Below are 111,576 nucleotides of genomic sequence, written 5' to 3' on the forward strand. Positions count from 1 at the left end.
AAAAAACCCTTTTGTCCCCATCCCCATGGGGGTCCACATTTAAACCCCCGGGGTCGTTACCCCAATTACGCCCCCAAAAATAAACCCGGGCCCCCCCGGGGGGGGGCCCCCCCACCCCCCGGTCACGGCTGCCATGGACCCCGCTCGGGTCCACGGCCGCCGGTCGAGGGCCGTCCCCCTCGACCGGACTTCCCTTGAATCAGGCCTGCGCGGCGATGCGCGCCAGTCGCTGTGCCTCGTCCCGCGCGGAGCGGGCGATGGCGTCCTCGTCCACCGTGGTCAGACGGCCCGCCTCGACGACGGCCTTGCCGTTGACCAGGGAGAGCGAGACCGGGGCGGCCGCGCCGAAGACGAGCGCGATCACCGGGTCGGCGATGGAGGAGTGGGCGAGCGTGTCCAGCTTCCACAGCACCAGGTCGGCGAGCTTGCCGGCCTCCAGGGAGCCGATCTGCTCGGCGCGGCCGAGGACCTGGGCACCGCCGTACGTACCGAGGCGCAGCGCCTGTCGCGCGTTCAGGGCGGCTTCGCGGTGGGCCCCGAGCCGGTTGATGAGGAGGGCGTTGCGCAACTCGGTGTGCAGCTCGCCCGACTCGTTGGAGGCGGTGCCGTCGACGCCGAGGCCGACCGGGACGCCCGCCTTCAGCATGTCGGGGACGCGGGCGATGCCCGCGGCCAGGCGGGCGTTGGAGGACGGGCAGTGCGCGACGCCCGTGCCCGTACGGGCGAAGGCGGCGATGTCCGAGTCGTTCATGTGGACGCAGTGCGCCATCCACACGTCAGAGCCGAGCCAGCCGGTCGACTCGAAGTAGTCGGTCGGCCCCATCCCGAAGAGCTCCTTGCAGAACTCCTCCTCCTCGACGGTCTCCGAGCCGTGGGTGTGCAGGCGTACGCCCTTGCGGCGCGCCAGCTCGGCTCCCTGGCGCATCAGTTCGGTGGATACGGAGAAGGGCGAGCAGGGCGCGACGGCGATCTGGGTCATCGCGTCGAAGGAGGCGTCGTGGTGCTTGTCGACGGTCGCCTCGGTGGCGGCCAGCGCGCCTTCGAGCGACTCGACGGCGAAGTCCGGCGGCAGGCCGCCGTCCGACTTTCCGCGGTCCATGGAGCCGCGGGCGAGGGTGAACCGCACACCCATGTCCGAAGCGGCACCGATGATCGCGCCGGACAGGTCGCCGGAGCCCTGCGGGTAGACGTAGTGGTGGTCCATCGCGGTGGTGACACCGCCGCGGGCCATCATGGCGAGGGAGCCCTGGGCCGCCGCGCGGGCCATCGGTTCGTCGATGCGCGCCCATGTCGGGTAGAGCGCGACCAGCCAGTTGAAGAGGTTGTGGTCGGTGGCGAGGCCCCTGGTGATCCACTGGTAGAAGTGGTGGTGCGTGTTGATCAGGCCGGGGGTGGCGAGATGGCCGGTGCCGTCGATGCGGCGGACCACGTTCTCCAGGCCGGCGGGGGCCTTGCCCGGTCCGACCGACTCGATCCGGTTGTCCGCGACGACGATGTGGCCGGTGGCGTACTCGGTGTCGTTCGCGTCCACGGTCGCGATGGAACAGTTCTCGATGACGATGCGCGAAGCCGCCATGGTGGGTCCTCAGTTCTTCCCTTTGGTGGAACGGACCCGGGGGTCGAGCGGGGTGACGACCGGGTCCGCGGTGCTGTTGTTGCGCAGATGCCCCCGCTCTCCCCCTGGGACCTGACGCCGGCGCGCACGTCGGGGGTACGGCAGAACTGCTAGAGGTTGGTCATGTCGACCGGGATCTGCGGCTCGATGCCGTCCCGCAGGACGGTGGCCTCGATCAGGCCGTACGGACGGTCGGCAGCGAAGTAGACCTCGTTGTCGTTCTTGAGCCCGAACGGCTCGAGGTCCACCAGGAAGTGGTGCTTGTTCGGCAGCGAGAAGCGGATCTCGTCGATCTCGCTGCGGCTGTTGATGATGCGCGAACCCATTTGGTACAGGGTCTGCTGGAGCGAGAGGGAGTACGTCTCGGCGAAGGCCTGGAGCATGTGCTTCCTGGCCTGCTCGTAGGACTTCTCCCAGTTCGGCATCCGCTCCTCGTCCGAGGACCAGCTGTAGCGCCACTTGGCGGACACCTGGGTCGCGAGGATACGGTCGTACGCCTCCGGGAGCGTCGTGTACTTGTCCTTGACGTAGCCCCAGAACTCGGAGTTCGTCGAGTTCATCACGACGAGGTCCTTGAGGCCGGAGATGACCTGCCACGTCTCGCCGTCGAAGGTGATCTGGGTGACGCGGGTCTCCTGGCCCTTGCGTACGAAGGAGTGCTTGACCTCGTCGGCCCCGATGAACCGGGAGTTGTTGTCCGAGGTCTCGATGCGCTCCCAGGCGTACTCCTCGATGCGGATACGCGCCCGGTGGATCGGCTCCTGGCTGGTCACGAAGTGACGGGCCAGGTGGATGCCGAACTGCTCGGCCGACTCGATGCCGTACTCCTTGGCGAACGCGTACACCGTGTTCTTGGTGGTGTCGGTCGGCAGGACGTTGGCGTTGGAGCCGGAGTAGTGGACGTCGTCCATGTCGCCGGAGAGGGCGACCGAGACGTTCAGGTCCTTGATGTGGTGGGTGTCGCCGTCCCGCGTGATCTTGACGACGCGGTTCTCTGCTTTGCCGTACTGGTTCTGGCCGAGAATCGTGGGCATGTCTGCTAGCTCCCTCGGTAAACGGAGTAGCCGAACGGGTTGAGCAGCAGCGGTACGTGGTAGTGCTCGCCCGGTGTGACGGCGAACGTGATCGCCACCTCCGGGAAGAACGCACCGCTGTCCCTTACGCGGGGGGCGTCCTGCTGCGCCTCGGCTTGCTTGTTGGCACCGTGCTTGTCTGAGAAGTACGCCTCGGTCTCGAAGTCGAGACGTACATGGGTCGTTCCTTCCGGCAGCGCCGGCAGGTCCTTGCAGCGCCCGTCCGCATCGGTCGTGGAGCCGCCGAGCGCGACCCACTGCGCATCGAAGCCACTGCGGGCCGCGAGCGAGATGGCCACGCCCTCGGCGGGGCGTCCGATGCTGGTGTCCAGGATGTGCGTGGACACTGACGCGGTGGTTTCCGTGCTCATGCGCTCTCTTCCTCCACGAGCTCTGCGAGCCGGGTCAGCCGGATGCGGTTGATCTTGCCCAGTTCGGCGCGGACGATTTCCCGCTCCTGCTCGGGCGAGTTCCCGATCCGCTCGCGGACCGCATCACGCATCTGCTCACCGGTCCGGCCGGTGGCACAGATCAGAAAGACGTGTCCGAACTTGTCCTGGTAGGACAGGTTCAGTTCGAGCATTTCGGCCTTGAGCTGCTCGGAGGCACCGGCCATCCCGCTCTGTTCGCGCGACGACGTCTGGTCCCCGGGCTTCGGCCGGCCGATCGGCGGGTGCCCGGCCATCGCCTCGGCCAGATCCTCGGCGCTCAGCTCTGCCATGGCGGCGTCGCCGGCGTCGAAGAGAGCCTCCACGGTGGCGAACGGACGCTGGGCGAGCAGCTTGCTCCCCCACGCCGAACTGGCGCACACCTTCTGAAGTGCGGCCAGGGCCGCGCTGTCCTGTGAGGTGTTGAACCGGGTGAGACCCGCCGGGGGTCCGGGGGCCTCCCCCGGCAAGCGCTGTGGACTCGAAGTCACGGGAGCCTCCGTGGCTGTTTTCGCTGTGCATGGAAGGTCTGCGAACAGCTAACGCCCTCGGGCAACATAACGTCAACACTTTGTTGAAAACTCGGCAACGCTCAAGCCGCCGTCCGGGCATCCGCACGGCGGCGCACGACCGCGGGCTCTCAGCCGCTCTTGGCGGCGTTTCCCCTGTTCAGGTAGCTTTTTCCCGGTTGAGGTAGTTGTAGACGGTGAAGCGGCTGACGCCGAGCGCGCCGGCCACCGTCTCCACGCCGTGCCGTACGGAGAACGCGCCGCGCGCCTCGAGCGTTCTGACGACCGATTGCTTGGTCTTGCGGTCCAGCTCGGCGAGCGGCTTGCCGTGCTGCCGCTCCAGCGCCGCCAGGATGTGCTCGAGTGAGTCCGCGAGCTGCGGGAGGCGTACGGCGACGACCTCCTCGCCCTCCCAGCTGAGTATGACGTCGTCCTCGCGTGCCTCGCCGGGTGCGAGCAGGACGCCGCCCATGGCGTCCACGAGCGGCTTGACCGCCTGGGCGAGTGCGTGGTCGGCGGGCGCGCTCATTCCTCGCCCTCCAGGACATTGAGCTGCAGGGAGACCCGGGTGGCACCGGTCGCGAGGGCCTTGCGCAGCAGCGCGTCGACCGCGTTCAGCACCTCGTCGGCGCCTCCCTCGGCGGTGTTGCCGAACGGGCCGACATCCACCTTGTCCAGTTCCGCGCTCTGGACGACCTCGCGGACGGCCAGCGCGTGCGCCGGCGGCTCGTCCAGGTCGAACGGCTCGGTCGTGAACTCCACTCTCAGTCGCACCATGCCCCCACGTTAGCCGCGCCCTCCGGCGCCGTCGTCGGCCCTCTCTGCCCCTCCCCGCCCGGAACAGACCCGGAAAAAGACCCGAGAAAGTTGCGACTCCTTGCGACGGAACTGCGCCGGTGCCGCGTAGAGCAGGTGAAGAACACCGCGAACAGCGGCACTGGGAGGGGTCTGCATCATGACAGGGCGCACGCGCAGGGGTGTCAAGGCGACGGTGGTCATTACGGCGGCCATGGCGGCACTGACCGCTTCGCAAGCACCGGGGGCGACAGCACAGGCCCCGGCGAAGCGCCGGCCGGCCCCCGCGGGGCCGAGCGTCTCCGGCGACACCGCGTACCGCACGGAGCTTCCACCGCTGCGGGCGCCCGGAGCGGAAGCCGGTACGGCGGGCAGGGAGGGTGCGCAGGGCTCCGGCGCCTCGGTCGGCGGCGCGCTGCCGGCCACCGTGCTGGCCGCGTACCGCAGGGCCGAGGACGGTCTCACGGACAGCAGGCCGGGCTGCCGGCTGCGCTGGCAGCTGCTTGCCGCCATCGGCCAGGTGGAGTCCGGGCAGGCACGCGGCGGCCGAGTGAGCGCGGACGGCACGACGCTCTCACCGATCCTGGGCCCGCGGCTGGACGGCAACGGGTTCGCCGCCATCGGGGACACCGACGGCGGACTGTACGACGGGGACACCGTGTACGACCGTGCCGTCGGCCCGATGCAGTTCATCCCGTCGACCTGGGCCAGGTGGGGCGCCGACGGCAACGGTGACGGACGCAGCGATCCCGGCAACATCTACGACGCGGCCCTCGCGGCCGGGAACTATCTGTGCGCGGGCGGGCGGGATCTCTCCGAAGGGGCGGACCTGGACCGCGCGATCCTGGGCTACAACCACTCCTCTGCGTATCTGCACACGGTCAGGGCATGGTTCGCGTACTACCTGGAGGGTCACCGGGTCGTGCCGGACCAGGGCTCCGGACCGGCCGTCCGCCCGAAGTCGAAGCCGTCGGGCACGCCACGGCCGCGCGTGTCCTCCGCGGCTCCTTCCCACCCGGCCGACCACGGCGGCGGGTCCAAGTCCTCGCCCACGCCCGCCCCTTCACCCTCGCCCTCCCAGAATGGGAGCGGTGGCTCCGAGCCTGCGGCGCCGCTGATTCCGGTCCCGAGCGCCCTTCCCGAGCTGCCCAAGGTCGATCCGCTGACCAGCAACGGAAAGGAATCGATCCGGGCCTCCCCCTCCACAAGCCCGGATACTGAGCGGTAATCTCCCCCGCGCCGGGCCTGCACTCTGTCCGGCCGGGTGAGCGCGAAGGGGCCCTCATGACGACGGACGCGGAAGCGGCCTACGAACGGTGGCAGCGGGCATGGAGCCACCGCGAGCAGCTGCTCAAGGTGGCCCGGCGCAGGTCCATGAGCCTGGAGGACGCCGAGGACGCGGTGCACGAGGCGATGGTGCGCGCCGCCGAGAACCCGCAGCTGGACGACGAGCGGCTGGGCGCCTGGCTGACGACGGTCACGATGCGGCTGTGCGTGGACCGATACCGGCAGGTCAACCGCGAGACCGAGGTGCGCAGCAGTCCCCCGCTGCTCACCCCTGTCCCGGTGCCGGTCGAGGAGGCGGTCTGCGACCGGGCCGAGGCGAGGTGGCTGGCGCGCCGCAGCGGGGAGCTGCCCGCCCGACAGGCCGAGGCCCTGTGGCTGAAGTCCGAGGACCTGGACGTCGGCCAGGTCGCCGTGAAGATGGGGCTGAGCTACCGGACCGTCGAGTCGCTGCTGGCACGGGCTCGTCGGACACTGCGCAACTCGCTGGCCGCCACCCTCGGTCTTGCGCTGTGGCTGATCGGGCGTGGCCGTCCGCGGGGCGGGAACACCCACGCGGTGGCGGTGGCCTCGACGGCGGCGACGCTGGCAGTCGCGGGGCTGATCCTGCCGTACGCCCACGACTGGGACGGGCCGGACCGCTCGCGGCCGGCGGTCCCCGCCGTCTCGGGATCCGCGGAGGTGCCGTCGCCGACGGCGGGTGGTGAGACGCCGGCCCCCAGCACGGATGCCGGGGAGGATGCCGGCCCGACCGGGACCAAGCGGTACGGCGGCCCGGGGCTCACCGTGCCCTCGCTGCCCGCGCTGCCGGAACTGCCGCTGCCCACACCCGACATTCCGGACGTGTCGCCCGTGCCGAAGGTCCCCGTCCCGGACCTGACCGTGCCCCGCCTCTCGTCGGCGCCGGACCTTCCCGCCGTACCGGACGTTCCGGCCGTACCCGACCTGCCGACGGCGTCGGACCTGTCGTCCACGCCCCTGCCGAAGCCGCCGCTCTCCACGGACGCGCCGGAGGCGAACACGTCCGTACCGCAGGTGCCGAGCCAGCCGTAGGCACCTTCCGGAGAACCCGTAGAACAGTCCTCAGGCCTTCGGCTGGGTGAAGCGGATGTGGTTGCCGAAGGGATCGCGGAGGCCGCAGTCGGTTCCGTACGGGCGATCGGTGGGTTCCTCGGTGAACTCGACGCCCCGGCCCAGCAGCGTCTCGTACGTCTTGCGGCAGTCGTCCGTGCTGAAGATGAGATGGCCACCCATCACCCCCTTGGTCACCAGTTCGCGGACCTGCTGCGCCGTCGCCTCGGACATCGCCGGAGCGCCCGGCTTCTCCAGCAGGATCTGGCGTTCGGGGTGACCGGGGACGCTGACGGTCAGCCAGCGCATGAAGCCCATGTCGACGTCGGCGTTGACCTCCAGGCCAAGCTTGCCGACGTAGAAGTCGAGGGCCTCGTCCTGGTCGAGGACGTAAATCTGTGAGTGCGTGATGGCGTTGAACATGTGCATCACGCTACTGCGCAAGCCGGACGAAAACTTATCCAAAACTGCTCAGCCGACGGACGGTACGGGCACTGCGGACGGTCAGACGCTCGGGCGCGTCCACGCCATCGTGAAGCACGTCGGCACGCCCGTGGCCGTCGCCTCCTTGCGGTACGTCCTCGGTGACCGGCCGACGATGTCGCGGAACGTGCGGCTGAAGGTTCCCGGGCTGCCGAAGCCGACCTGGAAGCAGATGTCCGTCACACTGCGGTCGGTCTCCCGCAACAGGAACATCGCACGCTCGACACGGCGGCGCTGCAGGTAGCGGTGCGGCGTCTCGCCGAACGTGGCCCGGAAGGTGCGCGTGAAGTGCGCCGGAGACACATGGGCGATCCGGGCCAGGGCCGGGACGTCCAGCGGCTGCGCGTAGGCGCGGTCCATCGCGTCCCGCGCCCGAAGCATGCGGCGGTTGCTCTCTTCTGCAGCGCGGCTCACGGCGCCATCACACCACGGTCTCCACCGTCCGTGACAGGGAGATCGTGGCAGGGACGAGGGCTCGGGTCGGCCGCGGAACGGGTGACCGCCGTGACCTCCACCCCCGCTGACACCGGCGGACAGGACCTGGCGGACCAGCGTGCATCTCCTGTTCCACCCTGATTCCAGCCCCATTCCAGGCCCGTAAAAAAATCTTCCCCTCTCAGCGACGGACGGGGCCGCCCTCCCCGTAGAGCAGATGTCGGACCGCTCCACGGCGAAGGGTGAACCGTATGGGTGTCGAGATCTGTGTGGAAGGACTGACCAAGTCCTTCGGCCACCAGGTCATCTGGCAGGACGTCTCTCTGACGTTGCCGGCCGGGGAGGTCTCCGTGATGCTCGGCCCCTCGGGCACGGGCAAGTCGGTGTTCCTCAAGACGCTCGTCGGGCTGCTCAAGCCCGAGCGCGGGTCGATCCGGATCGACGGCACGGACATCACCTCCCTGCGCGAACACGACCTGTACGAGGTACGGAAGCTGTTCGGCGTGCTGTTCCAGGACGGCGCGCTGTTCGGGTCGATGAATCTCTACGACAACATCGCCTTCCCGCTGCGGGAGCACACCCGCAAGTCGGAGAGCGAGATCAGACGGATCGTGCTCGAGAAGATGGACATGGTCGGGCTGATCGGCGCCGAGGACAAGCTGCCCGGCGAGATATCCGGAGGTATGCGCAAACGGGCCGGTCTCGCGCGTGCCCTGGTGCTCGACCCGGAGATCATTCTCTTCGACGAGCCGGACTCCGGGCTCGATCCGGTCCGGGTGGCCTATCTCAACCAGCTGATCGTCGACCTCAACGCACAGATCGACGCCACCTTCCTGATCGTCACCCACGACATCGCATCGGCGCGGCAGGTCCCGGACAACATCGGGCTGCTGTTCCGCCGCGAGCTGGTGATGTTCGGTCCCCGGGAGAAGCTGCTGACCAGCGAGGAGCCGGTGGTACGGCAGTTCCTCAACGGCCGTATGCAGGGTCCGATCGGGATGGCCGAGGAGAAGGACGCGGCCCAGGTCGAGCAGGAGCTGGCGCAGCTCGGCGACGGGGAACGCGCCGGCACCGAGGCCGTACAGGAGGTGACTCCGCGGCTGCTGCCGTCCCCGGGCATCACCCGGCCACCGCGCTGGGAGGCCATCGCCGACCGGGAGTCGCTGCGCGGGGTCCGGGCGCTGCGCGGCGAGGAGGTGTGGGGCAAATGAGCCTGTCCCCCGTCGGAGCGCTGAGGCATACCGGCAGCCTGTTCGCCATGGGACTCGACGTCCTGCGGACGATACCCAAACGCCCTTTTCAGGCACGTGAGTTCATCCAGCAGGCCTGGTTCGTCGCCAGTGTCACGATCCTGCCCACCGCGCTGGTCTCCATCCCCTTCGGGGCGGTCATCGCCCTGCAGATCGGCAGCCTGACGCGGCAGCTGGGCGCCCAGTCGTTCTCGGGTGCGGCCTCGGTGCTCGCGGTCCTCAGGGAGGCCTCGCCGATCGTCACCGCGCTGCTGATCGCGGGCGCGGGCGGCACGGCGATCTGCGCGGATCTCGGAGCGCGCAAGATCCGCGAGGAGATCGACGCGATGCAGGTGCTGGGCATCGACCCGATCCACCGGCTCGTGGTTCCGAGGGTGCTGGCCACCATGGTGGTGGCGGTGCTGCTCAACGGCCTTGTGTCGGTGGTCGGCGTGGCCGGCGGCTACTTCTTCAACGTGATCCTGCAGAACGGCACGCCCGGCGCGTATCTCGCCTCCTTCACCACGCTCGCCCAGCTGTCGGATCTGTGGGCGGCCGAGCTCAAGGCCCTGGTGTTCGGCGCGATCGCCGCGATCGTCGCCTCCTACAAGGGGCTGACCGCCAAGGGCGGGCCGAAGGGCGTCGGCGACGCGGTGAACCAGTCGGTGGTGATCACTTTCATGTTGCTGTTCGTGACGAACTTCGTGATGACGGCGGTGTACTTCCAAGTCGTTCCGCAGAGGGGTTGACGGATGGCACTGATGAATCGTCTGGTGCTGGACCGGCTCGAGGAGCTGGGCACCCAACTGACCTTCTACGGACGCTCGCTGGCATGGACCGGGCGGACGCTGCGCCGCTACAAGAAGGAGACTCTGCGGCTGCTCGCGGAGGTGAGCTTCGGCCGCGGGGCGCTGGCCGTCATCGGCGGCACCGTCGGCGTCATCGCCTTCCTGTCCTTCTTCACCGGCACCGAGGTGGGCCTGCAGGGCTATGCGGCGCTGAACCAGCTGGGCACCTCGAACTTCGTGGCGTTCCTCTCGGCGTACTTCAACACCCGTGAGATCGCACCGCTGGTGGCGGGCCTGGCTCTGTCCGCAACGGTCGGCGCCGGATTCACCGCCCAGCTGGGCGCGATGCGGATCAGCGAGGAGACCGATGCGCTGGAGGTCATGGGCGTTCCCTCGCTGCCGTTCCTGGTGACCACCCGGATGATCGCCGGCTTTGTGGCCGTGATCCCGCTCTATGTGATCGGGCTGCTGTCCTCGTACTTCGCCGCGCGCACCATCACCACCGGCTACTACGGACAGTCCACCGGCACCTACGACCACTACTTCCACCAGTATCTGCCGCCGGTCGACGTGTTCTGGTCCTTCGGCAAGGTGATCGTCTTCGCCGTCGTGATCATTCTCGTGCACTGCTACTACGGCTACTACGCGAGCGGCGGTCCGGCGGGCGTCGGCGTCGCGGTCGGCCGCGCGGTGCGCACCTCCATCGTCGCCATCAACATCCTCGACTTCTTCCTCAGTCTCGCGATCTGGGGCGCCAACACGACCGTACGGATTGCGGGGTAGCGCCGATGCGCATTCCAGGACCTGTCCTGGCACGAAGCACCAGGCTGCGGCTGTACGGCATCGCCTTCCTCGTCGTCATGGCGCTGCTGCTGTCGCTGTCCGTGGCCGTGTACCAGCAGATGTTCACCTCGGTCGTACGGATCACTCTGGAGGCCGACACGATCGGCAACCAGCTGGATCCGCGGGCCGACGTCAAGCTGCGCGGGCTGCTGGTCGGCGAGGTGCGCGCGGTGCGGGCCGACGGCCGCACGGCGACGGTCGACATCGCGCTCAAGCCGCAGCATGTCTCCCGTATCCCGGCCGATGTGGAGGCCCGGCTGCTGCCCAAGACGCTGTTCGGCGAGAAGTTCGTCGATCTGGTGCCGCCGCGCGGGAGCCGGACCCGGCACATCCGGGCCGGTGATGTCATCACCCAGGACCGCACCAAGGTCGGCATCGAGGTGCAGCAGCTGATGAACGACCTGCTGCCGCTGCTGCGCACCGTGCGGCCCGCGGATCTGGGCGCCACACTCTCGGCGTTCTCCACCGCCCTCGAGGGGCGCGGCGACCGCATCGGCTCCAATCTGACCCGCGTCGAGAAGTATCTGCGCGAGCTCAACCCCCATATGCCCTCCATCAAGGAGGACATCACGCGCTTCGCCGATGTGGCGAAGGTGTACGGGGACGCCGCGCCCGATCTGATGCGGGTGCTGCGCAACTCCGTCACCACCAGCCGCACCCTCGTCGAGAAGAAGGACCAGCTGGCCGAAGCCCTCAAGGCGACCACGTCGGTCGCCGGCACCGCGGAGAAGTTCTTCGACGACAACGGCGACCGGATGATCACGCTCGGCCGTGTCTCGCGGCCCACGCTGGCGCTGTTCGCCCGCTACGCGCCCGAATACCCGTGCGTCCTGGACGGCCTGGTGAAGCAGGAAGCGGCATCCGAAAAAGCCTTCAGGGGCGGGGAGATGCGGATCACCCTCGAATTCATCCATCCCCGACCCGCGTACCGACCCGGTGAGGAACCGCGCTATGCAGAGCGCTCAGGGCCCGACTGCAGAGGCCTGCCCAACCCCCATGTCCCCGCACCGGACGTCCATCTCAACGACGGAACGTCGCGGAGTGCTGCGAGCGGTCTGCCCGGCGGAGCCGGCGTGTCGGCCACCGCGGCCGAGCAGCGGGCCATCGGCACGCTGGTGGCCCCCGTCCTCGGGATGCCGGCCGACCGGGTGCCCGCGGTCGCGACGCTGCTGTTCGGTCCGATGGCCCGCGGAACGGCGGTGAGTGTCGCATGAAGGGGACCCGAGCCACCGAAACCGCGGCGCCGCTGGTCAAGTTCAGCCTGTTCGCGGTGGTGACCGTGCTGGCGACCACGCTGCTCGCGGCGACCATCGTCAATATCACCTTCACCCCCGAGGACACCTACCGGGCGGTCTTCAGCGATGTCACCAGCCTGGAGGAGGGCGACGACATCAGGGTGGCCGGCGTGCGGGTCGGCGAGGTCAAGGACATCGCGATCAAGGACCGTACGCTCGCCGAGGTCACGTTCACCGTCGCCCATGACCGCCCGCTGCTGACCAGCACCGGCGCGGTCGTCCGCTACCGCAGCCTGGTGGGGTCGCGCTATGTCGCCCTGACCGAGGGCGTGGGCGACGGCACGCGCCTTGCGCCCGGCGGGACGATCCCGCTGTCCAGGACCAAGCCGGCGCTCGATCTCAACGCGCTCCTCGGCGGGTTCAAGCCCCTGTTCGCCGCACTCAGCCCGAACGACGTCAACCAGCTCGCCACGGAGATCATCAAGACCCTGCAGGGTGAGGGCGGGACGGTCAACAGCCTGCTCGCGCACACCGCCTCGCTCACCACGACGCTCGCCGACCGTGACGAGCTGATCGGGTCGGTGATCGACAACCTCAACACGGTGCTGGGGACCCTGGACAAGCGGGACGCCCGCTTCTCCGGCCTGCTCAAGCAGTTGCAGCGGCTGATCTCCGGTCTGTCCGCGGACCGCAAGCCCATCGGCGCGTCGCTCGCGGGCATCGACGGACTGACCGAGGCCACCTCGGGTCTGCTCCAGGACGCCCGGCCCGCGCTGCGCGACGACATCGCCGGTCTTGCCGAGCTCACCGGAACGCTCAACGACAACGAAAAGACCGTGGAGGGCGTGCTGAAACGGCTGCCGAACAAGCTCAACAAGCTGACGGGTACCGCCTCGTACGGCTCCTGGTTCAACTTCTACCTCTGCGACTTCGACGGCCGGATCGTGCTGCCGAAGACACGGCAGGTCATCAGCCCGGAGCTGCACGTCGCACGAGCGAGGTGCGCATGATTCCCTTCCGCGACCGCAATCCCGTGCTCATCGGAGCCGTGGGCATCTCCACGCTCGCGCTGTTCGCGGTGGCCGCGTTCAACGCCGACAGCCTGCCGTTGATCGGCGACGGCGACACCTACAGCGCGGCCTTCTCCGAGGCGGGCGGACTCAAGCCGGGCGACGAGGTACGGATCGCCGGGGTCAAGGTCGGCAAGGTCGACGAGGTCGACCTGGACGGTGACCATGTGAAGGTGACCTTCCGGGTCAAGGGTGAGCCGGACTTCGGCACCAGGACCGGGGCGGCCATCAGGGTCAAGACGATCCTGGGGGCCAAGTACCTGGCGCTGCAGCCGAAGGGGCCGGGGCAGCTGCGGCCCGGGACTGAGATCCCGCTGAACCGGACGACTCCCGCGTACGACGTCGTGGCGGCGTTCAGCGATCTGACGACCACCTCGGAGAAGGTCGACACGGCCCAGTTGGCCAAGGCCATGGACACCATCTCCACCACCTTCCAGGATTCACCGGCCGAGGTGCGGGCCTCCATCAAGGGCCTGTCGAAGATCTCCCGGAGCGTCGCCTCCCGCGACCAGGCGCTGCGGGACCTGCTGGACCACGCCAATGGGGTCACCGGTGTGCTGTCGGACCGCTCCAAGGAGTTCTCCGTACTGGTCAAGGACGGCGACAAGCTGTTCAAGGAGATCGCCGCACGGCGGGAGGCCATCCACTCGCTGCTCAAGAGCTCGGCCGCGCTCGGCGTCCAGCTCTCCGGTCTGGTGGCGGACAACCGCAAGGAGATCGGTCCGGCGCTGAAGGGCCTTGGCTCCGTGGTCGCGATGCTCGAACGCAATCAGGCGAGCCTCGACCGGAGCATCAAGCTGCTCGCGCCCTATGTCCGGGTCTTCACCAACACCCTCGGCAACGGGCGGTGGTTCGACAGCTACATCCAGAACTTGGTCGCCACTCCGGTGGTTCCGCGGACGGGAGACTCGCGATGAACGCCCGTTTCATACCGAGGGGACGACTCGTCATACCGAGGGGACGAGTTGCCCGGCGTCTGGCGCTGGTCCTCGCGACGGCGCTCGTGGCGGGCACGACCGCGGTCGTCCTGTGGCCCCGGGAGTCCCCGGTCCATGTCACCGCGTATTTCCCGCGCACGGTCGGCATCCACCCCGGTTCGGACGTACGGGTACTGGGCGTCCGCGTCGGCGAGGTCAGAAAGATCACGCCGGAGGGCCGCCGGGTGCGGGTGGAGCTGGAGTACGACTCCGGACGCCGTATCCCCGCCGGCGCCCAGGCCGCGATCATCAACTCCTCGGTCGTCAGCGACCGTTACGTACAGCTGCTGCCGGTCTATCGCGGCGGTCCCGCGATGCGGGACGGCGCGGTCATACCCGAAAGCCGTACGGCCGTGCCGGTCGAGCTGGACCGGATCTTCGACAGTCTGCACACGACGGCAGAGGCGTTCGGACCGCGCGGAGCCAACGCGGACGGGGCCCTGTCGCGGCTGCTGGGGGTGAGCGCGGACAACCTCGAGGGCCAGGGCGCACAGATGCACCAGACGGTCGAGGACCTGTCGCTGGCGGTCACCACCCTCTCCGACGGCCGGAAGGACCTGTTCGGCACCATCCGGAATCTCCAGGTGTTCACCGCGGCGCTGGCCGCGGACGACAAGAATGTGCGGTCGTTCAACGACAGCCTCTCCCAGGTCGCCGCCCAGCTCTCCGGCGAGCGCAAGGACCTGGCGGCAGCTCTGAAGAATCTGGGCGTGGCCCTCGGTGATGTGTCGGCGTTCGTACGGAACAACAAGAAGACGCTGACCTCAGATGTGAAAGGACTCAGCAAGGTCACCAAGGTTCTGGTCACCCAGCGTGCGGCCCTCGCGGAACTGCTCGAGGTCGCGCCGACCGGAATCTCCAATCTGCAGAACGCCTACAACCCCGTATCCGGCACCCTCGACACCCGCAACAACACCGACCAGCCGCAGGATCCGGCTGCGCTGCTGTGCTCGCTGCTGCGGACGACCGGGGACGCAGGTGGCAAGAACCCCGACTGCAAGGAGCTCCAGGAGCTCTTCGACACGCTGCCGAAACTGTCGCGCATCGCACCGGTGTCGGGCACGGGCCCGGTGGACCGGACGCTCGGCGGAATCCTGGAGGCCGGTGCATGAGGATCAATTCAGTGCTGCGCAGGGGCAGGGCTGCGGCCGTGTGGACGGCGATGGGCTCGGTCGTGCTCACCGGCTGCGAGTTCAACGGTCTGTACGACGTGGGGCTGCCGGGCGGCGCCGCCAACGACGGCAACGCCTATCGGGTCACCGTCGAGTTCAAGGACGTACTCGATCTGGTGCCGCAGTCGGCCGTGAAGGTCAACAACGTCACGGTGGGCGCCGTCGAGAAGGTGGAGCTGGTCGGCTGGCACGCCCGGGTGCGGCTGCGGGTCGACCGCTCGGTGAAGCTGCCCGGCAACGCGATCGCCGGAATTCGGCAGACCAGCATGCTCGGCGAGAAGTACGTGGCGCTGTCCGCGCCGGTGGACTCCGCCCCCACAGGCAGCCTCCGCGACGGCGACCGGATCCCGCTGTCCCGCAGCGGGCGCAACCCGGAGATCGAGGAAGTGCTCTCCGCGCTGTCGGCGTTGCTCAACGGCGGCGGGGTCGCGCAGCTGAAGACGATCACCACGGAGCTCAACAAGGCCCTGGAAGGCCGCGAGAACCGGGTGAAGTCGCTGCTCGGCGAGCTGGACACGTTCATGGGCGGTCTGGACGGGCAGCGCAAGGAGATCGTCCGCGCTCTCGAAGGCGTCGACCGGCTGGCCAAGCGGCTCGCCGGCGAGAAGAAGACCATCGCCACGGCGCTCGACACCATGCCGGACGCCTTGAAGGTGCTGGCCGACCAGCGCCGCAACCTCACCGCGATGCTCACCTCGCTCTCGAAGCTCGGCACGGCGGGCACCAAGGTGGTCAATGCCTCGCGGGCCGACCTGGTCGCCAATCTGCGCAATCTGCAGCCGATTCTGGCGCAGTTGAACAAGGCGGGCAGTGATCTGCCCAACGCCCTTGAGCTGCTGACGACCTATCCGTTCCCGCGCAATGTGACGGATGCGATCAAGGGCGACTACGTCAACCTCAAGATCACCGCCGATCTCGACCTGGCGAGCATCTACGGCAATCTCGCCGAGAAGCCCAAGAAGCCGGGCGCGCCGGACAAGCCCGGGTTGCCCAAGCTGCCCGAGGTACCCGGCGTACCACTGCCCACCTCGCTGCCGCACCCGGGCGCGCCGAACGCGCCCAGCGCTCCGTCTGCCCCACCGGACGCCGGGGACCCGCTGTGTCCGCCGGTGTGTACCGGCAGTTACGCCGCCTACGGAGGCAGGGGCGGCGCCGGGGACCGCTTTGCGCCCGGGGTGTCTCTCGCCCTCGCCGAGCTCATGCTGAAGGGGATGCAACCGTGATCACTCGTGCGGTCCGAGCCCAGTTGCTCGCCTTCGCCGCGGTCACCGCCGTCGGCGTGTCCTACGTCGGCGCCCGCTACACGGGCCTGGCGGATCTTCTTCTCGACCGCGGTTACACCGTGCGCGCCGAGTTCGCCGAATCCGGCGGCATCTTCCCGGGTGCCGAGGTCACCTATCGCGGGGTGCCGGTGGGCCGGGTCGGTGAGCTGCGTCTCGGGGGCGGCGACGGAGTGTCGGTGGGGCTGGACATCGAGGACGGGGCGCAGATCCCGGCGGACACGCTGGCGGTGGTGGCGAACCGTTCGGCAGTCGGTGAGCAGTACGTCGATCTGCAGCCACGGGGCAGCAGTGGCCCGTATCTGAAGGACGGCAGTGTGATCGCCCGCGGTGACACCCGGGTGCCGCTGCCCACCACTGATCTGGTGCTGAGCCTGGACCGGCTGGTCAACTCCGTGGGCAAGGACGATCTGCGGATCACCATCGACGAACTCGGCAAGGCCTTCGCCGGGACCGGCCCGCATCTGAGCCGTCTGGTGGACTCGGGCAACAACCTGGTGGAGTCGGCATCCGCGTCACTGCCGCAGACCGTCTCGCTGATCGAGGACTCACGCACGGTCCTCAAGACGCAGGTCGACAAGGGTTCGGCGATCAAGTCGTTCTCGCGTGACCTTGCCTCCCTGACCGCTCAGCTGAAGTCCAGTGACACGGACCTGCGCAGGCTGATCGGCTCGTCCACGCCGGCCGCGCAGGAGGTGAACTCGCTGCTGAAGGCGAACGAGACCCATCTGCCCGTACTGCTCGGGAATCTGATCAGCGGCGGCCAGATCACGGTGGCCCGGCTGCCCGGCGTGGAGCAGGCCCTGGTGACCTTCCCGCTGGTCGTCGCCGGTAGCTTCACCGTGATCCCGGGCGACGGCACCACCCACTTCGGCATGGTCGCCGGTGCCGACGACCCGCCGCCGTGCCGCCAGGGTTACGGCACCCAGCGGCGCGATCCCGCGGACACCTCCCAGCGCTCCGCGAACACGGGCGCGCACTGCTCGGCCCCGCGCGGCAGCGCCACCTCGGTCCGCGGCGCCCAGAACGCGCCCGGCTCCTCGGCATCCTCCGGGGCGGGCCGCGCCGCGTATGTCACCCCGTACGACCCGGAGACCGGCCTCGCCGCGGGACCGGACGGAACGCTCGTCGAGATCGGCTCGACGGGCGGCGAACAGAGCCTGCTCGGAAAGGACTCGTGGCAATGGCTGCTCGTTGGACCCATGGCATGAACGGGGGCATCCTCGCGGGCCTGACCCGGTCGCTGCGCCTGGTCGGCACCAGAACAGTGGCCGCGGCCCGGCGCGGCAGGGCACTGCCGGCCACGCTGGTGGCCCTGACGCTCGTGACGACGGCGCTGAGCGGCTGGCTCTGCCTCCAGGTGTACGAACAGCGCACCGAGGAGCACCGGCGGCAGGACATCCTGGCCGCGGCCCGGCAGTCCGCGCTGAACTTCACCTCGCTCGACTACCGGCACTACAAGCAGGACAGCGCAAACGTCCTGAAGGGCGCGACCGGTGATTTCAAGGACCAGTTCTCCGCGCAGACCGCCGAGTTGACGAAGCTGGTCGCGGCGAACAAGTCGGTGTCGCAGGGGCAGGTGCTCGAAGCGGGCATCACGCGTTCCGACGAGCGGACCGCCCGCGTGCTGGTGGTCGCCGACAGCAAGGTGACCAATTCCGCCGCCCCGGGCGGACAGGCCCGCACCTACCGGCTGCAGCTCGATCTCGTACTCGAGCACGGCCGCTGGCTGACGTCCGATGTCGAGTTCGTCGGCTGAGCACGCCAGAGCACACACCCGTAATACCAGCAGTGAGGAGCAGGACCGTGGCGAACTCGACTGTACGAGGCCCCGGCGTCGCATCCCCCGGCCGCCGCTCGATGGCCGCGGCCGCCCGCGCGGCGGCCAGGCGCACGGAGCGGGTCGGCCCTGGAGCGGGCACTGCGGCGCCGGACGAGACTGCGGCGCCGGACGAGACTGTGGCGCCGGACGAGACGGACGCCGGGGCGCCGGACGTGATCAAGCCGGAGGCGCCGGACGACGCGAGCCAGGCGCGGCGGCCCGACGATCAGCAGGCCGGCCCGGTCCTGTGCGCCGACGACGCGGTGGCCGTCGCCGCACGCGGGCGGCGGCGTGGCCGGATCTGCGCCGTGCTGGCGGTGCTGGTGGCGGCGATGCTGGTCGCGGTCGGCGTGCTCGGATCCACGTACGCGGACGGCAGGCGCGCGGACGGCGCACGGGTGCAGGCGCTCGCCGCGGCGACGCAGGCGGCGCCGATCGTGCTGTCGTACGACTACCGGCGGCTGGAGAAGGATTTCGCGGCGGCGCGCGACCATCTGACCGGCAAGTTCCGTGACGAGTACCGCAGGACCACGACGACCGTGGTGGCGCCGACCGCGGCGAAGTACCACGGCGTGGTCAAGGCGTCGGTGGTGAAGCCGCCCGCCGGCGGCGCACCGGCCGCCTCGGTGGTTTCGGCCTCGCCGGACAAGGCGGTCGTGCTGCTCTTCGTCAATCAGGTGACCACGAGCACCCAGGTGACGGGGCCACGCGTCGACCTGAACCGGGTACGGATGACGCTGACGCGTACCGACGCCGGCTGGAAAGTGAGCGCGGTGGACGCGCTGTAGCCATATCACCAGGATTGCGCCCCAACGCAGTCCGAAGCGCCTCCGGCGCCGCGGTGACAGAAGCCTGAACAGGCCCTCTGTCTCCCGGCGCGGGGGGCGCTTTTTTGTTTGCCGGTCTTGACAGCTCAACCCCACGCCAGGCAGTCTTCCGTTAAGCAGAAACTAACTTCCGCAATACGGAAGGAGCGCCGCCCCTTATGGCCCGCTTCCCGGAAGGCGCAGTCACGGACCAGCGCTTCGATGTGAACCTTTCGATCCTCTTCACGGAACTCCCGCTCCTGGAGCGCCCCGCGGCCGCCGCCGCGGCGGGCTTCACCGCGGTCGAGCTGTGGTGGCCCTGGATCGAGACCCCCACCCCGCCGCAGGCCGAGCTCGACGCCCTCAAGAAGGCGCTCGACGACGCCGGCACCCAGCTGGTGGGACTGAACTTCTACGCCGGCCGGCTGCCGGGTCCAGACCGCGGCGCACTCTCCGTGCCCGGCCAGGAGTCGGACCGCTTCCGCGCCAACATCGAGGTGGCCGCCCAGTTCGCCGCCTCGGTCGGCTGCAAGGCGCTCAACGCGCTCTACGGCAACCGCGTAGACGGCGTCGACCCGCAGGTCCAGGACGGCATCGCCCTGGAGAACCTGGTGCTTGCCGCGCGCGCGGCCGACCGGGTGGGCGCGATCCTGCTCGTCGAGACCCTCAACGAGCCGGAGTCCCCGCGCTACCCGCTGGTGAGTGCCCCGGCCGCGATCGAGGTCGTCGACAAGGTCAATGCGGCCACCGGCCTCGACAACGCCAAGTTCCTGCTCGACATCTACCACCTGTCGATGAACGGCGAGGACGTCAGCCAGGTCATCGCGGCGTACGCCGACAAGACCGGCCACGTCCAGATCGCGGACAACCCGGGCCGCGGCGCGCCGGGCACCGGCGCACTGCCGCTGGAGCAGCTCCTCGACGAGCTGACGAAGGCCGGTTACGACGGCTGGGTCGGCCTGGAGTACAAGGCCGGCGACCGCCCGAGCGCCGAGTCGTTCGACTGGCTGCCGGCCGGGGCCCGCGCGGCGCGCTGACCGCGGTGAGCGGTAACCCACTGACGTAACACAGCAGTTAGAGAGGCACCCCCATGAGCAACCTCGCAGATTCTTCCCGCCCGGCCCTGCCCAGGATCGCCTGGATCGGCCTCGGCATCATGGGCTCCCCCATGTCCGAGAACCTGATCAAGGCGGGTTACCAGGTCACCGGCTTCACCCTGGAGCAGGACAAGCTGGACCGCCTCGCGGCCGCCGGCGGCACCGTCGCGCCCTCGATCGCCGAGGCCGTCAGGGACGCCGACGTGGTCATCACGATGGTGCCCGCCTCCCCCCAGGTCGAGGCCATCGCCTACGGCCCCGAGGGCATCCTGGAGAACGCCGGGTCCGGCGCCCTCCTGATCGACATGTCCTCGATCACCCCGCAGACCTCCGTGGACCTCGCGAAGGCCGCGGCCGACAAGGGCATCCGCGTGCTGGACGCCCCGGTCTCCGGCGGCGAGGCCGGCGCGATCGAGGCCGTACTGTCGATCATGGTCGGCGGCGAACAGGCCGACTTCGAGACCGCCAGGCCGATCCTCGAGGCGCTGGGCAAGACCATCGTCCTGTGCGGCCCGCACGGCTCCGGCCAGACGGTGAAGGCCGCCAACCAGCTGATCGTCGCGGTCAACATCCAGGCATGCGCCGAGGCCGTGGTCTTCCTGGAGAGGTCCGGCGTGAACCTCCAGGCGGCGCTGGACGTCCTGAACGGCGGTCTGGCCGGTTCGACCGTGCTGACCCGCAAGAAGGACAACTTCCTGAACCGGGACTTCAAGCCCGGCTTCCGGATCGATCTGCACCACAAGGACATGGGCATCGTCACCGACGCCGCCCGCAATGTCGGTGCCGCGCTGCCCGTCGGCGCGGTCGTGGCCCAGCTGGTCGCCTCGCTGCGTGCGCAGGGCGACGGCGGCCTGGACCACTCCGCCCTGCTGCGTTCCGTCGAGCGCCTCTCCGGCCGGCAGGCCTGACCCCGGCCCGGACCGGGCCCCAGATTTCCGGGCGGCGCCGGCGCTGACACCTGTCCTGTCGCGCCCAGGCGCCGGCGCCGTCCGGAACACCACCTTCGATTTCAACAAACTGTTGACGTGACGTTCGAGGCGTATTTACGCTCCTCGCACCGCCAGCAGCTTTCAGCAGCTTCAGCACGGAAGGTCAATCCCGCCACCATGACGCAGCGTGTGCTTACGACCGAGTCAGGCGCCCCGGTCGCCGACAACCAGAACTCCGCCACCGCCGGCGTCGGTGGCCCGCTCCTCCTGCAGGACCAGCACCTGCTGGAGAAGCTCGCCCGCTTCAACCGGGAGCGCATCCCGGAGCGCGTCGTGCACGCCCGCGGCAGCGGCGCGTACGGCTACTTCGAAGTGACCGACGACGTCAGCGGCTTCACCAGGGCGGACTTCCTGTCCGAGGTCGGCAGGCGCACGCAGACGTTCATCCGCTTCTCCACGGTCGCCGACTCGCTCGGCGGCGCGGACGCGGTCCGCGACCCGCGCGGCTTTGCGCTGAAGTTCTACACCGAAGAGGGCAACTACGACCTCGTCGGCAACAACACCCCGGTGTTCTTCATCAAGGACCCGGTCAAGTTCCCCGACTTCATCCACTCGCAGAAGCGCGACCCGTTCACGGGCCGCCAGGAGCCGGACAACGTCTGGGACTTCTGGGCGCACGCCCCGGAGGCGACGCACCAGATCACCTGGCTGATGGGTGACCGCGGCATCCCCGCGTCGTACCGCCACATGAACGGCTACGGCTCGCACACCTACCAGTGGACCAACGCCGCGGGCGAGGCCTTCTTCGTCAAGTACCACTTCAAGACGAACCAGGGTGTCCGTTCGCTGTCCTCGGAGCAGGCCGCCGAGCTGGTCGGCAAGGACGCGAACTCGCACCAGACGGACCTGCTGCAGGCGATCGAGCGCGGCGTGAACCCGTCCTGGACGCTGTACGTCCAGCTCATGCCGGCCGCGGAGGCCGCGGACTACCGCTTCAACCCGTTCGACCTCACCAAGGTGTGGCCGCACAGCGACTACCCGCTGCAGCGCGTGGGCCGGCTGGTCCTGGACCGCAACCCAGAGAACGTCTTCGCCGAGGTCGAGCAGGCCGCGTTCTCGCCCAACAACTTCGTGCCGGGCATAGGTCCTTCGCCGGACAAGATGCTCCAGGGCCGGCTGTTCGCCTACGCGGACGCGCACCGCTACCGCCTGGGCGTCAACCACACCCAGCTGCCGGTGAACGCGCCGAAGGCGACGACCGCGCAGAACTACGGCCGCGACGGCTTCATGGCCACGCGCAACGGCTCGCGTCACGAGAAGAACTACGAGCCCAACTCGTACGCCGGTCCGGCTCAGACGGACTCCGCGCTCTCCGCCCCGCTGGCCGTCCACGGCCACACGGGCACGCACGAGGCCCCGCTGCACACCAAGGACGACGACTTCTTCCAGGCGGGCGAGCTGTACCGCCTGATGTCGGCGGAGGAGAAGTCCCGCCTCGTCGCGAACATCGCGGGCGGCCTGTCCCAGGTCACCCGCGACGACGTGATCGAGAAGAACCTCGCCCACTTCCACGCCGCCGACGCCGACTACGGCAAGCGCGTCGAAGAGGCGGTCCGCGCTCTGCGCGAGGACTGACAGCAACAGGCTGCGCCCGGGTATCTGACGTGGGGTCAGGAGCCGGGCGCCGAGCCCGCGCCGTGGACCCGCATGAGGGGTGGTCACGCGGTACGGGCAGGCCGAGACCGCGGCGGCAGTGCGATGCCAGTGCGGTGGTGAAGGCTACGGGACCCGCTTCTTGACCTGAAGGAAGCGGCTCCGGGAACCAATCGCCGCCGCCGCGGTCCCAGCCGCATGCACAGACTCCGTCCGCCGGGACGTACTCCGGCCCACAATCCCCGCCCGGCGGCACGAATGTCCTGTCGCGCCAGCCTCGCGCCGTCGGGCGGCCATGTCCCTACGAACCACCCGGGCTCCGGCGCCTTCTGATGCGCCGCCACATTCCGCGTCCCGCAGCGCTACGCGCCAGGACATCGGCGAGTTCTGCCAGCACCTGGGCTTCCTCGGCGTTCTCGCCCAGATGCGCAGCCACCGCAACAGCGTCCGCGTGGAGTTCGCACGCTTCCTCCCGGCGCCCCACCGCGGCGAGCGCGAGACCAAGCCTGCTCAGCGCGTCGCACAGGGCGTGCTCGTGCGCCCTGAGATCCTCTGCGGCCAGCTGCCTGAAGACATCCACGCCCTCAGCGGCCCGCAACACGGCGTCTTCCGGTCGGCCCGCCTCCAACAGCTTCGCACTGAGATGGATCAACAGGTCGGCGAAGTACCTCTGGAAGGCCCCCGGGGCCGCCTGTGCCTGGCGTCTGCGGATCTCCATGGCTTCCTGCGCGGGGGCGACGGCCTCCGCGTGCCGGCCCAGGTCCGCGAGCGCAACGCTGAGGTTGTGCAGTGCTCCCGCGAGTTCCACATCGGGAAGTGCGGGGTCGTCCCCGCGTGCCCATCGGCGTCCGATGGACACGGCCTCCTCGGCGGCCACCCGGCGCCTTTCCGGATCGCGCTCCTGGATGCCGAGGTTCGCAAGGGAGCGCCCCACCAGGGGTTCGACCTCAGGCTGGTCCCGGGCGAGTTCCCGGTAGATCCTGATGGACTCCTGTGTCGCGGCGACAGCCTCCGCCCGCCGCCCGGCCCCGAACAGAGCCATGCCGAGGATGGTGTGCAGCCCGCCCCTGTCGCTCGCCGTTCCGTGACCGTCGACCACTGCCAGCGCCGCCTCCGCCACAGCGGTTCCGTCGTCGAAGTAGCGCCACTGGAAGAGGCGATAGACGAGGTCGAAAGCGATGCGTACCACGACGTCCGGATGGCTCCCGGAGAAGGTCCGGGCGGCCGCGGTGAGGTTCGCGCGTTCGCCCTTGAGCCAGCCGAGCGCTTCACTGCGGCTGCCGAACCGCTGACGGTTACGCTCCTCCGGCAGGTCCGCCAGGAGCGCGGTCGCGGCTTCGAACGTCGTGGAGTAGTGCTCCAGCAGCCGGTCCGCCGCCTCCGCCCGGGCCGCCGCGTCGTCCCCTTCCGCCAGTTCCGCCGCGTACAGCCGGATCAGGTCGTGCATCCGCCACCGCCCTGCGCCGACCGGCTGCTCGCTCAGCAACGCCGTGCGGGCGAGGTTCGCCAGCAGGCCCCGGGCCGGGCGGCCGATCAGTGCTTCCGCCGCGTCCGTGGCCAGGTCCGGGCCGGGGTTGAGGGACAACAGGCGGAAGAGCAGGGCCGGTTCGGGGTCCAAGCGACGGTACGAGCCCTCGAAGGCGGCCCGTACGGCGAGGGAGTGGCCGCCGTCGTCGTAGCGCAGCTGCTCCAGGCGGCCTCGGGTGTCCGCCAGTTCGGCGGCAAAAGCGGCAAGGGAGAGGCCCGGGTCGCCGGTGAGGCGGGCCGCGGCGATCTCCAGGGCGAGCGGCAGCCTGCCGCAGTGGCGCACGACCTCGTCCAGTGCCTCACGCTGGCGCGAAGGACGGGTGTCGTCGGGACGTGCGCGGGTGAGGCTGTCGCTGATGAGTTCGCGGGCCGGGCCGGGCGCCAGTTCGTAGAGGCCGAGCTGGCGCGCGGGGAGGGCCGCGAGGATGTCCCGGGAGGTCACCACCAACCGGTGTTCGCGACGCGCGGGGATCAGAGGGCTCACCTGCGCAGCCGTTGAGGCGTTGTCCGCCACCAGCAGCACGCGTCGGCCCTGGTCGGCCATGCGGGCCAGCTCGGAGCGGTAGACGGCCGCCTGTTCGTCGGTCGTGGACGGCAGGTCCTCGTCCCGCACGCCGAGTGCCCGCAGCAGCGCGGCAAGTGCCTGCCCGCCCGTGACCTGGCCCTCGGGGTCGTAACCGCGCAGATTCACGAACAGCACGCCGCCGGGGTACCAGTTGCGTACGACCGCCGCCTCGTGGGCTGCATGCAGCGCCAGTGCGGTCTTGCCGATCCCCGCGAGTCCGGAGACGGCGGAGACCACGACGGCCGAGGGGCCCTGCCCTTCGGGATCGAGGAGTTCCAGCAGCTGTTCGGCCTCGGACGTGCGGCCGACCAGGTGGGCCGGTGGGGCCGGAAGCGCGGCCGTTGCCTGCGGTACGGGACCGGTGCCCGTGGCGATGATGTTGTACTGGTCGCCGGCGAACTGCTCCACGCGTCCCGCTCCCTGGGCGCGCGCGTGCTGCTCTGCGCGGTGGGTACTCCGCTTCTCCCCCGCCATCCGACTACCGCCCGCCGGTGTGCTGATCGCCGCCGATCTGCGTAATGCGCGCAGTGCCGGACGATTCGGCCTGCTGCTCCACATCACCAGCGGGCGCGGAGGCCGTGCCACCTCGGCTGCCGCCGATCTGTGTGGTCCGTGAGGCCTCCGTCGCCGTCGCCCGCTGGACCACCCGGCCGCCGCCCCGCGTCTCGCGCCCGGCCCACCAGCCGAGCGGCGCGCCGACCGCGCCTGCGGCGATCGTTGCGAACGCGGCGGCGACCGCCCATCGTTCAGCCTCCCCACGCGGCAGCCAGCCGGAGAACACATCTCCGGCCAGCCACAGACCGACTCCGAAGGCCACGACCGGTGCCATCACAGCCACTGCCCACCGACCCGTTCGCGCCACAGCGGAACTCCCCTCGTGGTCCCAGTGGTTCAAGGGTTCCAGGCTCAGGCCGCCGTGGGAACACGGCAGGGCCCCCGGTGCTCCGCGCGGAGCACCGGGGGCCTTCACCCCGCGTCAGCGGCTGCGCGCTCAGACCTGGAGAGTCCTGATCGCCGTCGGCGCGTGGTCCGGCTCCGTCGCCAGGTCCTCCCACTCGTTCACGCCGTCGATCTGGACGCCCATCGAGATGTTCGTGACGCGCTCCAGGATCGCCTCGACGACCACCGGCACCCGGTACTCCGCCGCCAGCTTCTTCGCCTCCTCGAAGGCGGGCAACAGCTGGTCCGGCTCGGTGACCCGGATCGCCTTGCAGCCCAGGCCCTCGACGACCTTGACGTGGTCGACGCCGTACACGCCCAGCTCCGGCGAGTTGATGTTCTCGAACTCCAGGTTGACCTGGAAGTTGATGTCGAGATTGCGCTGGGCCTGGCGGATCAGGCCCAGATAGGCGTTGTTGACCAGGACATGGACGTACGGAATCCGGTGCTGTGCGCCGACCGCCAGTTCCTCCAGCATGAACTGGAAGTCGTAGTCGCCGGAGAGCGCGACCACCGGGGTCTCGGGGTCGGCGGTCGCGACGCCGAGCGCCGCCGGGATGGTCCAGCCCAGCGGGCCCGCCTGGCCGCAGTTGATCCAGTGGCGCGGCTTGTAGACGTGCAGCATCTGCGCGCCGGCGATCTGCGAGAGGCCAATGGTGGTGACGTACCGCGTCTCGGGGCCGAACGCCTTGTTCATCTCCTCGTACACGCGCTGCGGCTTCAGCGGGACGTTGTCGAAGTGCGTGCGGCGCAGCAGGCTCGCCTTGCGCTCCTGCGCGGACGCAGCCCACTGCGAGCGGTCGGGGAGCCTGCCCGCGGCCTTCAGTTCCTTCGCGACCTCGACGAACAGCTCCAGCGCCGCCCCGGCGTCGGAGACGATGCCGTAGTCCGGGGCGAAGATCTTGCCGATCTGGGTGGGCTCGATGTCGACGTGCACGAAGGTGCGGCCCCTGGTGTAGACGTCCAGGCCGCCGGTGTGGCGGTTGGCCCAGCGGTTGCCGATGCCGAGGACGAAGTCGGACTCCAGGAAGGTCGCGTTGCCGTAGCGGTGCGAGGTCTGGAGGCCGACCATGCCGGCGTTCAGCTCGTGGTCGTCGGCGATGGTGCCCCAGCCCATCAGGGTGGGGATGACGGGGATGCCGGTCAGCTCGGCGAACTCGACGAGCAGATCGGACGCGTCGGCGTTGATGATGCCGCCGCCCGCGACGATCAGCGGGCGCTCCGACTCCAGGAGCAGCGAGAGGGCCTTCTCCACCTGGGCGCGGGTGGCCGCGGGCTTGAAGACGCCCAGCGGCTCGTACGTCTCCGGGTCGAAGTCGATCTCGGTGAGCTGGACGTCGATGGGCAGGTCGATCAGGACCGGGCCCGGGCGCCCCGAGCGCATCAGGTGGAAGGCCTGCTGGAAGACGCCCGGGACCTGTGCGGCCTCCAGGACGGTCGTCGCGGCCTTGGTGACCGGCTTGGCGATCGAGGCGATGTCGACGGCCTGGAAGTCCTCCTTGTGGATCACCGAGGTCGGCGCCTGGCCGGTGATGCACAGGATCGGAATGGAATCGCCGATGGCCGAGTACAGGCCGGTGATCATGTCGGTGCCCGCCGGGCCCGAGGTGCCGATGCAGACACCGATGTTGCCTGGGGCGGAGCGGGTGTAGCCCTCCGCCATGTGGGAGGCGCCTTCGACGTGCCGGGCGAGGGTGTGGTCGATGCCGCCGCCGGCCTGGAGGGCCTTGTAGAAGGGGTTGATCGCCGCGCCGGGCACACCGAACGCGTGCGTGACGCCTTCGCGCTTGAGGATCTCAACTGCCGCTCTGGCAGCGGTCATACGAGGCATGGGTGCTCCTGCTTCGGCCGGGCGGAGTCGGGCTCCTTCACGTCACTCCAGAGCGTCGATTCCGTAATGCGGAAGTATAGTTCTGCTATACGGAAGCAATGTAGGACGCGTGCTCTACGGCGTCAAGGGATGGCAGAAGTGGCCCCCAAGGCATCCCGCTTCGTGGACGATGGACGGCAGTACGAAAGGAAAGACGGCAGTACGAAAGGAAATGGGGGAGAGCGATGGCCGATACCGTGCCGGTGCGCTGTCCGGCCTGCCGTCGCGATCATCTGTTCGCGTCGCCGGTCTATCCCTGCGCCTGCGGAGCCCCGCTGGCCCCGCCGCTGCTGCGCGCCGCCCGGCCGGAGCCGATCACCCACCGCACCTGGACGGACGACTGGGTCACGGTCCGTTGTTTTCATTGCGGCCGCCAGGACCACTGGCCGCAGCCGGAGCTCGGCTGCCCCTGCGGCGCGGTGCTCCGTATCCCCGTGCGCCCGGTGAGCGCCCCCACCCCGCCCGAGGCGCCGCCCTCCCCCGCTCGCCCGGCGCGCATCCCACTGCCGCGCACGGCGACCGTGCCACGCCCCTCGTTCCGCCCGGTCACGATCCGCACCGAGCGCGACGCGGTGACCGCGGCGGCGCTCTATCTCTCGTGGCTGGGGTTCCAGGACATCGTCAAGACCGAGGTCCGGCCCCCGTCCGGAATAGATCTGCGCGGCCCGGGCCTGATCGCCCAGGTCGACCCGTCCACCCGCCCCGCCACCCTGCGCGACGTCGAATGCCTGTGGCTGAACGGGCTGACCACGTCGGCATCGAGTGTCTTCTTCTCGCTCGCGGGATACGCGGACGACGCCCGCTCCCGCGCGGACGACCTGGGTATCCCGCTCTTCGTCATGGACCTCACGGGCCGCCCGAAGCCGGTCAACGGACCGGCCGACGAGCTCATCTCCACCGGGGCCTAGCTAGAGCGTGTCCTCGGAGCCGTAGCGCCGCCGCAGCTCCACCTTTCTGACCTTGCCGCTCACCGTCATCGGGAAGTCCGCGAGGATCTCGACGCGACGCGGGATCTTGTAGTGCGCCAGCTGCTCGCGGCAGAACGCGGCGATGTCCTCCAGGCTCGGCGGTTCGGCCGGGTCGCGGGGGATGACACAGGCCAGGATCTCCTCCCCGTACCGATCGTCGGGGACACCGACCACCTGCACATCCGCAATCTTGGGGTGGGTGTAGAGAAACTCCTCGATCTCCCGCGGATAGACGTTCTCGCCGCCCCTGATGATCATGTCCTTGATCCGGCCGACGATCTGGACGTAGCCGTCCTCGCGCATCACCGCCAGATCGCCCGTGTGCATCCAGCGGCCGGCGTCGATCGCGTCCGCTGTCTTCGCCGGCTCGTCCCAGTACCCGAGCATCACGCTGTATCCGCGGGTGCACAGCTCACCCGCCTCGCCGCGCGGGACGGTGACCTTCGAGACCGGGTCCGTGATCTTCACCTCGATATGCGGCAGCACCCGGCCCACCGTGCCGGTACGCCGCTCCAGATCGTCGTCCCGCCGCGTCTGCGTGGAGACCGGCGAGGTCTCCGTCATTCCGTAGCAGATCGACACCTGCGCCATGTGCATCTCGGCGACGACCCGCTTCATCACCTCCACCGGACAGGGCGAGCCCGCCATGATGCCGGTGCGCAGTGTGGACAGGTCGTACGAGGCGAAGTCGGGGAGGTTCAGCTCGGCGATGAACATCGTCGGAACGCCGTACAGGGAGGTGCAGCGTTCGTCCTCGACCGCGCGCAGCGTCGCCGCCGGGTCGAAGGACGGCGCCGGGATGACCATGCACGCGCCGTGCGAGGTGGCGGCGAGGTTGCCCATGACCATGCCGAAGCAGTGGTAGAAGGGCACCGGCAGACAGATCCGGTCCCGCTCGGTGTAGGCGATCGACTCCCCCACGAAATAGCCGTTGTTGAGGATGTTGTGGTGGGAGAGGGTGGCTCCCTTGGGGAAGCCGGTGGTGCCGGAGGTGTACTGGATGTTGACCGGGTCGTCGCAGGACAACTGTGCCTCGCGGGCGGCCAGTTCCTCGTCCGTGACGGCCTGGGCCGCGTCCAGGAGCACGTCCCAGGAGCCGTCCTCGATGTAGTGGACGGACCGCAGGTCGGGGCAGCCCGGGCGCACCTGCTCCACCAGCGCCCGGTAGTCGCTCGTCTTGTGCCGCTGCGAGGCACACAGCACCGAGATCCCGGCCTGTTTGAGTACATACTCCAGCTCGTGCGCCCGGTACGCGGGGTTGATGTTCACCATGATCGCGCCGATCCGGGCGGTGGCGTACTGGACGAGCACCCACTCGGCGCAGTTGATCGCCCAGATCCCCACCCGGTCGCCCTTGGCGACGCCGGTCCCGAGCAGCCCGCGCGCCAGCTGATCCACCGCCGCGCCGAACTCGGCATACGTCCAGCGGGTGCCGGCGGGCACGTCGACCAGCGCCTCACGGTCGGGATACGCGGCGATCGCCCGGTCGAGATTGCGGCCGATGGTCTCGCCGAGCAGCGCGGCCCGGCCCGTGCCGTGCGCGTACGAGAGCGTCATCGCAGATCCCCCTCGACATACTCGGCCGCCGAGCCCCCGGCCGTAGCCTCGCGCAGCTCGATCCGGCGGATCTTCCCCGAGACGGTCTTCGGCAGCTCGCCGAACTCCAGCCGCCGGATGCGCTTGTACGGGGCGAGGACCGCGCGCGAGTGCTCGAAGAGCAGCTTCGCCGTGTCGGGCCCGGGCTCCCAGCCCTCGGCGAGCACGATGTACGCCTTCGGCACGGCGAGCCGCACCGGGTCCGGCGCCGGCACCACCGCGGCCTCGGCCACCGCGTCGTGCTCCAGGAGGGCGCTCTCCAGCTCGAACGGCGAGATCTTGTAGTCGGACGCCTTGAAGACGTCGTCGGAGCGCCCGATGTAGGTGATGTATCCGTCCGCGTCGCGCGCGCCGATGTCGCCGGTGCGGTAGTAGCCGCCGGCCATCGCCTCGGCCGTACGGTCCGGGTCCCCGTGGTACCCGGTCATCAGGCCGACCGGGTGGGCGGACAGGTCCAGTGAGATCTCGCCCTCGGCGGCGCCCGGCTCTCCCGTGACCGGGTCGAGGAGCACCACCCGGTAGCCGGGGCTCGGACGGCCCATCGACCCAGCCTTGAGGAGCTGGCCCGGGCTGTTGGCGACCTGCACAGCCGTCTCGGTCTGCCCGAAGCCGTCCCGGATGGTGACGCCCCATTCGCGCCGTACGGTCTCGATGACCTCCGGATTGAGCGGCTCCCCGGCGGCGACGACCTCGCGCGGTGGCGTACGCAGCTGACCGAGGTCCGCCTGGATCAGCATCCGCCAGACGGTGGGCGGGGCGCAGAAGCTGGTGACGCCCGCGCGGTCCATCTCCGCCATCAGCCGGGCCGGGTCGAAGCGTGTGTAGTTGTGGATGAAGACGGTCGCCTCGGCGTTCCACGGCGCGAAGAGATTGGACCAGGCGTGCTTGGCCCAGCCGGGCGAGGAGATGTTCAGATGCACATCGCCGGGCTTGAGGCCGATCCAGTACATCGTCGCCAAGTGGCCGACGGGGTACGACACATGGGTGTGCTCGACGAGCTTGGGGCGGGCGGTCGTGCCGGAGGTGAAGTACAGCATCAGCGGGTCGTCGGCCAGGGTGACCCCGTCCGGCTCGAAGCCGGCGGATGCGGAGAACGCATCGTCGAAGTCGAGCCAGCCCGGTACGGGGTCGGCGCCGGGCGCCTTGACCGCGATCCGGGTGTAGTCGCCGGGCACGTCGTCGAACTTGGATGTGTCCGCGTCCCGCACGATCACATGCCGGGCGTGACCGCGGTCGATACGGTCCCGCAGGTCCGCCGGGCCGAGCAGCGGGGTGGCGGGGATGACGACCGCCCGCAGCTTCATCGCGGCCAGTGCGATCATCCACAGTTCCTGCTGGTTCCCGAGCATCACGACGACACGGTCGCCCGCCCGGACTCCCTGTGCCCGCAGCCAGTTGGCGACCTGGCCGGACCGGACGGACATCTCACCGTACGAGACGGTGATCTCGCGGCCGTCCTCCTCCACGATGTGCAACGCGGTGCTGCCGTTACCTTCGGCGATGACGTCGAACCAGTCCAGCGCCCAGTTGAAGCGCTCCGGCCGCGGCCAGGCGAAGCCTTCGTAGGCCGTCGCGTAGTCCTCCCGGTGCTGCAGCAGAAAGTCCCGGGCTGCCCGGAACTTCTCCGTCGCACTGCCTGACGTCATGTGTCCTCCTCATTGCGGGACCGGCTACTGACATCGTGTAATCAGTGACCGAGGTCTCACTACCCCCGTACGGGGGTGACACCCCAAGAGGGAAGAGCGCGTGCACGAGCCCGTCGACACGGTTCAGATGCGAGCGGCGCTGCTGCGGCTGCGCCGCGCGACCGGGCTGCCGGTCGCCTTCGGCGGGCTGCTGCACGATGCGCGGCAACTGCGGATCGCCGAGCTGAGCGGGACGGCGACGGGGGCGCTGCGCGGGCTGTCCATAAGCGCGGGGAACGGCCTCGGGGGCAAGTGCATCGCCCTGTCGCGACCGTGCGCGGTCACGGACTATCCCTCGGCGCGGCACATCAGCCACGAGTACGACGCGGCGGTGGCGACGGAGGGGCTGCGCTCGGTGCTCGCGGTGCCGGTGGTCGTACAGCGCAGGGTGCGGGGCGTGCTGTACGGCGCGCTGCGGTCACCGACGGCGGTCGGCGACCGGACCTTCGACGCGGCGGTGGCGGCAGCGCGCGATGTGGAGCAGGCGCTTGTCGTACGGGACGAGGTGCAGCGGCTGCTGACGGCGACGCGGGAGCCGGTGGCGGACGGCGGGGCGTGGGAGGAGGTCCGCGAGGCGCACGGCGAGCTGCGGGCGCTGGCCCCGCGCATCGCCGACGACTCGCTGCGCGAGACGCTGCTCGCGGTCTGCGGCCGGCTGGCGGCGGCGACGGCCGGCCCGCCGCGCGGGCAGGCGGTCGCGCTGGCGCCGCGCGAGCTGGATGTCCTGGCCTGTGTCGCGGCGGGCTCGACGAACGCGGTGGCGGCGGAGCGGCTGGGCCTGAAGCCGGAGACGGTGAAGGCGTATCTGCGGTCGGCGATGCGGAAGCTGGGGGCGCACACGCGGCTGGAGGCGGTGGTGGCGGCGCGGCGGGCGGGGCTGCTGCCGTAGGGCGCGAGGGGGGTCTTTCCCCCACCCCGCCCCTTCCCTGAACCGGGGCGCCGCCCCGGACCCTCCCGTCCACGCCTCAACGCCGGCGCGGCTTGTTTTCGGGGCTCCACCGCCGTGCCCCCTCCCCGTCAATCGCCGGAGGGGCTGAATTTTCAGCCCCTCCGGCGATTGACGGGGAGGGGAACAAACCGCCGACCAGCTCTGGGCGCGCCCCGAACTGTCAGGTTGAATGAGCCCATGGTGTCGACAGACCGCTTCCTCGCATTCGCCGCGATGTCACTGCTGGTGATCGTGATCCCGGGCCCGAGCGTGCTCTTCGTGATCGGCCGCGCCCTCGCCCACGGCCGCCGCACCGCCGTGGCCACCGCCCTGGGCAATGTCTTCGGCTCGTACGTCCTGGTGGTGGCCGTCGCGCTCGGCGTCGGCTCGCTGGTGGAGCGGTCCGCGACAGTGTTCATGGCGGTGAAGCTGGCAGGCGCGGCATATCTGGTCTTCCTGGGGGTGCAGGCGTTCCGGCACCGGAAGGACATGAAGGTCTCGGACATGGCGGCCCCCGCGGGGCCCGCGCGCGGTGATGCCCGGACGGTCGTGGACGGCATCCTGGTGGGCGTCACGAACCCCAAGGGGATCGTTTTCTTCGCTGCGGTGCTGCCGCAGTTCGTGGACCACTCGGCGGGCAACCTGCCCACGCAGATGCTGCTCCTAGGCCTGGTCCCGATCTCGATCGGCCTGGTCACGGACACGCTCTGGGGCCTGGGCGCGGCGGCGGCCCGCAACTGGTTCGCCCGCTCGGAGCGCCGGCTCTCCATGGTGGGCGGCGCGGGCGGTTTCGCGATGATCGGCCTGGGCGTGACGGTGGCGGCGACGGGCCGCGCGGACTGAGGTCTACTCGCTCACCGTTCCGAAGCGGATGTCGTGCGCAGTGGCCGAGGACAGCACGGTGAGCATCCGGTCCCCCTCCTCGGCCAGCGCGTCACGCTGAGCCCGGGTCAGCGTGCCGAAGGCCTGCACGGTCATGGTCGCGGTCGCGTCTGACTCGGTCAGCCGCCAGATGCCGGCGAGGTAGCCGTCGACGAGGAAGGTGCAGTAGGCCATGTTGCCCTTCCAGATGCGCATTCTGTACTCCTCGGGCACGACGCGGGTGCGGTCGGCGTGCGAGAGCAGCAGATTGTCGAACTCGGGCAGGAAGCGCGGCGGCGCCGGGGTGTCGGCGTCGGGCCGGGGCGCACCCGGGATGTCGAAGAGCTCGACGCCGTTCTCGTCCTGGAAGACGGCCAGCTGCGGGCGCAACCGCTCGAAGGCCTCCCGCAACCGGGTCAGTCCGGACCACTTCTGCATGTCCTTGACCGAGGCGGGACCGAAGGCCCCCAGGTAGCGCAGCACTGTGGCGTCGGGCGCGGGCTGCGCCGCGCGGCCGAACCAGTGCTCGGCGGTGGTGAGCGCGACCTGGCCGCTGCGGCCCCACAGTCCGCGCGGGGTGACCTGCACCAGCGGCAGTACGCAGCGGGCGGCGACGGACAGCGAGAAGGGATCGGCGTCCGGCCACTCCTTCAGCAGCGCCTCGCGCAGCTCCTTCATGGTCCGGGGCCGCTCCTCGACCAGCTCGCGGGCGACGGCGCCGAGCCGCTCCAGATCGACCCCGGCGAGGCCGGTGCTGAACTGCCCCAGTTCCCGGTCGCGCGCCGCCTGGACGAGCGGCCGCAGGGTCAGACAGTCGTCGGTGGAGTGCGTATGAATGGTGGAACGCATCGTGACCAGCCGCGCGACCTCGCGCGATGCCATCAGCGCGGACAGTTCCTCAGGGTCGAAGCCCTCCAGGCGGGCGGCGAGCGCGTAGTACGGCGGCTTCACGTTCTGCGCCTGGAGACCGACGAGGTGCTCGACGGCGCCTTTGACGGACATCGCGGAACGGGGGACACGGCGCAGCAGGAGCTGACGGTCCAGGGTGGCGCGGTTGAGGGCGCGGTTGCCGAGTACGGGGTACGTCGTCTTCGAGGCCATGTCCACACGCTACCCAGCGTTGCGGACAACCTCTGTCCGCAACTACTGGGGAACCCGTGCTGCCGCCCCGTCATGCCGGGCCAATTCGACGCGGATATCCTGCTTCGGGGTCGTACTGATCCGAAACTGCTCCGATCCACTTCGAGGTGGGAGGTGAGACGCGCGATGTCGCTGTCGCCGAGGCGAAACCAGTGGCGCCGTCGTCCCCTGCCTCCCGGGGGTTCGCCGCCACCCGCACCCGCGTCCGGAGACGCCGCCGCCCCCTCCCCCGTACACAAGGACCAGGGCAGCGTCGTCCAGGCCGCGCTGTACCGGGACGGCCGCCGCGTCTCGACACCCGACTCGCTCGCCGAGACCTTCCGCCAGCTGCGCGAGTACCCGGACGGCATGGCGTGGATCGGACTGCACCGCCCGACCGAGGCCGAAGTCCTGTCCCTCGCCGCGGAGTTCGACCTGCATGAACTCGCGGTCGAGGACGCGCTGGAGGCCCACCAGCGCCCCAAGCTGGAACGCTACGGCGACACGCTCTTCGTCGTGCTGCGCGCCGCCCGCTATCTCGACGCCCAGGAGGAGGTCGAATTCGGCGAGCTGCACGTCTTCGTCGGCAGGGACTTCCTGATCACGGTCCGCCACGGCGCGGCTCCCGACCTCTCCGCGGTCCGCCACCGCATGGAGAAAAGCCCGGAGCTGCTGGCCCTCGGCCCGGAGGCGGTGCTGTACGCGATCCTGGACGCCGTCGTCGACGGCTATGCCCCGGTCGTCGCGGGCGTACAGAACGACATCGACGAAATCGAGACCGAGGTCTTCGGCGGCGACCCGGCGGTCTCGCGCCGCATCTACGAACTCGCCCGCGAAATGGTCGAGTTCCAGCGCGCGACCCGCCCCCTGGTCGGCATGCTCCACGCCCTGATGGCGGGCTTCGCCAAGTACGGCACGGACGAGGAACTCCAGAGCTACCTCCGCGATGTCGCCGACCACGTGACGCACACGAGCGAGCGCGTGGACGGCTTCCGCCAGGCACTGGCGGACATCCTCACGGTGAACGCAACGCTCGTGACGCAGCAGCAGAACGAGGAGATGCGGGCGATGGCGGAGGCGGGCTTCGAGCAGAACGAAGAGATCAAGAAGATCTCCTCGTGGGCCGCCATCCTCTTTGCTCCCACGCTCGTGGGAACGATTTACGGCATGAACTTCGAGTCGATGCCGGAACTGCGCTGGGCGTTCGGATACCCCTTCGCCGTGGCCCTAATGGCCGTAGTTTGCGTTAGTTTGTACTTCATCTTCAAGCGACGGGACTGGCTTTAGTCCATCACCACAGCCCTCCTCAGCGGAGCTGGATTTGCGATCGCGCACACGCGACCACGGCACTCTGCAACCGCTGGGAGAATCCGGGGAGACTCAGCGCTCGTGATCTCTTCCACCTTCCGACGGCAACGGCTGGACCCTCAACTACAGCCCCCGGAGCCCTTCCGGCTCGCCGAGGGCATAGTCACTCTCGGTAGTAGTCAACCTCCACATCACCGCCGCCTTCAGCTGGCTCCAAGACCGGACGAAGCCCCGTCGACCGGGGCAGGACGGGACTGCTGGAGGCGATCCCGCCGGTACGGGGCAAGCGCGGCCGACCTCGTCGCCGCCCCACCGTGGTCCTGGGCGACCGCGGTTACGACCACGACAAGTACCGCCGACTGGTCTGGGATCTGGGCGTGAAGCCACTGATCGCCCGCGGCACCGAGCACGGCTCCGGACTTGGCACCCAACGCTGGGTCGTCGAGCGCGCGTTCGCGCACCTGCACTGGTTCCGCCGCCTGCGGGTCCCATCGAGCCTCGAGGCCACGGCGTTGTCCAGGGCGAGCGCCACCCCACGCTGGCCGGGGCGTTCCAGTAGTGCGCCCCGCATGTGCAGTCCGCCTGGCAACTGTGCCCCCATGAGACGGACTTCACCGTGCACGACGAATCCGTCCACGCAGTAAACGCCGCCCTCCGCAACCAGTCCGCCGGCGGACACCGCCCATTGCTCGGGTGCGGTGATCTCAGCGCCGCTGAGATTCACGGCGCCGCTCACGTGGGCGTTGATGAGCGACAAGGCGCTGATCCTGCGGTGGAAGGGCGAGGCATAGCCGCTTTCCAGGCGAGAGCGCCGCAGGTCGAGGCGTCCCTCGATACGGATCAAGCCGGCTTCCACGCCCGGCACTCGGCTGCCCACGATCGCAATCGACTGGGTCGACGCTCCGGAGAGGTCCACGCCCTCCTCGAACCAGCAGTCCTCGAGCCAGAGGGCGTGAGCGATCTGCGCGCCGGCCAGGTTGAGGTGTCCGGATATCCGCGCCCCGGCGAGCCTCAGGCACGCGACGGCGCCCGTCTGGGTGGTGTTCGCGCCCTGGAGGAGCGCCACGATCACGGCGGCCCGAACCGTCCGCCCGGGGCCCCACTGCCCACCCTCGGCGACACGGTCGTCCTCGGGCACACCCATGCGCAGGTCCACGCGGCGTCCCTCGGGGAACAGATCCCACAGCTCGCGCTCCGGTGAAGTCAACTCGTCGTATGAGAGCACTCGTGCAGAGTAGTGATCTTCCTTCCCACTCGCCTTGCCCTACCGCGCGCGGATCGGAGGGCGGTCCAATTCTGTGAGGAGTTCTTACTCCCCCACCACCGGGGAGAGTCGTGTCGGATGCCCGAGTGGGTCAGCAGTTGGCGAGCAGTGCGAGTTTGCTGAGCCGGTGATGCGGCTCCCGTCGGGTGCGGCCCAAGTACTCCTCGCCGCCGGCGGGGTGGTGACATGCTGTGCCGTTCGGTGGCACGCTCGAATGCCGGCTTGCAGCGCGTGATCGACCGGATGGGGGGATTCGATGGCATCGTGCGGGCCTCGACGGCGATCACGTTGGAGAATCCGGTGCCGCTCCGGATCACTCCACTGGTGCGCCAGGCGTCGCGGCAGGCGCCGTATGGACCGCTGACCGCTGGAGGACCGGCCTTGAGGGAGGGACCGAGAAGTGAGCTTCTGGGAGTACCTGGGCACCCGCTACCAGCAGCTGCTGGTGGACGCCTATCAGCACGCCAGCGCCGTCTTCCAGTGCATGGTCGTCGCCACGGTGCTCGGGGTCTTGATCGGCGTCCTCACCTACCGCACCGCGTGGGCGGGAAACCTGGCGATCACCACGACCGCAAGCATCCTCACCGTCCCCTCCCTGGCTCTCCTCGGACTGCTCGTCCCGGTCGTCGGCCTCGGCGTCGCGCCGACCGTCATCGCGCTGACGCTGTACGGACTGCTGCCCGTGGTCCGTAACGCGGTCGTCGGGTTGCGCGGAGTCGACCCGGCCCTCGTCGAGGCCGCCAAGGGCATGGGGATGTCACGGTTCGCCCAGCTGCTAAAGGTCGAACTGCCCCTCGCCTGGCCGCCGATCCTCACCGGTGTCCGGGTGTCGACCCAGATGCTGATGGGCATTGCGGCGATCGCGGCCTTCGCCTCGGGTCCCGGGCTCGGCAACCAGATCTTCCGTGGCATCTCCAGCCTGGGCAGTGCGAACGCGCTCAACGAAGTACTGTCGGGGACGCTCGGAATCGTCGTCCTGGCCCTGCTGTTCGACGCCGGGTACGTGCTGATCGGACGGCTCACCATCTCACGGGGGATCCGTGGCTGACTCTGCCGATATCGTCGAACCGACCTCCTCGACGTCCGGCGCCGCAGGCCCCGGCGGATCCGCCCGATCCGCCGGGCCCGACCGGTCGGCCGCCGCCGGTGCGAGTATCCGGCTGGACAACCTCACCAAGCGCTATCCGGACAGCCAAGCCCCGGCCGTGGAGGACGTGACCCTGGACGTCGCGGCCGGCGAAACCGTGATCCTTGTGGGGCCCTCGGGCTGCGGCAAGAGCACCACCCTCAAGATGATCAACCGGCTGATCGAGCCGACCTCGGGGCGGATCACCATCGGCGGCGAGGACGTCACCGGCATCAACCCCGTGGCGCTCCGCCGCACCATTGGCTACGCCATCCAGGCCACGGGCCTCTTCCCGCACATGACCGTCGCCGAGAACATCGCGCTCGTACCGAAGATGGCCGGCTGGCCCCGCGCGAAGGTGCGGGACCGGGTCGAGGAGATGCTCGAACTGGTCGGGCTGGATCCCGGGGAGTTCCACGGCCGCTATCCGCGCCGGCTCTCCGGCGGCCAGCAGCAGCGGGTCGGGGTGGCGCGGGCGCTGGCGGCCGACCCGCCCGTGCTGCTGATGGACGAGCCGTTCGGGGCCGTCGACCCCATCACCCGCGAGCGCCTGCAGGACCAACTCATCCGATTACAGCGCGAGTTGCGCAAGACGATCGTCTTCGTCACGCACGACTTCGACGAGGCCATCAAGGTCGGCGACCGGATCGCGGTGCTGCGCGACCGGTCGCAGATCGCCCAGTTCGACACTCCGGAAGCGATCCTGGCCAGTCCGGCGGACGACTTCGTCGCCGGTTTCGTGGGCGCGGGAGCCGGGGTGAAGCGGCTGCACCTCAAGCGCGTACGGGAGGTGGAGCTCGCCGACGTCCCGACCGCCACCGTCGACGACAGGCTCGAGACCGCCCTGCACCTGCTGGACGCGGGCTCCGCCTCCGCCGACCACCTGCTGCTACTGGACCGGGAGCGGCGCCCGCACTCCTGGCTGCGACGCGAGGACCTGACGCGCGCCCGGAGTGCGCAACCCGCCGGAGAGCCGCTGCCGTTGTCGGCGGGCACCCCCGTACGGAGCCGGATCGGGGTGGACATGACGCTGCGGGACGCGCTGGAGGCGCTGCTGGCCGACGGTGCGGGCCGCGTCGCGGTCACGGGACAGGACGGCGCGTACGCCGGCGTGGTGGACATGTCGACACTGCTGAACGCGATGCACGGGGCGCCGGGCGAGCGGGGAGCCGAGGAGGCTCGGCCGACCGGCCGGGGTGAGCCCGCGTGAGCCGGAGCGACGTCGATGTCGGGGCCGGTGGTGGAGCCGCTCCCGAGGCCGGTTACGGGTCCCCGGGGCCGGCTCCAGGGCCGGGGCATGACGAGCCCGTGACCCGGCTCGCCGCACTGGACCGGGTCCCGCCCCGTATCACCTGGCAGAAGCTGGTGACGCTGCCGGCCTTCGTCGCGGTCGTCCTCGGCGCCACCGCGCTGTATCTGCGCACCACCGAGCTGGACTCGATCGCCAGGAACGCCCTCGCAGACGGCGCCGTGCGCACCGCACTCCTCCAGCAGACCGAACTCGTCGCCATCTCCACCTTCTTCGTGCTCATCATCGCGATCCCGCTGGGCATCGCGCTGACGCGCGGGGTCCTGCGCCGGGCCGCACCGCCGTTCGTCGCGGTGGCCAACATCGGCCAGGCGACCCCGGCCCTTGGCCTGCTGGCGCTGCTGGTGATCTGGCTCGGCATCGGCCAACGAGCCGCCTTGGTCGGCATCGTGGCATTCGCGGTGCTGCCGGTGCTGAGCAACACCGTGGCCGGCCTGAGGGCCACCGACCCGGCACTCGTGGAGGCGGCGCGCGGCATCGGGATGTCGCCGCCGCTGGTGCTGTTCCGGGTCGAACTGCCCCTGGCCGTACCGCTGATCCTGGCGGGCGTACGGACCGCGCTCGTGCTGAACGTCGGCACCGCGACGCTGGCCACCTTCGGCGGCGGAGGAGGACTCGGGGACCTGATCTCCTCCGGCATCACCAACCAGCGCATGCCGGTGCTGGTGCTCGGCTCCGTACTGACAGTCGCCATGGCGCTGATCGTGGACTGGCTGGGGATGCTCGTCGAGTTGCTGCTGCGCCCACGCGGCCTGGAGGTGGGCTGATGCACCTGACCCGGGTACGGACGGCCGTCGCGGGCGCGGGCGCCCTGCTGCTCGCCGCCGCAGGGCTGAGCAGCTGCGGACTGACCAGCGGCAGCCCGCTGGCCGACTCGGTGCAGCCCGGCTCCATCGGGAAGGGGCGACCGCTGGAGGGCGCCCAACTGACCGTGACCTCCAAGGAGTTCACCGAGCAGATCATCCTGGGCCAGATCATGGGGCTGGTCTTCAAAGCGGCCGGCGCGGAAGTCCTGGACCGGACGAACATCCAGGGCTCGATCGGTGCCCGCGAGGCGGTCAAGTCCGGTGCGGCGGATGGGATGTACGAGTACACGGGCACGGCCTGGATCACCTACCTCGGTCACACCAAGCCGGTCGTCGACCCGTACGAGCAGTGGGAGGCCGTACGCGACGAGGACCGCCGCAACGGCATCACCTGGCTGCCCGCCGCCGCGCTCAACAACACCTACGCGCTGGTCGCGAACCGGGCGAATGCGCAGAAGTACCGGCTGCGCACTCTCTCCGACGTGGCACGTCTGACGAAGAAGGACCCGGGCGCGGCGACGATCTGCGGCGGAAGCGAGTTCTCGGTGCGCGAGGACGGCCTGCCGGGCGTGGCGAAGACGTACGGATTCGCCCTCCGGCGCGGGAACTTCAAAAAGATGGACGACGGCGTCGTCTACACCCAGGTCGCCAAGGGCGCAGCCTGCACCCTCGGCGTGGCGGCCACGACCGACGGCCGCATTCCGGAACTCGAGCTGAAGGTGCTGGAGGACGATCGGCACTTCTTCCCCAACTACAACGCGGCACCCGAGATGAACAGCGCCACGATGAGAAAGTACCCCGCCATCGCCGACGTCCTCACCCCGATCACCAAGCGGCTGACGGGGGCGGAGGCCCAGCGGCTGAACGCGCGGGTGGACGTGGACGGGGAGGACCCGCACGAGGTGGCGAAGGACTGGCTGGTGCGGGAGGGCTTCATCCGGGAGGGCTGACAGCGGCTTCGCCCCAGGCTTGAGCTCCATCACAAGCTGGTGCACGTACCTCTTCATGGCCCAGATCACCGAAGGCCGTCTGACACCCGAGTGCTTTCAAGGATGGGGCAACCCGTCAACGCTGATGCCCTGACGTTCCATCACAGCAGCCAAAGACGGCAGTTCCGCCACGACCTGGGCAGTCAGGCGTTCATCGAGCGCTCTTCTCGCAGCTTGGCTGGCGTTGCGACTGCGCTCAGTGCCAGATGCGGCACCTGCCGGCGGAGCTGCGCTGGACCGGGTTCCCGCCCGAGCTGCGCGCCTGCGAGACCGACGCCCCCGAGGAGGGGCACGGCGGGTACAGCTCCGGCTCTCGCCGGGGGCCCCACGCTCACCCTGCGTGGCCCGCCAGTCCCGCTCGTACCGTGCGGCGAAACCGACGGGAAAACGCATGGTCGGCGGCGGTGGGTCTGGGCCCACCCACCCGTACGTTCAGACCCATACCGCGCCGCTCACGCGCTCCGGCGACAGCGACCCCAAGACGACGCTGGACGAGGCCAAGGCCTGGGGACAGCACACGACCGGTTCACTCGATCTCCGTGTGTTCACCGGTGGGCACTTCTTCGTCAGCGAGCAGAGCACAGAGGTCATGCAGGTCCTGAAGCAGCACTTCCGGACCGAGGGCGCTCGCACCGCCGGCTGACAGCCGCCGCCCCGGCGCCCCTGCGGCGTGTTCTCGCACGACTGCCGCGAGCACGGATGTGCTCGCGGCAGTCGTCGTCATCGGGCGTCGGCTCAGAGCGTCTTGCTGAGGCGGTCGGCAAGCAGAGCGGCGAAGCGTGCCGGGTCGGCCAGATCGCCGCCTTCCGCGAGCAGGGCAGTGCCGTACAGCAGCTCGGCCGTCTCGGTCAGCTCCGGGTCACCGGCGCGCTGGTCGTACGCCGTCTTCAGCGCGCTGACCAGCGGGTGCTGTGGATTGAGCTCGAGAATGCGCTTGACCGGCGGGAGCTCCTGACCCATCGCCTTGTACATCTTCTCCAAGGCCGGCGTGAGGCCGTCGGTATCGCTGACCAGGCACGCCGGTGAGCCGGTGAGCCGGGTCGTCAGGCGTACGTCCTTGACGTCGTTGAGGGTTTCGTTCAGCCAGGTCAGCACCGCCGCATAAGCCCCGGCCTGCTCCGGTGACGGCTCCTCCTCGGAGAGCAGGTCAACCGCGCCGCGGGCGATGGACTGGAACTCCGTGCCCGCGTAGTCGCGGACCGCCTCGGCCCAGATCTCGTCCACCGGATCGGTGAGCAGCAGGACCTCGTACCCCTTGGCCCGGAACGCCTCCATGTGCGGGGAGTTCGCGACCTGTGCGCGGCTGTCGCCGGTCATGAAGTAGATCTTGTCCTGGCCCTCCGGCATCCGGGCGAGGTAGTCGGCCAGGGTGGTGGGCTCCTCGCCGGCGGTGGAGGCGAACGAGGCGATGTCGAGAATCGCCTTCTGGTCCTCGGTTCCGTCGAGGAGGCCCTCCTTGACGACGGGGCCGAACTCGCCCCAGAACGTGCGGTACTTCTCGGCATCCTTGCTCATCAGGTCCTTGATGGACGCCAGGACCTTCTTCGCCAGGCGGCGACGGATCAGCTGGATGTGCCGGTCCTGCTGGAGGATCTCGCGGGAGATGTTCAGCGACAGGTCGGCGGCGTCCACGACTCCCTTGACGAAGCGGAGGTGGTCGGGCAGGAGCTCGCGGCTGTCGTCCAGGATGAACACGCGCTTGACATACAGCTGGAGGCCGTGGCGGGCATCACGCTGATAGAGGTCGTGCGGGGCCCGCGCCGGCAAGAACAGCAGGGCCTCGTACTCGAAGGTGCCCTCCGCCCGCATCCGGATGATGTCGAGCGGGTCCGTCCAGTCATGGCTGACGTGCCGGTAGAACTCCCGGTACTCCTCGTCACTCACCTCCGAGCGCGGGCGAGCCCAGAGCGCCTTCATCGAGTTGAGGGTGTCGCCCCCCATCAGGACCGGGAACGAGATGAAGTCCGAGTACCGCTTGACGATCTCCCGGATCTTCCCTTCGTCGGTGTAGTCGTAGAGCGCGTCCTCCTCGTCGGCGGGCCGCAGGTGAACACGCACCGACGTGCCCTCCGGCGCCTCCTCCACGGTCTCGATCGTGTACGTGCCGTCGCCGTCCGACTCCCAGCGCACCCCTGTTGCCTCACCGGCCTTGCGGGTGAGCAGAGTGACCTTGTCGGCAACCATGAACACGGAGTAGAAGCCGACCCCGAACTGGCCGATCAACTCGGCCGATTCCTTGCTCTCCCTGAGCCGGCGCAGCGTCTCGGACGTACCGGATCTGGCGATGGTGCCGATCAGCCCCACCACCTCGTCGCGCGACATACCGATCCCGTTGTCCCGCACGGTCAGCGTGCGGGCCTCCTTGTCGGCGTCGATCTCGATGTGCAGGTCATCCGCCCTGAGACCCTCGTCCTTCAGCCCGGCCAGGCGCCGCTTGTCCAGGGCGTCAGAGGCGTTGGAGATGAGTTCGCGCAGGAAGATGTCCTTGTTCGAGTAGATCGAATGGACCATCAACTCCAGCAGCTGCCGCGCCTCAGCCTGAAACTCCAGCGTCTCGGTACTCATGACTTCCCTTCTGGTCAGTTGAATCTGTGCGACGCCAACACTTCCAGGGGCCGAGGAGGTACGCACGCGCCGGTGCCCGACCTCGGCCAGGACGAGGTCGGGCAGGCTCGAGCCCGGTGCATGAGGCGCTGCAGCCGCCAGACATGGCACAGCTCCCGGTTGAAGCTGACGGCGATCTCAGCTCGCAGCTCTTCCGCGCCGGCTCTGCCCCCGTACGCGTCGCGTTGGTGACGCGTCACTCCGCCACGTACGTGCACTGCTTGCGCACGGCCTGAATTTGATGGCCCGTCAGCTCAGAGCCGGAGGTCAGCAGCAGCTCGGTCACCTCGCGCGTGAACTCCGCCGAGCTGAGCACGTCGCACATCGGCTCCTGCCCTTCCGCGGTGGACGAGTCGGCCGTCGGGAGCCGTGGGGGCAGCCGCGACGGCCGCCTGGACCGACGGGCTCTCCGCGTCAATGCCCAGCCGAACCTTGGACGCCTTGAGGCCGCGGTCGCTGTCCTCGATCTCGAACTCCACCATGAGCCCGGAGCGCAGCGTCGACTCGGGAATGAGCAGATCATTCACATGCAGGAAAACCCATCCGCAACCCTCGCCAACTGCGTTGCACTTGCGATCGCGCCCCCATCACCACAGCACTCGGGGCTTCGGCTCCGCCGGGTGCCACGTAGCGGAGCCGCGCCCTTCTCCGACGGTCACTTGCCGGTGCTCGGGTCGCCGTGCACCGGCATCGCCGGCGCGGGCCCGAGGAGCACGACACTGTCCCTGAGACGACGAGGATCACGCCCAGCATCACAGCCACCTCGAGCGGCATGCCGAACATCACCGGGGCGATTCCTGCGGTGGCCGCCCAGGTGATGACCACACCGAGCAACAGCAGCCTGACCACGACCCCCCGGGTGCGACCGGTGAGATGTCGTAGGTCGAGTCCGAGACCGGCGTCGTAGAGGATCACCGCCACGGAAAGCGACACCAGGGCGGAGAAGTCCGGCCCCAGCAACTGGTCCGGGTGGATGACGTGGGTCAGGGCGCCCGCGGTGAATCCGGTCGGCAGCAGCACGATCAGGGCGGGGATGCGCAGCCGGCTCGCCAGGATCTGCGAGCCGACGGCGAGGACGACGGTCAAACCGATGCCAAGGAGGATCTCGTCGTCAGTCACAGGCGTCTTGGGAGGTAGTGGCGCTGGGCGACCCCCCAGGCTTGCGCCGGCCGTAGCGGTGGATGGCGATGAGCACCGGCCGGCCTCATGTCGTGGGCCCCCAGGGGGTGATGCCCCAACGGAGCACGTGCTGGGCGCCCGGGGCCAGAGCGGTCACCGCTCTGCCGCTGCGGAAGGCGTCCGCCGGGCAGGACATGGCTTCGACGGCGATACCACGGCGTCGCCGCTCGGGCTCGGGCAGCGTGTCGCCGGTGTACACCTGTACGAATTTGGTGCCTTCGCCGAGCCATACGTCGACCCCGTGTTGTCCGGAGGGATGCGCCAGGCGGACGACGGCGCGACCGGAAGGGTCCCGGTCGAGTTCGGTGAACGCCGTGTCCAGCGGCTGCTCGCCAATGGGCCGGGGCGCCCGGAAGTCGTAGGCCGTGCCCTGGACCGGTTCGCTGCCGACCGGCAGACCTTGCTCGTCGGTGCGCAGCCGGTAGCGTGCGGGCACGGTCAGCAGCGCTTCGTCCACCAGGTCGGTTCCCACCGTCAGGTAGGGGTGTTGCCCTGCTCCGTAGGGTGCCACCGCCTCCCCCAGGTTCGTCGCTGTGACGGCGACAGCCAGCCCCTCGGGACCCAGCCGGTACTCGGCGGACACGTCCAGCGGGAAGGGGTAGCCGGGCTGCGGGAAGAGTGTGGTGCCCGTCGTCACCCGGTCCTCCTGCTGGTCGAGCAGCCGCCATGCCGACCAGCGGAGCAGACCGTGGATCGCGTTGCCGCTGTCCGGCTCGGTCAGCGGAAGTTGCAGGTCCTGTCCCTTCCAGGTGTAGCGGCCGCCGCCCACCCTGTTGGGCCAGGGCACCAGGAGTTGTCCACGGCCGCCGGTAATCCGCGCGTCGGCGTCGAACCCGTCCAGCACCGTTCGCCCACCCACCGCGTAGTGGCGGAGCGCGCCGCCCAGTTCGACCACGACGGCAGTCTGGTCGCCGTTGCGCATCTGCCACTGTGCGCCCGTTGCGTTCCGGCTCATCCACCGCTCCTTCGTCCTTACGGTCCCGCTCGTCCTTACGGTCCCGCTGCGCGCCGCCCTGCCCAATCTCGACCATCCAGGGCCGACTCGCACTTCAGCGGCTTCGTAGCGACCCGCACGGCCCTAAGCGCGGTCCCCGGCCAGGTCCATCAGGCGGGCCAGCACACGGCCGCTCGACGCGGTGACGCCGTCGTGCTCCCATTCATTGGTGACCCAGACGCGGGTGGCACCGACCTCGCGCGCGGTGCGCAGGGAGAGTGCGGCGTCCACATACATGTCGTCGTGGTAGACGATCGCGGCGAGTGGGACCTGATTGACGGCGAGGCGATGGAGGTCGTACAGCGGCGGCCAGTCGGCGCGTTCGGCCAGCAGGTCGGCGGCGTCCGCGAAGGGGCGCAGGCCCGTGATGTCGCGGAACATCCACGGGTAGATCATTTCTCCGGTGAGAAGGAGGGGATCCGCGTCCTCGGCGAATTCGGGGAGGTCCGCGAGCACCCGCGAGGCGGCCCAGCCGCTCGAACCCGCGCCCTGGCCGTAGAGCGTCTCCTGCATCACGGCGAACAGCGGATTGTCGGTGAAACCGGTGAGGGCCATCACCTGGTGGAGGAAGGTGTCGCTCGGCTCGCCATCGGCATCAAGGGATTCGTCGAGCAGCCAGTGGATCCGTTCGAAGCCGTCACCCATGCCGAGGGCGAGTCCGAGGGTGCGCAGGCGGCGGGTGGTGAGGCGGTCTCCATTGGGCAGGCGGACCTCGGTGGTCGCGAGGAGATCGGCAATCTTGCGGAGGCGGGCGGCGTCGTCGGGGTAGCGGGCGTAGAAGTCGAGAACGCGGTCCCGCACCCGCGGGTAGGTGCGGGCGTACACGTCGTCGGCGGTGGCGGCGAGGCCGGGCAGGCCACCGGTCACGTAGCAGGCCCGCAGTCCCTCGGGCGCCTGGGAGAGGTACGTGAGGGTGAGGAAGCCGCCGTAGCTCTGGCCGAGCGTCTCCCAGGGCTGTTCACCGCAGAGTTGACGGCGGATCAGTTCCGCGTCGGCAACCACGGAGTCCGCCCGGAAGTGGCCCAGATACGCGGCGAGTTGGGCGGGGGAAGCGAACCGGGCGGCGGACCGGGCGGTGACGGGGGTGGAGCGGCCGGTGCCGCGCTGGTCCAGCAGGAGCACCCGGTGGGTCTTGAGCGCCTGGGGCAGCCAACTCGGTGAACCGGCCGACGGGCGGGGCGATTTGCCGCCCGGGCCGCCCTGAAGGTAAAGCAGCCAGGGAAGTCCCTCGCCGGCGCGGCCCGGGTCGACGACCTCACGGGCGAAGACCTGGATGTCCGGCCCGTGGGGGGCGGAGTGGTCCAGGGGGACGGTGAAGACGTGGTCGACGGTCGCGTACGCGGGGTTCATGGATCCCTTTCACAGCCCAGGGGCTGCGGCATGAAGTGTGACATTGCATGGATCAGGATGGGTCGGCCCACGGTCGGCGGGGAGCCCCCAGGTCCGCATAACTCCACGTTATGGAGGGCTCTGTACCCCTCGACTCAGCCGAGGGCTGTGCCCTCGGCTCAGCCGCGGCGGGCGGATTTCGCCGCGGTCTCGCTCTTGGCCCACAGAGAGCGGACATGGCCCAGGTGCTTGGCCATGCACTTCTCCGCTCCCTTCGCGTCGCCGGCGAGCATCAGGTCGAGGAGTTCCAGGTGTTCCTCGGCCGAGGGGATCAGCCCGCCGCGCTCGTCGAGGGCGGTGAGCCCGTACAGGCGGCTTCGCTTGCGCAGGTCGCCGACGGTTTCGACGAGCCTCTCGTTGCCGGAGAGGGCGAGGAGCGAGAGGTGGAACTGCCGGTCGGCCTCCAGGTAGCCGATGAGGTCGTGGTCGCGCGCGGCCCGGACAATCTCCTCGGCGACCGGCCGCAGCGCCTCCAATTGCTCGTGAGCGGCGGACCGGGTGATCCGGCCGACCGTGGGGATCTCGATCAGGGCACGGATCTCGGTGTACTGGTCGAGATCGCGCTCGTTGACCTCGGTGACCCGGAACCCCTTGTTGCGAACGGGCTCGACCAGGCCCTCCCGGGCCAGGTCGAGCATCGCCTCGCGCACGGGCGTCGCGGAGATCCCGAAGTCCTCGGCAAGGACCGGCGCCGAGTACACCTCGCCCGGCCGCAGCTCGCCGGAGATCAGGGCGGCCCGCAGGGCGTGGGCGACCTGGTCGCGCAGCCGCTCGCGGGTGGCATTGAGGTCGCGCTGCTTCAGGTGCCCCATAACGGTGGTGATCCCTTCATCCCGGAGCGGATCACCACCGTACAATGTCACGTTGTTTTCACAGGTGACAGGGTGTACGTGCGGCTGGAAGTGTAGAACTCCAGGGCCGCGTGACCCTGTTCGCGCGGCCCGTGGCTGGAGGCTTTGGCGCCGCCGAAAGGCAGGTGGAAGTCGACGCCGGTGGACGGGGCGTTGATCCGGATCATCCCGGTGTCGAGCTGGTCCAGTCCGTTCAGGGCCGTGTCCAGGTCCGCGGTGTGGACCGAGGTGACCAGGCCGTACGGGACCGAGTTGGTGATCCGTACCGCATGGGCGAGGTCGTCGGCGGGCAGCAGGGCCGCGATGGGCCCGAAGACCTCCTCGCGCAGCAGCCGATGCCCCGGGGACACCTTCTCGACCAGGGTCGGGGCCGCGTACCAGCCCGGGCCGTCGGGCACGGTGCCGCCCGCGAGGACCGAGGGCCCGCCCCAGGCACTGCTGACCTGATCGCGAGCGCGTTCGTCGATGAGTGGTCCGCACGCAGTGGACGGATCGGCAGGGTCGCCGACCGGGACGGTCCGCAGCGCCTCGGAGAGTGCCTCGCGCAGGGGGTCGACGGCCGCGCCGACCGCGATCACGCGGCTGGTGGCGGTGCACTTCTGGCCGGCGTATCCGGCGATCGCGGCGGCGATGTGGCCCGCGGCCTGCTCGATGTCGGCGTCCGGGAGGACGATGGCCGCGTTCAGGCCGCCCATCTCCGCCTGGACCGGGATGCCCCGGGCCGTGGCGCCGCGTGCGACTGCCTGGCCGACGGCTGTCGAGCCGGTGAAGGAGACGACGTCGGCGGCGGAGACGAGGGCGTTGCCCTCGGTCGCCCCGCCGGGCAGCACGGTGAACTCCCCTGCCGGCAGGCTCTGCTGGACGATCTCGGCCAGACGCTGGGCACACGCCGTCGCTTCCGGAGCGGGCTTGAGGACGACCGCGTTGCCCACCGCGAGTGCCGGGGCGGCCTTCCAGCTCGGGATGGCGAAGGGGAAGTTCCAGGGTGTGATGAGGCCCGCGACGCCGTGCGGGCGCCGACGGGTGAGCAGGAGTCCGAGGCCGGCAGCGGGTTCGTGGACGGCGCCGGTGGGTTCGTACGGGGCCTGGGCGTAGTACCGCCAGATCGCGGCGGTCCGCGCGACCTCGGCACGGGCCTCGGCGAGCGGCTTGCCCACCTCGCGCACGGCGAGTTCGGCAAGCTCGTCCGCGGCGGCCTCGATGCCGGCGGCGACCGCGGTGAGCGCCGCCGAACGAGCGGCCGCGCCGGCGATCAGCCAGCCGGGCTGGGCGGCACGGGCCCGCTCGACGGCGTCAACCGCCGCGAACGCGCCGGGAGTCGGGATGCTGACGAGTACGTCGGTGGGGTCGGCCGGGTTACGGGAGACGAGGCTGGTCACAGGAGGAAACCTCCGGGGAAGGGGTCGTCCGGATCGTTGGTGTGCGCATCCACGGCGTGGAAGGCATGTCGCGTACGCATGTATGCGCTTCCGTGGTCAGTGGTGGCCGTCGGCGACGGCCTTCTCGGTGGCGGCACGGACTCCGGCCTCGATCTCCCCGGTGAGGGGGAAGCGCGGGGGGCGGACCGGGCCGCCGCGGCGGCCGGTGATGTCCATGGACAGCTTGATGGACTGGACGAACTCGACCTTGGAGTCCCAGCGCAGCAGTGAGTGCAGGGACCGGTAGAGGGGCAGGGCGGTGTCGAGGTCGCCGACGACGGCGGCGTGGTAGAGCTCTGCGCAGCTGGCGGGGAAGGCGTTGGGGTAGCCGGCGATCCAGCCGACCGCACCGGCCAGGGCAAGCTCCAGCAGGACGTCGTCCGCGCCGATCAGCAGGTCGAGATCGGGGGCGAGTTCGGCGATCTCGTAGGCGCGGCGGACATCGCCGGTGAACTCCTTGACGGCGACGATGTGCCCGTCGGCGTACAGCTCGGCCAGCAGCGCGGGTGTCAGGTCCACCTTGGTGTCGATGGGGTTGTTGTACGCGACGACCGGCACCCCGGCCCTGGCGACCTCGGCGTAGTGGGCGCGTACGGCCTGCTCGTCGGCGCGGTAGGCGTTGGGGGGCAGCAGCAGGACCGAGCCGCAGCCGGCTTCGGCGGCCTGCTCGGCCCAGCGGCGGGCCTCGGCGCTGCCGTAGGCGGCGACACCGGGCATCACCCGCGCACCGTCACCCGCAGCCTCGACAGCGGTACGGACCACCCGGGCCCGCTCCTCGTCGGTGAGGGTCTGGTACTCGCCGAGGGAACCGTTCGGCACGACGCCGTCGCAGCCGTTCTCGATCAGCCAGGCGACATGCTCGGCGTACGCGTCGTAGTCGACGGACAGATCGTCACGCAGGGGCAGCGCGGTGGCGACCATGATCCCGCGCCAGGGACGGGTGCTGTTCCACTTGGTGGCGGTCATGCCAGCAGCCTTTCTGTAATGTGTGACATTTTACTGGTGGGCGTGCGGCGCCCACAAGGGGCGGACCGCGGGCCAGTGACCGACGGCCGGGGCGGGGCCGGCGGCCGGGGCGGTTCCGGGCTCCGCCTCGGCGGACTCGTCGAGCGACGCGAGTGCCGAGAGCGGAACAGGCACGGCGAACGGTCGGCGTTCGGCGGGTGGTTCCACGACACCCTCGCGGGCCGCGCGGTAGGCGCAGGCAGCGCCGACCACGCCCGCGCCGACGACGATGACGCCGGAGGTGTTTCTCGTGGGCCCAGCAGTAATATTTCACATTGCACTGACGTTGCCAAGGGCTTCCGCGATCCACCCTGGACCCGCGGGGGACCCACCCCTCGAGCGGCCCCCAATTCGGACACAGGTGCGTAACGGACTCGCCAATACCTTGTCAGTGCAATTTCACATTACTATTTTACCGGTCACATTCCAGCTCTCGGCTGGCCGACTGTTCTCCGGAGTGACCAGATGAACAAGCGCACCCTTACCGCCGTCGCAACCGCCCTGGCGGCGACCGTCACACTCGGCGCAGCCGGCTGTTCCGGCTCCAAGCACCCGGCCGGCGGCCAAGGCGCCGACGGCAAGAACCCGGCGACCGCCAACCAAGGCGCCGTCGTCGGCGGCACTCCGCAGAAGGGCGGCACCCTCACGGTCCTGTCCAACCAGGACTTCACCCATCTCGATCCGGCCCGCAACTGGGTGATGAGCGACATGGAGTTCGGGACCCGGCTGCTCTACCGCACCCTGGTCACCTACAAGGCAGCCCCCGGCACGGCCGGCGGTGAACTCGTCCCGGACCTCGCGACCGACCTCGGCAGCTCCTCCAACGGCGCCAAGACCTGGACCTTCCACCTCAAGCAGGGAGTCAAGTACGAGGACGGCACGCCCGTCACCGCGCAGGACATCAAGTACAACGTGGAGCGGTCCTTCTCCCCCGACCTGCCCGGCGGCGCCGACTACGCCGCCCGCTACCTGGCCGGCGCCGAGGGCTACCAGGGGCCTGCCGAGGGCAAGCACCTCGCCTCCATCAAGACGCCCGACGACCACACGATCGTCTTCGAACTCCGCAAGCCCTTCGCGGAGTTCCCCAACGCCACCGTCATGCCGACCTTCGCCCCGGTACCCAAGGACAAGGACAAGGGGCCTCAGTACGACAACCGGCCGTTCTCCTCGGGCCCGTACAAGATCGAGTCGTACGAGCGCGGCAAGAAGCTGGTGCTGGTGCGCAACACCGGCTGGGACGCCTCGACCGACCAGGTGCGCAAGGCGTACCCGGACAAGCTGGTCATGGTGATGGGCCTGAAGGCGAACCAGATCGACGACCGGCTGATCGCCAGCCAGGGCGCGGACGCCTCCGCCGTCTCCTGGGGTGCGCTGCGGCCGGAGAGCGCGGCCAAGGTGCTGCCCGACGCGGAGGTACGGAAGCGGCTGATCGCGGAGTCGACCAACTGCACGGACATGGTCCAAATGCACACCGGGCGGGCCCCGTTCAACGATGTGAAGATCCGTCAGGCCGTGCAGTACGCGCTCGACAGGGACTCGGTACTCACCGCCTCGGGCGGCCCCGCCTTCAACGACCTGTCCACCGCCTACATGCCGGCCACCCTCTTCGACGGCAAGGAACCGGACACTCTCAAGATCCCCGCGACCGGTGACGTCGAGAAGGCGAAGCAACTGCTGAAGGAGGCGGGCAAGCCGGACGGGTTCGAGACGAAGATGACCGTCTCGACCGGGGACAAGGGGCGGGCCGAGGCGATCCAGCAGTCGCTGGGCAAGGCCGGGATCAAGGTCACCATCGAGACCGTCGACCCGTCGGCGTTCTACGCGACGATCGGCGACACCAAGAACCGCACCGACATCGCGTACACGGGCTGGTGCCCCGACTACCCGTCCGGCTCCACCTTCCTGCCGTTCGTCTTCGACGGCCGCTACATCAAGGAGAAGGGCAACTCCGGCAACCACTCGCTCTTCCGCGACGAGCCGACCATGAAGCGGATGGACGAAATCGCCGCCATGACCGACGCCAAGCAGGCCAACACCGCCTGGCAGCAGCTGGACGGCGAGATCCTCGCCAAGGCACCCGCCGTACCGGTCCTGGTCCGCCGCTGGCCCCTGGTGCTCGGCAGCAACATCGCCGGCGCCTACGGTCAGACCTCCTTCGGCGGTCAGCTCGACTACGCCACAGTCGGCCTCAAGGACCCGTCCAAGAGCCAGGGCTGAGGGCTCGTAAAGATCATGGCCCTCACAATCGCACCGGTGGAGGTTCCGGCGGGCAGCGGCCCCTGGCAGCTGGCCCGCGCGGAACTACGCCGCCGCACCTCCGTCAAGATCTCCCTCGTCATTGTCGCGCTCTTCGTCGTCATGGCCGCCGCCGCGCCCCTGCTGAGCGCACTGGGCGGCTGGTCGCCCGAGGAGTTCGACAAGTCCGCCGTCGACCCCTACCTGGGCGGGCTGCCACTCGGACCGCTCGGCGGGATCTCCGCCGACCACTGGCTGGGCGTCGAACCCGTCACCGGCCGCGACCTGTTCGCCCGGGTCGTGCACGGCGCCCAGGTCTCCCTCCTGATCGCCTTCACCGCGACCGCGATCGTCGTGGTCGCGGGCACGGCGGCCGGGATCGCGGCCGGCTACTTCGGCGGCCGCACCGACGCGGTCCTCAGCCGGATCATGGACCTGACCATGTCCTTCCCCTCCCTCATCTTCATGATCGCGATGATGTCGGTGGCGAAGGACGTCAACCGGATCGTCCTGATGACCGCGGTGATCGGGCTGTTCGGCTGGCCCGGCATCGCCCGCGTGGTCCGCGGCCAGACGCTCTCGCTCAAGCACCGCGAGTACGTCGACGCCGCACGGGTCGGCGGATCGGGGGCCTGGCGGATCCTCACCCGCGACATCCTCCCGGGCGTCGCCGGGCCCGTCATCGCGTACACCACCCTGATCATCCCGGGCATGATCGCCACCGAAGCGGCCCTGAGCTATCTGGGGGTCGGCGTCCGCCCGCCCACCCCGTCCTGGGGCCAGATGATCGCCGAGAGCGTCGCGTTCTACGACACGGATCCCATGTACTTCGTCATCCCGAGCATCTGCCTCTTCCTCGCCGTGCTCGCCTTCACCCTCCTCGGAGACGCGCTGCGGGACATCCTCGACCCGAGAGGAAGCCGCACATGACCCGCTACCTCGGCCGCCGGCTGCTCGGCGTGGTCGGCGTGCTGATCGCGATCGCCGCCGTCACCTTCACCATCTTCTACGTCCTGCCCTCCGACCCGGCCGCCGCGGCCTGCGGCAAGTCGTGCAGCGCCGAACGCCTGACGGCGATCCGCGCCCACATGGGCCTGGACCAGCCGATCTGGGTGCAGTTCTGGGACTTCCTCAGCGGCATCTTCACCGGCCGCACCCTGGGCAGCGGCCAGTACACGCTGCACTGCGGCTTCCCGTGCCTCGGCTACTCGTACGAGAACAGCGAGTCCGTCTGGGGCCTGCTGATGGACCGGCTTCCGGTCTCCGCCTCGCTCGCGTTCGGCGCGGCGGTGCTGTGGCTGCTGCTCGGCCTGACCGCGGGAGTCACCGCCGCCCTGCGCAAGGACACCCTGCTCGACCGGGTCCTGATGATCGGCGCGGTCGGCGCCGCCTCGATGCCCGTGTACTTCACCTCGATGATGCTCATCTACGGGCTGATCCGGGTGGCGGGGCTGTTCCCCTATCCGCAGTACGTGTCCTTCGGCAGCGACCCCGTCCACTGGGCGACCAACCTGCTCCTGCCATGGCTGGCACTCGCCATCCTGTACGCGGCCATGTACGCACGCCAGAGCCGCAGTTCGATGATCGAGACGATGGCGGAGCCATTCATCCGCACTGCCCGCGCCAAGGGTCTGCCGCGTCGCACGGTCGTCGTCAAGCACGGGTTGCGGGCCGGCATGACGCCGATCCTCACCATTTTCGGCATGGATCTGGGCGGACTCCTCGCGGGCGCCGTCATCACCGAGTCCATCTTCGGACTCCCGGGCATCGGCCGGCTCTTCTACGGCGCGCTCTCCAGCGGGGACCAGCCGGTCATCCTCGGGGTCACCCTGCTCGCCGCCACCTTCATCGTCGTCGCCAACCTGGCCGTCGACCTGCTGTACGCCGTCGTCGACCCGAGGGTGAGGTTCTGATGACCGGAAGCCAATCTCTGCTGAACGTACGGGACTTGAGCGTCACCTTTGCGACCAAGCGGGGGCCGGTGCGGGCCGTGGACTCGCTCAGCTTCGATGTCCACCGGGGCCGCACCCTGGGCATCGTCGGCGAGTCCGGTTCGGGCAAGTCCGTCACCTCGATGGCGGTGCTCGGGCTGCACACCGCCGCCGAGGTCACCGGCTCGATCAGCCTCGAAGGACAGGAGCTGCTGGGGCTCCCGGAGCGGGAGTTGAACCGGCTGCGGGGCCGCCGGATGGCCATGATCTTCCAGGATCCGCTCTCCAGCCTCCACCCGTACTACACGGTCGGCGAGCAGATCGCCGAACACCACCGGGTCCACTTCAACTCCCGCCGTGCGGTGGCCCACAGGCGGGCCGTGGAGATGCTGGCCGAGGTCGGTATCCCTGAGCCGGAACGCCGGGCGGGCGAGTATCCGCACCAGTTCTCCGGCGGGATGCGCCAGCGCGTGATGATCGCCATGGCGCTGGCCTGCGAGCCCGAACTCCTCATCGCGGACGAGCCGACCACCGCCCTCGACGTCACCGTCCAGGCCCAGATCCTGGAGCTGATCGCCCGGCTGCAGCAGGAGCGCGGGCTCGCCGTCGTCATGATCACCCACGATCTGGGTGTGGTCGCCCGGGTCGCCCACGAGGTGCTGGTGATGTACGGCGGGCGGGCGGCCGAACAGGCTCCGGTGGACGCCCTGTTCGCAACCCCCGCCCACCCCTACACCCGCGGGCTGCTCGACTCCCTGCCCCGGCTCGACGACAGCGACGACGAACCGCTGCGGGCCATCCCCGGCAGCCCGCCGTCCCTGCTGACCCCCGCCCCCGGCTGTGCGTTCGCGCCCCGCTGTGCCCGGGCGGCAGGCGCCTCGGAGAGCGAGCAGCTGCGCTGCGAGACCGAACGGCCCCTGCTCTCCGGACCGGCCGACCATCCGGCCGCCTGCCACCTCCCCGCATACGAAGGCGTCGCCTCATGACCAGTACAGCTCAGCCACTCCTCGGCGTGCGGCCACTCCTCAGCGTGCGGGACGTGACGATGGCCTTCCCGGGAAAGCGCCGCGGCAGGGATCCCGTCCGAGCCGTGGACGGCATCAGCTTCGATGTGGCCGCCGGGGAAACGCTGGGCCTGGTCGGGGAGTCCGGCTGCGGCAAGTCCACCACCGGCCGCATGATCGTACGGCTCCTCGAACCCACCACCGGCTCGATCACCTTCGACGGCCACGACATCAGCCACCTGTCCCAGCGCGAACTCAAGCCACTGCGCCGCGAACTCCAGATGGTCTTCCAGGACCCGCACTCCTCCCTCAACCCGCGCCAGACCGTGGCCCGGATCATCTCCGACCCCCTTCTGGCGCAAGGGAGTTCATCGGCGGACGCACGCAAGCGGGCGGCCGAGCTGATGGACCTGGTCGGACTCATCCCCGAGCACATCGACCGCTATCCGCACGAGTTCTCCGGCGGCCAGGCCCAGCGCATCGGCATCGCCCGCTCGCTCGCCACCAGCCCCCGGCTGGTGGTCGCCGACGAGCCCGTATCCGCCCTCGACGTCTCCGTACAGGCCCAGATCGTCAACCTCATGGAACGCCTCCAGCAGGAGCTCGGCCTGGCCTACCTCTTCATCGCCCACGACCTCTCCGTCGTCAAGCGGGTCTGCGACCGGGTCGCCGTGATGTACCTCGGCCGGATCGTCGAAATCGGCGACAAGGAACGGGTGTACGCCGCCCCCGCCCACCCCTACACCCGGGCACTGCTCTCCGCGGTGCCTCTGCCCGACCCCGCGGCCGAGCGGGCCCGTGAGCGCATCACGCTCCTGGGCGACCCGCCCAGCCCGGCTGCTCCCCCACCGGGCTGCACCTTCCACCCGCGCTGTGCCAAGGCCCAGGCCATCTGCCGTACCGAGGCGCCACTGCTGCGGATCGCCGCACCGGGCGAGCCTCGGGAGGTCGCCTGCCACTTCCCCGAGGCGGCCTGAACACGGCCCGGCCCCGGATCTGCTGGGCGGATCCGGGGCCGGGCTGTTCCACCCCGGCGCGCGCCGCCTCGTGCATGGCGACTGCAGCCAGGGGGCGCTCGTAGGGTGAGCGCGTGATCGTTCGCAAGGGCGCAGTGAACGCAGGCGGTGGTCGGCGACCGGGCTATGTGGCAGCGGCCGTGGTGTTCGCCATCGGGATGGCCGGAACCACCCTGCCCACACCGCTGTACGGGCTCTACCAGGAACAGATCGGCTTCTCCGAGCTGATGGTGACCGTTGTCTTCGCCGTGTACGCCGTCGCGGTCATCACCGTGCTGCTGGTGGCGGGAAACTACTCGGACGAGGTCGGCCGCCGACCGGTGCTCCTGATCGCCATGGCCTCGTCGGCCGCGAGCGCGGGATGCTTCCTCCTGCAGAGCGGTCTGCCGCTGCTCTTCGCAGGGCGGCTGTTTTCCGGCTTCGCGGCCGGTCTGCTGAGTGGCGCCGCGACAGCGGCCGTCATCGAGCTGGCCGGTCCCGGACAGAAGGCGCGGGCCGGGTTCGCCGCCACCGCCGCGAACATGGGCGGTCTGGGCTGCGGGCCACTGCTCTCCGGGCTGCTCGCGCAGTACGCGCCGTGGCCGCTGATGCTGCCGTTCTGGGTCCACCTGGGGCTGGTGGCGGTGGCCTCCGCAATCACCTGGTTCCTGCCGGAGACCGTGGCGGAGCCGAAGCGATGGCCACCTCTGCAGCCGCAGGGAGTCAGGGTGCCACCGGAGGTGAAGGGTGTGTTCGCACCCGCGGCGGTGGCAGCCTTCGCCGGCTTCGCGCTTCTCGGGCTGTTCACGGCGGTCGCACCGAGCTTTGCCAAACAGACGCTGGGCGTGCACAACCTGGCTGTTTCGGGCGCGGTGGTGTTCTCCGTGTTCCTCGCCTCGACCGTCGGGCAGTCCCTGACACAGCGGATCGGCGCACGCCTCGCGCTCCCCGTGGGGTGCGGCATCCTCGTCGTGGGCCTGATGTTGGTGGCGTCCTCACTGCTCGCCGAATCCTTGGTTCTGCTCGTCCTGGGCGCGCTGTTCGGCGGCGCAGGCCAGGGACTGGCCTTTCGCGCGGCACTCACCCTGATCAGCGGCGCGGCCCCGGCACAGCATCGGGGCGGCACCATTTCGGCGTTCTTCGTCGTCGCCTACGCCGGGATCTCGCTGCCGGTGGTCGGTGTCGGCGCCATGGCCACATGGCTCGGGCTGCGCGAAGCCGGGTTGATTTTCACGGGCTGCGTGATGCTGCTGGCGGCGGGCGCGGGAACATACGCCGCGCTCAGGCCGCCGACGGGCCCGTAGCGGCCTGGCGCCGACAGGAAGCAGGCGCCGGAGGCTTCGCAGCGTCCGGCGCCTGCCGTGGTGACGGGCGGGTCAGGCAGCGGTGTCGGGGATCCACGAGCCGTGGATCATGGCCGGGACGCGGCGGGGCAGATGGATGGTGGCGACCGGCGGTACGGACAGGTCGGAGGCGTCCAGGACGAGCATCTTCGACGCGTTCGCGTTCAGGTCGCTGACCACCGTCAGCAGGTAGCCGGCGTCCTCGTCGGTGGCGCCCGCGGCCTGGACGAAGACGGCCTCGCTGGGGAGTTGTCCGTTGCCGACGGGCAGCAGCTGGCGGACTCCGGTGCGGCGGTCGTACTTGACGAGGGTGTGGTTGCCGATGCCGAGGTCGTCGGGGAAGGAGAGTGCGTACTGGTAGCGGTGCTCGCGGCCGGTGTACGCCTCGTTGATGGTCGGGAACTCCACGGTCAGGTCGTCGATCTGCTCCTCCTCGACCCGGCCCGCCGTCAGGTCGACGGTCCAGCGCCGGGTGCGGGAGCGGGAGTTGGGCTCGGCGCCGCGGTCCGGGGCGCCGACCCACCAGTTCCAGGAGCGCTGCCAGCCCTCGCGGCCCACGGTCGGGCCCTCGACGACGATGCGCCCGTTCGCGTCCTCGTAGGCGTTGGCGAAGTGCATCCCGTACCCCGGGAGGATGTCGAACCAGCGGACCTTGTCCGCGCCGCCGGCGCCGCGCGGCATGACGCCGATGCGCGCCTCCTGGCTGTCGCTCCAGCTGTACGGGATGCCCGAGTGCTCGGACATGTCGAAGGTGACCGAGCCCTCCAGGAACACGACGTAGTGCTCCGTGATGGCGAAGTCGTGCTTGAGCGCGGCGCTCGCCCCGGGGACCTCCTGGCTCTGCAGGACCTGGCCGTCCGGCGAGGCGACGTGGTGGATGAGGAAGGGCGGGAACGGCGAGGAGGCGAAGAAGTGGAGCTCACCGGTGGCCGGATCCTCCTTGGGGTGCGCGGTCATGGCGGAGGTCAGTTTGCCGCCGAAGTCGTACGCTCCGACGGTCTCCAGATCGGCCGTCAGCTCGAAGGGAAGGTTCGACTCGCACAGCGCGAGCAGTCGTCCGCCGTGCTCGATGACGTGCGTTCCGGCCGTGCTCGCGGTCAGGTCGGGGCCCTTGTCCGTCATGTACGGGGCGCCGTCCAGGGCGGGGGTGTGCACCCAGCGGTTGCGGTACCACTCGGCGCGGCCCTCGCGCAGCCGGATGCCGTGGACCATGCCGCTGCCCTTGAACCAGTGGGCCGGGGTGATGCCCGGCTTCGGGTTGTGGCTGTTGCGGATCAGCCGTCCGGTCAGTTCGGGGGGCAGGTTGCCCTCGACGGTGAGTCCGGTGGCGGTGATCTCGTCGGTGACAGGGGTGTAGTGGCCGGTCAGGTAGGGCTTGCTGGTCATCGTGAAGACCTCGTCTCTCCGTGATGGTGGTGGGGTGTTGTGCGGGGGCGGGACGACCGCGGCCGGAGCCGCTCCGGACCGCTCGGGACCGCTCCGGACCGACGCCGCCGGGCGGTTACCGGCGTTCGGCCTCGGCCTTCAGGTGGCCGAGCCAGCTCTCCAGGGACTGCCTGAGCGCCTGCTCCAGGGCGAGGGGCTGGGCTTCGACCGGTGCGCCGCTCCAGGACTCCTCGGTGCGGACGGTGACGACGCCTTCGGTCTCCTCGAAGGTCCACACGTGGACGCCGTCGATGCCGTGCGCCGGGCCGCCCCAGACGATGCGCCGGCCGGGCACGACCTCGTAGACGGTGGAAGTGATGTCGAGGCCTGCGGTCAGCCAGGCGAAGGACGCGCCGGGGACGAGCGGGCCCTCGAAGTCGGCCCGGTCGATGTCCGGGTGCCACTCGGCCCAGGAGCCGATGTCCGTGTGCAGGTCCCAGACGTCCGCGAGCGAGGCGTTGATCGTCGTCGAGAGGCGGACGACGACAGGGGCGTTCTCGTCGATGGTGTGGGCGGGCTTGTCGCCGGGCGTGCGCGTGGTCATGGTGCGTTCTCCTTCATCGGTGTTTGGAGGTGTTGTTGCGGTGGTCCGGGGTCCGCGGTGGTTCACTGCGAGCCCCGGGGCTCGCAGTGCGGCAGAGCGGGACCGGCCGCGGCCGGCTTCTCGTCCGCGTCGGCCTGCCGGGCCGATCGGCGTGCGAGGAGGGGGGTGAGTGCGGCCCCGGCGGCGATGAGGGCCGCCGAGACGAGGAACGCGGTCCGGTAGCCCTCGGTGAGCGCCTGGGCGTAGGGGTGGTGGTGCCGGGCGGTGGCTGTGGTCGAGGCGGCGAGGGTGCTCAGCACCGCCAGACCCACGGCGCCGCCGATCTGCCGAGTGGTGTTGACGAGGCCGCTGGCCAGTCCCGCGTCGGCGGGCCGCACACCGGTGACAGCGGCGCCGGTGAGCTGGACGAAGGCGATTCCCAGGCCGAGGCCGATCACGACGGTGGGGCCGAGCAGATCGGTGACGAAGGTGCCCTGCGCGGAGATACGGGCCAGCCACAGCAGCCCTGCGGCCTGAGTCAGCAGGCCGGCGGCGAGGGTGACATGTGGTCCCAGCCGGCGGGCGAGGCGTGGTGCGAGGGACGAGCCGAGCATGTTCGCCGCCGCGAGCGGGAGTTGTGACAGTCCTGCCTCCAGCGGACCGGCGCCGAGCACTTGCTGCTGGTAGAGGGGGAGGAAGAAGAACAGTCCGACCCACACGGCGCCGAGTAGCGTCATGACGAGATTGGCCGGTGCGACAAGTCCTTCGGAGAGCAGACGCGGCGGCATCAGGGGGGCGGGGTGGCGCCGTTCGACCAGGACGAAGAGTGCGAGCAGAACGACTGCGGCCATGAGGGAGCCCAGCACGACGGGATCGCTCCAGCCGGCGCGCCGGGCGGTGGTGAGGCCGTGGACGAGGGTGACGAGCCCGATGGTGACGGCAAGCGTTCCGGCGAGGTCGAGGCGCCTGGCGGCCTGGGCGGGAATCCGTGTGGCGGGCACCAGCACAGCGGCCGCCACGAGCACAACGGCCGCGCCGAGCCCGGACACGTAGAAGATCCAGGGCCAGCCCAGGCTCTCGGTGAGCAGTCCGCCCGCCAGGACTCCGGCCGCGCCGCCGGCGCCGGAGACCGCGCCCCACACCCCGAGCGCTCTGCCGCGACCAGGACCGGGTGGGAAGAGCTGCATGACCAGGGCGAGTGCGGCAGGCGCCACGGCGGCAGCTCCGATGCCCTGGAGCGTGCGGGCGCCGATCAGCAGCCACGGTGTGGTGGCCAGACCCGCGGCGAACGAGGCCACGGTGAACAGCGCGAGGCCCGAGAGCAGGACCCGGCGCCGGCCGACCAGGTCGGCGGCCCTCCCGCCCAGCAGAAGTAGTGCTCCGAAGGCGAGTCCGTAGGAGTTGACGACCCAGGACATGCCGCTGTCGGACAGGCCGACGCCGTCACGGATCGGGGGCAGGGCGACGTTGACGACGGACGTGCTCAGCGTGATCACGAACTGCGCACCGGCCAGGACCGCGAGGGCGGCTCCGCTGCGCGCGGCCGACGGGGCGCCGGGCCCCTGGTGGGGCCTGCCCGGGATGGTCGACTTCACGAAGACTCCTATGTGTGGTTAACCACTCACTCTTGTGGGTGCGAAAACAGGCGGCCACCGGGCCGCGCTCCGCCAGGTGGCCGCCCTGTAGGGCGACTGTCAGTAGTGCGTGATCCCCGCCGCGAGTGTGCGCGTCCAGGGCGCGTCCACTTCATCCACATGAAGGGAAACGATCAGGTGACAGAGCATGCCGATGGCGAAGAACTCCTGGATCTGCTGCTCACTGCCCCCCGAAGCCCCGCGGACGTACTCGACCGTGCGGGCGTATCCCGCTCGTACGGCCTCTCGGATCGCGGATTCGGAGACTGCGGCGGCCTGGGCGTGCAGCTGCACCAGCATGAGGTCGTTGTCGCTGATCAGGCGGGCGTACGCGTCACCCATGGCAGCGAGCACCACCTCGGGTGTACTGCCTTTGGCTTCGGCGGCGCCGCCCTCCAGTGCCGCCCTGACCCTGACGAAGCAGTGGTCGACGACCGCGGTGAACAGCGACTCCTTGTTGGGGAAGAGCCGGTAGACATACGCCTGGGAGATGCCGGCCGCCTTGGCCACTTCCGTGGTGGTGGTGCCGAAGTAGCCCCGTGCCGCGAAGGCCCCGATGGCGGTGCGCAACACCGTTTCGCGACGTTCCTCGGCTGTGGAGAGGTGGCGCTGCCGTTCCGTCTTCATGTGAGTACTTAACCACTCACTCTTTTCGAGTGTCAACACGGGCGGAAGGAAGACCTACAGCTACGTCTTTGGTTCCGGTCGCGTGAGTCGTGCCGCTCGCGCCAGTCGTGGCCTTCCACAAGCGGCGGCAGGACAGCAACGCCGCGCCGACCAGCAGTCCGTTGCGTACGACCATCAGCGTGTTGCCCAGCGCCGAGCCGTCCATGACCTCCAGGTAGTAGGTCGGAAAGGCCAGCGCGGTCACGGACGCCGCTGCCAGCAGCACGAACGCCACCGGGCGCTGGGTGGTGTGCCGGGAGGTGAGGCAGACCGCGGCCAGGCCGATCAGCCAGACCAGATACTGCGGGCTGATCACCCTGCTGGTGACCGTGAACAGCAGGACGGCGGCGAGTGCGGCGTCGAACGGTGTCGCGGCGGTCCACCGCGCGGCCCTGCCCCGCCAGAGCATCAGCCAGCCGAAGGCGGCGGCGGTGAGCATCATGGACAGCTGGGCGACGGTCGCCACGTGCAAGCCGTTGAACTCCAGGGCGCCGTAGCGGGATTCGATCCAGATCGGCATGCCCGATGCCCGCATCAGTGACAGCACGGTGCCGCCCAGCGACTCGATCTGCACACCCCTGGCGCCCTGTTGCTCCAGGAATCCGAGGCTGTGCCGGAAGCCGAGGGCGAGTACGGCGAGCAGCGCGCCCGCAGCGGCGGCAGCGGACAGCCAGACCTCCCGGCTGGTGCGCCCGCGTTGCATGCCGATCAGGGTGAGCACCGGCCAGACCTTGACCAGGGCGCCGAGCGCGGCGAACACCCCGCCGAGGCGTGGGCGGCGCCGGGCGCTGAGCAGGGCCAGCACGGCGAGGGCCGTGACCTGGATGTCGAACCGTCCGTGCGGCACATTCAGCAGAAGTGGCAGTCCGCCGGTCCACAGCCAGGCCCCGGCGAGGCTCCGGCCCTTGCGTGCCAGGGCCAGGGTGACGATCGCGTCGGTGGCGAGCGTGAGGACGAGGAACGCCTGGAAGTAGCCGAGGAACGGCAGCAGTGCGGGGAACAGGAACACCAGGCCCGCGCCCGGCGGATACTGCCAGGTGACGTCGTTGACGGGGAAGGAGCCGTCGGTCAGCTGCTGGTACCAGTGCGGGTAGAGGAAGTTCGCCTCGTCCGAGACGTTGCTGACGCCGATGCTGTCCTGGATGAGCAGATGCAGCATGCCGAGCCGGGTGAGGGTCCAGACCGCGTAGAGCACCACGATCGATTTCTTTGCCGTCCAGGCGCCGGCGTGGCGTGCCGCCCAGGCGCGGGCGCGGGCTTTTGCGCGAGGCGCGACGGGCGAAGGTTCATGCCGCTGGGGGCCGTCTGTGTCCGGGCCGCGCTCCGGGGCGGAGGTGCCGCCGACGAGGCCGGTCTGCTGCTGCGTCATGGACCCGCAATTTAGCGCTGTTTATGGCTATTTTTCGGCACTGAACCGCCCGTTCTCGCGCGGACGGCGGGGTGATCCCGGGTGGGAACGGCCCAGTGGCCAAGCAGTCCGACCTGTACGAGGTGACCGTCAGAGTTCACGCGATGCCATGGCGTGAACGAGCGTCCGCAGTGCGGGCCGAGACCCGTAACGCGGTGAGATGCTGGAGGGGTCGCACGAATGCGCTTACGCAGGCGCCGGCCTCTCATGGATGAGGTGGCTGATGAACACCTCCGACGACACCGCCGGGCAGGACGGCCTGGCCCCCTTCGCCACGCTCCAGGGCAACAACGCCGATGAGGAGCCGTGGTGGGAGGTGGACCATTCGCTCGTAGGGCAGTTCCTCGCCCGTTCACCGGTGGGCATGGCCGTGATGAGTCCGGAGCTGCGCTACGTCTGGATCAACGACGCGCTGGAGCGTATCGGCGGAGTCGCTCGTGAGGAGCGGTTGGGGAAGCGGCTCCGCGACGTGCTGCCGAAACTGGACGCCGAGGCGATCGAAGCCTGTATGCAGGAGGTCCTGGACACGGGCAAGCCCGCGGTGGACATCGAGTACCGGGGGCGTACCCGGGCCGATCCGGAGCGTGAGCACGCCTATTCGACCTCGTTCTTCCGGCTCGACGACACGCTCGGCCGGGTACGGGGTGTCTGCTACATGGTCATCGATGTCACCGACCGCTGGCGGGCGCGGCAGCGGCTCGCCCTGGTGAACGAGGTCAGTACACAGACCGGCAAGAGCCTGGATGTCGTCCACATCGCGCAGGCGCTGGCGGACAGCTGCGTACCCGGGCTCGCCGACTTCGTCGCCGTGGACCTGCTGGACCCGGTGCTGTGGGGCGAGTCCCTGCGCCGCGGACCTCTTCCCGGCACGCAACCGCTGCGCCGGGCGGGCAGGCGCGTTTCCACCGCGGACCTGCGGGGGCCGATCTCGCAGACCGGGCAGACCGTGGCCTTTCCGCCGTCTTCGCCCGGCGCACGCTGCCTTGTTGACGGCACGTCGTACCTGTGCCCCGCCCTGGACGACGACACCGGCGGATGGCTCGCCGGCGACCCGCGCGCCGCCGGGGAGAACCACGGACTCGGCCAGTGTTCGCTGATGCTGGTCAGAGCCGACGCCCGTGGCCACGCGCTGGGCGTCGCCACCTTCGTCCGCGGGCCGAGCCGCGGCCCCTTTGAACAGGATGACCTGCTCCTCGCCGAGGATGTCGTCGCGCGAACGGCCGTCGGCATCGACAACGCACGCCGGTTCACCCGGGAGCACAACACGGCGCTGGCCCTCCAACGCTTCCTGCTGCCAAGGAAACTGTCCACGCGGAGCAGCCTGGAGGTGGCATCGCGCTACCTCCCTGCCCATGCCGGCGGGGTGGGCGGCGACTGGTTCGATGTGATCCCGCTGTCCGGAGCGCGGGTCGCCCTGGTCGTCGGTGATGTCGTCGGGCACGGAATCCACGCCGCCGCCTCCATGGGCCCGTTCCGCACCGCCGTCCGCACCCTCGCCGACCTGGACGTGCCGCCGGAGGAGCTGCTGGCCCATCTGGACGACCAGATGCTCAGTCTCATCGGCGAGGAGTCGTCGCAGGAGGACAGTCCGGCCTCCGCCGTGCTCGGTGCCACCTGTCTGTACGCCGTCTACGATCCGGCCACCCGCAGATGCACGATGGCCCGGGCCGGCCACCCTCCGCCCGCGGTCGTCTCTCCGGAGGGGGCGGTGACCTTCCCCGACCTGCCGCCGGGGCCGCCGCTCGGACTGGGAGGTCTGCCGTTCGAGTCCGCCGAATTCGAGTTGGCGGAGGGGAGTGTCCTCGCGCTGTACACCGACGGCCTGATCGAGGCCCGCGACCGGGACGTGGACGTCGGTCTTGCGCGCCTGAGCGCGGCGCTGGCCAGTCCGGACCTGCCACTGGACGGACTGTGCGCGGCCGTCCTGGACACGATGCTCAAAGGTCCTGCGGACGACGACATCGCGCTGCTTCTCGCCCGTACGCACGCTCTCGGCGCGGATCAGGTGGCCTCCTGGGATCTGCCGTCCGATCCCGCGGTCGTGGCCGAGGCCCGCGTCCTGGCCATGCGCTGCCTCGACGAGTGGGGGCTCGGCGACCTGGCCTTCACCGCCGAGCTGATCGTCAGCGAGCTGGTCACCAATGCCATCCGCTACGCGCCGGGACCCGTCCGGCTGCGCCTGATCAGGCAGGACGTGCTGATCTGCGAGGTCTTCGACAGCAGCAGCACCTCCCCGCGGCTGCGTCATGCGCGCACCACCGATGAGGGTGGCCGCGGACTGTTCCTCGTTGCGCAGTTGGCCCGACGCTGGGGCACCCGCTACACCACCGAAGGCAAGATCATCTGGGCGGAACTCGACACGTCCCCGGCCGACGGGACCTGAGCCGACCGGTCGCCGCTGCGCAGGCACCCCGCCCGGGCCGACTCGTCTTCGACCTGGCGGACGGAGACCTCGCTCTTCGGCGACAGCAGGGCACTACGGACACATCGCCGTAATCTGGTAGTACCCACCAGCCCCGAGCTTGGGGGAGATCATGGAACTCGGTTTTCTCAAGCCGCTCTTCGATCGTCCGGGCCCATGGGCCTCCGTTTTCATTGAGACCACGCGCGCGACCGAGGACGCGGCGAAGCTGCAGAAGCTCCGCGAGCGCTCGGTGGCATCGCAGCTCATCGACGCCGGTGCCGATCCCTACACCGTCAGGGCCGTGATCGGCAGGCTCGCCGACCAGCCGGTCTCCGGGGCACCTCCCGGCCGCGCGGTCTTCGCCGCAGGCGCCGAGGTCGTGCTCGACGTACCGCTCGCCATGTCGCCGACGGGCACCGAGGCGACCTGGTCGATCCTGCCGCACGTTGCACCGCTGGCCGGCCTGCGGGGTGACGCGCCGCGGTGCCTGGTGGCGTACATCGACCGCACCGGCGCCGATCTGGAACTGCGCGATGCGCACGGCCGGGAGAGCGTGGGCCAGGCGAACGGCAAGGAGGGGCAGGGCCGAGGACACCGCAGCATCCCGGCGGACCGATCCGAGTGGCACTACCGGAACAAGGTCGAGAACAGCTGGAACGAGACCGCCGACGTCATCGCGGGCGAGCTCGCCAGGCAGTGGCCCGAGAGCGGCGCGCAGCTGCTGGTCCTGACCGGCGACTCCCGCGAGCGCAGGGCCGTGCACAACCGGCTGCCGGAGCGCATCCGGGCCGTGACCGTCGAGGCCGAGAACGGCAGCAGGTCCCCCGGCGCCTCCCAGGACGTGCTCGACCGGCAGATCGCCGAGGCCTGCGAGAACTACGCGCGCGACCGGCTCCAGAACGCGCTCGACCGCTTCCGCTTCGGACGCGGCAGGCCGGGCGAGCACCGCGAGGCCTCTGTGGACACCGGTCGCGGCGAAGCCGCTGAAGGGATTCCCGCCGTGGTGGACGCAGCCCGCAGCCACCAGGTGGCGACGCTGCTCCTGGCGCAGGACGCATCCGACGCGGGCCGCGACGTGTGGATCGGCCCCGGCGTCGACGAGGTCGCCGTACAACGTGGCCAGGCGCAGGCGATGGGCGTCGCCAAGCCCATGCAGGCACGCGCGGACGACGCGCTGCTGCGGTCCGCCGCGGCGGCCGACGCCGAAGTGCTGCTGGTCCCCGAGGGCATGCCCGGCCCGGCGGGCGGGCTGGGGGCGGTGCTGCGCTGGAGCCTTTGACGGCTCCGGGTCACGAGCTGAGTGAGCGCACCTTCACCGGCGTCCCGGGCACCTGGTGGCCTCCGCTCGCCAGCATCCGTACCTCTCCCCGGTCGCTGATCTCCGCGCGTACGATTCCCGTCTCGTCCTGGTAGATCGGATATCCGCCCGCGCCCGACCGTCCGGTGCTCCGGACGATCACCACGTCGTCCTCCCCGGCGGGCGCCTGAAATACAAGTTCGTAGCTCTGGTCCATGGCGGCCTCCCGGTCCATCGTCACTCACGCCCGCCGTGTGCGCCTCAGGAGAGCGCGCGGACCGCGCGCCGGACAGGGCCTGGCGGAAAATCCCAGCACGAAGTCCTCGATGTCGCGGAGGCGTACGAACTGCTGGGAGGTCTGGGATGCGCCCAGGTCCGCCAGAGCGCTGGACAGTGCCGCATTCCGCCTGACGGTCTCGTTGACGAGGTCCACATGAACGATGACGTCGTTCTCGGCGGCAGCCCGGTGCAGCTCATGCTGCGCCGCGCGCCCCCTACATCGTCACCGTGTACTACGCGGGCGGGGCGAGCTCGGCGGCGCCGAAGGAGACGTCGAAGCGGTCGCACCAGATGCTGACGCTGGTGTAGCCGGCCAGATCGAGGTCCCGGGGCAGGACGTAGTTCTGGTCGCCCTTGTTGCCCTTGAGCTTGCCGAGGCTGACATGCTTGCCGTCGTCGAAGACCCGCCAGCCCGCCGTGCCCCGCCGCACGCGGGCGTCCGTCAGCAACACCCGGAGATCAGGACCGTTGCTGGTGTCCAGGTTCTCCAGCCGCAGAATGCGGGAGCCGTCGGGCAGCCGGACGATCCGGGCCGAGCCCGAGGTGTGGTGCTCATGGCTGATGAGCGTGCCGGACGCCAGGGTCTGCGGGTCGGCGGCGGCGGTCGCCGCGGTCCCCGGCTCCCCGGCCGCCTGAGTCGCGGCGGCAGCGGGGAGTTCGTCCCGTACCGTCTCGTCGACCCACAACTTCCACGGCTGGAACCAGTAGAGCCCGAGGCCCAGCGCCATCGCACCGACGACCAGCACCGAGATGACCACAGGCCTCTTCAGCAACAACCGCACGCGTGCCACGACGTCCTCCCGATGTCCGCCCGGGCGATCTGCCCGGGCCCGTCCATTCAACGGGACTTCGCGCCGCGAAAGACGGCCCGGCGGATGACAGAAGTCTTACGTCAGAAGCGGGCGTGGGCCGTGATGTCCGCGCCGAACTCCTCGATCATCGCGGGCGTCACCGTCGGCCGGCACTGGGCGATGGCCGCCAGATAGTCCTCGGTGCTCGCGCCGAGCGCCCGTGCCTCGCCGGTGGCCCGGGACGAGGTCCCGAGCGTCTCCAGGTCCCGCTCGAAGGAGGCCTGGGCCGCGATCCGGGCCGCATGCTCGATGTCGGCCGGAGTGAACAGCTCACTGGCCGCCACCAGCACCGACACATCCGCATCGGGCCTGCCATCGGTGTACCGGGACCAGATCGCCGCCCGCGCCTCCGTGTCCGGGGTGCCAATCGGGATCAGATAGTCGAATCTTCCGGGACGCAGGAACGCCGGGTCGAGCGAGCGTACGGAGTTCGTGGCACACACCAGCAGCCGTTCGTCGCGCTCCCGGAAACCCGGTATGAGCTTGAGCAGTTCATTGGTCACCCCGTGCATCCCGCCGGGCTGCGCGGGCTCGGTGCGCACCGGTGCGATCTCCTCGACCTCGTCGATGAAGACGAGGACCCGCTCGAGCTCCGCGATCCTGGCGAAGGCGCTGCGCAGGGCGGCCGCGAGATTGCCCTCGTCGGCCAGCCGGGACGGGAGCAGTTCGACGAACGGCCAGCCCAGCTTGGCGGCGATGCCCCGGGCGAAGGTCGTCTTCCCGGTCCCGGGCGGACCGAACAGGGCGATGGCCCGCGGCGGCCTGACCCCGTGCCTGGCGGCCCGCTCCGGCTGCGCCAGCGGCAGTACGACGCGCCGTTCGATCAGGTCCTTCTCCGCCTCCATGCCGGCCACCTTGGCCCACAGGTCGCTCGGCAGGAACCGTCCGCCGAGGTCTTCGAGCAGGCTGGCCGCGGGTCCGTGCAGCGGCTCGACCTTCTCGAAGTAGGCGACGGCGGGCTGCCGGGTGTAGCCCGCGTTGAGCAGTCCCTCGCCGAGCAGTTCCTCCTCGGGCAGCACATAGGCGATACGGCCGACCCGGGCGGCGACGAGCCGCCGCTCCAGTTCGACCAGGAGGGCGCTGGCAAGTCCCCGGCCGCGCCAGGCGGAGGAGATGGCGATACGCATCACCCAGGCGCGTTCGCCGGCCACGCAGGCGAGCGCCGCGCCGATGGGGACGCCCTGGTGGACGGCTACGACGGCGGGCTGCCGGGAGGTGAGCGCGCCGATGCACTCGGCGAGCGAGAAGACCGACTCCTGCCCGAGCTCGGCCGTGGTGTCGATCAGGTGGACCACTGCCGCGAGATCGCTCTCGCGGTAGTCGTGGATGAGCCAGTTCACCGGTACCGCCCCTCGTTGCTGCCAAGGCTGCTGATGCGGCGAGGCTAGGGGCGGCGGGGCGGCGGGTCCTGCTCCACTGTGCACAAGGTCCGGTCCCAGAACCCGACGTTCCGTCTCTAGCCACGGGGCCGGTCACTCCCACGGGGCTCCGCCCCGGACCCCGGGCGGGGGCTCCGCCCCGGACCCGCCCCCTACGCCCTGGGGGCGTGGGGGGACCCCCAGCGCCTCAATCGCCGGAGGGGCTGATTTTCTACGCTCCGGCGATCAGCCGGTCCACCGCCGCCGTCCCCGACGTGTAGCCCCCCGCCGCCGCCCTCGCCGCCCCGACCATCCCGCCGCCCGCACTGCCGACCATCCCACCGGCCATCCCACCGGCCGGCGCCCCGATGAGCGCGCTCGCGGCGGGCCGCTCGGCTGCCGGGACCGGGCCGAGCCCCCGCGCCGAGACCGGCTCCTGGGCCAGCGCCAGCATCGGCATCGGCCCCGGTTGCTGCACCTGTGCCCGCAGTTGCGGCTGCGGCTGCGGCTCGGGCGCCTGCGCGAGCATCGGCGCCAGCGGCTCCGGCCGCGGCTCCGGCACGGGGGCGCGCCCGTACAGCACCTGCTCCATCGCCGACATCAGCCGCATCTGGTCCTGCTGCGGGCGCACCACCAGCCGCATGAAGCGGCTGGAGCTGCCCACCTTGTTGCTGCACTCGCGCACCAGCACGCCGTGCTCGGCGAGCAGCCGGTCCCGCAGGACGGTCCCGTCCACCCCCTCCGGCAGGCGTACGTAGAGGAAGTTGCCCTGCGAGGGATAGACGGTCAGGCCCGGCAGCTGGGAGAGCCGCATGGTCATCTCCTGCCGGTCCCGGCGTGCCTGGTGCAGACTCTCGGCATACTCCTGGCGGTGCTCCTTCAGCATGAACACCACGGTCTCGGCGAAGGAGTTGAGGTTCCACTTGGGGAGCGCGGACCGGATCTTCCCGGCGAGGGTCGGATTGGAGACGAGATAGCCGAAGCGCACCCCGTGCAGCCCGAAGTTCTTGCCCAGACTGCGCAGCACGATCACATTCGTCCGCATGACGGCCTCGGCGGCGACGCTCGCCTCCTGCTCCGCGTCCGCGAACTCGAGGAAGGACTCGTCGACGACGACCAGATCCAGATCCTGGAGGGAGTCGAGCAGCGCGATCACCTGCTGCTTGGGCAGCAGGCCGCCGTCGGGGTTGTTGGGGTTGCAGATGACCGCGGTCCGCGAGCCACGGCTGCGTACGAACTGCACGAAAGATGCCGGGTCCAGGCCGAAGCCGTGTGCCTCCGGCAGCAGCAGCATGTCGACGCGCTTGCCGGTCTCCATCGGCTGGTCGGTCCATCGCCCGAAGGTCGGCACGGGCACGGCCAGGGACTCGCGGACCAGCAAGTGGTCGATCCAGGTGATCAGTTCGGTGGAGCCGTTGCCCATGGCGACGGTCTGCGGATTGAGTCCGAGGACCTGGCAGAGCTCGGCGGTGATGGTGTCCGCACTGCTCGGGTAGTAGGTGAGGATCTCGCGCAGACTGCGGCCCAGCTGGTCGAACATCGCGGGGGTCGGGAAGTACGGGTTGCAGGGGATGCAGAAGTCGGTGATCTCGCCGGCCGCCCCGCCGCCCGCCCGGTTCAGCGTGAAGTACGACGGGCTGTGAGCGGTGGATGCACGAAAGAGTGCGGTGACATTACTGCCGGCCATGAAGCTGCCTCCCCTGCCTGCCAAGGCCCCGTACCGGATGCGTACGGACCCCCCACGTATACGGAGGAAGATGGAGTGATGTTCACTCCCTCGGGTCCCACCTTCCGCGAACTGGCCGCTCAGGCGCTCTCTTCCACCGAGCATGGTTACGACCTGCTGGCGCCGAAGTTCGACGAGACTCCCTTCCGCACCTCGGACCGGCTTCTCGGCGCGGTGGCACGTGCCGTCGAGCCGCTGGGCCCCTTCCGGGCGGGTCTCGACGTCTGCTGCGGCACCGGCGCCGGGGTGGGTGTCCTGCGGCAGCTGTGCGAGGAGGAGGTCACCGGCGTCGACTTCAGCGCGGGCATGCTCGCCGAGGCCGCGCGGTCCCTGCCGGACGTATCGGACGGCGTGGCGGTGAGCTGGGTACGGGCCGACGCCCGCGCCCTCCCCTTCGAGCGGGCCTTCGACCTTGCCGTGAGCTTCGGGGCGTTCGGGCATTTCCTCCCCAAGGAGCGGCCGGAGCTCTTCGCCCAGGTCCACAGGGCGCTGCGGCCCGGCGGCCGGTTCGTCTTCCCCGTCCCGGCACCGCCGCGGATCGGCTCATTGCCGTACTGGGAGCTCTGGGGGTTCGACGCGGCGATGCGCGTACGGAATCTGCTGTGGCGGCCACAATTTGTCATGTACTACCGCACATGGCGACTTGGGGACGTGCTGGCCGACCTCGGCCGGGCGGGGTTCTCGGTGGAGCTGGAGCCGCTGAAGGACTTCGGACGGCGGGCGGACGGAAGTCCTCGCTGCCGGCTGGTGGTCGCCACCCGCCGCGGGTGAACGTGGACGAGCACCCACTCGCCGTCACCGCGTACCGAGATCCGAATTGATTCAGGGCAGGGCAACGGGTGCGGCAGCTGCCCGGCGGCCGATCGGGACCATCGCGGTGCCCACCGCCAGGAAGGCCGTACCGATCAGCAGCCAGCCCGCCGGGCCGCCGCCCGTGACCAGCACCGCCACCACCAGCGGGCCCGTCGCCCTGGCCAGGTCCTGGCCGAAGCTCCAGGCGCCGAGGTACTCCCCCTGGCGTGCCGGGTCGGCCAGTCCGTACGACAGCCCCCAACCGCTCGCCGAGGAGAGGAGTTCGCCGGCGGTCAGCAGCACGACGCCGACCGCGAGTACCGCCACGGCCCAGCCGGGCGGCAGCGACGCCGTGCAGGCGAACACCGCGCACGCCCCGAGCAGCGCCCATCCGGCCCGGCGGCCCGCGAGGGCGGCTCCCGCCACGGTGTCGGAGCCGCGCGCCGCCCTGATCTGGAACAGGATCGCGAGGGCCGTGTTGAGAAGCATGAGCGCGGCGAAGGACCAGCGCGGCGCCCGGGTGTGCTCGGCGATCCACAGCGGCACGCCGAGGTTGAGCACCTCCGCCTGGATGTACAGCAGACCGGAGAGTGCGGCGAGGACGAGGTAGCGCCCGTCGCGCAGGGCGGCCCGCCCGCGCGGGCCCGGCGTCCCCGTGGCGACCGGATGGCCGTCCGGCATCCGGGCGAGTACCGCGGCAACGACCACGTACGAGAGGCTGTTGCCCACTACCAGCGCGGCGTAGGCGGCACGGGTGTCGAGGACGAGTGCGACGCCCGCGCTCAGACTGCCCAGCGAGAATCCGATGTTGACCATCACCCTGCTGTACGCGCTGGCCGCGACCAGGGCCGCCGTGTCGGCGATCCGGGCGAGGTAGGCGCTCTTGACGGGGCGTGAGGCGCTCTGAGCGAGCCCGATGACGCAGACGACGGCGAGGTACCCGGGAAAGGAGTCGACGGCCATGTAGCAGGCGAAGCAGCACGCTTCGACGAGGGCGGTGGCGATCCAGACGCGGCGGTGACCATAACGGTCGCCGAGCCGTCCGGCCGGCACGGACACGGCGGGGCCCAGCAGCGCGGCGGTGGTCAGACCGATGCCGACCTGGGCGGGGGTGAGCCCGACGACGCGGGTGAAGAACAGGGCAGCGCTGGTGAGGAACAGGCCGTTGCCGAACCAGTCGGCGAGGGTCGTGGCCGCGTAGGGGCGCAGCGGACCGCGGGGCGGCAGCACGGTCGCCGCCCGGGAGAGTGTCGAGGGCATGGCTCCCACCCAACGCGGTCCGGTCCGCCGCCGACACACATTTAGGCTGGGGCTCAATGCTCAATTACCGCCTGGAGGTCGACGACCTCGCCGACATGCGTTTCGCGTGCTCACCACTGCTGGAGACGGCCACCAGCCTGTGGGCGCTGCGGCGTCCCGAGAAGTACGTGCTGCATCTGCCCTGGGTGCGGCAGACGCGCGCCGCGCTCGATGCTGCGGACGGCCTCGACAGAGAACTGCTGGGTGAACTGGCGGTCGGCGGCAGCGGCTGGATCCCGGACTTCATCACTCCCCGTCCCACCTCACCACTGCCCGACGTGGCCGACGAACTTCGCCGGGTACGCGCCACCGACTCCGGCAAGGCCCTGGCGGATGTACGCGCCGCCTACGCGGACCGCCCGCCGGCGCCCCGTATCGCCGAACTGGCACACGACCCGGCCCGGTTGCGCGATGCGATCGCGGACACGGTCGAGGCGTACTGGCAGCTGGCGATCGCCCCGCACTGGCGGCGGATGCGGGCCGTCCTGGAGGCGGACATGCTGCACCGGGCCCAGATGCTGGCCCGCGACGGCGCGGCGGCGGTGCTCACCTCGCTCGATGCGACGGCGGTGTGGCGGGACGGCGAACTGAGCATGTTCGTCCACCGGGATCTGCATCTGACGACGTCGGTGGCCGGGCGCGGGCTGTGGCTCGTGCCGACGCTGTTCGCCCGGCACGCCATCAGCCCGGTCGGCCCCGACGAGCCGCCGACGGTCTCGTATCCGGCCCGCGGTGTGGGCACGCTCTGGGAGACCCGCCCGCCGCGCCCGTCCGGTGCGCTGCCGGACCTGATCGGCCGCCCGAAGGCGGACCTGCTCACACTCCTGGCAAGTCCTGCGTCCACGACGGAACTCGCCCGCCGCACGGGCGTCACCCCGAGCGCCGTCTCGCACCATCTGGCGGTCCTCCACCGCACGGGGCTGGTGAGCCGGTCGAGGGTGGGACGGGTGGTGCTGTACGCGCGTACGGACCTTGGCGAGCGGCTGCTGGCGGATCTCCCGATCGCCTGAGTTCGGGGTGCGACCGGTGCCGTACGCGGATCGGGTTCGCGTGCAACCGGGTTCATGCGCAATCAGGTTCGTGCACGGCTCACGCGGATCAGGCCACCGAGGCTATCCGGCCCGTCGGCGGGTCCTGGCCGTCGTGGTGGATCGGGGTGTGCGCTCCCGTCAGGGAGACCCCGGAGCCACCACGGCGGTGTGCCACGATCTCCGCCGCGATCGACAGCGCCGTCTCCTCCGGCGTACGCGCGCCCAGATCGAGGCCTATCGGGCTGCGCAGCCTGGCCAGTTCCAGCTCGGTGACGCCGACGTCGCGCAGGCGCTTGTTGCGGTCCTCGTGGGTGCGGCGCGAGCCCATCGCTCCCACATAGGCGACGGGAAGCTTCAACGCCCGTTCGAGCAGCGGCACGTCGAACTTCGCGTCGTGGGTCAGAACGCACAGGACCGTACGGCCGTCCACGTCCGTCGACTCCAGATAACGGTGCGGCCAGTCGACGACGATCTCGTCCGCCTCCGGGAAGCGCGTCCGCGTCGCGAAGACGGGACGGGCGTCGCACACGGTGACGTGGTATCCGAGGAACTTCCCGACCCGTACCAGCGCCGACGCGAAGTCGATCGCACCGAAGACGATCATCCGGGGGGCGGGCACCGAGGACTCCACAAGGAGCGTCAGCGGCTGACCGCAGCGGCTGCCGTCCTCGCCGATGACCCGCGTGCCCGTGCGGCCCGCGTCGAGCATCGCGCCCGCCTCGGCCGCCGCCGTGCGGTCCAGTTCCGGGTGGCCGCCCAAGGATCCCTCGTACGAACCGTCGGGGCGGACCAGCAGGGCGCGGCCCATCAGATCGGACGGACCGTCCGTGATTCTGGCGAGGGCCGCCGCCTCCCCGCCTGCGGCTGCCACCAGCGCGGCGGGGAAGACTCCGCCGCGTACCGGCGTGACGAGGATGTCGATGATGCCGCCGCAGGTCAGGCCGACCGCGAAGGCGTCCTCGTCGCTGTACCCGAAGCGCTCGAGGACGGTTTCGCCGTCCTCGAGCGCCTGTTGGCACAACTCGTACACCGCCCCCTCCACACACCCTCCGGAGACCGACCCGATCGCCGTGCCCTCGCTGTCCACGGCGAGTGCGGCGCCCGGCTGCCGGGGCGCGCTGCCGCCGACGGCCACCACGGTGGCCACGGCGAACTCACGGCCCTGCTCGACCCACCGGTTCAGCTCGTCGGCGATGTCCAGCATGTCGGTCTCCTCAAGGGTGTGTGTGAGGCTGCGGAAGGGAGCTAGTTGACTCCCAGCCAGCCCTCGATCGGGTGAAGGGCGAAGTACGCCAGGAACACGATGGACAGCACCCACATCAGCCAGCCGACGTCCCGCGCCTTGCCCTGCACGGTCTTGATCAGGACGTGGGCGATGACACCCGCCGCGATGCCCGCGGTGATCGAGTACGTGAAGGGCATCAGCACGGTGGTCAGGAAGACCGGGATCGAGGTCGCCTGGTCGTTCCAGTCGATGTGCTTGGCATTCGTCAGCATCATCGATCCGATGACGACGAGCGCACCGGCGGCCACCTGCGTCGGGATGATCTGGGCCAGCGGGGTGAAGAACAGGCAGAGCGTGAAGGCGAGGCCTGTGATCACGCTCGCGAAGCCGGTGCGCGCACCGTCGCCGACGCCCGCGGTGGACTCGACGAACACGGTCTGGCCGGAAGCGCCGGCCAGGCCGCCGAACGCGCCGCCCGCACCGTCGATGGCCAGGGCCTTGCTGAGGCCGGGCATCTTGCCCTTGTCGTCGGCGAGGTTGGCCTGCTGGCCGATGCCGATGATCGTGCCCATGGCGTCGAAGAAGCCGGCCAGCACCAGGGTGAAGACGATGACGCCGACGGTGATCCCACCGACGCTGCCGATGCCGTCGAAGGAGACGCTGCCGAAGAGGCCGAAGTCAGGGGTGCTGACGATGGAGCCGGAGATCTCCGGGGCGTTCAGTCCGCCCCAGGCCTTCTTGTCGAGACCGGCGAACTGGTGGACCAGCGCCGCGAAGACCGTGCCGCCGACGATACCGATGAGGATCGCGCCGGGGACCTTGCGGACCTGCAACAGGAAGATCAGCAGGACGGTGACCGCGAAGCAGAGCACGGGCCAGCCGGTGAGCATGTCGCTCGTGCCGAGCTGGATCGGCTTGGCGCCGGAGATGCCGCCGGGTCCCGGCATGGAGGTGACGAAGCCGGCCTGCACCAGACCGATGAGGCAGACGAACAGGCCGATCCCCATCGTGATGGCGTGCTTCAGCGCCAGCGGGATGGCGTTCATGATCAGTTCGCGCAGGCCGGTGACGACGAGCAGAACGATGACGGCGCCGTAGATGACGCACATGCCCATCGCGTTTTCCCAGGTCATCTCGGGCGCGACCTGGAATGCCATGACGGCGGAGACGCTCAGTCCCGCGGCGAGGGCCAGCGGCACATTGCCGATGAAGCCCATCACGATGGTGGTGGCGGCCGCGGCGAAGACGGTGGCTGTGGTCAGCTGATCGCCGTCGAGCTTGTGGCCGGTCGCATCAGGCACCGACAGAATCACCGGGTTGAGAAGGATGATGTACGCCATCGCCATGAAGGTGGTGATGCCGCCACGCACCTCCTGACCGATGGTCGACCCGCGCTGGGTTATGTGGAAATACCGGTCGAGCCAAGACCGGCCGGCGGGCGAGCGAAGCGAGGTGGGGGTACCCCCTGCGCCGGCGTCCTCCGCCGTTGTCTTGGTCTCAAGGGACTGCTGGGTCATGGTGCCTACTCCCAAGGTTCACAGGGGCACCCGCGTGAGCAATGAGGCTGCGGGATTTGGGATCTTGCATTGCTGCACGACCCGGGGGACGGCCCGAGACGAACTGGGTGTGGTGCTGGGGTACTGCGCTGCACTGCGGCAAGGACCGCGAGCGGTGCGGTACTTGGTTTCTCCGGGCGGCGCGGACGGCAAAGAAGTGTGACGTTCGTCGGCACGGCGCACCGCCCGGAGAGCTTGGGGATCAGGTGCCGGTGAGGTGCTCCGGGCGTACCGGCGTCCTGTTGAGCTCCAGACCCGTCGCGTTCCGGATCGCCGCGAGGACGGCCGGGGTCGAGGAGAGGGTCGGGGCCTCGCCGATGCCGCGCAGTCCGTACGGCGCATGGTCATCGGCCAGTTCGAGCACGTCGACGGGGATGGTCGGCGTGTCGAGGATGGTGGGGATCAGATAGTCCGTGAAGGAGGGGTTGCGCACCTTCGCGGTCTTCGGGTCGACGATGATCTCCTCCATGACCGCCACGCCCAGGCCCTGGGTGGTGCCACCCTGGATCTGGCCGACGACGGACAGCGGGTTGAGCGCCTTGCCGACGTCCTGGGCGCAGGCCAGCTCGACGACCTTGACGAGGCCGAGCTCGGTGTCCACCTCCACCACCGCGCGGTGTGCGGCGAAGGAGTACTGGACGTGGCCGTGGCCCTGGCCGGTGACCAGGTCGAAGGCCTCGGTGGGGCGGTGGCGCCACTCGAGTTCCAGGTCGACCGCCTCGTCCTCCAGGACGTCCACCAGGTCGGCGAGAACCTCGCCGCCGTCGGTGACGACCTTGCCGCCTTCGAGCAGCAGCTCGGCGGTGGCCCAGGCGGGGTGGTACGAGCCGAACTTGCGGCGGCCGATCTCAAGGACCTTCTCGCGGACGTTCTCGCAGGTGTGCTTCACCGCGCCGCCCGTGACGTACGTCTGGCGGGATGCCGACGTCGAACCGGCGGAGCCGACCTGGGTGTCGGCCGGTGCGATCGTCACCTGCGTGACGCCGAGCTCGGTGCGGGCAATCTGCGCATGGACGGTGACACCGCCCTGGCCGACCTCCGCCATCGCGGTGTGCACGGTCGCGACCGGCTGGCCGCCCACGACCTCCATGCGCACCCGCGCGGTGGAGTAGTCGTCGAAGCCCTCGGAGAAGCCGACGTTCTTGATGCCCACCGCGTAGCCGACGCCTCGTACGACGCCTTCGCCGTGCGTGGTGTTGGACAGCCCGCCCGGCAGCGCGCGTACGTCCGCCTCCTCGCCGGCGGCCAGCCACTGCTGCTCGGGCGGCAGCGGCCTGGCCTTGACGCGGCGCAGCAACTCGGCGACGGGGGCCGGGGAGTCGACCGGCTGTCCGGTCGGCATGATCGTGCCCTGCTCCATGGCGTTCAGCCGGCGGAACTCGACCGGGTCGATGCCCAGCTTCGCCGCGAGCTTGTCCATCTGGGCCTCGTAGGCGAAGCACGCCTGGACCGCGCCGAAGCCGCGCATGGCGCCGCAGGGCGGGTTGTTGGTGTAGAGCGCGATCGCCTCGATGTCGACGTCGTCGAGGACGTACGGGCCGACACTCAGGGACGCGGCGTTGCCCACGACGGCCGGGGAGGCCGACGCGTACGCGCCGCCGTCCAGGACGATCCTGCACTTCATGTGCGTGAGCTTGCCGTCCTTGGTGGCGCCGTGCTCGTAGTAGAGCTTCGCCGGGTGCCGGTGGACGTGTCCGAAGAAGGACTCGAACCGGTTGTAGACGATCTTGACCGGCTTGCCCGTACGCAGCGCCAGGAGGCAGGCGTGGATCTGCATCGACAGGTCCTCGCGGCCGCCGAACGCGCCGCCGACGCCGGAGAGCGTCATCCGCACCTTCTCCTCGGGCAGGCCGAGGACCGGGGCGATCTGGCGGAGGTCGGAGTGCAGCCACTGGGTGGCGACATACAGCTCGACGCCGCCGTCCTCGGAGGGCACGGCCAGGCCGGACTCCGGGCCGAGGAAGGCCTGGTCCTGCATGCCGAAGGTGTACTCGCCCTTGACGATCACGTCGGCGCGCTCGGCGGCCTCGTCGGCGTTGCCCCGGACGATCGGCTGGCGGTGGACGATGTTCGGGTGCGGGACATGACCGATGTGGTGGTCGTCGCGGCCCTCGTGAACCAGGATCGCGTCCGGCGCGGTGGCCGAGGCCTCGTCCGTGATGAGGGGCAGCTCGACGTACTCGATCTTGATCTTGGCGGCGGCCCGGCGCGCGGTCTCCGGATGGTCGGCGGCGACCAGGGCCACCGGCTCGCCGTGGTGGCGGACCTTCTTGTGCGCGAGAACCGGGGTGTCCTGGATCTCCAGGCCGTAGTTCTTCATCGCGGCCGGCAGATCGTCGTACGTCAGCACCGCGTACACGCCGGGCATGGCCACGGCCTCGGTGATGTCGATGGACTTGATCTCGGCGTGCGCCACGGTGGAGCGGAGCGTCTGGCCCCAGAGCATGTCCTCGTGCCACATGTCCGAGGAGTACGCGAACTCACCGGTGACCTTGAGGGTGCCGTCGGGGCGGAGCGTCGACTCGCCGATGCCGCCCCTGGTCTTGGAACCCTGGGAGATGCTGGTGGGAGTGCCGGCCGGAACGGTGGCGACTCGTGGATGCTGCGCCATCGTCAGACCGCCTCTTCCTGACGGGCGGCCGCGAGGCGGACCGCGTCGAGGATCTTCTCGTAACCGGTGCAGCGGCAGAGGTTGCCGGAGAGCGCCTCGCGGATGTCCGCGTCGGACGGCTCGGCGTTGCGCTCGAGCAGCTCGTCGGCGGCGACCAGGAGACCGGGGGTGCAGAAGCCGCACTGGACGGCGCCCGCGTCGATGAACGCCTGCTGGATCGGCGAGAGTTCGGTGCCCTCACCGGTCTGCGAGTCGGTGCCCTTCGCGCTCCACTGCTGGGCCTCCTGGAGCGAGGTGCCGCAGGCGCCGGTCGCACAACCCGCTTGCTCGGCGCGCTGCTTCGCGAAGTCCGCCAGGCCCTCGACCGTCACGACCTCGCGGCCCTCGACCTGACCCGCGGCAACGAGGCAGGAGCAGACCGGGACACCGTCCAGGCGAACCGTGCAGGAACCGCACTCGCCCTGCTCGCACGCGTTCTTGGAGCCCGGCAGGCCCATGCGCTCGCGCAGTACGTAGAGAAGGCTCTCGCCCTCCCACACGTCGTCGGCTTCCTGCTGACGACCGTTGACCGTGAAGTTCACGCGCACTGTGCGCTCCTCTCGTTGCCGCGGAAGGCCTCCCAGGTCCAGCCGAGGGTCCGGCGGGCCATGATGCCGACCGCGTGGCGGCGGTAGCTCGCGGTGCCGCGCACGTCGTCGATCGGGTTGCAGCCGCCGGAGGCGAGCTCCGCGAACTGCTTGGCGATCGACGGGGTGATGATCTTCTTGCTGTCCCAGAAGCCGCCCTCTTCGAGCGCGGCGTTCAGGAACTCCTCGGCCGCCTTCGCGCGGACCGGGGTCGGTGCCGCGGAGCCGATGCCGGTGCGTACCGTGCGGGTCTCGGGGTGCAGGGCCAGGCCGAAGGCGCAGACCGCGATGACCATCGCGTTGCGGGTGCCGACCTTGGAGTACTGCTGCGGTCCGTCGGCCTTCTTGATGTGGACGGCGCGGATCAGCTCGTCCGCAGCGAGCGCGTTGCGCTTCACGCCGGTGTAGAACTCGTCGATGGGGATGAGACGGCTGCCCCGTACGGACTCGGCCTCGACCTCGGCGCCTGCGGCGAGCAGCGCCGGGTGGGCGTCACCGGCGGGGGACGCGGTGCCGAGGTTGCCGCCGACGCCGCCGCGGTTGCGGATCTGCGGAGAGGCCACGGTGTGCGACGCCAGCGCCAGACCGGGCAGCTCGGCCCGGAGGCTCTCCATGATCTGCGTGTACGGAACGGAGGCGCCCAGGCGGACGGTGTCCTCACCGACCTGCCACTCGTTCAGCTCGCCGATGCGGTTCAGGTCCAGGAGGTACTCGGGCCGGCGATGGTCGAAGTTGATCTCGACCATCACATCGGTGCCGCCCGCGATGGGTACAGCGGTGGGGTGCTCAGCCTTGGCGGCGAGCGCCTCCTCCCAGCTGGCGGGGCGAAGGAAGTCCATGAGTGGCTCTCACTTCTTCTGAATCGGGGGTCGTTCGTCGCAACGGGCCCGGACGGTCGGCCCTCGACTGGTTATTCATGTGCCGTTAACGCTGTGTGGCCTCAGTACACAAGCCGTGCCGCGCCCGGTGCAGTCACCGAAACCATGAAGGAGTTGGCTGGTCGCCTGTCCTGTCTTGTAGATTCGAACGAAAGGGGAGGCTCAGTAACCTCACCGTTTTCCCATGAAAACCATGGCCACCGGCCACCGGCAACAACGAGACAGATCGGCGGCGACGAGATGCGGCTGCGCGCACTTCTGGAAACCGATGCGCTGGGACTGCGGCTGCTCGGCGGCGACGACGAGCTGGACCGCGGCGTACGTGGCGTGATGACGACCGACCTGCGGGATCCGAGCCGCTATCTCTCGGGCGGCGAACTGGTGCTGACCGGGCTCGCCTGGCGGCACAGCGCCGACGACTCCGAGCCGTTCGTCCGGATCCTGGCGGGCGCCGGGGTGGCCGGCCTGGCAGCCGGCGAGGCCGAGCTGGGAGACATTCCCGGAGATCTGGTCGAGGCGTGTTCGCGCCATCGACTGCCACTCTTTGCAGTTAATGAATCCGTTGCATTCGCGACGATCACAGAGTATGTCGTGCGCCAGGTCAGCGGCGAGCGGGCCGGGGATCTCGCGGCGGTCGTGGACAGGCACAGACGGCTGATGACGTCAGGACCGGCGGGCGGCGGCCCCGAGGTCGTGCTCGACCTCCTCGGCTCCGACCTGGACCTTCGAGCCTGGGTGCTCTCCCCCACCGGACGCCAGATCGCGGGCGCGGGCGAACCGATGCCCGCCGGGGTGGGCGCCAGGCTCGCGGGCGAGCATCTGGCCGCCACCCGCACGGGCCGCCGGGGACCGCACCGGGCGACCGTGGGCTCAACCACGTACTCCCTCTTCCCGATCCGTAACACCGGCCGTGGAGCCACCCCGGCCGCCCGGGATGTGCGCGAGAGCGTCCTGTCGGACTGGCTGCTGGCGGTGGAGGCGGACGCGGGCGACTGGCCGGCCGCCCGGCTCGATCTGCTGCAGGGCGTCACCCAGCTGATCGCCGTCGAGCGGGACCGGCGCGAGGCGGCCCGTACGGTACGGCGACGGCTCGCACAGGAGGTCCTGGAACTGGTCCAGACGGGCGCGGCGCCGGCCGAGATCGCGGCCCGGCTGCGGGTCGCGGCCCCGGTACTGCTGCCCGGCCTCGGGACCGCGCCGCACTGGCAGGTCGTGGTGGCCCGGGTGGACTGGGACCAGGACGCAAACGCCGGAGCCACGGCGGGCACGGGGATCGAGGCCGGACCGGTCGCGCAGTCACTGCTCGAGGAGATCCTGGTCGACCCGGCGGCGCCCGGAACCGACTCCGGCGACCGGATCGCGGTGGCCCACACGGGCGACGAGGCGATCGCGCTGGTCCCGCTGCCCGCGATCCCCGTCGACCCCGCCGACCCGGACGCGCCCGACGTCGAGTCCACGGAGGCCGGGCTGCACGCGGACGCGCTGCTCGGCTCCGTACGCGCCCCGCTCTCGGCCGGTCTCGCCGACGACGGGCGGCTCACGCTGGGCGTCAGCGCGGCCGTCAGCTCGGCGGAGGGCCTGCGCGGCGCGCTGGAGGAGGCCCGCCACGCCCGCCGGGTGGCGGCGGCCCGCCCCGGCCGGGTCTGCGCGGCCGGCCACCATGAGCTGGCCTCGCACGTGCTGCTGCTGCCGTTCGTCCCGGACGATGTGCGGCGCGCATTCACGGCCCGGCTGCTGGACCCGCTGCGCGACTACGACAGGCGGCACCGGGCGGAGCTGATTCCGACGCTGGAGGCGTTCCTGGACTGCGACGGGTCGTGGACGAGGTGCGCGACGCGGCTGCATCTGCATGTGAACACGCTGCGGTATCGGGTGGGGCGGATCGAGCAGCTGACCGGCCGCGACTTGTCGCGCCTGGAGGACAAGCTGGACTTCTTCCTGGCGCTGCGGATGAGTTGAGGGGGTGGCGTCGTCGGCCGGCCCGGGCCGACAGCGTCCTGTTCAGTCGATGACCGCGGTGGCTTCGACCTCAACCAGATGGTCGGGTACGTCCAGTGCTGCAACGCCCAGCAGCGTGCCCGGCGGTACGGGGGTGACGCCCAGCTTCGCAGCCGCCCGGGTGATCCCTTCAAAGAGCAGAGGCATTTTGTCGGGGGTCCAGTCGACGACATACACGGTCAGTTTCGCCACGTCGTCGAAGGAACCGCCGGCCGCGGTCAGGGCGGTGCCGATGTTGAGGTAGCACTGCTCGACCTGAGCGGCGAGGTCGCCTTCGCCGACCGTGACACCGTCGGCGTCCCAGGCGACCTGCCCGGCGATGAAGACCAGCTTCGACCCGGTCGCGATCGACACCTGCCGGTAGGCGTCGATCTCCGGCAATCCGCAGGGGTTTACCAGGGTGATGGCCATGCTGCCTGCCTCCTTGTCATGTGAGCCCGTGGGCTCTGCCACCGAACCAAGACGCTCTTGGTCTCTTGTGGTTACTCAGGAACCGTAGGAGAGTGGCTGCTGACATGGAAGAACGCACTTTTCGGTGACTGGGGAACCTGATGGTGACCAAGCAGTTCAGCGGCTCGCCCGAGGATGCGGACCTGAGGCGTGCGGACTCTCTGGCGCGGGAGATCTTCTCGGACGTCGCCAACAAGTGGGCGCTCCTGATCATCGAGTCTCTTGGTGAACGCACCCTGCGCTTCAGCGAGTTGCGGAACGAGATCGAGGGCGTCAGCCACAAGATGCTCACCCAGAACCTGCGCATGCTGGAGCGCAACGGTCTGGTCGAGCGGACGGTGCACCCCGTCGTGCCGCCGCGGGTCGAGTACACCCTCACCGAGCCGGGCCAAGCCCTGCGGGTGACGATCGACGGACTGTGCGACTGGACCCATCAGTACCTCGGTCACATCGAGGCCTCCCGGCATCGCTTCGACGCCTGACGGGTGGAGCACTCGCACGCCAAGCCATCGGCCGGGCCGAACAAGCGTCCCCCCGGCCCCTCGATTGTGAATTCATTCACCTGACCTCTTGGCCCGGCGTGCCCATCCATGCTGAGATGCGACAGACTCAACAGCTCAATGGCGTGCTCGGGGAGGGCAAGTGGCGCATACCGCCATGTCTGGTTCCGGAACCACTGCAGGTGACGATCCCCTCCAGACCGCGGTATGGCGGCTGCGCTCGCGCGGCTGTTGGACCGACGCAGCGGCCCTGCTCGAACCCCATGCCCCAGATCCCGCCGCCGCGCTGGAACGCGCCGGACTGCTCGTCGAGCGCTGTCTGTTCACCGGCGAGGGCTGGGCGGAGGCCGAGGACGCGCTGCGCACCGCCGAGGCGGTGGCGAGGGACGACGACGAACGCGGCGGCGCGGCCTGCGAGCGCGGGCGGCTGGCGTACGCCGCGACCCGGCTCGGCGTACGCGACCGCGCCGACGAGGCCCGCGCCGCGCTCGGCCGCGCCGCCGCGCTTCTCGCCCCCACCTCGCCCGGCCGCCCGCTGCTCGACTTCCGCCGCGGCCTCGTGGCCGAGCACATCGCCGATTCCCCGCAGGCCGCCCGCGCCGCCTACCGCCGCGCGCACGAGGGGGCGACCGCCCAGGGGGATGCGCTGCTGCTCTCCTTCACCTGGCACCACCAGGCCGGACTCGCCCTGCGGGAAGGGGAGTTGGCAGAGGCCCGGCACGGCTTCTCCGAGTCGCTGCGGATCCGCGAGGAGTTGGGCTATCTCATCGGTACGGCCCCTGCACTCGCCGCGCTGGCCGACTGCGAACCAGAACCCGAGGCGAGCCGCCTGCGGGCCGAGGCGGGCCGGCTGTTCCGGCTGCTGGGTGGCGTACCGGTGTGGCTGGGCGCCCAACTGGCCCCGACGGCGGAGGCCCAGACGTCCTCGGCGCAGCCGGAACCGGCGGCATGAGCGGAACGAAGGCACCATGAGAACGCGCCGCAGGGAAGGTCACGTTCCGGAGCCGCGCTCACGCTGGGACGAGATCACGACCGGTCTGTGGATGGGCGGCCACGTCTGGTCGGACGGCGACCAACGGCACCAGGATGTCGTCGTGGACCGCGAGTTCGACATGGTGATCAGCCTGTACACACGCGAGGGCCACGGCCCGCCCGGCGGCGTCGAGCACCACATCGCGCCCATCCCCGACAGCTGGCTGACGGCCGATGAGATCGACAGCGTCCGCCGGCTGGCGGTGCTGGCTGCCGATGCCGTACGTGCCCGGCGCACCGTGCTCGTACGCTGCTACTCCGGCTACAACCGCTCGGGCCTGGTGGCCGCGCAGACGCTGATCGAGCTGGGCCACGACAGCGAGGGGGCGATCGACCGGGTCAGGCTCCGGCGCTCGCCGTGGGCCTTGCACAACCCGGCGTTCGAGCAGTACCTCATGACCGGGCTGGACGTCGCCTCGCTGCTGACGGGCCTGGAGCCACCGCCGAGCTGAGCACCGGGCTCAGTACAGCCACCAGAGCGTCCGCTGCGGGTTCATGACGAGAAGTACGACGACGACCGCCACGACCACCCAGGCGATCCCCGGAACCCTGCTCCGCCGCGTGTGCCGCGAATGCCGCGTCTGCCAGGCCCGCCAGGCGTCCGGCTCCGCCCGCACGCGCGCCTTCTTCCCCCGACCGCGTGCCCTCCCCTGCTGTCGCGCGGCTTCCTCGTCCGCCCGCCGCAGCCGCTCGGCCACCATCCGCGCCCGCGCAGACGGCTCCTTGGGGGCCGCGAGCCGCGCGGGCCCCTCGCTCTCCCGCTGGAACCTCTCCCACGCCTCATCGGATATGGACGACTCCGGCAATTCCGCGGACATGAACGGCCCCCATTTGTTCGGACTTCGTCAATGGCCGTACAGATTAGTCCAGCAGGCTGACTTCCGCGCGCACGGTCTTACCGACGGGCAGGCGATCGTGCACGCTCCACCGGTCGGCCAGGGCGGCGACCAGGAGAAGCCCGCGCCCCGACTCCCCCTCGGGCTGCACCTCCCTCGGCCGCCTCTCACCGCGGGCGTCGGAGACCTCGATCCGCAGCGTGTCCGCCGTCAGCGTCAGCCGCACCTCGAAGTCCCGCCCGGGTACGCGGCCATGGGTCACGGCGTTCGCGGCGAGCTCGGCGACGATGAGGGCGGCGGCGTCCGACAGGTCGGTGTCGTACGGAATCCCCCAGGCGTCGAGCCGCTGCACGGCGAGATGCCGGGCGAGCCGGGCGCCGAGCCGTGTGGAGCTGAACCGTTGCGCGAACACACGTACGGTGACAGGGTCTTGAGGCTTCGTCTGAGCAGGCATGCGGTCACGGTGCCGGGCTCGCACCCCGGATGACCAGCGACGCAACTCGTACGCTGAGTCAGCGTACGAGTTCGCGGTATGGACAGGGCCGGTAACTGACCGTGACCATAAGGCGTATGACGGCCGACTACACCGAACCCGAACCGTCCGACAGCCTGAAGGCGTTCGGCGCCGCGTTCAAGACCTTCCGCAAGCACGCGGGCTACACGCAGGAGTCACTGGCCCCCAAGGTCCGGTACTCGCCGAGCTTCCTCGGCTCGGTGGAGCAGGGCAGACGCTTTCCGCCGAAGCTGCTGATCGACGGGGCGGAGGCCGAACTGGAGGCGTTCGGGGTGTTGCGGGCGATGGCACGGCATCTGTCGCGGAATCCGGGACTGGCGTCGTGGTTCCGGCAGTGGGCGGGGCTTGAGGGGTTGGCGATCAGTCTGGACACGTACGAATGCCGGTTGATTCCGGGCTTGTTGCAGACGGAGGCGTACGCACGGACGCTGTTCGAGAATCGAGTCCCAATGCTGTCGGACCAGCAGGTCGAGGCCCAGCTGGAGGCACGCGCGGAACGTCAGCGCCTACTCAGGGAGAGGCCGAACACCGCGTTCAGTTTCATTCTCGAAGAGCATCTCTTCCTGCGCCGCACGGGTGGCGTCGATGCCACCCGTGACCTCATCGCCCATGTGCTGGCTCTTGGCGCGCTGAGGAACGTCGAGATCCAGCTCATGCCGCTGGTACGGGAGGTGCACGCCGGGTTGAACGGCCCTATGCAGCTGCTGGAGACCCCGGACAACCAGTGGTTCGGCTACTGCGAGGGGCAGGAGAGCGGCCAGTTCGTCTCCGACCCGAAAGTGATCAGCGTGCTCCAGATGCGGTATGCGAAACTGCGCTCGCAGGCCCTCACCCCCGAGGACTCCGTGGGTCTGCTGGAGCGACTGCGAGGGGCGCTATGAACACCACCGAACTGGCCTGGTTCAAAAGCAGCTACAGCAGCGGCGGCGACGGAGACTGCGTCGAAGTCGCCCTCGCCTGGCACAAGTCGAGTTACAGCAGCGGCGACTCCGGCGACTGCGTAGAGGTCGCCACCTGCCCCACCACGATCCACATCCGCGACTCCAAGAACACGCGCGGCCCCCAGCTCACCCTCTCCCCCACCGCCTGGACCGAGTTCATCACCCACACCGCCGGTGCCTGAACCCGCCCCCAGCCGAGCCCCTGGACCAAAACTCACTCGCGGGCTTGGGCCCTCACGGACGAACATGCAGCGCATGAGTGACCAACACGCACGATGGAGCCAGGCAACCATCTACCCCGACATGTGGGCCGACCCGGACGACGACCCCCGCAACAGCGATGGTGTCAGTCCGGACGGCGAGCTTGCGACGCTGCAGGACTTCCTGACGAACTACCGCATGACCCTGCGGATGAAGTGCGAGGGCCTGGATGCGGAGCAACTGGCCCGTCGGTCGGTTCCGCCGTCGACGATGTCGCTGCTCGGCCTGCTTCGGCACCTCGTCGAGGTGGAACGCGACTGGCACAACTGGATCAGCGACGGTGATCCGCTGCCGAAGCTCTACGGCGAGGGTGGCGCGGACTTCGACGGAGCTGTCGCCGAGCAGGCCGAGGTCGACGCTGCTTACTCCGCTCTGGAGCGCGAGCAGGCCGCGACCGACGCCGCGCTGGCCGAGCACCCGGATCTGAGCGAGCGTGTGGGGAAGGACGGGATCGCCGTCCGGGAGCTGATGGTGCACAGGATCGAGGAGTATGCCCGTCACTGCGGGCACGCCGACCTGTTGCGCGAGTGCATCGACGGCAGGGTGGGCCAGTGACGTTGGCCGTCAGGCTTCCGCGCCCGTGAAGTGCTCCCGCACCAGCGACTGCACCACCGCCAGGTCCTGCGCCACCAACGCCTCCAGCAGCGCCATGTGTTCCGCCGCGTCCGCCACCAGGTCCGCCCTCCGCATCACCGGGGCGCTCGTCAGCGGCCACTGGGAGCGGCGGTGCAGGTCGTCCGCGACCATCACCAGCTGTTGGTTGCCGGACAGCGTGAGCACTGCGCGGTGGAAGGCGCGGTCCGTCTCCGCGTACGCCGCGCGGTCGCCCGTCGCCGCCGCCGCTGCCGTCGCGTCGGCCAGGGGGCGCAGCGCCGCCCAGCGGGCGGCCGGGACCGTGCGAGCCAGGCGGAGCATGACCGGGACTTCGATCATGGCGCGGACCTCGGCGAGCTCGGCCAGTTCGCGGGCGCTGCGTACCGCCACGCGGAAGCCGCGGTTGGGGATCACCTCGACCGCGCCCTCGATCGCCAGCTGCTGCATCGCCTCGCGTACCGGAGTCGCCGAGACGCCGAAGCGCTCGCCGAGGACCGGGGCCGAGTAGACCTCGCCCGGGATCAGCTCGCCGTCGACGAGTGCGGTGCGCAGGGCTTGGAGGATCTGACCGCGGACCGAGTGGCGCTGAACCGTGCGGGGCGGGGGTGGCTCGCTGTGGGTGTGCTCGCCGCGGGCCTGTTCCGGGATGAGGGGACGGTCGGGCTGCCCGCGGCCCCCTTGTTCGGGGACGTGCGCGGATGCGTACGGCGGCGGCGTCGCGGCATCGCGCGCTCGGGCCTGCTCCACTCGGGTCCTCCTCCGGCCAGGTGCCGGGCCCGGCTCGCGTGCGCGGGGCCCCTGTGCACCATAGGCGGGCGGGGCCGCAGTTCAAACACGGAATGCGTCGGGTAAGGTAAGGCTTACCTGCTAACGATCGCGATTCGGTGGTCCCCAGCATGACCGTTCCTGCCCTGTTGCCCGCCCTTGCCTCGCCCGTCGGGGACGCCTATGCGCGCCTGGCCGAGGTCCATCCTGGGCTGCGGATTCAGGAGCTCGGCGACGGGGAGCCGGCCCCGGTCGGCGGCGGCTGGGTGAGCGCCGGTGAGCTCGCGGACGGCGGGCCCGCCCTCGATGCCTTTCTCGACTGGGACCACGCTCAGATCCTGCGGGACCACGGCCGGCAGGCCCGCCCCGATGTGATCGCCAGTATGGGGCTGCACCGCTATGCGTGGCCCGCCTGCCTGCTCTTCACGGTCCCCTGGTTTCTGCACCGCCGGGTTCCGCGCCTGCCCGTCCACGACGTTTCCGTCCAGCGCGCAGTCGGCCGGATGGCAGTACGGGTGAAGGAGTTCGCCTGTCTGCCCGACGACCCCGCCGCTCAGCTGCCGGGTGCCCGGGTCGTACCGGACGAGGATGCCCTGCGCGCCGAGGTGCGAGGCGCCGTCGCCGAGCACATCGCGCCCGTCCTGGGCGGCTTCGGCCCGCGGATGCGGCGCGGCAGGCGCGCGGTGTGGGGCATGGCGACCGACGAGGTCGTCGAGGGACTGTGGCACATCGCACACCGCCTCGGCGAGGAGCAGCGGGCCATTGCGGAGCTTGAGCGGCTGCTGCCGGGAGCCACCAAGCCGTACGTCGGAACGCCCGGCTTCCGTGAGCTCCGCGGGCCGGACGGCGAGCTGCTGCCGACCCGGGACCGGGCCGGCTGCTGCCTCTTCTACACCGTGCGCCCCGAGGACACCTGCCTCACCTGTCCGCGCACCTGCGACGCCGACCGGGTGAGCCGGCTGCGGCCGGGCAACTGATCTCCCGCACGCCTGCGTCACGCCACCCGACCGGGTGAGAAAATCGAACTAACTCCCTTTACTCGTGCGGTAGTTCGACGAGATCGCACCTATCCGTATGCCATGTGGCCCCATTGGCGTTCTCTTGCCCCGAAACCCCTTGAGCGCACTACGACTTCGGCCACTATGGCGGCCGAAACGCTCTACCGCGACGCAAGCGATGCAAGGGACACCGCCCATGAGACTGACCGACATATCGCTGTGGCTGCTTCCTGGCGGCGTGATGCTCCTGGGGTGCCTGGTCGCTGTGACGGTGCTCGCGCGCGGCAAGCGCGCCGACGACAAGTCCACGTCCGAGGACTCCTGGGAACGCAGCGAGGAGCGCCGAAGGCGCAAGGAGGCGATCTACGGCACGGCCTCCTATGTGCTCCTGTTCTGCTGTGCCGCGGTGGCCGCCGCACTCTCGTTCCACGGCCTCGTCGGCTTCGGCCAGCAGAATCTCAACCTCACCGGGGGCTGGGAGTATCTGGTCCCCTTCGGCCTCGACGGCGCGGCCATGTTCTGCTCGGTGCTCGCGGTGCGCGAGGCCAGCCACGGTGACGCGGCGCTCGGCTCACGGCTGCTGGTGTGGCTGTTCGCGGGCGCGGCCGCGTGGTTCAACTGGGTGCACGCCCCACGGGGGTTCGGACATGACGGCGCCCCGCAGTTCTTCTCCGGGATGTCGCTGTCAGCCGCGGTCCTGTTCGACCGGGCGCTCAAGCAGACCCGCCGGGCGGCGCTGCGCGAGCAGGGCCTGGTGCCCCGGCCGCTGCCGCAGATCCGCGTCGTGCGCTGGCTGCGCGCTCCCCGGGAGACCTTCGGCGCCTGGTCGCTGATGCTGCTTGAAGGCGTACGCACCCTCGACGAGGCGGTTGAGGAGGTCCGCGAGGACCGGCAGCTGAAGGAGCAGAACCGCCTGCGAAGGCGGGACCGGGAGAAGATGGAACGGGCGCAGATCAGGGCGCTCAACCGGCAGCACCGGGCCTGGGGGCGCGGGCGCCACCGCATGACCGAGCTGCCCTCGGAGCTTCCCGCCCTGGGCTCCGCAAGCGGTTCGACGCAGGCCCTATCCGGTGGCGTCGGGTCCGTCGCGGAGCCTGCCATAACCGAGCCGGGACAGCTGCCGCTTCGTTCCCGGCCTTCCCTCCAGGCCGTGAAGATGGGCGACAACGCCAAGCCGCGAACGATCGACCTCACCGCCGAGGACGACACCCAGGCGCTGCCACGGCTGGACTCGCTGGAGCAGAAGCTCACGGATCTGGAGCGGCAGTTCGGCTGAGCGCACGGCCAGGAGGATTCCGGTCAGGAAGATTCCCGCGAAGGCGCGCGGTCAGCACGAATCGCGCGAAGGCCGGCCTGCGACTGTCAGGCCGGCCTTTCGTGCAGCTCGAACCAGACCACCTTGCCCACTCCATGCGTTCGCACGCCCCACGCGTCGGCGAGGCTCTGCACCAGGATCAGCCCCCTGCCGTGGGTGTCCAGATGCGCGGGCGGCACATGCGGAACCGGCAGCCCGGCCACGAAGTCCCGTACCTCCACCCTCAGCGTGGAGGCCGCGACGGTGGCCGTGACGACCGCGCCATGAGCGGTGTGCACCAGCGCGTTGGTCACCAGCTCGCTGGCCAGCAGCTCCGCCACGTCCGTCGTGTCCTGCTTCCCCCAGTGCCGTAACAACTCCCGTAAAGCACGTCGTACTTCAGGAACGGCCGTGAGATCCGCGCAGCCCAGCCTGCGGCGCAGCTGACCACACGGTGCTCCCTCCGCCTCGGGTTCCCCGCCCTGCGCGCTCGCGTCAGGCCCGGCCCCTCCCTGACGCCCAGTCATCATCCCCACCCGCACGTCGAAACAGCCCCTTCTCCGGAAAGACCCCTTATGTAGAACACGTTCACAGAAATGCATGCCCCGACCGCGGAGCGTCACTCATGTCGAAATGTGAACCAACGGGGGAGGTGTCAAGGCCTGGGCACGTTCCGCAGGTTCGAGCGAGCCAACTGGACCATCCTGCCTACGCCACCGTCCAGCACGATCTTGCTGGCGGAGAGGGCGAATCCGGTCACCATCTCGGCGCTGATCCTGGGCGGGATGGACAGCGCGTTCGGGTCGGTGACCACATCCACCAGGGCCGGGCCCTTGTGCCGGAAGGCGTCCTTGAGCGCGCCCGGGAGTTGCTTGGGCTTCTCGACGCGCACCCCGTACGCCCCCGCCGCCCGCGCGATCGCCGCGAAGTCCGGGTTCTTGTTGCTGGTTCCGTACGACGGAAGGCCCGCGACCAGCATCTCCAGCTCCACCATGCTCAGCGAGGAGTTGTTGAACAGCACGATCTTCACCGGCAGGTCGTACTGGACGAGGGTGAGGAAGTCGCCCATCAGCATGGTGAAGCCGCCGTCGCCCGACATCGAGACGACCTGGCGGTTGCGGTCGATGAACTGCGCGCCGATCGCCTGCGGCAGGGCGTTCGCCATCGAGCCATGGCTGAAGGAGCCGATGATCCGGCGGCGGCCGTTCGGTGAGATGTAGCGAGCCGCCCACACATTGCACATGCCGGTGTCCACGGTGAACACCGCGTCCTCGTCGGCGAGTTCGTCCAGTACGGAGGCCACGTACTCGGGGTGGATCGGGATGTGCTTCTCCACCTTGCGGGTGTACGCCTTGATGACGCCCTCCAGTGCGTCGGCGTGCTTCTTCAGCATCTTGTCGAGGAACCTGCGGTCCGTCTTGGGGCGCACGCGCGGGGTCAGACAGCGCAGCGTCTCGCGTACGTCGCCCCAGACGGCGAGGTCCAGCTTGGAGCGGCGGCCGAGGTGCTCGGGCCTGACGTCGACCTGGGCGATCTTGACGTCGTCGGGGAGGAAGGCGTTGTACGGGAAGTCGGTGCCCAGCAGGATCAGCAGATCACACTCGTGGGTGGCCTCGTAGGCCGCGCCGTAGCCGAGCAGACCGCTCATGCCGACGTCGAACCTGTTGTCGTACTGAATCCATTCCTTGCCGCGCAGCGCGTGCCCGACCGGGGACTGGATGCGCTCGGCGAACTCCATGACCTCGGCGTGTGCGCCCGCCGTGCCGCTGCCGCAGAAGAGCGTGACCCGGTCCGCCTCGTCGATCATGCGCACCAGCTTGTCGATCTCGGCGTCGCCCGGCCGGACCGTCGGCCTGGAGGTGACAAGCGCGTGCTCGATGGACTTCTCGGGGGCGGACCGCGATGCGATGTCGCCCGGGAGCGAGACGACGCTGACGCCCCCCTGGCCGATCGCGTGCTGGATGGCGGTCTGCAGCAGGCGCGGCATCTGCTGTGGGTTGGAGATCAGCTCGCAGTAGTGGCTGCACTCCCGGAACAGCTGGTCGGGGTGGGTCTCCTGGAAGTAGCCCAGGCCGATCTCGCTGGAGGGGATGTGCGAGGCGAGAGCGAGCACGGGCGCCATGGAGCGGTGGGCGTCGTACAGCCCGTTGATGAGGTGGAGGTTGCCGGGGCCGCAGGAACCGGCGCAGGCCGCGAGCTTTCCGGTGAGCTGGGCCTCGGCGCCGGCCGCGAAGGCGGCGACCTCCTCGTGCCTGACCTGGATCCAGTCGATGGCGGAGTTGCGCCGGATCGCGTCGACGACGGGGTTGAGGCTGTCGCCGACTACTCCGTACAGCCGCTGGACGCCGGCGCGGACAAGGATGTCGACGAACTGCTCCGCCACACTCTGCTTTGCCATGGAATGCGTACCCTTTCTCGGCTTCCGGGCCTGCGCATCCATCAACCCATGGCCAGAGCGGTTACGCCTCCCAGACTGCGACGGCCGTACGGTCGTCGGCGTAGCCCTTCACCCGCAGCTGAGTGTCGGCGAGAAACGCGGCCATGCCCGGCGGCTCGCTCGTGGCCCAGCGCCCCGCCAGCTCGTCGGCGAGGGCGGGCTCGCCCCGCAGCGGCTCGGCCAGGCCGGTGCTGCACAGCAGCAGGGTGTCTGACGGACGGGCCACCGAGGCGCGGAAGCGGAAGGCTTCGGCGGGTGGCGGGGGCGGCGCCTCGATGTACGGGGACGGGGGCGTCGCGATCCCCAGGTCCATGGTGAGGTGGTCGCCCTCGGGGGTCTCGGCGGGCGGCGACCCGAACCCCAGGACGGGGGCGCCGGTGACGGCCGCGGGCTCGGGGACCGCGGGCTCCAGGTCCTGCCAGGCGCCGTCGCGGAGGCGGAAGAGACCCCCACGGCCGACGCCGAAGAACACGCGGGTGCGGCACTCCGGGTCGGCGGAGAGCAGCAGACAGCGCAGATCGGCGGTGTACTCCTCCGGCTCCACGCCGAGCTCGGCGGCGCTGGCGCGCAGTTTGCCGAGACTGCGGTCGGTGAGCCGGTTCAGCCCGGACTTGAGATCGCCGCGGCGGCCCGCCCTTATGTCCTCGGAGAGGCGGGCATGGCTGCGGCCGACGGCTCCGCCGATCCAGCGGCAGGCGTCGGCGGCGGCCAGATGGGCGCCTTCGGCGGCGCGGGCGCCGCTGGCGACAGCGACCAGGACGAGGGCGGCGTCGCCGGTGCCGAAGCGGGCGGTGAGCAGTGCGTCCCGGCGGGGCTGGCCGCGGTAGCGGGCGGAGTCGCCGCGGATGGAGGCGGCGCGCAGGGTGTATGTGCCGTAGCGGGCGCCGTCGAGCACGGTGTCGGCGACGAGCTCGTCCAACTCCTGGGGCTGGGCCGGGGGCAGGGCGGTGGGCTCGGCGTCGTAGGTGGGCGGGCCGTCGCCGACGTACGCGACGTGGGGACGCGCGGGTGCCGGTGCCGACTCGGGGTCCGGCGCGGGGCTTTGCGCGGGCGGGGCAGCGGGGCGCGGCGGAGCCGACGGGAAGGCGGGTGGCTGATCGGGGGCGTCCGGTGGCTCCCAGGGGGCACGCTGCCGCGGCGGGGCGGGGCGTCGGCCGGAGGCGTTCGCGGCACCGGAGGCGGCCTGCCGGTCCGGCGCGTCCGGAGTGCGGGGCGTGCCCGGCCTGTTCGCAGTGCCCTGCGTGCCCGGCGCCGGGGTGTCCGGCGTATTCGGAGCGCCCGGCGGAGCCTTCGGGTAGGCCTCCCACCAGGCCCGGGGACGCCGCTCGTCCAAGGTCGGTTTGGGTGGGGCCGCCGTGTCGTCCGGGGCCACCGCGTCTGACGCGGAGTCGAATCGGTCGTCCAGCGTGTCACCCCCGGTGGCCGCGGGACCCGTGTCCGGGGCGGATTCGTCATACAGCCGGTTCCACCAGTCGTCCTCGGTGGGCGGCCTCTCCCCCTGCTGACTCATGCCCCTATTGTCCACCGCACGCGCGGGAAGAAAACGGGGCAACCCAAAAGACATACGTGCGGCAAGAGGTCTGCCGGGTGACGGAATTGCCGTTCGTGTAGGCCAGTTCGGTCTTGGGGGTGCAGGTCATTGGCAGAGTGACGGGTGGGGCAGGGATGATGTGCGCGGCGGAAAGGCGCCGTGGCCGGTTTCCGCCAGTGCGGCCGGCTGCGGCCGGAGAAGCGCACGTCCGGGGAGGGGTGGCGTCAGATGCTCGGAGCGATTGGCCTCGACGAGAGACAGGAGTCGGCGTACCGCGCGCTCGTCGCGCTCGGGGCGGCCGAGGTCACCGATCTCGCGCACCGGCTCGCCCTGCCGGAGACGGACACGGAGCGCGCGCTGCGCCGGCTGGAACAGCAGGGACTTGCCGCGCAGTCCCCGGCACGCACCGGGCGCTGGGTGGCCGCGCCGCCCGGCGTGGCGCTGGGCGCGCTGCTGAAGCAGCAGCGGCATGAGCTGGAGCAGGCGGAGCTGGCGGCCGCTGTGCTGGCGCAGGAGTACCGGGCGGAGGCCGCCGAGCCGGCCGTGCACGACCTGGTCGAGCTGGTGACCGGCGCGAGTGCTGTCGCGCACCGTTTCGTACAGCTTCAGCTGGGCGCGACCGAGGAGGTCTGCGCGCTCGTCACCGGCAAACCGGTCGTGGTCACGCTGACGGACAACGAGGCGGAGGTGAAGGCGGCGACGCGCGGCGTGACGTACCGCGTGGTGGTCGAGCGCGAGGTGCTCTCGCTGCCCGCCGGGATCACCGAGCTGACCGCGGCGCTGGGCCGTGACGAACAGGTGAGGGTGGTCGACCGCGTGCCGACCAAGCTCGTCGTCGCGGACCGGGCACTCGCCATGGTGCCGCTGACCGGGCACGGGGCCGAGCCCGCGGCTCTCGTTGTCCATGCGAGCGGGCTTCTCGAGTCGCTGACGGGCCTGTTCGAGGCGGTGTGGCGGGATGCCCTGCCGCTGCGGCTCGGCGCGGGCGGCGTCGTGTCCCAGGAGGCGGCACCGGGGCCCGACTCGACCGATCTGGAGATCCTTTCGCTGTTGCTCGCCGGGATGACGGACGCGAGCGTGGCCAAGCAACTGGACGTGGGGCTGCGGACCGTTCAGCGCCGGGTGAAGGGGCTGATGGAACTCAGCGGTGTGACGACCAGGCTGCAGCTCGGCTGGCATGCCTACGCACAGGGTTGGGTGGCTCGCGACCTGCGGGAATGAGCCGGATCCTGCACCCTTGGCAGATGGGCGTGTGGCAGCTCCTGCTGGTGGGCCTGGTGATGCTGCTGGGCCTGTTCGGGGTACTCGTTCCCGGTGTGCCCGGACGCTGGCTGGTGTGGGCCGCAACCCTCTGGTGGTCGTTGCACGAGAAGTCCGGGCTCGCCTGGGCGCTGTTGGTGGGCTCGACGGTGCTGCTGCTGATCGATCAGGTGGTGGTGTGGGAGCTGCCGCCGCGCCGGCCGCGCGGCGTCGGCATCACCCGGCGGATGGTGGTGTCCGCGGGCGCGGGGGCGCTGATCGGCTTTCTGCTGGTGCCCGTGGTGGGGGCGATACCGGGATTCATCGGGGGGATCTACGGCTCCGAACGGCGGCGGCTCGGTGAGCACGGGCCCGCGGTGGCCTCCACCCGGGCGGTGATGCGTGCCGTGGGGACGAGTGTGCTGGCGGAGCTGTTCGCCTGTCTGCTGGTCGTGGGGGCGTGGGTGGGTGCGGTGATCTGGGGCTGACCTCCGGGGCTGAGCGGTTGCTGCCGCCCCGCTGAACGCCGTCCAGATGGACAGATACACATCGGATCTCTCCCGCTGTATTGACTGAGTCCTGCCACGTGCCTACCTTCCGTCGATGGATAGCTCGGATGAATTGGCAGCACGGCTCAGACAACCACTCATCCATCTGGAGGCACTCGCATGACCTCACGGAGAACCGTGCTCGGCTCGGCCCTGGCCGGCGCAACTCTCGGGACTCTGCCGGAGCTCGCCCAGGCAGCCGCCCCTGCCCCGCTCCGCCCCGCGTGCAACCGCTGGCAACTCCGCAATCGCATGGAGAGCGACGGCGCCTGGTCCGCGTTCCTGCGCCGCCAGGACCTGGTGTGGCACCGGCTTCCCGCTCTGTGGCACGAGGGCCCGTTCCTGGGCGACGGGCGACTGGGCAGCATGGTCTACCGGGAGCCGGGCGCGAACAGCATCCGGTTCACCGTGCAGCACGGCGAAGTCCAGGACCACCGGCCCCAGTTCGGCAGCGGATGGGGAACATGCCGGCTGCCCGTCGGCCATCTCACCCTCGACCCGGCCGGCACGATCACCGGCGTCGACTGGCGGCTGAGCCTGTGGAACGCCGAGCTCACCGGAACCGTCACCACCGACAAGGGCACGATCACCCTCTCCGCCTTCATCCACGACGGAATCCTGGCCGCGCGGGCGACGGCGGGCGGGAACGAGCGGGTCCGCTGGGTGTTCCGTCCCGAGGAGGCCATCAGCCCCCGGAAGATCAGCGAGCAGCCCCCCGCCGGTTACACCGCCAACCCGCCCTGGACGATCCGTACCACCGGCAACGTCGAACAGGTTCTCCAGCCGCTCACCGGCGGTGGCCAGACCGCGACGGCCTACCGCCGCACCGGGGACGTACTGCTGCTGAGCGTCGCGCACAGCTTCCCTTCCGACAGCCGGGCCGCAGCCGTATCGCTCAGGAAGATCCAGGACGCCGCGTCGTACGGAACCCTCCGGCAGCGGCACACCCGCTGGTGGCACGGCTTCTACCGCAAGAGCTTCGTCTCCTTCCCCGACCAGCGGCTGCAGAGCTTCCACTGGATCCAGCTCTACAAAGTCGCCTCGGCCAGCCGCGAGGGCGGCCCGGTGATGGCGACCAGCGGCCCCTGGCTGGAGCCGACCCCCTGGCCGGCCGTGTGGTGGAACCTCAATGTGCAGCTGGAGTACTGGCTGATCCACGGCTCCAACCATCTGGAACTCGACTCGCTGGCAAGCACCTTGCGGCAGAGTCAGGAGCAGCTGACGGCCAACGTGCCCGCCGCGTACCGTACGGACAGCGCGGGAGTGGGGCGCAGCTCCGACATGTTCGCCGATCGAGGTGTCGGCAGCCCCGGCAGCGGCGCCGAAGTGGGCGATCTGACCTGGGCGTTGCACAATGTGTGGCTGAGTTACCGGCACTCCATGGACGAGACGCTGCTGCGGGACACGGTCTTCCCGCTGCTGCGTCGCGCGATCAACTACTACCTGCACTTCCTCACGCCGGACAGCGACGGAAAGCTGCATCTGCCCAAGACGCTCTCCCCCGAGTACCCGGTGACACCGCCGCGCGACACCAACTACGATCTGGCGCTGATCCGTTGGGGCTGCATGACGCTGCTGGAGGCGGCCGAGCTGCTCGGCGTCGACGACCCTCTGAAGCCGCGCTGGCGGGAGGTACAGGCCCGGCTGGTGCCGTACCCCGTGGACGCGAACGGCTTCATGATCGGCGCAGAGACTCCGTACGCGCAGTCCCATCGGCACTACTCGCACCTGCTGATGGTGTATCCGCTGTGCCTCGTCAACTGGGAGCAGCCTCAGAGCCGTGAGCTGATCGAGAAGTCCGTCGAGCACTGGCAGGCGCTGACCGGGGCGCACCGCGGCTACAGCTATACGGGCGCGGCGTCGCTGTACGCGATGATGGGCCGCGGCGACACGGCGCTGACGTATCTGAGGAAGTTCTTCGACCCGGCCTCCCGCTTCCCGTGCCGCGCCAACACCCATTACACGGAGGCGGGTCCGGTCATCGAGACGCCGCTCTCGGCGTCCCAGTCCCTGCACGACATGCTCTGCCAGAACTGGGGCGGTGTCGTACGTGTCTTCCCGGCCGTGCCGTCCTCGTGGGCGGACGTCACGCTGCACGACTTCCGCACCCAGGGCGCATTCCTCGTCAGCGCGGTCCGCGAGGGAGGGGTCACCCGCTTCGTGCGGGTGAAGAGCCTCGCGGGCGAACCGCTCAGGCTGCGCCACGGGCTGCCCGCCGGGGTCGAGCCGACGGCCCTGCTCGACGACGGCACGCCTGCGCGCGTCGAGGACGTGGGCGGGGGAACGCTCGCGATCGAGGTGCCCAAGGGGCGCGAGGTGCTTGTGTACGGGGGCGAGTGCCCCGATCTCGTGATCGCGCCGGTCGAGAGCGAGCCGGGCCGGCCATGGGGGCTGCCGTAGGTCGTCGGGCCTAGGGCGATGATCCGATGCGGGGCGCGGGGTGGGCGTGTTTGGCTTGGCGCATGACCGAATTCAGCGAGGCCGAGCGCGCGTATCTCGCGTCCCAGCGACTGGGCAGGCTGGCGACAGTCGACCCGAGCGGCCAGCCGCAGGCGAACCCCGTCGGGTTCTTCCCGCAGGCCGACGGGACGATCCTGATCGGCGGCTACGCCCTGGGCACGACGAAGAAATGGCGCAACCTACAGGCCAATCCGAAGGCGGCGCTGGTGGTCGACGACATCGTGAGCCTGCGCCCGTGGAAGGTCCGCGGCGTGGACATCCGTGGCGAGGCGGAACTGCTGACGGGCCCGCACGAACTGGGCCCGCATTTCAGCGAGGAGCTGATCCGCATCCATCCGAAGAAGATCCACAGCTGGGGCCTGGAGTAGCGGCCTCAATCGCCGGACGCGCTGAACCTCGGCCCGTCCGGCGATTGAAGGGCTACCCCCGTATCACCCCACCCGGCCGCGTTTGGCCTGCATCGCGGCCCGGCCCTCCGCACCCTTGCGCTTCCAGTCGCGTCGGATCTCCGCCCGCAGTCTCGCGTCCGTCTTCGCCACGATCCGCTGGTTCTCCCGCAGCAGCTTGCGGTAGCTCTCCAGCCGGCGCTCCGGCAGCGAACCGTCCTCGATCGCGCCGAGTACCGCGCACCCCGGCTCCGACTCGTGCGCGCAGTCCTGGAAGCGGCACTTCTCCGCGAGCTCCTCGATCTCCGAGAAGACCTGGCCCACGCCGGCCTCCGCGTCCCACAGGCCCACCCCACGCAGGCCGGGCGTGTCGATGAGCACGCCTCCGCCCGGCAGGGCGAGGAGATTGCGGGTCGTCGTGGTGTGCCGGCCCTTGCCGTCCATGTCGCGTGTGGCCTGCACATCCATCACGTCCTCGCCGAGCAGCGCGTTCGCGAGCGTCGACTTGCCCGCACCGGAGACGCCGAGCAGCACACTCGTCCCGCCCGAGACGACCGCCGCGAGCACGTCGATGCCTTCGCCCGTCGCCGAACTGACCGGCAGCACCTGCACTCCCGGCGCCGTCGCCTCGACGTCCTGCACGAGATACGAGAGTCCGGTGGCGTCCGGCACAAGGTCCGCCTTGGTCAGCACGACGACCGGCTGCGCACCGCTCTCCCACGCCAGCGCAAGGAACCGCTCGATCCGGCCGAGGTCCAGCTCCACGGCGAGCGAGACCGCGATGATCGCGTGGTCGACGTTGGCGGCGAGGATCTGCCCCTCGGAGCGGTTCGACGAGGTGGAGCGAACAAAGGCGGTACGGCGCGGCAGATACGTCCGCACGAAAAGAGGGTCGCCGTCCGGGTCGACGGCTGCCCAGTCCCCGGTGCAGATGACCCGCAGCGGATCGTGCGGGGTGACAAACGTGGTGTCGGCGCGGATCAGCCCGTCGGCGGTGACGACATCACACTGACCGCGGTCGACCCGTACAACCCGGCCGGGCAGCAGCCCCTGCTCGGCGTACGGAGCGAAGGCGGCGTCCCAGTCCTCGTCCCAGCCGTAGGAGGCAAGGGCGTGCCGGGCATCAGAAGTGGAAGCGGTGTTGAGCGAAGCGTGGAACAAGGGAAACCCTTCGAAGGGTGGCCCCGGCGGCGCGCTCGGTGCGCAGAAGGTGAGTGGGTGTCAGCCGGAAACCACAGGGGTGGGAACGATGATGAACTCCTGAATGCGGGCAGCGCCCAGCGCAATGACAGTCATCAATGCTCACCTCCTGCTTGCTCAACGAACCAACGCGGTTGTCCTGAGAGCGACACACGGCCGCGTCCCGGAACGAAGGAACCGTAACCCCGTCCGCGACGGGACGCCACCCATTTACTCAGGGCCGCCTCGGCCCCCGGCACGCACCGGCAGAGGGCCGAGCTCACCGCCTCAGACCCCGGTGTCAGCTCTGTTGTTGCAGTGCCGCCAGACCCTTCCTCAGGTCTTCGCGGTTCATCGCCGGCTGGATCTCGATCTCGGCACCGAGCTCCATGAACAGGGACTCCGTGATGAGCGGCAGCTGCGAGCTGTCCTGCATGTCGAAGACGAGGGTGCACGACCGGCAGCCATGGCTGGGGTTGAAGTACGCGGCCTCGGGCTTGAGCTGTTCGATCGCCTTGTCCAGCAGCTGCGTGATCGTGCCGTTCTTGATCGCTTCGTTTGCCGCCGGAGTATCCAGAATGGCTCTCAGCATGACCCTCATCCCACGGGCTCCTTCCGCACACCACGACCGGCGCGGTGGAGCCCGCGCACGCTGAGACCGGGCGGCATCCTCGTCAGCGTCTCCCCGGGCGATCAGGGCGGCAACATCTCTTCCGCCGTCCGTGCTGCCCTGCGCGAGCTCACGGCACAGGCGAGCTCACGGACGGGCTCATGGCACGGACGAGCTAAGGCGTGGACGAGCCGGCGGCCAGGCGTACCGTGCTCAGGATCCGTCGCACCGTCGCCTCCGGCACCTCGCCCTGAACGCCCTTCGCGCCGAGGAAGGTCCACGACTTGAAGTCCCCCTTGGGGTCCTTGAAGGCGAAGGTCGTGGCCTTGCCGTCGGTGTCGCACTTGCCCTTCTTCGCCACGCCGGAGGACTCGGCCGACGCAAGGCTGCCCGTGATGCCGGACGTGGTGGTGTACGGCTCCACCGTGCCCGTCCTCACCTTCGCCTTGTCCGGCTGGGTGTATTCGCCGTAGATCCACAGGGACGCGTTGTTGCGGGCCGCCTCGTCGAGGGTCCTGGCGCCCCGCTCACTCCTGGACCCGGCGCTGGCAAGGGGCGTGTCCTCCGGACTGCCGTCCTTGTTGTCGTCGGACGTGCACCACTTCTCCTTGAGCATCGCCGGGCCCGAGAAGCCGACCAGGGGCTTCTCCTCCGGGTCCTTCTCGTCCGCGACATAGCTGGCCCAGTCGGGCGACTTGAGTCCCCATTCCGGGGGCACGTCGAAGGCGATGCCGCTCCTGGGGTTCACGACGGCCTTCCAGCCGGGCACGAGCGGCTTGGCGTCGTCGACGCCGCGCGGGTTGTCGCCGGTCGGGCCGGTCGACGGGGCGGCGGAAGTGGACTCGGCGGGGCCCGGGTCAGCGGTGTCGTCCTTGTCGCCGCCCAGGACCAGGAAGCCGGTGACAGCCGCGGCGATGACGACCACGGTGGCCGCGGCGACGGCGACGAGCGTCGTTCTCCCACGGCCGCCGGGAGGAGTTGGCGGCGTACCCATCGGGGCGGTCGGGGCACCCCAAGGCGCCTGCCCCTGCTGCTGGTACGGATTGATCTGCTGCCCGCCCCCGGGGCCCTGCTCACCTGGCCACATGGGAGGCAACCCTAGAGGAGGCCTTGACACGGCCTCGGGTTGGGCCACTCGCGCACGGGATGTATCCATATGCTCACCCCGTGTGGCGAGCGCCGAAGATCGCCCATAACTTCGCCTCATGACGAAACGACAGATCAGATGCCTCACCTGCATCGCAGTCGTCATGGTCTCCGGGCTGGGCGTGGCCGCCCCGTCCTACGGCGCGGCCAGGCACGCGGTGCATCCGGGCGAATCGATCCAGGAAGCGGTGAACGCCGCACAGCCGGGAGACACCATTGTGATCTCGCCCGGCACATACCGTGAAAGTGTCCTTGTGACCAAGGCGAATCTGACGCTGCGCGGGTCGGGCGGCGGGGCAACCGTCATCATGCCGGCGCAGGCCGCCACGGCCGGCGCCGCGAACACCTGCGCCCAGGCCGGAAACGGCATCTGTGTGACGGGCACGGCGGCGCAGACCGTCGACGGCGTCACCATCCGCTCGCTCACCCTCTCGGGCTTCACGAAGACGGCCGTCTGGTCCTCCTACACCGACCGGCTGACCGTCCGGCAGGTGACCGCCGAGAAGAACGGCGTCTGGGGCATCGCCCAGCAGCACTCCACCCGCGCGATGTTCCGTAACAACGCCGTCCGGGACAATGGCGACGCCGGCATCTTCATCGCGAACACGGTCGAGGAGGAAGGCGGAGCCACCGACACCCACGGCAGCACGGTCGCGAACAACCTGCTGACGGGCAACCGGATCGGAGCCACCGTCAGGCGGGTCCGCAACCTCACCGTCCGCGGCAACGAGATGACCGGCAACTGCGCCGGAATGTTCGTGGTCGGCGACGAGTCGAAGCCCGCCGCCGGCGACATGACCGTTCGGGGCAACGCGATCAACCAGAACAACAAGTTCTGTGCCGCTACGCCCCGCCTCCCCGCCATTCAGGGCTCCGGCATCGTCCTCACCGGTGCCGAGGCGACCGTCGTGCGCGACAACACGGTCCTGAACAACGTGGGCGCCTCCCCGCTCTCCGGCGGAATCGTGCTGTTCCAGAGCTTCGTGGGCGCCACGAACACCGACAACGTCATCAGGCACAACGACGTGCGCGGCAACAAGACGGCGGACCTGGTCAACCAGGGCGGCGGCACGGGCAACACGTTCGTCGACAACATGTGCGAGGCCTCCGCACCCGCAGGGATGTGCTGACCGGTGTTCCCCTTCACCAGGAGAATCGAGGCGGTATGACCACCGTAAGTCCCAGACCCGAGACACTCGTCGGGTCGCCCCCCGAGGCGGTGGCCACCCATCAGCCGGCCATGCGCCTGCGGGAGCTCGTCTTCGGAGCGGCCTGCGCGGCCGCCGTACGGGCTGCCGCCCGGCTCGGCGTCGCCGACGCGCTCGGCGAGACGCCCACCACGGCCGAGGAGCTCGCGGCCGCGCTGAACACCGAGCCCCAGCCCCTGCGCCGGCTGCTGCGCACCCTGTCCTGCTATGGCGTCTTCCTCGAGACCGAGGACGGGACCTTCGCCCACACGGACATGTCCCGCATGCTCCGCGAGGACGATCCGGGCAGCCTGCGCTACATCGCCCTGTGGTGCACGGAACCGTGGACCTGGGACGCGTGGCCGCGTCTCGACGAGGCGGTACGTTCCGGCGGCAGCGTCTTCCAGGAGCTGTACGGCAAGGGCTTCTTCGAGTATCTGCACCAGGACGCCCATGAGTCGGCCCATGTCTTCAACCGGGCCATGACCACCTCCAGCATGCAGTCGGCGCTGGATGTCGCCGAGCTCCTCGACCTCACCGGGGTCCGCGTGGTCGCGGACATCGGCGGCGGGCAGGGGCATGTGCTGGCAAGCCTGCTGGAGAAGCATCCGGACGTCCGCGGCACCCTGCTCGATCTGCCCGACGTGGTGGCGAAGGCGGACCCGCGGCTGCGTACCGGCGGCTCGCTGGCCGAGCGGGTGCGTATCGTCCCCGGGGACTGCCGCGAGGACATCCCGGTCGAGGCCGATCTGTACATCATCAAGAACATCCTGGAGTGGGACGACGAGTCCACCGGCAGGACGCTGGCGAACATCGTCGCGGCGGCCCGTCCCGGCGCCAGGGTGGTGGTCATCGAGAACCTCGTCGACGACACCCCCTCGATGAAGTTCACCACGGCCATGGACCTGCTTCTGCTGCTCAATGTGGGCGGTGCCAAGCACTCCAGGGCGAGCATGGTGGACCGGATGACGAAGGCGGGTCTGCTGGTCGGCGACATCCGTCCGGTGAACCCGTATCTGCACGCCTTCGAGGCCGTCGTGCGCGGTTGAGCGGGAGTGAGCGCACGTACGAAGAAAGGGAGCGAACGCCCCGGGCCCGGCTGAAGAGCCGGGCCCGGGGCGTTCGTCGGTCAGGGTGTCAGGCGGGTCAGTCACGCTTCCAGCTGTAGAACTGACGGGCCATCGCGTCCTTCGGGCTGCGCCAGGTCTCCGGGTCGTACGGGCTGACGAAGGCCTGGAGCCGGTCGCTGATGTCCTTGAACGCGGGATGCTCCGTCACCTTCGCGATCGCGGGGCCGGCTGGCTGCTCCGCCTCGATCAGATGCAGATACACATCGCCGAACTGGAAGAGACTGCGCCGGGTGACCCCGACGAGGTGCGGCAGTTCGCCGCTGTCGGAGGCCGCGAACAGCTTGGCGATGTCCGGGGCCGACTCCGGCGCCATACGGGCGACGATCAGAGCTTGGTGCATCGTGGGGCTTCCTTCCTTTCCCTAAGCGGCTCAGTTGGCGGTGACGCCGGCGGCGCGGCTCTCCCGGTCGCGCTGCTCGATCTTGTCGCGGATGAGCGCCATCTGGATCTTGGAGTTGCGGTTGATGTTGTCGGTCATCCAGTCGTCGTCGACCGGGGCGTCCGGCTTCATCGCGAAGTCCTGCGTCCAGTGCATGCGCGTGCCGCCCGGGACCTCCGAGTACTCCCAGTGGATCTCCATGTGCTGGAAGGGGCCCGTCTCGACCCGGCGGGCGCGTACGCTCCGGCCCGCGCGGTCGGTCGTACGCTCCGAGACCCAGCTCCAGACCGTGCCGTTGTCGTCGGGGTGCATGGTGAGACGGAAGGTGGTGGTCTCTCCCCGGCGCTCAAGGATCTCCAGCGACGCGTACTCGGTGAACAGGCTGGGCCAGTTCTCGATGTCGTTGGTGATGTCCCAGACGAGGTCCAGGGGGGCTGCGACGGTGATCTCGTTCTCGGTGTGTCCGGGCACGTCAGGCTCCGCTCATGAGGGTGTTGTTGACGAGGTCGAGGAACTCCTGTGGGGTCTTGCAGCGGTCCGCGTCGGGGGGCAGCGGGCGGCCGTGCCGGTTCTCCAGCTCGCCGACGATGCCGAGCAGGCCCAGCGAGTCGAGGCCGAACTCGTCGAAGCGGGAGGTGGGCCGGCTCGCGAGGTCGACGGGGTCGACGGTCAGGCCGGCGCCCTTCTTCATCAGGGATGCCAGCTCTTCGATGGTCAGTCGGTCGGACATGAGGGACTCTCCTTCTACTCGGGTGTGTCGGTGGTGCCGCGCAGCACCAGCGCCGCGTTGGAGCCCATGAGGCCGCGGCTGAGCACCAGTGCCGTGCGCAGCTCCGCGGGACGGGCCCGGTCGGTCACGACGTTGAGGTCGTGGCAGACGTCGAAGACGTTGGGCGTGGGCGGCAGGATGCCGTGTTCCATCGCCAGCACCGCGGCTGCCGTATCGAGCACGGGCCCTCCGCAGTACGCCCGTCCGGTACCGGTCTTGGGCGCAGTCACCGGTACGCGCCTGCCGTGAGTCCCCAGCGCGTCCGCGATCGCCAGCGCCTCGGCGCGGTCGGCCTCCGGCACGCCGAGCGCGTCCGCGAAGACCACGTCGATCTCCTCCGGCGCGCAGTGGGCCTCGGCCAGTGCCCCGCGGATCGCCTGGGCGAGTCCCTCCCGGGACTGCTCCCACCGGGAGGGCCCGGTGAAGGTCGCGGCATGGCCCGCCACCAGGGCACGGACCCGGGCGCCGCGCCTGCGCGCCGCCATCTCCTCCTCGACCACGAACATCGCGCCGCCCTCGGCGGGCACGAAGCCACAGGCGTCGGAGGTGAAGGGCCGGTATGCGCGCGCCGGCTCCTCACAGGTGCTCAGGTCCTGGTAACCGAGCTGGCAGACGACCGAGTACGGCGCCAGCGGCGCTTCGGCCGAGCCGACCACAACCGCGTCGGTGCCGCGCCGTATCGCTCGCGCGGCATGGGCGAACGCGTCGAGTCCGCCTGCTTCGTCGCTGGCCACCACGCCGCAGGGTCCCTTGAAGCCGGCCCGGATGGATATCTGGCCGGTGCTCGCGGCGTAGAACCAGGCGATGGACTGGTACGGGCCGACGAAGCGTGAGCCCTGACCCCACAGCCGCTGCAGTTCGCGCTGTCCGAACTCGCCGCCGCCGGATCCGGCGGCGGTCACCACACCCACCGCGAACGGTGACTCCTCGCAGTCCGCGCGGCTGAGCCGGGCGTCGTCGAGTGCGAGATCGGCCGCGGCCATGGCGAAGTGCGTGAACCGGTCGGTCTGGACGAGATAGCGCTCCTCGATGAGCGCACCGGGATCGAAGTCGCGCACCTCACCCGCGACCTTGAGGGGAAGCTGCTCGCATCCCTCACGGGTGACCCGGTCCAGGACGCTGATGCCGCCCTGTGTCGACTTCCAGAAGACCTCGGTGCCTGCCCCGTTGGGGGCTATGACACCTATGCCTGTGACGACCGTCTGCCGGGATTGTCGGGAGCTCATGATGTCCTCCCTTGGGGTCGGGTCATGACAACCGCGGACTGGAATCCGCCGAAGCCGCTGCCGACGGAGAGCACGCTCTTCAGCTTCCGGGGGCGTGCGGTGCGCGGCACGTAGTCCAGGTCGCACTCGGGGTCGGGGGTCTCGTAGTTCGCTGTCGGCGGCACCACCTGATGAGCCATCGCCAGGACGCAGGCGACGAGTTCGATGGCTCCGATGGCGCCCAGCGAGTGGCCCACCATGGACTTGATCGAGCTCATGGGCGTCTTGTAGGCGTGGTCGCCCAGTGAGCGTTTCACCGCGGCCGTCTCGTGCCGGTCGTTCTGCTTGGTGCCCGAGCCGTGCGCGTTGACGTAGTCGATCTCCGTACGATCGATACGGGCGTGGTCGAGTGCGGTGTCGATGGCCCGGGCCATCTCCAGGCCCTCGGGGGTCAGTCCCGTCATGTGGTAGGCGTTGCCGAAGGTGGCGTAGCCCCCGAGTTCGCAGTACACCCGCGCGCCGCGGGCGAGGGCGTGTTCCAGCTCCTCCAGGACCAGGACGGCGCCGCCCTCTCCCATGACGAACCCGTCCCGGTTGGCGTCGAACGGCCTGGAGGCATGGGCGGGGTCGTCATTGTTCGGCGAGGTCGCCTTGATCGCGTCGAAGCACGCCACCGTGATCGGGGAGATGGGCGAGTCCGACGCGCCGGCTATGCACACGTCGACCCGGCCCTCCTCGATGGAGTGGAAGGCGTAGCCGACCGCGTCGAGTCCCGAGGTGCAGCCCGTCGAGACGGTCTGCACCGGGCCGTGTGCGCCGACCTGTTCGGCCACTGCGGATGCCAGCGAGCTCGGCGAGAACGCGCGCTGCAGATGCGCTCCCGCCGGGCGGTGGTCGACGTCCCAACGGGCGCCGGACGCGCTGACCTTGACGTAGTCGTTCTCGAGGCGAGTGGTGCCGCCGACCGCGGTGCCCAGGGACACCCCGATCCGCCAGGGGTCTTCCTTCTCCGGGTCGATGCCGGCGTCGCGTATCGCTTCTCGGGCGGCCACCAGCGCGAACTGGATGTACCGGTCCTGGCGCGCCACCTGGTCCTCGTCGAGGCCGTGGGCCGCGGGGTCGAAGTCGACCTCGGCGGCGATGCGCGAGCGGAAGCCCTCCGGGTTGAAGAGCGTGATCCCGCGCGTCGCCGTACGGCCGGCTGCGAGCAGATCCCAGAACGCCGGGGCGCCTACTCCTCCGGGGGCGACGATACCGACCCCGGTCACCGCCACCCGCCGGTTCACGAAACGGCCCCAGTCCGTTCCGGCGGCCTGCCCTGCTCGGCGCTTTTTGAGGGCTCGGTGACCTCGGTGTCGACGTGCCCGAGCTCGGGGCGCGGGGCGAGCGGGCCGAGATGGAAGACCATGCGGGCCTCCACGTCGCCGACGTTGCGGAACCGGTGGCGCACATTGATGGGGATCAGGAGGCCCTGGTCGGGCCGCATCGGGTGCGTCTCACCATCCAGATCCACCTCGAGTAGCCCCCTCACGACATACACGAACTCCTCGGAGTACGGGTGGTAGTGCTCGCCGATGAATTCACCGGGCTGCACGATGGCAAGGCCCATGAATCCGCTGGTTGCACCCACCGCGGTGGGGGTGAGCATGGCGCGCAGGTCTCCGCCGCGTCTGCGGTTGGGCTGTGTCTCACTGAGATCCACGATGCGTGGGGGATGCGTGGTCATGACTGGTTCCTCCTGGTGCAGTGCTCCCGACGGCTTCGCCGCGCGGCCGGGCCGGACGTTTCGTTCAGGACTCGGGCGGCGCGCTCCGGTCGGTGATCAGTTGCATGTCGGAGTCCGCGAGGAATCGCGACATCTCCTTCTCGTTGCCGAGCACGCCGTCCGCTCCGCCTTCGAGCAGCCGTGCGAGGGTGGCCGCCTTACGGGGGCCGGAGACCGCGAGCGCCAGGGCGGGCCGGTCGTCGAGCCGCCCGTCCACGTCGATGAGCCGGACGACGATGTCGTCGCGCTGGAAGATCGTGCTGCTCGCGATGGGGCTGTCGGGGCTGTCGGCCGCCGCAGCGTCCTGCTTGGCAAGCAGCCGGGCCAGCGCCATGCCGCAGCCTTCCTTGGCCGGGTAGTACAGCGCGTGCCGCTTGAGCTCGGCCGAGTGCGGCCCGTCCGCCGCCACATGGTGCACGGCGGGCAGTGCGGCACGGGTGAAGAACATCCGGGCGGAGTTGGGGTCGTTCAGGTCCCGGTCCTGCTCCAGATACGGGTTGATGGCCTCCTCCACCTCCCTGACCTCGGGCTGCCTGGCCACATGGCGCAGTGCCGCAAGGAGGTCGCCCTGCACCTCGATGGCCCGTACCACTCGGTTGCCGTGCATGAAGAGCGAGGTGCGGCGCAGCCGGGTGTTCTCGTCGACGCGGGCCGCCGGCGAGGTGTACCCGGAGAGGATCTTCGCGACCTTCTTCTCGCTGCCCGGCTTGACCGTGAAGGTGAGGGCGTGCCGGACGACTCCGTCGCCGAGCCGGGGCGATGCCTGGAGACGGCCCTTGAGCTCCTCGGGTGAGGAGACATGGGCCTTTCCGGTCTCGCGCAGAACGCTGAAGCGCAGCGAGCGGGTGTCCCGTACGCAGCTGTGCAGCGGCTGGACCGTCTCGACGTGCTCCTCGCTGTTCACCCAGGCGAGGAAGGGCGGTGCGCTCTCCCATTCGCTGGTGATGAGCCACTGCGAGGGGTTCTCGATCGACTGGCACAGCTGGTCGCTGATGTGGCCGGGGACCGAGGCGACCTGATTGCGCAGATGCTCGTAAGCCTCGAGGAACTCCTTCTGCGCACCGTCGTGAAGGTCCAGCAGCAGAACGACTCGAAGCCTGGAGCCGTCGAAGGCGGACTGCGATATCCGTTCCGACAGGGTTGTCATCTCTCACACTCCTTTGCGACACCGCGCGGGTCAACGGCCCTGCGGATACGGACGGTCCGCCTCCCGAGACCGGGGGGCGCTCACGAAAACGATCGTGGTCCGGTACTTCGACTGGCGCGAGAGCTGAGAACCAAGCGGGTGAATGGGCGAGGCAACCGGTGCCGCACAGGGCATGGAAGTTTCATCCCCCAAGGGCGGCAGGAGCTGGAGCTACGGATGGAAGAGCACGTCGGAGAATCCGCGGAAAGTGCCGATCGCGTACCGGTCCTCATCGTGGGCGGGTC

The 111,576-nt window shown here is 69.9% G+C and carries 105 protein-coding genes and 3 pseudogenes (1 of these 108 cut by a window edge); 53 read left to right on the forward strand and 55 right to left on the reverse strand.

Annotated elements, in window-relative coordinates; translation table 11 throughout:
• Positions 1 to 199: 199 nt before the first annotated feature.
• From ACI2LP_RS02195 to ACI2LP_RS02220, 6 genes are all read right to left on the reverse strand, one after another.
• Entirely contained in the window at positions 200 to 1,576 is a 1,377-nt protein-coding gene (locus tag ACI2LP_RS02195; RefSeq protein ID WP_404722617.1) for an 8-oxoguanine deaminase, read from the reverse strand.
• A 149-nt stretch (positions 1,577 to 1,725) separates the two neighbouring features.
• Positions 1,726 to 2,649, reverse strand: a complete 924-nt coding sequence (pucL, locus tag ACI2LP_RS02200; protein WP_404722618.1) for a factor-independent urate hydroxylase — start codon at positions 2,647 to 2,649, stop codon at positions 1,726 to 1,728.
• A gap of 5 nt (positions 2,650 to 2,654) precedes the next feature.
• Positions 2,655 to 3,059 (reverse strand): hydroxyisourate hydrolase, encoded by a 405-nt coding sequence (gene uraH / locus ACI2LP_RS02205; RefSeq protein WP_404722619.1) that lies wholly within the window; start codon positions 3,057 to 3,059, stop codon positions 2,655 to 2,657.
• A complete protein-coding gene (gene uraD, locus ACI2LP_RS02210) occupies positions 3,056 to 3,607 on the reverse strand; it encodes a 2-oxo-4-hydroxy-4-carboxy-5-ureidoimidazoline decarboxylase (protein WP_404722620.1) in 552 nt (183 codons plus the stop codon). Before uraD ends, uraH begins: the two co-directional genes overlap by 4 nt.
• Before the next feature lie 178 nt (positions 3,608 to 3,785).
• Positions 3,786 to 4,154 (reverse strand): helix-turn-helix domain-containing protein, encoded by a 369-nt coding sequence (locus ACI2LP_RS02215; protein ID WP_404722621.1) that lies wholly within the window; start codon positions 4,152 to 4,154, stop codon positions 3,786 to 3,788.
• Positions 4,151 to 4,399, reverse strand: a complete 249-nt coding sequence (locus tag ACI2LP_RS02220) for a hypothetical protein (RefSeq protein ID WP_360876625.1) — start codon at positions 4,397 to 4,399, stop codon at positions 4,151 to 4,153. Before ACI2LP_RS02220 ends, ACI2LP_RS02215 begins: the two co-directional genes overlap by 4 nt.
• A 181-nt stretch (positions 4,400 to 4,580) precedes the next feature.
• On the opposite strand from ACI2LP_RS02220, the gene ACI2LP_RS02225 reads away from it, so the two are divergent.
• Positions 4,581 to 5,648 (forward strand): lytic transglycosylase domain-containing protein, encoded by a 1,068-nt coding sequence (locus ACI2LP_RS02225; protein WP_404722622.1) that lies wholly within the window; start codon positions 4,581 to 4,583, stop codon positions 5,646 to 5,648.
• Positions 5,649 to 5,704: 56 nt separating this feature from the next.
• A complete protein-coding gene (locus tag ACI2LP_RS02230; RefSeq protein ID WP_404722623.1) occupies positions 5,705 to 6,757 on the forward strand; it encodes an RNA polymerase sigma factor in 1,053 nt (350 codons plus the stop codon).
• Positions 6,758 to 6,787: 30 nt separating this feature from the next.
• On the opposite strand, the gene ACI2LP_RS02235 is transcribed toward ACI2LP_RS02230, so the two are convergent.
• Together ACI2LP_RS02235 and ACI2LP_RS02240 are read right to left on the reverse strand one after the other, a co-directional pair.
• Positions 6,788 to 7,198, reverse strand: coding sequence for a VOC family protein (locus tag ACI2LP_RS02235; protein WP_404722624.1), 411 nt, complete (start codon positions 7,196 to 7,198; stop codon positions 6,788 to 6,790).
• 81 nt (positions 7,199 to 7,279) lie between these two features.
• Positions 7,280 to 7,672 carry a helix-turn-helix domain-containing protein gene (locus tag ACI2LP_RS02240; RefSeq protein WP_404722625.1) on the reverse strand — a complete coding sequence of 131 codons (393 nt, stop codon included), beginning with the start codon at positions 7,670 to 7,672 and terminating at the stop codon, positions 7,280 to 7,282.
• Positions 7,673 to 7,944: 272 nt separating this feature from the next.
• Here ACI2LP_RS02240 and ACI2LP_RS02245 point away from each other — a divergent pair, with 272 nt between their 5' ends.
• The 14 genes from ACI2LP_RS02245 to ACI2LP_RS02310 all read left to right on the forward strand — a co-directional run bounded on the left by ACI2LP_RS02245 (position 7,945) and on the right by ACI2LP_RS02310 (position 22,576).
• Positions 7,945 to 8,904, forward strand: coding sequence for an ABC transporter ATP-binding protein (locus ACI2LP_RS02245; protein ID WP_404722626.1), 960 nt, complete (start codon positions 7,945 to 7,947; stop codon positions 8,902 to 8,904).
• Entirely contained in the window at positions 8,901 to 9,671 is a 771-nt protein-coding gene (locus ACI2LP_RS02250; RefSeq protein WP_404722627.1) for an MlaE family ABC transporter permease, read from the forward strand. The genes ACI2LP_RS02245 and ACI2LP_RS02250 overlap by 4 nt, the downstream gene beginning before the upstream one ends.
• Positions 9,672 to 9,674: 3 nt before the next feature.
• The gene (locus tag ACI2LP_RS02255) at positions 9,675 to 10,493 is read left to right on the forward strand and encodes an ABC transporter permease (RefSeq protein WP_360876505.1); all 819 of its coding nucleotides are present in this window, start codon (positions 9,675 to 9,677) and stop codon (positions 10,491 to 10,493) included.
• A 5-nt stretch (positions 10,494 to 10,498) separates the two neighbouring features.
• Positions 10,499 to 11,767 (forward strand): MCE family protein, encoded by a 1,269-nt coding sequence (locus ACI2LP_RS02260; protein ID WP_404722628.1) that lies wholly within the window; start codon positions 10,499 to 10,501, stop codon positions 11,765 to 11,767.
• A complete protein-coding gene (locus ACI2LP_RS02265; RefSeq protein WP_404722629.1) occupies positions 11,764 to 12,798 on the forward strand; it encodes an MCE family protein in 1,035 nt (344 codons plus the stop codon). Before ACI2LP_RS02260 ends, ACI2LP_RS02265 begins: the two co-directional genes overlap by 4 nt.
• Positions 12,795 to 13,775, forward strand: coding sequence for an MCE family protein (locus ACI2LP_RS02270; protein ID WP_404722630.1), 981 nt, complete (start codon positions 12,795 to 12,797; stop codon positions 13,773 to 13,775). Before ACI2LP_RS02265 ends, ACI2LP_RS02270 begins: the two co-directional genes overlap by 4 nt.
• A 59-nt stretch (positions 13,776 to 13,834) precedes the next feature.
• Positions 13,835 to 14,947: an MCE family protein gene (locus ACI2LP_RS02275; protein WP_404723043.1), complete on the forward strand. Its 1,113-nt coding sequence runs from the start codon at positions 13,835 to 13,837 to the stop codon at positions 14,945 to 14,947.
• Positions 14,944 to 16,230, forward strand: coding sequence for an MCE family protein (locus tag ACI2LP_RS02280; protein ID WP_404722631.1), 1,287 nt, complete (start codon positions 14,944 to 14,946; stop codon positions 16,228 to 16,230). The genes ACI2LP_RS02275 and ACI2LP_RS02280 overlap by 4 nt, the downstream gene beginning before the upstream one ends.
• Entirely contained in the window at positions 16,227 to 17,498 is a 1,272-nt protein-coding gene (locus ACI2LP_RS02285) for an MCE family protein (RefSeq protein WP_404722632.1), read from the forward strand. Before ACI2LP_RS02280 ends, ACI2LP_RS02285 begins: the two co-directional genes overlap by 4 nt.
• Entirely contained in the window at positions 17,471 to 18,046 is a 576-nt protein-coding gene (locus ACI2LP_RS02290; RefSeq protein ID WP_404722633.1) for a hypothetical protein, read from the forward strand. Before ACI2LP_RS02285 ends, ACI2LP_RS02290 begins: the two co-directional genes overlap by 28 nt.
• 47 nt (positions 18,047 to 18,093) lie before the next feature.
• Positions 18,094 to 18,897: a hypothetical protein gene (locus ACI2LP_RS02295; RefSeq protein ID WP_404722634.1), complete on the forward strand. Its 804-nt coding sequence runs from the start codon at positions 18,094 to 18,096 to the stop codon at positions 18,895 to 18,897.
• A gap of 197 nt (positions 18,898 to 19,094) precedes the next feature.
• Positions 19,095 to 19,952 carry a TIM barrel protein gene (locus ACI2LP_RS02300; RefSeq protein ID WP_404722635.1) on the forward strand — a complete coding sequence of 286 codons (858 nt, stop codon included), beginning with the start codon at positions 19,095 to 19,097 and terminating at the stop codon, positions 19,950 to 19,952.
• A gap of 53 nt (positions 19,953 to 20,005) precedes the next feature.
• A complete protein-coding gene (locus ACI2LP_RS02305) occupies positions 20,006 to 20,920 on the forward strand; it encodes a 2-hydroxy-3-oxopropionate reductase (RefSeq protein ID WP_404722636.1) in 915 nt (304 codons plus the stop codon).
• A 198-nt stretch (positions 20,921 to 21,118) separates the two neighbouring features.
• The gene (locus ACI2LP_RS02310) at positions 21,119 to 22,576 is read left to right on the forward strand and encodes a catalase (RefSeq protein ID WP_404722637.1); all 1,458 of its coding nucleotides are present in this window, start codon (positions 21,119 to 21,121) and stop codon (positions 22,574 to 22,576) included.
• A 319-nt stretch (positions 22,577 to 22,895) separates the two neighbouring features.
• Here the strand turns inward: ACI2LP_RS02310 and ACI2LP_RS02315 are convergent, their stop codons facing one another.
• From ACI2LP_RS02315 to gcl, 3 genes are all read right to left on the reverse strand, one after another.
• A complete protein-coding gene (locus ACI2LP_RS02315; RefSeq protein ID WP_404722638.1) occupies positions 22,896 to 25,094 on the reverse strand; it encodes a tetratricopeptide repeat protein in 2,199 nt (732 codons plus the stop codon).
• Between the two features lie 70 nt (positions 25,095 to 25,164).
• Positions 25,165 to 25,515 carry a hypothetical protein gene (locus ACI2LP_RS02320; protein ID WP_404722639.1) on the reverse strand — a complete coding sequence of 117 codons (351 nt, stop codon included), beginning with the start codon at positions 25,513 to 25,515 and terminating at the stop codon, positions 25,165 to 25,167.
• 162 nt (positions 25,516 to 25,677) lie between these two features.
• Entirely contained in the window at positions 25,678 to 27,456 is a 1,779-nt protein-coding gene (gene gcl / locus ACI2LP_RS02325; protein WP_404722640.1) for a glyoxylate carboligase, read from the reverse strand.
• 224 nt (positions 27,457 to 27,680) lie between these two features.
• Here gcl and ACI2LP_RS02330 point away from each other — a divergent pair, with 224 nt between their 5' ends.
• Complete coding sequence (locus ACI2LP_RS02330; protein ID WP_404722641.1) at positions 27,681 to 28,403, forward strand: hypothetical protein; 723 nt, start codon at positions 27,681 to 27,683, stop codon at positions 28,401 to 28,403.
• On the opposite strand, the gene ACI2LP_RS02335 is transcribed toward ACI2LP_RS02330, so the two are convergent.
• Entirely contained in the window at positions 28,404 to 30,020 is a 1,617-nt protein-coding gene (locus ACI2LP_RS02335) for an AMP-binding protein (protein WP_404722642.1), read from the reverse strand.
• Entirely contained in the window at positions 30,017 to 31,705 is a 1,689-nt protein-coding gene (locus ACI2LP_RS02340) for an AMP-binding protein (protein ID WP_404722643.1), read from the reverse strand. The genes ACI2LP_RS02335 and ACI2LP_RS02340 overlap by 4 nt, the downstream gene beginning before the upstream one ends.
• A 100-nt stretch (positions 31,706 to 31,805) precedes the next feature.
• Here ACI2LP_RS02340 and ACI2LP_RS02345 point away from each other — a divergent pair, with 100 nt between their 5' ends.
• Entirely contained in the window at positions 31,806 to 32,633 is an 828-nt protein-coding gene (locus ACI2LP_RS02345) for a response regulator transcription factor (protein WP_404722644.1), read from the forward strand.
• A gap of 237 nt (positions 32,634 to 32,870) precedes the next feature.
• Positions 32,871 to 33,515: a LysE family translocator gene (locus ACI2LP_RS02350; protein ID WP_404722645.1), complete on the forward strand. Its 645-nt coding sequence runs from the start codon at positions 32,871 to 32,873 to the stop codon at positions 33,513 to 33,515.
• A 3-nt stretch (positions 33,516 to 33,518) separates the two neighbouring features.
• Here the strand turns inward: ACI2LP_RS02350 and ACI2LP_RS02355 are convergent, their stop codons facing one another.
• Complete coding sequence (locus ACI2LP_RS02355) at positions 33,519 to 34,634, reverse strand: winged helix DNA-binding domain-containing protein (protein WP_404722646.1); 1,116 nt, start codon at positions 34,632 to 34,634, stop codon at positions 33,519 to 33,521.
• 165 nt (positions 34,635 to 34,799) lie between these two features.
• On the opposite strand from ACI2LP_RS02355, the gene ACI2LP_RS02360 reads away from it, so the two are divergent.
• The 8 genes and pseudogenes from ACI2LP_RS02360 (at position 34,800) to ACI2LP_RS02395 (ending at position 42,097) form a co-directional block, all read left to right on the forward strand.
• Positions 34,800 to 35,939, forward strand: coding sequence for a magnesium and cobalt transport protein CorA (locus ACI2LP_RS02360; protein WP_404722647.1), 1,140 nt, complete (start codon positions 34,800 to 34,802; stop codon positions 35,937 to 35,939).
• 227 nt (positions 35,940 to 36,166) lie between these two features.
• A pseudogene (locus ACI2LP_RS02365) lies at positions 36,167 to 36,445 on the forward strand (IS5/IS1182 family transposase); the annotation flags it as partial.
• Positions 36,446 to 37,404: 959 nt separating this feature from the next.
• Positions 37,405 to 37,575: pseudogene (locus tag ACI2LP_RS02370) on the forward strand (Lrp/AsnC family transcriptional regulator); the annotation flags it as partial.
• Between the two features lie 49 nt (positions 37,576 to 37,624).
• Positions 37,625 to 38,272 (forward strand): ABC transporter permease, encoded by a 648-nt coding sequence (locus tag ACI2LP_RS02375; RefSeq protein ID WP_404722648.1) that lies wholly within the window; start codon positions 37,625 to 37,627, stop codon positions 38,270 to 38,272.
• On the forward strand, positions 38,265 to 39,560 hold the full coding sequence (locus tag ACI2LP_RS02380) for a betaine/proline/choline family ABC transporter ATP-binding protein (RefSeq protein ID WP_404722649.1): 1,296 nt from the start codon (positions 38,265 to 38,267) through the stop codon (positions 39,558 to 39,560). The genes ACI2LP_RS02375 and ACI2LP_RS02380 overlap by 8 nt, the downstream gene beginning before the upstream one ends.
• The gene (locus tag ACI2LP_RS02385; RefSeq protein WP_404722650.1) at positions 39,557 to 40,426 is read left to right on the forward strand and encodes an ABC transporter permease; all 870 of its coding nucleotides are present in this window, start codon (positions 39,557 to 39,559) and stop codon (positions 40,424 to 40,426) included. Before ACI2LP_RS02380 ends, ACI2LP_RS02385 begins: the two co-directional genes overlap by 4 nt.
• Entirely contained in the window at positions 40,426 to 41,415 is a 990-nt protein-coding gene (locus tag ACI2LP_RS02390) for a glycine betaine ABC transporter substrate-binding protein (RefSeq protein WP_404722651.1), read from the forward strand. Before ACI2LP_RS02385 ends, ACI2LP_RS02390 begins: the two co-directional genes overlap by 1 nt.
• 379 nt (positions 41,416 to 41,794) lie before the next feature.
• On the forward strand, positions 41,795 to 42,097 hold the full coding sequence (locus ACI2LP_RS02395; protein WP_404722652.1) for a hypothetical protein: 303 nt from the start codon (positions 41,795 to 41,797) through the stop codon (positions 42,095 to 42,097).
• Positions 42,098 to 42,189: 92 nt separating this feature from the next.
• On the opposite strand, the gene htpG is transcribed toward ACI2LP_RS02395, so the two are convergent.
• From htpG to ACI2LP_RS02440, 9 genes and pseudogenes are all read right to left on the reverse strand, one after another.
• Positions 42,190 to 44,019 (reverse strand): molecular chaperone HtpG, encoded by a 1,830-nt coding sequence (htpG, locus tag ACI2LP_RS02400; RefSeq protein WP_404722653.1) that lies wholly within the window; start codon positions 44,017 to 44,019, stop codon positions 42,190 to 42,192.
• A 235-nt stretch (positions 44,020 to 44,254) separates the two neighbouring features.
• Complete coding sequence (locus ACI2LP_RS02405; RefSeq protein WP_404722654.1) at positions 44,255 to 44,383, reverse strand: hypothetical protein; 129 nt, start codon at positions 44,381 to 44,383, stop codon at positions 44,255 to 44,257.
• 398 nt (positions 44,384 to 44,781) lie between these two features.
• Positions 44,782 to 45,177, reverse strand: a pseudogene (locus tag ACI2LP_RS02410) (cation:proton antiporter); the annotation flags it as partial.
• An 85-nt stretch (positions 45,178 to 45,262) separates the two neighbouring features.
• Positions 45,263 to 46,192 (reverse strand): aldose 1-epimerase family protein, encoded by a 930-nt coding sequence (locus tag ACI2LP_RS02415; protein WP_404722655.1) that lies wholly within the window; start codon positions 46,190 to 46,192, stop codon positions 45,263 to 45,265.
• A gap of 123 nt (positions 46,193 to 46,315) precedes the next feature.
• Positions 46,316 to 47,581, reverse strand: a complete 1,266-nt coding sequence (locus ACI2LP_RS02420; RefSeq protein ID WP_404722656.1) for an alpha/beta fold hydrolase — start codon at positions 47,579 to 47,581, stop codon at positions 46,316 to 46,318.
• 158 nt (positions 47,582 to 47,739) lie between these two features.
• Positions 47,740 to 48,432: a GntR family transcriptional regulator gene (locus ACI2LP_RS02425; RefSeq protein WP_404722657.1), complete on the reverse strand. Its 693-nt coding sequence runs from the start codon at positions 48,430 to 48,432 to the stop codon at positions 47,740 to 47,742.
• Positions 48,433 to 48,479: 47 nt separating this feature from the next.
• Positions 48,480 to 49,850: an aldehyde dehydrogenase family protein gene (locus ACI2LP_RS02430; protein WP_404722658.1), complete on the reverse strand. Its 1,371-nt coding sequence runs from the start codon at positions 49,848 to 49,850 to the stop codon at positions 48,480 to 48,482.
• Between the two features lie 96 nt (positions 49,851 to 49,946).
• A complete protein-coding gene (locus tag ACI2LP_RS02435) occupies positions 49,947 to 50,855 on the reverse strand; it encodes a dihydrodipicolinate synthase family protein (protein WP_404722659.1) in 909 nt (302 codons plus the stop codon).
• A gap of 30 nt (positions 50,856 to 50,885) precedes the next feature.
• Positions 50,886 to 51,107 carry a hypothetical protein gene (locus tag ACI2LP_RS02440; RefSeq protein ID WP_404722660.1) on the reverse strand — a complete coding sequence of 74 codons (222 nt, stop codon included), beginning with the start codon at positions 51,105 to 51,107 and terminating at the stop codon, positions 50,886 to 50,888.
• A 252-nt stretch (positions 51,108 to 51,359) separates the two neighbouring features.
• On the opposite strand from ACI2LP_RS02440, the gene ACI2LP_RS02445 reads away from it, so the two are divergent.
• The 6 genes from ACI2LP_RS02445 to ACI2LP_RS02470 all read left to right on the forward strand — a co-directional run bounded on the left by ACI2LP_RS02445 (position 51,360) and on the right by ACI2LP_RS02470 (position 58,363).
• Positions 51,360 to 53,111: an ABC transporter substrate-binding protein gene (locus tag ACI2LP_RS02445; protein ID WP_404722661.1), complete on the forward strand. Its 1,752-nt coding sequence runs from the start codon at positions 51,360 to 51,362 to the stop codon at positions 53,109 to 53,111.
• A 15-nt stretch (positions 53,112 to 53,126) separates the two neighbouring features.
• Entirely contained in the window at positions 53,127 to 54,059 is a 933-nt protein-coding gene (locus tag ACI2LP_RS02450) for an ABC transporter permease (protein WP_404722662.1), read from the forward strand.
• Positions 54,056 to 55,042 (forward strand): ABC transporter permease, encoded by a 987-nt coding sequence (locus ACI2LP_RS02455; protein WP_404722663.1) that lies wholly within the window; start codon positions 54,056 to 54,058, stop codon positions 55,040 to 55,042. Before ACI2LP_RS02450 ends, ACI2LP_RS02455 begins: the two co-directional genes overlap by 4 nt.
• Positions 55,042 to 56,046 carry an ABC transporter ATP-binding protein gene (locus ACI2LP_RS02460; RefSeq protein WP_404722664.1) on the forward strand — a complete coding sequence of 335 codons (1,005 nt, stop codon included), beginning with the start codon at positions 55,042 to 55,044 and terminating at the stop codon, positions 56,044 to 56,046. Before ACI2LP_RS02455 ends, ACI2LP_RS02460 begins: the two co-directional genes overlap by 1 nt.
• The gene (locus ACI2LP_RS02465; protein ID WP_404722665.1) at positions 56,043 to 57,041 is read left to right on the forward strand and encodes an ABC transporter ATP-binding protein; all 999 of its coding nucleotides are present in this window, start codon (positions 56,043 to 56,045) and stop codon (positions 57,039 to 57,041) included. The genes ACI2LP_RS02460 and ACI2LP_RS02465 overlap by 4 nt, the downstream gene beginning before the upstream one ends.
• A gap of 113 nt (positions 57,042 to 57,154) precedes the next feature.
• Positions 57,155 to 58,363 (forward strand): MFS transporter, encoded by a 1,209-nt coding sequence (locus tag ACI2LP_RS02470; RefSeq protein ID WP_404722666.1) that lies wholly within the window; start codon positions 57,155 to 57,157, stop codon positions 58,361 to 58,363.
• Between the two features lie 72 nt (positions 58,364 to 58,435).
• Here ACI2LP_RS02470 and ACI2LP_RS02475 read toward each other — a convergent pair whose 3' ends face one another.
• From ACI2LP_RS02475 to ACI2LP_RS02495, 5 genes are all read right to left on the reverse strand, one after another.
• A complete protein-coding gene (locus ACI2LP_RS02475) occupies positions 58,436 to 59,788 on the reverse strand; it encodes a carotenoid oxygenase family protein (RefSeq protein ID WP_404722667.1) in 1,353 nt (450 codons plus the stop codon).
• A 115-nt stretch (positions 59,789 to 59,903) separates the two neighbouring features.
• On the reverse strand, positions 59,904 to 60,371 hold the full coding sequence (locus ACI2LP_RS02480) for an SRPBCC family protein (RefSeq protein WP_404722668.1): 468 nt from the start codon (positions 60,369 to 60,371) through the stop codon (positions 59,904 to 59,906).
• A gap of 62 nt (positions 60,372 to 60,433) precedes the next feature.
• Positions 60,434 to 61,945 carry an MFS transporter gene (locus ACI2LP_RS02485; RefSeq protein ID WP_404722669.1) on the reverse strand — a complete coding sequence of 504 codons (1,512 nt, stop codon included), beginning with the start codon at positions 61,943 to 61,945 and terminating at the stop codon, positions 60,434 to 60,436.
• 99 nt (positions 61,946 to 62,044) lie between these two features.
• The gene (locus tag ACI2LP_RS02490; protein WP_404722670.1) at positions 62,045 to 62,611 is read right to left on the reverse strand and encodes a TetR/AcrR family transcriptional regulator; all 567 of its coding nucleotides are present in this window, start codon (positions 62,609 to 62,611) and stop codon (positions 62,045 to 62,047) included.
• A gap of 16 nt (positions 62,612 to 62,627) precedes the next feature.
• Complete coding sequence (locus tag ACI2LP_RS02495; protein WP_404722671.1) at positions 62,628 to 64,019, reverse strand: glycosyltransferase 87 family protein; 1,392 nt, start codon at positions 64,017 to 64,019, stop codon at positions 62,628 to 62,630.
• 262 nt (positions 64,020 to 64,281) lie between these two features.
• On the opposite strand from ACI2LP_RS02495, the gene ACI2LP_RS02500 reads away from it, so the two are divergent.
• Positions 64,282 to 66,441 carry a SpoIIE family protein phosphatase gene (locus tag ACI2LP_RS02500; RefSeq protein ID WP_404722672.1) on the forward strand — a complete coding sequence of 720 codons (2,160 nt, stop codon included), beginning with the start codon at positions 64,282 to 64,284 and terminating at the stop codon, positions 66,439 to 66,441.
• A 151-nt stretch (positions 66,442 to 66,592) separates the two neighbouring features.
• A complete protein-coding gene (locus ACI2LP_RS02505) occupies positions 66,593 to 67,741 on the forward strand; it encodes a hypothetical protein (RefSeq protein WP_404722673.1) in 1,149 nt (382 codons plus the stop codon).
• Positions 67,742 to 67,751: 10 nt separating this feature from the next.
• Here ACI2LP_RS02505 and ACI2LP_RS02510 read toward each other — a convergent pair whose 3' ends face one another.
• The 4 genes from ACI2LP_RS02510 to ACI2LP_RS02525 all read right to left on the reverse strand — a co-directional run bounded on the left by ACI2LP_RS02510 (position 67,752) and on the right by ACI2LP_RS02525 (position 71,934).
• Positions 67,752 to 67,976, reverse strand: coding sequence for a DUF6296 family protein (locus ACI2LP_RS02510; RefSeq protein ID WP_360868880.1), 225 nt, complete (start codon positions 67,974 to 67,976; stop codon positions 67,752 to 67,754).
• A gap of 295 nt (positions 67,977 to 68,271) precedes the next feature.
• The gene (locus ACI2LP_RS02515) at positions 68,272 to 68,829 is read right to left on the reverse strand and encodes a DM13 domain-containing protein (RefSeq protein ID WP_404722674.1); all 558 of its coding nucleotides are present in this window, start codon (positions 68,827 to 68,829) and stop codon (positions 68,272 to 68,274) included.
• Between the two features lie 101 nt (positions 68,830 to 68,930).
• The gene (locus ACI2LP_RS02520; protein WP_404722675.1) at positions 68,931 to 70,229 is read right to left on the reverse strand and encodes an ATP-binding protein; all 1,299 of its coding nucleotides are present in this window, start codon (positions 70,227 to 70,229) and stop codon (positions 68,931 to 68,933) included.
• A gap of 250 nt (positions 70,230 to 70,479) precedes the next feature.
• On the reverse strand, positions 70,480 to 71,934 hold the full coding sequence (locus ACI2LP_RS02525; protein WP_404722676.1) for a pyridoxal phosphate-dependent aminotransferase: 1,455 nt from the start codon (positions 71,932 to 71,934) through the stop codon (positions 70,480 to 70,482).
• Positions 71,935 to 72,012: 78 nt separating this feature from the next.
• Between ACI2LP_RS02525 and ACI2LP_RS02530 the strand changes: the two genes are divergently transcribed.
• A complete protein-coding gene (locus tag ACI2LP_RS02530; RefSeq protein WP_404722677.1) occupies positions 72,013 to 72,744 on the forward strand; it encodes a class I SAM-dependent methyltransferase in 732 nt (243 codons plus the stop codon).
• Between the two features lie 51 nt (positions 72,745 to 72,795).
• On the opposite strand, the gene ACI2LP_RS02535 is transcribed toward ACI2LP_RS02530, so the two are convergent.
• On the reverse strand, positions 72,796 to 74,025 hold the full coding sequence (locus ACI2LP_RS02535) for an MFS transporter (protein ID WP_404722678.1): 1,230 nt from the start codon (positions 74,023 to 74,025) through the stop codon (positions 72,796 to 72,798).
• A 56-nt stretch (positions 74,026 to 74,081) separates the two neighbouring features.
• Between ACI2LP_RS02535 and ACI2LP_RS02540 the strand changes: the two genes are divergently transcribed.
• Positions 74,082 to 75,074: a DUF5937 family protein gene (locus tag ACI2LP_RS02540; RefSeq protein ID WP_404722679.1), complete on the forward strand. Its 993-nt coding sequence runs from the start codon at positions 74,082 to 74,084 to the stop codon at positions 75,072 to 75,074.
• Between the two features lie 88 nt (positions 75,075 to 75,162).
• On the opposite strand, the gene ACI2LP_RS02545 is transcribed toward ACI2LP_RS02540, so the two are convergent.
• From ACI2LP_RS02545 to ACI2LP_RS02565, 5 genes are all read right to left on the reverse strand, one after another.
• The gene (locus ACI2LP_RS02545; RefSeq protein ID WP_404722680.1) at positions 75,163 to 76,299 is read right to left on the reverse strand and encodes an XdhC family protein; all 1,137 of its coding nucleotides are present in this window, start codon (positions 76,297 to 76,299) and stop codon (positions 75,163 to 75,165) included.
• A 41-nt stretch (positions 76,300 to 76,340) separates the two neighbouring features.
• Complete coding sequence (locus ACI2LP_RS02550) at positions 76,341 to 77,837, reverse strand: NCS2 family permease (RefSeq protein ID WP_404722681.1); 1,497 nt, start codon at positions 77,835 to 77,837, stop codon at positions 76,341 to 76,343.
• A 241-nt stretch (positions 77,838 to 78,078) separates the two neighbouring features.
• Complete coding sequence (locus tag ACI2LP_RS02555) at positions 78,079 to 80,487, reverse strand: xanthine dehydrogenase family protein molybdopterin-binding subunit (protein ID WP_404722682.1); 2,409 nt, start codon at positions 80,485 to 80,487, stop codon at positions 78,079 to 78,081.
• 2 nt (positions 80,488 to 80,489) lie between these two features.
• Positions 80,490 to 81,074 carry a (2Fe-2S)-binding protein gene (locus ACI2LP_RS02560; RefSeq protein WP_404722683.1) on the reverse strand — a complete coding sequence of 195 codons (585 nt, stop codon included), beginning with the start codon at positions 81,072 to 81,074 and terminating at the stop codon, positions 80,490 to 80,492.
• A complete protein-coding gene (locus ACI2LP_RS02565; protein WP_404722684.1) occupies positions 81,065 to 81,952 on the reverse strand; it encodes an FAD binding domain-containing protein in 888 nt (295 codons plus the stop codon). The genes ACI2LP_RS02560 and ACI2LP_RS02565 overlap by 10 nt, the downstream gene beginning before the upstream one ends.
• Before the next feature lie 279 nt (positions 81,953 to 82,231).
• Here ACI2LP_RS02565 and ACI2LP_RS02570 point away from each other — a divergent pair, with 279 nt between their 5' ends.
• Positions 82,232 to 83,950, forward strand: coding sequence for a PucR family transcriptional regulator (locus ACI2LP_RS02570; protein ID WP_404722685.1), 1,719 nt, complete (start codon positions 82,232 to 82,234; stop codon positions 83,948 to 83,950).
• A gap of 42 nt (positions 83,951 to 83,992) precedes the next feature.
• On the opposite strand, the gene ACI2LP_RS02575 is transcribed toward ACI2LP_RS02570, so the two are convergent.
• Complete coding sequence (locus ACI2LP_RS02575) at positions 83,993 to 84,400, reverse strand: RidA family protein (protein ID WP_404722686.1); 408 nt, start codon at positions 84,398 to 84,400, stop codon at positions 83,993 to 83,995.
• Positions 84,401 to 84,540: 140 nt separating this feature from the next.
• On the opposite strand from ACI2LP_RS02575, the gene ACI2LP_RS02580 reads away from it, so the two are divergent.
• The 3 genes from ACI2LP_RS02580 (at position 84,541) to ACI2LP_RS02590 (ending at position 86,423) form a co-directional block, all read left to right on the forward strand.
• Positions 84,541 to 84,921, forward strand: a complete 381-nt coding sequence (locus tag ACI2LP_RS02580) for a winged helix-turn-helix transcriptional regulator (protein WP_404722687.1) — start codon at positions 84,541 to 84,543, stop codon at positions 84,919 to 84,921.
• Between the two features lie 175 nt (positions 84,922 to 85,096).
• A complete protein-coding gene (locus ACI2LP_RS02585; RefSeq protein WP_404722688.1) occupies positions 85,097 to 85,891 on the forward strand; it encodes a hypothetical protein in 795 nt (264 codons plus the stop codon).
• Between the two features lie 16 nt (positions 85,892 to 85,907).
• Positions 85,908 to 86,423 carry a protein phosphatase gene (locus tag ACI2LP_RS02590; RefSeq protein ID WP_404722689.1) on the forward strand — a complete coding sequence of 172 codons (516 nt, stop codon included), beginning with the start codon at positions 85,908 to 85,910 and terminating at the stop codon, positions 86,421 to 86,423.
• Positions 86,424 to 86,432: 9 nt separating this feature from the next.
• Here ACI2LP_RS02590 and ACI2LP_RS02595 read toward each other — a convergent pair whose 3' ends face one another.
• Both ACI2LP_RS02595 and ACI2LP_RS02600 read right to left on the reverse strand, forming a co-directional pair.
• On the reverse strand, positions 86,433 to 86,789 hold the full coding sequence (locus tag ACI2LP_RS02595) for a hypothetical protein (RefSeq protein WP_404722690.1): 357 nt from the start codon (positions 86,787 to 86,789) through the stop codon (positions 86,433 to 86,435).
• 43 nt (positions 86,790 to 86,832) lie between these two features.
• The gene (locus ACI2LP_RS02600) at positions 86,833 to 87,261 is read right to left on the reverse strand and encodes an ATP-binding protein (RefSeq protein ID WP_404722691.1); all 429 of its coding nucleotides are present in this window, start codon (positions 87,259 to 87,261) and stop codon (positions 86,833 to 86,835) included.
• Positions 87,262 to 87,377: 116 nt separating this feature from the next.
• Here ACI2LP_RS02600 and ACI2LP_RS02605 point away from each other — a divergent pair, with 116 nt between their 5' ends.
• The 3 genes from ACI2LP_RS02605 (at position 87,378) to ACI2LP_RS02615 (ending at position 89,078) form a co-directional block, all read left to right on the forward strand.
• Positions 87,378 to 88,202, forward strand: a complete 825-nt coding sequence (locus tag ACI2LP_RS02605) for a helix-turn-helix domain-containing protein (RefSeq protein ID WP_404722692.1) — start codon at positions 87,378 to 87,380, stop codon at positions 88,200 to 88,202.
• Positions 88,199 to 88,444, forward strand: coding sequence for a DUF397 domain-containing protein (locus tag ACI2LP_RS02610; RefSeq protein ID WP_404722693.1), 246 nt, complete (start codon positions 88,199 to 88,201; stop codon positions 88,442 to 88,444). The genes ACI2LP_RS02605 and ACI2LP_RS02610 overlap by 4 nt, the downstream gene beginning before the upstream one ends.
• 64 nt (positions 88,445 to 88,508) lie before the next feature.
• The gene (locus ACI2LP_RS02615) at positions 88,509 to 89,078 is read left to right on the forward strand and encodes a DinB family protein (protein ID WP_404722694.1); all 570 of its coding nucleotides are present in this window, start codon (positions 88,509 to 88,511) and stop codon (positions 89,076 to 89,078) included.
• Positions 89,079 to 89,087: 9 nt separating this feature from the next.
• On the opposite strand, the gene ACI2LP_RS02620 is transcribed toward ACI2LP_RS02615, so the two are convergent.
• Positions 89,088 to 89,864: a GntR family transcriptional regulator gene (locus ACI2LP_RS02620; RefSeq protein ID WP_404722695.1), complete on the reverse strand. Its 777-nt coding sequence runs from the start codon at positions 89,862 to 89,864 to the stop codon at positions 89,088 to 89,090.
• A 149-nt stretch (positions 89,865 to 90,013) separates the two neighbouring features.
• Between ACI2LP_RS02620 and ACI2LP_RS02625 the strand changes: the two genes are divergently transcribed.
• Positions 90,014 to 90,859 (forward strand): (2Fe-2S)-binding protein, encoded by an 846-nt coding sequence (locus ACI2LP_RS02625; RefSeq protein ID WP_404722696.1) that lies wholly within the window; start codon positions 90,014 to 90,016, stop codon positions 90,857 to 90,859.
• Between the two features lie 217 nt (positions 90,860 to 91,076).
• The gene (locus tag ACI2LP_RS02630; protein ID WP_404722697.1) at positions 91,077 to 92,156 is read left to right on the forward strand and encodes a DUF2637 domain-containing protein; all 1,080 of its coding nucleotides are present in this window, start codon (positions 91,077 to 91,079) and stop codon (positions 92,154 to 92,156) included.
• Between the two features lie 86 nt (positions 92,157 to 92,242).
• Here ACI2LP_RS02630 and ACI2LP_RS02635 read toward each other — a convergent pair whose 3' ends face one another.
• The 3 genes from ACI2LP_RS02635 to ACI2LP_RS02645 form a co-directional block, all read right to left on the reverse strand.
• Positions 92,243 to 92,701, reverse strand: coding sequence for an ATP-binding protein (locus tag ACI2LP_RS02635; RefSeq protein ID WP_404722698.1), 459 nt, complete (start codon positions 92,699 to 92,701; stop codon positions 92,243 to 92,245).
• 128 nt (positions 92,702 to 92,829) lie between these two features.
• Positions 92,830 to 94,572 (reverse strand): pyruvate dehydrogenase, encoded by a 1,743-nt coding sequence (locus ACI2LP_RS02640; protein WP_404722699.1) that lies wholly within the window; start codon positions 94,570 to 94,572, stop codon positions 92,830 to 92,832.
• 61 nt (positions 94,573 to 94,633) lie between these two features.
• A complete protein-coding gene (locus ACI2LP_RS02645; protein ID WP_404722700.1) occupies positions 94,634 to 96,121 on the reverse strand; it encodes a protein phosphatase 2C domain-containing protein in 1,488 nt (495 codons plus the stop codon).
• 249 nt (positions 96,122 to 96,370) lie between these two features.
• Here ACI2LP_RS02645 and ACI2LP_RS02650 point away from each other — a divergent pair, with 249 nt between their 5' ends.
• From ACI2LP_RS02650 to ACI2LP_RS02665, 4 genes are all read left to right on the forward strand, one after another.
• Positions 96,371 to 97,363, forward strand: coding sequence for a helix-turn-helix domain-containing protein (locus ACI2LP_RS02650; protein ID WP_404722701.1), 993 nt, complete (start codon positions 96,371 to 96,373; stop codon positions 97,361 to 97,363).
• A gap of 23 nt (positions 97,364 to 97,386) precedes the next feature.
• Complete coding sequence (locus ACI2LP_RS02655; protein WP_404722702.1) at positions 97,387 to 97,869, forward strand: DUF456 domain-containing protein; 483 nt, start codon at positions 97,387 to 97,389, stop codon at positions 97,867 to 97,869.
• Positions 97,870 to 98,049: 180 nt separating this feature from the next.
• Entirely contained in the window at positions 98,050 to 100,329 is a 2,280-nt protein-coding gene (locus ACI2LP_RS02660) for a glycosyl hydrolase family 95 catalytic domain-containing protein (protein WP_404722703.1), read from the forward strand.
• A 62-nt stretch (positions 100,330 to 100,391) separates the two neighbouring features.
• Positions 100,392 to 100,757: a PPOX class F420-dependent oxidoreductase gene (locus tag ACI2LP_RS02665; RefSeq protein ID WP_404722704.1), complete on the forward strand. Its 366-nt coding sequence runs from the start codon at positions 100,392 to 100,394 to the stop codon at positions 100,755 to 100,757.
• 63 nt (positions 100,758 to 100,820) lie between these two features.
• On the opposite strand, the gene rsgA is transcribed toward ACI2LP_RS02665, so the two are convergent.
• The 3 genes from rsgA to ACI2LP_RS02680 form a co-directional block, all read right to left on the reverse strand.
• Positions 100,821 to 101,936 (reverse strand): ribosome small subunit-dependent GTPase A, encoded by a 1,116-nt coding sequence (gene rsgA / locus ACI2LP_RS02670; protein ID WP_404722705.1) that lies wholly within the window; start codon positions 101,934 to 101,936, stop codon positions 100,821 to 100,823.
• 319 nt (positions 101,937 to 102,255) lie between these two features.
• A complete protein-coding gene (locus ACI2LP_RS02675) occupies positions 102,256 to 102,555 on the reverse strand; it encodes a hypothetical protein (RefSeq protein ID WP_404722706.1) in 300 nt (99 codons plus the stop codon).
• A 184-nt stretch (positions 102,556 to 102,739) separates the two neighbouring features.
• A complete protein-coding gene (locus ACI2LP_RS02680; RefSeq protein ID WP_404722707.1) occupies positions 102,740 to 103,651 on the reverse strand; it encodes a hypothetical protein in 912 nt (303 codons plus the stop codon).
• 118 nt (positions 103,652 to 103,769) lie between these two features.
• Between ACI2LP_RS02680 and ACI2LP_RS02685 the strand changes: the two genes are divergently transcribed.
• Complete coding sequence (locus tag ACI2LP_RS02685; protein WP_404722708.1) at positions 103,770 to 104,840, forward strand: nitrous oxide reductase family maturation protein NosD; 1,071 nt, start codon at positions 103,770 to 103,772, stop codon at positions 104,838 to 104,840.
• A 35-nt stretch (positions 104,841 to 104,875) separates the two neighbouring features.
• A complete protein-coding gene (locus ACI2LP_RS02690) occupies positions 104,876 to 105,946 on the forward strand; it encodes a methyltransferase (RefSeq protein WP_404722709.1) in 1,071 nt (356 codons plus the stop codon).
• Between the two features lie 97 nt (positions 105,947 to 106,043).
• Here the strand turns inward: ACI2LP_RS02690 and ACI2LP_RS02695 are convergent, their stop codons facing one another.
• The 7 genes from ACI2LP_RS02695 to ACI2LP_RS02725 all read right to left on the reverse strand — a co-directional run bounded on the left by ACI2LP_RS02695 (position 106,044) and on the right by ACI2LP_RS02725 (position 111,292).
• Entirely contained in the window at positions 106,044 to 106,367 is a 324-nt protein-coding gene (locus ACI2LP_RS02695) for a TcmI family type II polyketide cyclase (protein ID WP_360869001.1), read from the reverse strand.
• 30 nt (positions 106,368 to 106,397) lie between these two features.
• Positions 106,398 to 106,877 carry an SRPBCC family protein gene (locus tag ACI2LP_RS02700; RefSeq protein ID WP_404722710.1) on the reverse strand — a complete coding sequence of 160 codons (480 nt, stop codon included), beginning with the start codon at positions 106,875 to 106,877 and terminating at the stop codon, positions 106,398 to 106,400.
• 1 nt (position 106,878) lies between these two features.
• Positions 106,879 to 107,136 carry an acyl carrier protein gene (locus ACI2LP_RS02705; RefSeq protein WP_404722711.1) on the reverse strand — a complete coding sequence of 86 codons (258 nt, stop codon included), beginning with the start codon at positions 107,134 to 107,136 and terminating at the stop codon, positions 106,879 to 106,881.
• Between the two features lie 14 nt (positions 107,137 to 107,150).
• Entirely contained in the window at positions 107,151 to 108,401 is a 1,251-nt protein-coding gene (locus ACI2LP_RS02710; protein ID WP_404722712.1) for a ketosynthase chain-length factor, read from the reverse strand.
• Positions 108,398 to 109,666, reverse strand: a complete 1,269-nt coding sequence (locus ACI2LP_RS02715) for a beta-ketoacyl-[acyl-carrier-protein] synthase family protein (protein ID WP_404722713.1) — start codon at positions 109,664 to 109,666, stop codon at positions 108,398 to 108,400. The genes ACI2LP_RS02710 and ACI2LP_RS02715 overlap by 4 nt, the downstream gene beginning before the upstream one ends.
• Positions 109,663 to 110,106, reverse strand: a complete 444-nt coding sequence (locus ACI2LP_RS02720) for a cupin domain-containing protein (protein WP_404722714.1) — start codon at positions 110,104 to 110,106, stop codon at positions 109,663 to 109,665. Before ACI2LP_RS02720 ends, ACI2LP_RS02715 begins: the two co-directional genes overlap by 4 nt.
• A gap of 64 nt (positions 110,107 to 110,170) precedes the next feature.
• On the reverse strand, positions 110,171 to 111,292 hold the full coding sequence (locus tag ACI2LP_RS02725) for a SchA/CurD-like domain-containing protein (RefSeq protein ID WP_404722715.1): 1,122 nt from the start codon (positions 111,290 to 111,292) through the stop codon (positions 110,171 to 110,173).
• A gap of 216 nt (positions 111,293 to 111,508) precedes the next feature.
• Here ACI2LP_RS02725 and ACI2LP_RS02730 point away from each other — a divergent pair, with 216 nt between their 5' ends.
• On the forward strand, positions 111,509 to 111,576 hold the 5' end (the start) of the coding sequence (locus tag ACI2LP_RS02730; RefSeq protein WP_404722716.1) for an FAD-dependent oxidoreductase. Its footprint extends 1,585 nt past the window's final position; only the first 68 of its 1,653 coding nucleotides appear in the window; its start codon is at positions 111,509 to 111,511; the stop codon falls past the right edge of the window.

Origin of the sequence: Streptomyces sp. NPDC019890, assembly GCF_044903445.1 — a bacterium.
Classification (GTDB): Bacteria; Actinomycetota; Actinomycetes; order Streptomycetales; family Streptomycetaceae; genus Streptomyces.

Excerpts from the sequence above, each read along its gene's own strand:
- ACI2LP_RS02195 (WP_404722617.1), bottom strand. The coding sequence starts at position 1,576 with ATGGCGGCTTCGCGCATCGTCATCGAGAACTGTTCCATCGCGACCGTG.
- pucL (WP_404722618.1), bottom strand. The coding sequence starts at position 2,649 with ATGCCCACGATTCTCGGCCAGAACCAGTACGGCAAAGCAGAGAACCGC.
- uraH (WP_404722619.1), bottom strand. The coding sequence starts at position 3,059 with ATGAGCACGGAAACCACCGCGTCAGTGTCCACGCACATCCTGGACACC.
- ACI2LP_RS02215 (WP_404722621.1), bottom strand. The coding sequence starts at position 4,154 with ATGAGCGCGCCCGCCGACCACGCACTCGCCCAGGCGGTCAAGCCGCTC.
- ACI2LP_RS02225 (WP_404722622.1), top strand. The coding sequence starts at position 4,581 with ATGACAGGGCGCACGCGCAGGGGTGTCAAGGCGACGGTGGTCATTACG.
- ACI2LP_RS02230 (WP_404722623.1), top strand. The coding sequence starts at position 5,705 with ATGACGACGGACGCGGAAGCGGCCTACGAACGGTGGCAGCGGGCATGG.
- ACI2LP_RS02235 (WP_404722624.1), bottom strand. The coding sequence starts at position 7,198 with ATGTTCAACGCCATCACGCACTCACAGATTTACGTCCTCGACCAGGAC.
- ACI2LP_RS02245 (WP_404722626.1), top strand. The coding sequence starts at position 7,945 with ATGGGTGTCGAGATCTGTGTGGAAGGACTGACCAAGTCCTTCGGCCAC.
- ACI2LP_RS02250 (WP_404722627.1), top strand. The coding sequence starts at position 8,901 with ATGAGCCTGTCCCCCGTCGGAGCGCTGAGGCATACCGGCAGCCTGTTC.
- ACI2LP_RS02255 (WP_360876505.1), top strand. The coding sequence starts at position 9,675 with ATGGCACTGATGAATCGTCTGGTGCTGGACCGGCTCGAGGAGCTGGGC.
- ACI2LP_RS02260 (WP_404722628.1), top strand. The coding sequence starts at position 10,499 with ATGCGCATTCCAGGACCTGTCCTGGCACGAAGCACCAGGCTGCGGCTG.
- ACI2LP_RS02265 (WP_404722629.1), top strand. The coding sequence starts at position 11,764 with ATGAAGGGGACCCGAGCCACCGAAACCGCGGCGCCGCTGGTCAAGTTC.
- ACI2LP_RS02270 (WP_404722630.1), top strand. The coding sequence starts at position 12,795 with ATGATTCCCTTCCGCGACCGCAATCCCGTGCTCATCGGAGCCGTGGGC.
- ACI2LP_RS02280 (WP_404722631.1), top strand. The coding sequence starts at position 14,944 with ATGAGGATCAATTCAGTGCTGCGCAGGGGCAGGGCTGCGGCCGTGTGG.
- ACI2LP_RS02290 (WP_404722633.1), top strand. The coding sequence starts at position 17,471 with ATGGCTGCTCGTTGGACCCATGGCATGAACGGGGGCATCCTCGCGGGC.
- ACI2LP_RS02300 (WP_404722635.1), top strand. The coding sequence starts at position 19,095 with ATGGCCCGCTTCCCGGAAGGCGCAGTCACGGACCAGCGCTTCGATGTG.
- ACI2LP_RS02305 (WP_404722636.1), top strand. The coding sequence starts at position 20,006 with ATGAGCAACCTCGCAGATTCTTCCCGCCCGGCCCTGCCCAGGATCGCC.
- ACI2LP_RS02310 (WP_404722637.1), top strand. The coding sequence starts at position 21,119 with ATGACGCAGCGTGTGCTTACGACCGAGTCAGGCGCCCCGGTCGCCGAC.
- ACI2LP_RS02320 (WP_404722639.1), bottom strand. The coding sequence starts at position 25,515 with ATGGCACCGGTCGTGGCCTTCGGAGTCGGTCTGTGGCTGGCCGGAGAT.
- gcl (WP_404722640.1), bottom strand. The coding sequence starts at position 27,456 with ATGCCTCGTATGACCGCTGCCAGAGCGGCAGTTGAGATCCTCAAGCGC.
- ACI2LP_RS02330 (WP_404722641.1), top strand. The coding sequence starts at position 27,681 with ATGGCCGATACCGTGCCGGTGCGCTGTCCGGCCTGCCGTCGCGATCAT.
- ACI2LP_RS02335 (WP_404722642.1), bottom strand. The coding sequence starts at position 30,020 with ATGACGCTCTCGTACGCGCACGGCACGGGCCGGGCCGCGCTGCTCGGC.
- ACI2LP_RS02340 (WP_404722643.1), bottom strand. The coding sequence starts at position 31,705 with ATGACGTCAGGCAGTGCGACGGAGAAGTTCCGGGCAGCCCGGGACTTT.
- ACI2LP_RS02350 (WP_404722645.1), top strand. The coding sequence starts at position 32,871 with ATGGTGTCGACAGACCGCTTCCTCGCATTCGCCGCGATGTCACTGCTG.
- ACI2LP_RS02355 (WP_404722646.1), bottom strand. The coding sequence starts at position 34,634 with ATGGCCTCGAAGACGACGTACCCCGTACTCGGCAACCGCGCCCTCAAC.
- ACI2LP_RS02360 (WP_404722647.1), top strand. The coding sequence starts at position 34,800 with ATGTCGCTGTCGCCGAGGCGAAACCAGTGGCGCCGTCGTCCCCTGCCT.
- ACI2LP_RS02390 (WP_404722651.1), top strand. The coding sequence starts at position 40,426 with ATGCACCTGACCCGGGTACGGACGGCCGTCGCGGGCGCGGGCGCCCTG.
- htpG (WP_404722653.1), bottom strand. The coding sequence starts at position 44,019 with ATGAGTACCGAGACGCTGGAGTTTCAGGCTGAGGCGCGGCAGCTGCTG.
- ACI2LP_RS02405 (WP_404722654.1), bottom strand. The coding sequence starts at position 44,383 with ATGTGCGACGTGCTCAGCTCGGCGGAGTTCACGCGCGAGGTGACCGAG.
- ACI2LP_RS02415 (WP_404722655.1), bottom strand. The coding sequence starts at position 46,192 with ATGAGCCGGAACGCAACGGGCGCACAGTGGCAGATGCGCAACGGCGAC.
- ACI2LP_RS02420 (WP_404722656.1), bottom strand. The coding sequence starts at position 47,581 with ATGAACCCCGCGTACGCGACCGTCGACCACGTCTTCACCGTCCCCCTG.
- ACI2LP_RS02425 (WP_404722657.1), bottom strand. The coding sequence starts at position 48,432 with ATGGGGCACCTGAAGCAGCGCGACCTCAATGCCACCCGCGAGCGGCTG.
- ACI2LP_RS02435 (WP_404722659.1), bottom strand. The coding sequence starts at position 50,855 with ATGACCGCCACCAAGTGGAACAGCACCCGTCCCTGGCGCGGGATCATG.
- ACI2LP_RS02445 (WP_404722661.1), top strand. The coding sequence starts at position 51,360 with ATGAACAAGCGCACCCTTACCGCCGTCGCAACCGCCCTGGCGGCGACC.
- ACI2LP_RS02450 (WP_404722662.1), top strand. The coding sequence starts at position 53,127 with ATGGCCCTCACAATCGCACCGGTGGAGGTTCCGGCGGGCAGCGGCCCC.
- ACI2LP_RS02455 (WP_404722663.1), top strand. The coding sequence starts at position 54,056 with ATGACCCGCTACCTCGGCCGCCGGCTGCTCGGCGTGGTCGGCGTGCTG.
- ACI2LP_RS02460 (WP_404722664.1), top strand. The coding sequence starts at position 55,042 with ATGACCGGAAGCCAATCTCTGCTGAACGTACGGGACTTGAGCGTCACC.
- ACI2LP_RS02465 (WP_404722665.1), top strand. The coding sequence starts at position 56,043 with ATGACCAGTACAGCTCAGCCACTCCTCGGCGTGCGGCCACTCCTCAGC.
- ACI2LP_RS02475 (WP_404722667.1), bottom strand. The coding sequence starts at position 59,788 with ATGACCAGCAAGCCCTACCTGACCGGCCACTACACCCCTGTCACCGAC.
- ACI2LP_RS02480 (WP_404722668.1), bottom strand. The coding sequence starts at position 60,371 with ATGACCACGCGCACGCCCGGCGACAAGCCCGCCCACACCATCGACGAG.
- ACI2LP_RS02490 (WP_404722670.1), bottom strand. The coding sequence starts at position 62,611 with ATGAAGACGGAACGGCAGCGCCACCTCTCCACAGCCGAGGAACGTCGC.
- ACI2LP_RS02495 (WP_404722671.1), bottom strand. The coding sequence starts at position 64,019 with ATGACGCAGCAGCAGACCGGCCTCGTCGGCGGCACCTCCGCCCCGGAG.
- ACI2LP_RS02500 (WP_404722672.1), top strand. The coding sequence starts at position 64,282 with ATGAACACCTCCGACGACACCGCCGGGCAGGACGGCCTGGCCCCCTTC.
- ACI2LP_RS02505 (WP_404722673.1), top strand. The coding sequence starts at position 66,593 with ATGGAACTCGGTTTTCTCAAGCCGCTCTTCGATCGTCCGGGCCCATGG.
- ACI2LP_RS02510 (WP_360868880.1), bottom strand. The coding sequence starts at position 67,976 with ATGGACCAGAGCTACGAACTTGTATTTCAGGCGCCCGCCGGGGAGGAC.
- ACI2LP_RS02525 (WP_404722676.1), bottom strand. The coding sequence starts at position 71,934 with ATGGCCGGCAGTAATGTCACCGCACTCTTTCGTGCATCCACCGCTCAC.
- ACI2LP_RS02530 (WP_404722677.1), top strand. The coding sequence starts at position 72,013 with ATGTTCACTCCCTCGGGTCCCACCTTCCGCGAACTGGCCGCTCAGGCG.
- ACI2LP_RS02535 (WP_404722678.1), bottom strand. The coding sequence starts at position 74,025 with ATGCCCTCGACACTCTCCCGGGCGGCGACCGTGCTGCCGCCCCGCGGT.
- ACI2LP_RS02540 (WP_404722679.1), top strand. The coding sequence starts at position 74,082 with ATGCTCAATTACCGCCTGGAGGTCGACGACCTCGCCGACATGCGTTTC.
- ACI2LP_RS02545 (WP_404722680.1), bottom strand. The coding sequence starts at position 76,299 with ATGCTGGACATCGCCGACGAGCTGAACCGGTGGGTCGAGCAGGGCCGT.
- ACI2LP_RS02550 (WP_404722681.1), bottom strand. The coding sequence starts at position 77,837 with ATGACCCAGCAGTCCCTTGAGACCAAGACAACGGCGGAGGACGCCGGC.
- ACI2LP_RS02555 (WP_404722682.1), bottom strand. The coding sequence starts at position 80,487 with ATGGCGCAGCATCCACGAGTCGCCACCGTTCCGGCCGGCACTCCCACC.
- ACI2LP_RS02565 (WP_404722684.1), bottom strand. The coding sequence starts at position 81,952 with ATGGACTTCCTTCGCCCCGCCAGCTGGGAGGAGGCGCTCGCCGCCAAG.
- ACI2LP_RS02570 (WP_404722685.1), top strand. The coding sequence starts at position 82,232 with ATGCGGCTGCGCGCACTTCTGGAAACCGATGCGCTGGGACTGCGGCTG.
- ACI2LP_RS02575 (WP_404722686.1), bottom strand. The coding sequence starts at position 84,400 with ATGGCCATCACCCTGGTAAACCCCTGCGGATTGCCGGAGATCGACGCC.
- ACI2LP_RS02580 (WP_404722687.1), top strand. The coding sequence starts at position 84,541 with ATGGTGACCAAGCAGTTCAGCGGCTCGCCCGAGGATGCGGACCTGAGG.
- ACI2LP_RS02585 (WP_404722688.1), top strand. The coding sequence starts at position 85,097 with ATGTCTGGTTCCGGAACCACTGCAGGTGACGATCCCCTCCAGACCGCG.
- ACI2LP_RS02590 (WP_404722689.1), top strand. The coding sequence starts at position 85,908 with ATGAGAACGCGCCGCAGGGAAGGTCACGTTCCGGAGCCGCGCTCACGC.
- ACI2LP_RS02595 (WP_404722690.1), bottom strand. The coding sequence starts at position 86,789 with ATGTCCGCGGAATTGCCGGAGTCGTCCATATCCGATGAGGCGTGGGAG.
- ACI2LP_RS02600 (WP_404722691.1), bottom strand. The coding sequence starts at position 87,261 with ATGCCTGCTCAGACGAAGCCTCAAGACCCTGTCACCGTACGTGTGTTC.
- ACI2LP_RS02605 (WP_404722692.1), top strand. The coding sequence starts at position 87,378 with ATGACGGCCGACTACACCGAACCCGAACCGTCCGACAGCCTGAAGGCG.
- ACI2LP_RS02610 (WP_404722693.1), top strand. The coding sequence starts at position 88,199 with ATGAACACCACCGAACTGGCCTGGTTCAAAAGCAGCTACAGCAGCGGC.
- ACI2LP_RS02615 (WP_404722694.1), top strand. The coding sequence starts at position 88,509 with ATGCAGCGCATGAGTGACCAACACGCACGATGGAGCCAGGCAACCATC.
- ACI2LP_RS02625 (WP_404722696.1), top strand. The coding sequence starts at position 90,014 with ATGACCGTTCCTGCCCTGTTGCCCGCCCTTGCCTCGCCCGTCGGGGAC.
- ACI2LP_RS02630 (WP_404722697.1), top strand. The coding sequence starts at position 91,077 with ATGAGACTGACCGACATATCGCTGTGGCTGCTTCCTGGCGGCGTGATG.
- ACI2LP_RS02635 (WP_404722698.1), bottom strand. The coding sequence starts at position 92,701 with ATGACTGGGCGTCAGGGAGGGGCCGGGCCTGACGCGAGCGCGCAGGGC.
- ACI2LP_RS02640 (WP_404722699.1), bottom strand. The coding sequence starts at position 94,572 with ATGGCAAAGCAGAGTGTGGCGGAGCAGTTCGTCGACATCCTTGTCCGC.
- ACI2LP_RS02645 (WP_404722700.1), bottom strand. The coding sequence starts at position 96,121 with ATGAGTCAGCAGGGGGAGAGGCCGCCCACCGAGGACGACTGGTGGAAC.
- ACI2LP_RS02650 (WP_404722701.1), top strand. The coding sequence starts at position 96,371 with ATGCTCGGAGCGATTGGCCTCGACGAGAGACAGGAGTCGGCGTACCGC.
- ACI2LP_RS02655 (WP_404722702.1), top strand. The coding sequence starts at position 97,387 with ATGGGCGTGTGGCAGCTCCTGCTGGTGGGCCTGGTGATGCTGCTGGGC.
- ACI2LP_RS02660 (WP_404722703.1), top strand. The coding sequence starts at position 98,050 with ATGACCTCACGGAGAACCGTGCTCGGCTCGGCCCTGGCCGGCGCAACT.
- ACI2LP_RS02665 (WP_404722704.1), top strand. The coding sequence starts at position 100,392 with ATGACCGAATTCAGCGAGGCCGAGCGCGCGTATCTCGCGTCCCAGCGA.
- ACI2LP_RS02675 (WP_404722706.1), bottom strand. The coding sequence starts at position 102,555 with ATGAGGGTCATGCTGAGAGCCATTCTGGATACTCCGGCGGCAAACGAA.
- ACI2LP_RS02680 (WP_404722707.1), bottom strand. The coding sequence starts at position 103,651 with ATGTGGCCAGGTGAGCAGGGCCCCGGGGGCGGGCAGCAGATCAATCCG.
- ACI2LP_RS02685 (WP_404722708.1), top strand. The coding sequence starts at position 103,770 with ATGACGAAACGACAGATCAGATGCCTCACCTGCATCGCAGTCGTCATG.
- ACI2LP_RS02690 (WP_404722709.1), top strand. The coding sequence starts at position 104,876 with ATGACCACCGTAAGTCCCAGACCCGAGACACTCGTCGGGTCGCCCCCC.
- ACI2LP_RS02695 (WP_360869001.1), bottom strand. The coding sequence starts at position 106,367 with ATGCACCAAGCTCTGATCGTCGCCCGTATGGCGCCGGAGTCGGCCCCG.
- ACI2LP_RS02705 (WP_404722711.1), bottom strand. The coding sequence starts at position 107,136 with ATGTCCGACCGACTGACCATCGAAGAGCTGGCATCCCTGATGAAGAAG.
- ACI2LP_RS02710 (WP_404722712.1), bottom strand. The coding sequence starts at position 108,401 with ATGAGCTCCCGACAATCCCGGCAGACGGTCGTCACAGGCATAGGTGTC.
- ACI2LP_RS02720 (WP_404722714.1), bottom strand. The coding sequence starts at position 110,106 with ATGACCACGCATCCCCCACGCATCGTGGATCTCAGTGAGACACAGCCC.
- ACI2LP_RS02725 (WP_404722715.1), bottom strand. The coding sequence starts at position 111,292 with ATGACAACCCTGTCGGAACGGATATCGCAGTCCGCCTTCGACGGCTCC.